We start from the raw sequence: 113,838 nt of genomic DNA, 5'->3' as shown, positions 1-113,838 counted from the left end.
TGCCTCGCCTGCAGGGGCCGACAAGGTCGATGTGAGGCGTCTTGCCAATGCCGTCACCCTGGCTCGTGACCTGATCAACACGCCGACGAACGATATGGGCCCCGAGGCGCTGGAACAGGCGGTCCGCAAGGTTGCCGATAACTACAAGGCTTCGGTGAACGTCATCAAGGGCGACGCACTTCTCAAGCAGAACTTTCCGATGATCCATGCCGTTGGCCGTGCGGGGAGCGAGGAACCGCGCCTGATCGACGTCGAATGGGGCAAGAAGGATGCGCCGCGTGTGACACTTGTGGGCAAGGGCGTTTGCTTCGATACAGGCGGGCTCGATATCAAGCCGTCGAGCAGCATGCTTTTGATGAAGAAGGACATGGGTGGAGCGGCAAATGTCCTGGCGCTTGCGAGCCTCATCATGGATGCGAAGTTGCCGGTGCGGCTGCGCGTCCTGATCCCGGCTGTCGAGAATTCGATCTCGGCCAATGCATTCCGACCAAGCGATATCCTTGCAAGCCGCAAGGGTTTGACTGTCGAGATCGGCAACACCGATGCGGAAGGACGCCTCGTGCTCGCTGATGCGCTGGCGCTTGCGGATGACGAGGAACCGGAAATCCTGATCGACATGGCGACCCTGACCGGTGCAGCCCGCGTTGCGCTTGGCCCCGACCTTCCGCCGTTCTACACCAATGACGAAACGTTCGCCGCCGAGGTCGCGCGGGCCGCGGACACCGTTGCCGATCCTGTCTGGCGCATGCCGTTGTGGCAGCCCTACGAAAGCAAACTGTCCTCACGCGTCGCCGACACCAACAATGTCACCACCGATGGCTTTGCCGGATCGATTACCGCAGCGCTTTTCCTGCAGAAATTCGTCGGCAAGGCCAAGGTCTGGGCGCATTTCGATATTTACGGCTGGAATCCCGTCGAGAAACCGCATTCCCCGGTAGGTGGTGAGGCTCAGGCGATACGCGCCCTTTACCATCTTCTGAAGCATCGTTATCTCAGCAAATGAACGGCTTGCCTGGGTCGGCCAAGGGGGTAGAATGGAACGGAACCGAAATGATCTCGGATACCGTCCATGTTCATCGAACTGAAGCCTATCCAGGCATTGACGCTGTGGAAGGAAATCGCGATCTCCGAGGTGCGCGATGATGCGCATGACCTTACGTTGCGGCAGATGGCCGTCTTGCTGACGGTCTATCTCGAGCCGCCGCCGCACACGATACGCGGCATGGCGGCGAAACTCGGCGTTACCAAGCCGGTCATAACCCGCGCGCTCGATACGATGGGCGGCTATGGTCTGGTTGACCGGCATCGCGATGAAAAAGACAAGCGCAACGTTCTCGTCAAGAGAACGGTAAAAGGTGCGCTTTATGTTGAAAAGCTTGGCGATCTCGTGATTGCCAAGGCAAGAGGATTACCGCTTTGACAGATCCAACAGTGTCGCTGGACAAACGACTGAATGCATATCGGCCCGACCGAGCCGATGAAAGCCTGCGTGGGCTGGTGCAGGCGGAACGCTTCGTTCCCGGCAAGCCCATGCGCATTGCGGACCCGGTGGTCGATGTGAGATCCGAGCCGCGGGGCGATGCCCCGATCACCACGCAATTCCTCTATGGCGACGACGTCCTCGTTTTCGAGGACGACAATGGCTGGTGCTGGATACAGAATGAGCGCGACGGCTATGTGGGCTATGTGGTCGATACTAGCCTCGACCGGCGAACCGGCGATCCCACGCATATCGTCATTGCCCCCCGCACTTTCGTCTATCCCGGATCCGATCTGAAATTCCCGCGCACCAAAGCCCTGTCGATGGGTTCGCTTGTTACGATTACGGGCGGTGAGGAACGGCGGGGCACGTTGTATGCCATGCTGCCGAGCGGTGAGGCGATCATCGCAAAGCATCTGGTGCCGATCGACGAGGTTGCGGAAGACCACGTGGCCGTCGCCGAGACGCTGATGCACACGCCCTATCTCTGGGGTGGCGTTTCAGGCTTCGGCATCGATTGCTCGGGCCTCGTTCAGCTGGCATTGCTCATGACTGGGCAGGGCGTCCTGCGGGATTCGGATATGCAGGCAGCCTCGATCGGAGAGGCGATCGAACCGGACCCGGACTATCATAATCTCAGGCGCGGCGATTTCGTCTTCTGGAAAGGCCACGCCGCAATGATGGCAAGCCACTCGACGCTGCTCCACGCCAGCGGACATACGATGAGCGTGACGCTTGAGCCATTGCGCGACGCGATCGAACGCATCGCTTATCTCTACGGCAAGCCGACCGCGGTCCGTCGCCTCACGTGATGTGCCCGCCACCTGCGCAGCGGACACAACCCGATCGCGCACTCAGGCGGCGGTGAGTTCGCTCACCTGCCGCAAGGTGCGGATGATCTGGAGGCAGGCCCGCGCCGCCTCCTCACCCTTCACGAGGAAATGCCGCGTGAAGAAATCGATATGCTGCTCGGTCTCCTGGAAGTGGTGCGGCGTCAGAACGGCCGACAGCATCGGCACGCCTGTTTGCATCTGCGCGGTCAAAAGCGCGTTGACAACAGAGCCGGCGACGAAATCGTGCCGGTAGATGCCGCCATCGACGACGAGCCCGGTAGCGACGATGGCGTCGTAACGGCCGCTTTCAGCAAGCTTTTTGGCAAGAAGCGGAATGTCAAAAGAGCCGGGCACGTCGAAGACATCGAAGCGGGCTGGTGTCACACCTTGCCGGCGCAGTTCTTCCTCGAAGCCGAGGCGGCACTGGTCGACAATGTTTGCATGCCATCGCGCCTGCACAAAGGCGATACGCGGGGCTGGGTCTTGGGGAACGTTATTCTGGAACTGATCCATGTCTTTCTCCTTCGAGTGGACGTGAATCAGGGCACAACCAAAAAGGCGCAAGGCTGACACGGAGCCAGCCTTCACTTTCGATTGTTCTCTTTCATCCGGACTATACCGTCGGCTTCGGAATTGCACCGAAATCTGCTGACCCTCCCGGATGACCGGGAGGCGCTCGCGGGCTCGCACCAGACATCGGGTGATGCAAGGTGATTACCGCCGGTGGGGAATCTCGCCCCGCCCTGAGAACACTAACGGTTGCACCCTAGTGAATTGGTCCGGGTGGTCAAGCTCGAAGCTGCCTAGAGCAACACGGGTACTCTAGTATTGGGCCGCGCGGTCGACGATATTTTTCAACGGTTCGCCGCGTTCGAAGGATTCGATCTGGGCAACGATCTCCGGAACGAGCGCCTGCGGGCTCGAGCTTGCCGCCGCATGCGGAGTGATCGTTACCTGCGGATGCGTCCACAGCGGGCTGTCCTTCGGCAGGGGCTCGCGGTTGAACACATCGAGCGTCACCGCCGACAGCATGCCGCGGTCGAGCGCCGCGAGAATATCGGGCTCGTTCTGCAGCCCGCCGCGTCCGGCATTGATCAGCGTCGGGGCGCCTAGCGGCCCGTGCTGCTTCATCTGCGCGAACATGCTCATTGAAAGAATGCTCTTGGTGTCGGGCGTCAGCGGCAGGAGGCAGACGACGATATCGACATCCTTGAGGAAGTCCTTGAGACCATCCTTGCCGTAATAGGTCGTAATACCTTCCATGGTCTGCAGGCGGCGGCTCCATCCGCTGACGCGGAAGCCGAGCGCGCGCAGCTTCTGCGCCGCATCGCGGCCAAGCACGCCGAGCCCGAGAATGCCGACATTCACCTCGTGCGCCGCAGGCTGGCGCCGATCCTCGTGCCAGACGCGCTGGCCCTGCTGCTGGCGATAGCGCATCCCGAGCCGGTGATGGTCGAGCACCTGCCACACCACATATTCGCTCATGCGCATAGTCAGGTCCGGCGAGACGATTCTTACGATCGGCACGTCCGGTATCTGCTGGTCATGGAAGATGTGATCGACGCCGGCGCCGAGCGAGAAAATAACATCGAGGTTAGGCAAGCCGGCCAACGAGCCCTGGCGCTGTTTCCAGACAAGCGCGTAGCGGATCTTATCCTTGTCCGTCGAGTTGAGAACCAGTTTGCGTTTCGGCGCGGCCTTGGCAAATTCGGACACCCAAACGTCCGGGTCCCATCCCGTCACGGCCAAAAGGATCGTATCGGTTGCATTGCCAGTCATTCACTCACCGCTCCCTTCGGCAGTTTCTATCCTGAAGGCCGCCGCCATCAGGGCTCTCGTATATTCGGTCTTGGGCCGCGCAAAAATCTCCTCAGACGGCCCATATTCCACTGCCTTGCCATTGCGCATCACCAGCACCTCATTGGCAAGCGCCTTCACCACCTTGAGATCGTGGCTGATGAAAAGATAAGCCAGATTGTGCTTCTGCTGCAATGCGCGCAAAAGGTCGACAACCTGGGCCTGAACGCTCATGTCGAGCGCCGATGTTGGCTCGTCCAGCATGACGAAACGGGGATTGAGCACCATGGCGCGTGCGAGGGCGATACGCTGGCGCTGGCCCCCGGAAAACTCGTGCGGATAGCGGAAGCGGTTCTCCGGGTCGAGGTTGACCTCCTTCAGGGCGGCGACGACCCGCGCGTCGCGCTCATCGGCGGAGAGCTTTGGTTCGTGCACTTCAAGACCCTCTGCAATGATATCGGCCACCGACATGCGCGGCGACAACGATCCATAGGGATCCTGAAAAACGATCTGCAATTCGCGGCGCAGCGGCCGCATCTCGCGGAATGAAAATTTGTTGATGTCCGTCTCGCCGAAGCGGATGACCCCTTCCGACGATATCATGCGCGACAGGGCCAGGCCGAGCGTGGTCTTGCCCGACCCGGATTCGCCAACGACGCCAAGAGTCTGGCCGGCGCGGATCGTTACATCGATGCCGTCGACCGCCTTTACATGATCGACCGTCTTACGCAGGAAGCCCTGCTTGATCGGGAACCAGACCTTGATATTTTCGCCGCGCATGACCGGCGCCGCCGCAGCATTTGCCGCCGGCGGGTTGCCCTTCGGCTCGGCGGCGAGAAGGTGGCGCGTATAGGGGTGCTGCGGGTTTTCGAATATCTCCCGCGTCGGGCCGGTTTCGACGATCTTCCCGCCGGTCATCACGCAGACGCGATCTGCGATCTTGCGCACGATGCCGAGGTCGTGGGTGATGAACAGCATCGACATGCCCTGCGCGGCCTTGAGATCGGCAAGAAGCTTCAAAATCTGCGCCTGCACGGTGACATCGAGGGCGGTGGTCGGCTCGTCGGCGATCAGGAGCTTCGGCTTGTTGGCAAGCGCCATGGCGATCATCACCCGCTGGCGCTGCCCGCCGGACAATTGGTGCGGATAGGCGTTCATGCGCTTTTCCGGGTCGTGAATGCCGACTTCCTCCAGCAGCGCAAGCGTGCGTTGACGCGCCGCCTTGTCAGCCATGCCCTGGTGCAGCTTGAGGATTTCGCTGATCTGGTCCTCGATCGTGTGGAGCGGATTGAGCGACGTCATCGGCTCCTGGAAGATCATGGTGATGTCGTTGCCGCGCACCCGGCGCAGCTCGTTCTCGCTGCTTGCAAGAAGATCCTTGCCGCCGAACAGAATTTGCCCTGAGGGGTGCGACGCCGGCGGATAGGGCAGAAGCTTCAGGACCGACAGGGCCGTGACCGATTTGCCGGAACCGGATTCGCCGACAAGCGCCACGGTCTCGCGCTCGCCGATATCGAAGGATATGCGATCGACGGCAAGCGTCTCCTTGCCGCCCTGCGAGAAGGCGACGGAAAGATCGCGAACTGAAAGAAGCGGGGCCGTCATTTGAACGCCTTGCGCGGGTCAAAGGCATCGCGCGTGGCTTCGCCGACGAAGATGAGCAAGGACAGCATCAGCGAAATCACGATGAAGCCGGTAAGCCCGAGCCAGGGCGCCTGCAGATTATTCTTGCCCTGTGCGAGCAATTCGCCGAGCGAGGGCGATCCGGGGGGCAGGCCGAAGCCGAGGAAGTCGAGCGAAGTCAAGGTCGTGATCGATCCGTTGAGAATGAACGGCAGGAAGGTCAGCGTCGTTACCATGGCGTTCGGCAAAAGGTGGCGGAACATGATGGTCCGGTTGCGCACGCCAAGCGCCCGTGCGGCGTTGACATATTCGAAGTTGCGGGCGCGCAGAAACTCGGCGCGAACGATGCCGACGAAGCTCACCCACGAGAACAGCAGCATGATGCACAAGAGGATCCAGAAGCCCGGCGGCAGGATCGAAGCCATGATCAGAAGCAGGTAAAGCGTCGGCACCGAAGACCATATCTCGATGAAACGCTGCGCGGTGAGGTCGAGCCAGCCGCCGAAATAGCCCTGCAATGCGCCGGCGGTGACGCCGATCACGGCAGAGGCTGCGGTCAGGATCAGGCCGAAGAGCACCGAGATGCGGAACCCGTAGAGCGCCCTGGCAAAGACGTCACGCGCCTGATCGTCCGTGCCGAGAATATTCATGTTGCCGAAAACACAGTTTGGATCGTCCACGCCTTGCGGATAGCGGGCGCAGCGCTCCTCCGGCGTAAACAGCCAGAACGGCTTCGATGGCGCCGTATCGGGCAGTTCATTATTGACCGTCCGATAGGAATAGCGGACCGGTGGCCATATCGACCAGCCATTGCGGTTGATCTCCTCCTGGATCACCGGGTCGCGGTAGTCTGTCACGGCATAAAAGCCGCCGAATTTCTCTTCCGGATAATCGACGAGGACTGGAAAAAGAATCTCGCCCTTGTAGGAAACAATGATCGGCTTGTCGTTGGCTATGAATTCGGCAAGGAGCGAAGCAACGAACAGGAACAGGAAGATCCACAGGGCCCACCAACCGCGCCGGTTCGCCTTGAAGTTCTGCCAGCGCCGGGCATTAAGCGGAGAAAGCCGCGGCCGTTTGACGGGGAGGGCCGGCGTCGTGCCGATAATATCGGTCATCAGACATCCCTCCGCTCAAAGTCGATGCGCGGATCGATCCATGTATACAGAAGATCGGAAAGCAGGCTGACGACGACGCCGACAAGGGCGAAGATGTAGACGGTCGCGATCACCACGGGATAATCGCGGTTGATAATCGATTCGTAGCCGAGAAGGCCAAGTCCATCGAGCGAAAAGATCGCCTCGATCAGGAGCTGGCCGGTAAAGAAGATCGAGATGAAGGCGCTCGGAAAACCGGAAATGACAATGAGCATCGCATTGCGGAAGACATGGCCGTAAAGAATACGCCGCTCACTGAGGCCCTTGGCGCGCGCCGTCGTCACATATTGCTTGCGAATTTCGTCGAGGAACGAGTTCTTGGTCAGAAGCGTCGTCGTCGCAAAGGCGGAAAGCAGCATGGCGGTGAGCGGCAGGGCGAGGTGCCACGCGTAGTCGATGATTTTTCCGCCCAGCGACAGCTGTTCAAAATCGTTCGATGTCAGCCCGCGAATTGGAAACCAGTCAAAGAAGGATCCGCCGGCAAAGAACACGATCAGCGCTATGCCGAAGAGGAAGCCTGGAATTGCGTAGCCGACGATGATGATGCCGCTCGTCCATATGTCGAATGACGAGCCGTCCTTGATGGCTTTTCGTATGCCGAGCGGTATCGAGATCATGTAGGAGAGCAGCGTCATCCACAATCCGAGCGAAATCGATACCGGCAGCTTCTCCTTGATCAAATTCACGACGCTGATATCGCGGAAATAGCTCTTGCCGAAATCGAAGCGCACATAGTTCCATACCAGCAGACCGAACCGCTCGAGCGGGGGCCTGTCGAGTCCGAACTGCTTCTCGAGGCTGGCGATGAATGCAGGGTCGAGCCCCTGCGCGCCGCGGTATTTCGAATTGCCTTCGCCGAGCCCAAGCTGTTCCTGTGACTGGCCAAGGTCAGCGCCGCCGCCGCCGATGCGGTCCATGGCATTGCCGCCCTGGCCGGTTAGCTGGCCGATGATGCGCTCGACCGGGCCGCCTGGCACGAATTGCACGATCACGAAGCAGACAAGCAGGACGCCGAAAAGTGTGGGAACCATCAACAGGAGGCGGCGGAGAATATAGGCTCCCATCAGGCAACGGCTCCGCCCAAAAATAAATCGATAGACGAAACGTGCGGAACGTCCCCTTGATCTTCAAGCCTTGCCAATAGCCTTTGCCTTTGCTTCATCGAACCACCACAGCGACTCAACCGGAAAGCCATAATCGGGCTTGGGCTCCTTGAAGCCGAACATGTCCCAATAGGCGACGAGGTGATTCGCTGAGTACCAATTTGGAATCCAGTCGCGTCTTATACGCAAGAGTCGATCGAGAACACGCATGACTGTGACCAAATCGTCGCGGGAACGCGCTTCGCCAACCTTCTCGATCAGCGCGTCGATAACGGGATCGGCGATTCCGGGAAGGTTATAGGAACCCGGCGCCGAGGCGGACCGCGAGCCAAACATCGATGTGAGCGACTCCGACGTCGGGGTCGCGTTCAGCATGACGGCCACACCGATAATGTCGAAATCGAAATCCTGAACTCGAAGCTGGTATTGAGCCGGATCGACAAGACGCAGGGAGGCATTGACGCCGATTGCCTGGAGATTGTTGATGAAAGGCGAATAAGAGCGGGTGAACACCTCCGCCTGGATCAGTATTTCGAGGTCGAACGACTTGCCGGCACCGTCGACAAATCGGTTGTTCTCACGTTTGAACCCTGCTTCCTGCAGAAGCTCGACAGCGCGGCGCAAATTCTTGCGGTCGCGTCCCGAGCCATCGGTCGTCGACTGGATCACCGCTTCGCCGAAAATGCCCTCCGGCAGGCGATCGCGCAGCGGCTCCATTATGGCAAGTTCCTGCGGGGAGGGCATGCCGTTCGAACGGAAGTCCGACATTTCGAACAGGGACTGCGACTGCTCGTACATGCCATAGAACAAGTTCTTCCGGGTCCACGCGAAGTCGAAGCACAGCGCAATGGCTTCACGCACCTTCGGATCGCGAAAGCGCTCCCGCCGCTGGTTGACCGCCCATGCTTGCAAATGCGGACGTTTCTCGTCGGGAAACTCACGCTGGATCACACGCTTCTGCTGGATGGCCGGGAAATTATACTCGGTGACCCAGGTTTTCGCCGTGTGCTCCATGCGCCAGAATATGTCTCCCTTCTTGAAGGCTTCGAACTCGGGCTGGCGGTCGCGGTAGAACTCGATCTTGATCGTATCGAAGTGATTCAGGCCGCGCCGAACCGGAAGGTCCTTCGCCCAGTATTCATCGACACGCTGGTATTCGATGCCCTTGCCCGGCGCCATCCTGCCGACGCGATAAGGGCCGGAGCCGAGCGGTGTCTCGAGCGTCGATGCATCGAACGCGCGGCCCGCAAACCACGCCTTCGAAAGAATCGGCATGTTGCTGGCGATATCGAGAATCGCGCGGTCGGAATGTTTGCCGGTAAAGGCGATGCGCAGCGTCTGGTCATCCTCGGCGACGATCTCCTTCATCTCTGTCAGCAACAGCAGAAGCTCCGGATGCCCTTTCTCCTTGATCGACTGGAAACTGAAGACGACGTCGTGGGCCGTTAGGGACGACCCATCGTGGAAACGCGCCGCGGGGCGCAGTTTGAAGGTGAATGTGTTGCGATCGGCCGTGACAGTGACGCTCTCCGCGACGAGACCGTAGATCGAGTCCGGCTCGTCGAGCGCTTCCTCCATCAGCGTGTCGTAGCAGATTTCCATGCGCGGCGGCGCATCACCCTTGGCCGAATAGGTATTGAGCGTGTTGAAGGTCTGTGGCGACTGATTATAGAGCCAGTTCGCCGGAGAAAAGGCGAAGGTCCCGCCCTTCGGCGCATCCGGGTTGGCATAGTCGAAGTTTTTGAAATCCTTCGAGTATTTCAACTCGCCAAACGCCGACAGACCGTGGAGCGGCACGTCGGTGGCAATCTCGGCGAGCGCGATGCGCGGCGAAAAAGCGGTCAGAAGTGTTGCGCTCGAAATCTTCAGAAGATCGCGCCGGTTGAGCTGCGTCATTCGGCGCGCGCTTTCAACGCCTGCTCCTTGGCCGTGTCGATCCACCATGAGAACGGGTCGATACCTGCATAGTCCGGCTGTTTTGCGGGCATGCCGAATTTGTTCCAGTAGGCGATCTTGATGCGATCGTCATACCATTGCGGGACGGCGTAGTAGTTCCACAACAGTACCCGGTCGAGTGCGTGGGTGGCGGCGACGAGTTCATCCCGGTCCTTGGCAAAGATGATCCGGTCGATCAGCTTGTCGACGGCCGGATTCTTGATGCCCATATAGTTGCGGCTGCCCGGTGTGTCGGCAGCGCCCGAACCCCAGAAATCGCGTTGCTCGTTGCCCGGCGACAGGCTTTGGGAAAGAACGACGTTCGGGGTGGTAATATCGAAATCGAAATCATTGACCCGGGCGGTATATTGGGCGTTGTCCACGACCCTGATCTGAGCATCGATGCCGAGCTTTCGAAGGCTGGCCATGAAAGGCCCGATAAAGCGCTCATCCGCCGGATCATCCGCCAGGAATTCGATGGTGAATGGTTCGCCGGTCTTGGCATTGACGAGCTTGCCGTTCTTCTGCTCGTAACCCGCGTCGCGCAGCAGCGTGACGGCCTGGCGCAGATTGTCCCGCTGCGATTGGGGCGTATCGTATACGGGCAGCTTGAACTCCTTGGTGAAAACTTCTTCCGGCACGTCGCCCTTCACTGTTTCGAGGATTTCAAGCTCCTTGCCCGTCGGCAGGCCGCTCGATGCGAGTTCGGAACCGGAGAAATAGCTGTTTATGCGCTTGTATTGCCCGAAGAAGAGATTCTTGCTCATGCTCTCGAAGTCATAGGCCGAGGTCAGAGCCTGGCGGACGCGTGGATCCTTGAATTTGTCGCGCCGGGTGTTGATCAGGAAACCCTGCATACGCCCGGATGAACGTAGCGGAAACACGGCCTTGACAACATCGCCGCGCTGGAACGCCGGAAAGTCATAACCGCGCATCCATTTGCCGATACTGGCTTCCGGGCGGTAGTCCTCGAAGCCTCCCTTCTTGAAGGCTTCCCACTCGGCATTCTGGTCGCGGAAATACTCGTAGCGAATACGATCGAAATTGTTGCGGCCGATATTTACCGGCAAGTCCTTGCCCCAATAGTCCGCCACACGGCTCCAGACGATGGTATTGCCGGGTGAGGCGCTCTCGATCTTATAGGCGGATGAGCCAAGTGGGATTTCTGTTGTTGGCTTGCTTATATCGCGCTTCTTGCCGCTCGCGTCGTTACCCTCCCACCAATGCTTGGGCAGGATCGGGAAATCGCCCATGATACTCGGCAGTTCGCGGTTGCCGCCGCTCGAAAAGGTGAACGTCACCTCGTGGTCGCCGGTTTTCTCCGCTTTGGTCACATCGTGATAATACTTGTTGTACAGCGGGCTTTGGGCCTTCAGCGTGTCGAAGGACCAGATGACATCGTCCACGGTGATCGGCTGGCCGTCGTGCCACCTTGCAGCCGGGTTCAGCCGAAATTTTACCGAGGAATAGTCATCCGGATAGGCGATAGCCTCGGCGATGAGCCCGTAATTTGTCGCTGGCTGATCGAGGGATTGGCTGAGCAGCGTATCGTAAAGCAAGCCGCCGCCGACGGTAGCAGGTAGCCCCGCTGCTGGCGTTCCCTGCACGACAAAGGGGTTGAGACTGTCAAACGATCCGTAGGCGGTCTGGTTGAGCGTGCCGCCTTTCGGGGCATCGGGATTGACGTAGTCGTAGTGCTTGAAATCGTCGCCGTATTTCGGTTCGCCGAGGACGCTCGCGGCCTTTCTCCATTCGGTTTCCGCAGCCTGGATACTTTGATGGGCAGCGACGGTGAAGGCGGCGAAAAGGGCAAGGCTGGCAACGAGGGGGCGAAATCGCAAATCAGGTCTCCACGGGTTCTCTACGGCCATAAGTCTAAGAGAAATTGCGGCGGAGAACAGGCCTTCACGTTAAAAACACGCGCAGTTGATGCAAAAAAGCCGGGCGCAGGCCCGGCTTTTTGAAAGCAATAGTGACGGATTTAGTTCTTCGGTGCTTCCGGAGCAGCGGGAGCGGCGCCGTCGGCCGGCTTCTCCGCAGCGGGCGCGGCAGGAGCGGCAGGTGCTGCTGCGTCGGCAGGCTTGGCGGCATCGCCGCCCGCAGGTGCGGCATCAGCGGTCGGAAGCGGCTTCGGACTGTCGGACAGCGTGCGCAGATAGGCAATGAGGTCGGCACGCTCATTATCCTTCTTGTCGCCGGCAAAGCCCATTGCCGTGCCCTTGATGTAGCCCTTCGGCGACGTCAGGAAGTGGTTGAGATGGTCGAAAGTCCACTTTTCCTGTCCGCCCTTGGAGAAATCCTTGATGGCCGCGGAATAGCTGAAGCCTTCATGTGTCGCGATTGGGCGATCGACGATGTCCCAGAGGTTCGGACCGACCTTGTTCGGGCCACCCTTTTCGCCGGTGTGGCAGGCAGCGCAGCGCTTGAAAACGGCTTCGCCGCGGGTTGCATCAGCTGAAGCCAGCAGCGTCGCGATCGGCACGGCTTCTGCAGCGGGTGCAGCAGCGCCGGCTTCGCCTTCACCACCGGCCTCGGCGGCCTGGATGATGAAGCCGGGCTTTTCTGGCGCATGCGAGTCGAAAATAGAATCGGACAGGATACCTGCCGTCATGACAACGAACACGGTTGCCAGAAACGCCATGGCATATTTGTTGAACGGGGTCGATTCCATCGTCGATCAGTGCTCCACTTGTGTCCTGTTCAAGTGCGCTCAATATCAAGTCCACTCTGACGCTTGCCTGGAGCAATTGCAGGGCTCGATGTTCAGCACACTTGCGGAGGTTCTCAATATCTGGTCAATGCAGTGCGCTGCATTTCTTGACAAGAGTCCCCTCGTGATCGCGCGGAAACTAGGTCTTTTGCTGAAGACTTGCAACACATATAAGGGCGCTTCTGCCTGAGACTTTTTGACACCTTAGACCGTGTGCAACGATGAAAATATTGACCCTGATCCCTGCCCGGATGGCCTCGACCCGGCTGCCCAACAAGCCACTGGCCGATATTGCGGGAAAGCCCATGATCGTGCATGTCGCCGAGCGCGCGATTGCTGCCGGTCTCGGGCGAACCGTCGTTGCGACAGATAGTCCCGACGTCAAATCGGCCATAGAAGCACACGGCATCGAGGCGATCATGACGCGGGCCGACCACGAATCGGGTTCGGATCGCATCCATGAGGCGCTTCTCGCTCTCGACCCTGACGGCAGCGTCGATGCAGTTGTCAATGTCCAGGGCGATCTTCCGACCATCGAGGCCGATATCATCAGGCGCTCGCTCATGCCCCTGCAATCCGGCCCTGCCGACATCGCGACGCTCGGCGTCGAAATCCGCCGCGAGGACGAGAAGACCAATCCGAACGTGGTCAAGATCATAGGTTCGCCGATTGGTCCCGACCAGATGCGGGCACTCTATTTCACCCGCGCCACAGCGCCGTGGGGTGAGGGGCCGCTCTACCATCACATTGGGCTCTATGCTTACCGTAGGGCTGCGCTCGAGCGGTTTGTCGGCCTCGGTCCTTCGCCTCTGGAGCGCCGGGAGCGTCTTGAACAGCTGCGCGCGCTCGAAGCGGGCATGCGCATTGACGTCGAGATCGTCGATTCGGTGCCGCTGGGCGTCGATACGCCGGAAGATCTCGTACGGGCGCGCGAAATCCTCACTTCAAAAGGCAGATAATGATGGCAACGACCAACCGCATCTCGTTCCAGGGCGAACCCGGCGCAAATTCCGATACGGCCTGCCGCAACATGTTTCCCGACATGGAACCACTGCCGTGCCCGACTTTTGAAGATGCGTTCAATGCGGTCGAGAGCGGCGCCGCCGATCTTGCGATGATTCCGATCGAAAACACGATCGCGGGGCGCGTCGCCGATATCCATCACCTCCTGCCGGAATCGCGGTTGCACATCGTCGGCGAATACTTCCTGCCCATTCATTTTCAATTGATGGTGCTGCCCGGCACCAAGCGCAGCGACATCACTTCCGTGCACAGTCATATCCATGCGCTCGGCCAATGCCGCAAATACATCCGCAAGAACAACTGGAAGCCGGTGATCGCCGGCGACACGGCCGGCGCAGCCCGGCTCGTTGCCGATGTAAAGGACAAGACGATGGCGGCGCTCGCCCCCCGCCTTGCCGCCTCGCTGTACGGCCTCGACATTCTCGAAGAGGATGTGGAGGACACGGAAAATAACGTCACGCGCTTCGTCGTTCTCAACAAGACCAAGAAATGGGCCCCGCGGGGCTCTGATGAACTGATGATGACGACTTTCGTCTTCCGCGTGCGCAACGTGCCCGCGGCGCTTTACAAGGCCATGGGCGGATTTGCGACGAACGGCGTCAACATGACGAAGCTCGAAAGCTACCAGATCGACGGAAAGTTCACCGCGACGCAGTTTTACGCGGATATCGAGGGTCATCCGGACGACAAGAACGTGGCACATGCGCTCGATGAGCTCGAATTCTTCTCGAAGGAAGTCCGCATCCTCGGTGTCTATCCGGCCGACACCACCTTCCGCAGCTCGCAGGCCGAGGAAGAGTAGCGTACCCTCAACCTTCCACCCAGCTGCGGATGAGATGAGCGGCGATGGCGCCGGGAGGAGGGGTGATCAGTCCGCCCGGATGGGTCCGGTCGAGCATCGACACCACCTCGTCGCGTGAGAACCACCGCCCGTCCTCCAGCTCGGCCCGGTCAAGGATAAAGTCATCCGAAAGCGCCTCGGCGTGACAGCCGATCATCAGGGAGTAGGGAAATGGCCAGGGCTGGCTCGCGTGATACAGCACCCGGCCGATCTTGAGGTTCGTTTCTTCGAAGGTTTCGCGTCGCACGGCGTTTTCGATCGTCTCGCCAGGTTCAATAAAGCCGGCCAGGCAAGAATACATGCCCGGACCGAAATGCGGCCCGCGCGCCAAGAGGCACTTGTCGCCGCGCACCACCATCATGATCGCCACGGGATCGGTCCGGGGAAAGTGTTGCGCCTCGCAGTTGGGGCAGGTTCGCCGGTAGCCGCCGTCACGCATGAGGGTCGCTGTGCCGCAGCGCCCGCAGTACTTGTTATTCTCGTTCCAGGTCAGGAGCGAAACCGCCTGGGCCATCGCGCCGAGCTGGTCGGGCGGGATGATGCCCTGCGTATAAACGGAGCGGTAGTCGATTGCCTGGACCGCCCCAGGCAGCGCAGAAAAATCAAAAGCGCTCGGTGCAGCAAGAATGGGCGCGTCGTCCTGCAGGCCGAGATAAACCGTGGAAGACCGCGCAGGCAGAAAAGGCGCTGCGTCCTTTAGCGTAAAGAAAGCATTGCCGTCAGCCACCAACACCTTACCTTGCCCGATCAGGAGCATCCGCGCATCGGCATTGGCTAGCGCAACATCGACGGCGTCGTCGCTGCGCTTTTCAGCGTGGCGGTTGATCCGGTTGCCGGCAAATCCGACGAAATGGCTGGGTTCCTTTTCCGGGACATCGAAAAGGCGAAACGACATGCTTGGAGCTCCAGAAACGGACCCGGGGGACAGGGCATTGATGATGTTGACGGATTAAATAGCGTTGAGTATGGCGCTGGCAAAGGCCCGGGCATCTTTTTCGCCGTAGGGCTCACGAGTGCCATGACCCCAGACCGGGCCGGGCCAGGCGGGATCGCCACTGTTGCGGGCAATCACATGAAGATGCAGTTGACGCACGATATTGCCGAGCGCGCCGGTGTTGATCTTTTCGCAATTCACGACCGATTTCAGGGCTTGCGCGGCAATGCCAGCCTCGAAAGTCAGAATGGTCTGGTCGAGCGGGGTCAATTCATGAATCTCGCATATCCCCGGCCGCTGCGGCACGAGGATGAGCCACGGCCAGCGGCGGTCATTCATAAGGCGCAGATCGCAGAGGCCCAGCCTTGCAATTGAATAGGTGTCTGCTGCAAGTTTGTTATCCAGAACAAAAGTCATGATCGATAAGAGATAACAGTTTTTTCGCGGTTTCGCTTGCTTTTTGCGCGCGGATTGACGATATGAGCCTCGGGAGGTTGGTGGTGGACGAGCCACTCGCCAACCGGGTCAGGTCCGGAAGGAAGCAGCCCCAACGAGCCAGGCACGGGTCGCCGTGCCAGCCTCCCACCTTTTCCTGTCACCTTGCCTGTGTCAAAGCCGTCCGCGGCATTGACGCTGCGGCGCATGCGGTTAGACTTCGTGAAGGGCAAGGGTCGGGAGCCTTAGCGCAGGAGCCAAACAGGACGCGATGGATACAAGAACGCCAGACAGCGCCTATCGCGTGCTCGCCCGCAAATACCGCCCGCAGAATTTCAACGATCTGATCGGCCAGGAGCCGATGGTCCGCACGCTGACCAATGCGTTCGAGACGGGGCGTATTGCCCAGGCCTGGATGCTCACCGGTGTACGCGGCGTTGGCAAGACGACGACGGCGCGCATTCTGGCGCGTGCACTCAACTACCAGACTGCCGATATCGACAAGCCGACGATAGACCTCACCGTTCCGGGCGAACATTGCCAGGCGATCATGGAAGGCCGTCACGTCGATGTCATCGAGATGGACGCGGCGTCGCACACGGGCATCGACGACATTCGTGAGATCATCGAGCAGGTGCGCTATCGCCCGGTCTCGGCGCGCTACAAGGTCTATATCATCGACGAAGTGCACATGCTGTCGAACCAGGCCTTCAATGGCCTGTTGAAGACGCTTGAAGAACCGCCGCCGCATGTGAAGTTCATTTTTGCAACGACTGAAATTCGCAAAGTGCCGATTACCGTGCTTTCGCGCTGTCAGCGGTTCGATCTTCGGCGCATCGATACCAGCGTCCTCGTTCGCCACCTGCAGAAAATCGCCGACCTTGAATCGATTGCCGTCGATGACGTTTCGCTCAGCATGATCGCGCGTGCCGGCGAGGGTTCGGTGCGCGATTCATTGTCGATCTTCGATCAGGCCATTGCCCATGGTGCGGGCCGTGTCGAGGCGGAAGCAGTGCGTTCGATGCTCGGCCTTGCCGATCGCGCCCGCATCATCGATCTCTTCGAAATGCTGATGCGCGGCGACGTCGCTTCGGCACTAAGGGAATTTCGTGCCCAGTATGATGTCGGCGCCGATCCTGCCGTGGTGCTGACGGACCTTGCCGATTTCAATCACCTGGTAACGCGCATACGGTTCACGCCCGATGTCGCCGACGACATTTCGCTTTCGGAAGACGAGAGGCTGCGTGGCAGGGATTTTGCCGAAAAGCTGTCGATCCGCGTCCTCTCGCGTACCTGGCAGATGCTGCTGAAAGGGATCACCGAGGTCGAGGAATCAAGCCGTCCAGTGCAGGCGGCGGAGATGTTGCTGATCCGCATTGCCCATGCCGCCGATCTTCCGACACTCGACGAGGCGCTGAAGTCCCTTGAGGACGGCGGCGTTCCGGCATCGCCGAATCGCGGCGATGGATCACGTCCGGGAAATGGTGGTGCGCCGACCGCGCGCGCAGGCCAGGTGGATGCGATGGCAACGCAACGTGGTGTCGTCACGTCCAATGGCGGCGCGACGATGCGTCTTGTCGAGCCTGCGCCGAAGTCCGAACCGAGCGTCGCTCCTCCATTGGTTGTCGAGCAGCCGCAGTCTCCAGCCGTACCCGTTGAAAACATCGAAGATATCGTGGCGCTTGCCGACAAGCACCGCGACATGCAATTCAAGATCATGGTCAAGAATTGCGTACGGCTTGTCAGCATGAAGCCCGGGCGGCTCGAAATCAACCTGACCGAAAACGCTCCAAAGTCCTTGCTGACGGATCTTTCGCAAAAGCTCAGCGAATGGACCGGTATTCGCTGGATGGTCTCGTTGTCGCGGGAACCGGGAAACGCTACGGTCAACGAGACAGAAACGGCCAAACGCGATACGCTGCTCAGCGATGCGCGCTCGGACCCGGATGTCGCCGCGATCCTTGCAAAATTTCCGGGCGCCAAGATCATCAACGTGCGCATTACGGCCCCGGCCGGACAGATGGATGATGCCGTCGCAGCGGGAGATGATACACTCGCACCGGTCGAAGAAGACGATTGACGAACAGGAGTTTTCCCCATGCGTGACATTATGGGCATGATGAAGCAGGCCAAGGAAATGCAGGCCAAGATGGCCGCCATGCAGGAAGAGATCGCGGCTCTGGAGGCCGAAGGTCATGCTGGCGGCGGCCTTGTCACCGTCAAGCTTTCGGGCAAGGGCGCGATGACGGCGCTCAGCATCGATCCGTCCCTTTTCAAGGAAGACGATATCGAAGTCATCGAAGACCTCATCATTGCCGCGCACAATGAGGCAAAGTCGAAAGTCGAGGCGATCATGGCTGAAAAGACGCAGGCTTTGACGGCCGGGCTTCCGATACCTCCCGGTTTCAAGCTTCCCTTCTAAGCGTAGTCTACAACTGGAAGCTTATTGGAAAGCGAGATCAACTCAGCTATATTGAGTTTGGAGTGGGAACGAGCTTTCGCCCGTCCCCGTTTCTTATCTGAATTGAACCCGGACGGTCCATGACCAGCTCGTCCGGGTTTTCTTCATGATAAGGCTGATACTCCACGGAAATTTCCGCATCGTTTCACTCCAAGTTCGAAAGCAAGGCTGTTGCCGCAGTCGGGGAGCCCATTCTCCCGATGCGCCGGCTGGTGCGGCGCTGCTGCTTTCGCCTTCGAACCGCGGCATCATCGTGGTGTAATTTCGAGATGGCAACGAATGCAGGGTTGTATCGCTTTTGGCATTCCGGCCGTCGAGGTTGTGCGCCCGCCAATTCCATAAATCGTCAAATTGCTCTAAACCGACGCTATGTCGAAACGAATCGCCGGTCCCGAAATCGAACGCCTGATCCAGCTCCTCGCCAAGGTGCCGGGGCTAGGGCCACGATCGGCGCGCAGGGCGGCGCTGCATCTCATCAAGAAGAAGGAAGCCTTGCTCATCCCGTTGGGTTCGGCGATGCAGGACGCCGCCGAAAAGGTGCGTGTCTGCTCGACCTGCGGCAATGTCGATACCGCCGATCCATGCATGATCTGCACCGATCCGCGTCGGGAACGCTCGACGCTAATCGTCGTCGAAGACGTCTCCGACCTCTGGGCGCTCGAGCGGGCGGGTTCGATGAACGTGCGATACCACGTGCTCGGCGGACGGCTGTCCCCACTTGATGGTATTGGCCCCGATGATCTCAACATCGCCTCGCTTGTCGGGCGGGTCGCTGAGGGCGAAATCAAGGAAGTCATCCTCGCCGTCAATGCCACGGTAGAGGGACAGACCACCGCCCATTACATCACCGATCAACTGGCCGGCTTCGATGTGCGGATTACCCGTCTTGCCCACGGTGTTCCGGTGGGCGGCGAACTCGATTACCTTGATGAAGGAACCCTGGCCGCCGCCTTGCGGGCCCGAACGTCGCTATAGGAGACGACTTGATCATGCGCCCATGGATGAATGCCCTCTGGGCGCTGATCGGACTGATCGTCATGCTTTACACGCCGGCAAGCCTCGCTGCGTCCAGGCCCCAGGTCGAAGCGCAGTTCCAACAATGGCTGGACAACGATCTATGGCCGGAAGCCAAGGCCAAGGGGATATCAAGGGCGACATTTGACGAGGCCCTCAAAGGCGTGACGCTTAACTTCGATCTGCCTGATCTTGTCATGCCCGGCGAGAAGCCGCAGACACCGCAAAAACAGGCACAGAGCGAATTCGGCTCCCCCGGAAAGTACTTCAACGACAAGACCGTCAACAACGTAACTTCCGGCGGGACGGCGCGTGCTGGCCAATATGCACGGATATTGCAGTCGGTCGAAAAGACATACGGCGTGCCCGGCGAGATTGTCCTCGCCATATGGGGCCGCGAAAGCGGCTTTGGCAGCGTCAAGATTCCGTATAATGCCTTTGCCGTCCTGGGGACCAAGACCTTCCTCGCAACGCGCAAGGACATGTTCCGCAAGGAGCTGCTTGCTGCGCTTGAAATTGTCGAGAAAGGCTATATTGGCGCCGGCAGCATGAAGAGTTCCTGGGCAGGCGCTCTCGGGCAGCCGCAATTCATGCCGACGTCCTACCTCGAGCATGCCGTTGATTTCGATGGCGACGGCAAGCGCGACATCTGGAACTCGGTGCCCGATACGCTGGGTTCGATCGCGCACTACCTTGCCCAATATGGCTGGCAGCGTGGCCGTGACTGGGGTTACGAGGTGACCGTCCCCGAGAGTGTCAGTTGCGCACTGGAAGGTCCAGACCAGGGCAAGCCGTTCAGCACCTGGGGAAAGCTTGGCATCAAACGTGTCAATGGCAGGCCATTCCCTGCGGCGGAGGCCAAGGGTGAAGGGTTTCTGCTGATGCCGGCCGGAAGGCACGGCCCTGCATTCATCGTCACGAAGAATTTCTACGTACTCAAGGAGTACAATATGAGCGATCTCTATGCGCTGTTCATCGGCCATGTAAGCGACCGCATCGCGAATGGCGCCGCGAACTTTACCGCAGGGTGGGGCGATGTCGGCGGGCTCTACCGGTCCGACATTGCGGCCCTGCAACGGGCGCTGGAGAAAAAGGGCTATGACGCTGGCGGCGCCGACGGATTTCCAGGGTTCAAGACGCGCCGCTCGATTGGCGATTGGCAATCGAAGCAGGGCATGGCGGCCACATGCTTCCCCGACAAGGCGCTGGTTGCTGCGATCCGCTAATGCCATCGCACATTGCCGGTCTGCCGTTTGACAGCCGTCCTCAAGGAGCGTCAAATCGCTTGCCTGAACAGGAGGTGCGGCAATGGCAGCCAATGAGCGTTCCAAGCACATCACCGAGGGCATAGCGCGGTCGCCCAATCGCGCGATGTATTATGCGCTCGGCTATGAAAAATCAGACTTCGCCAAGCCGATGATCGGCGTCGCCAATGGCCACTCGACCATTACTCCCTGCAATGCCGGCCTGCAGCCGCTCGCCGATGCGGCCGTCGCCGCAGTAAAGGCGGCAGGCGGCAATCCCCAGCTGTTCGGCACGCCGACCATTTCCGACGGCATGGCCATGGGCACCGAGGGGATGAAATATTCGCTGATATCGCGCGAGGTTATCGCCGACTGCATCGAGACGTGCGTCAACGGCCAGTGGATGGATGGCGTGCTCGTCATCGGCGGCTGCGACAAGAACATGCCGGGCGGCATGATTGCCATTGCCCGCACCAATGTCCCGGCAATCTATGTCTATGGCGGTACGATCAAGCCCGGCAGATGGAAGGGCAAGGATCTTTCCATCGTCTCGGCCTTCGAGGCGGTGGGCTCATACATGGCCGGCAAGATGAGCGAGGAGGATTTCGAGGGCATAGAGCGTCATGCCTGCCCGTCGACGGGCTCATGCGGCGGCATGTATACGGCCAACACCATGAGTTCGGCCTTCGAGGCGCTCGGCATGTCGCTGATGTATTCGTCGACTATGGCGAATCCCGACGCGGAGAAGATCGACAGCACGGCGGAATCAGCGCGGGTGCTCATCGAGGCGGTGCGCAAGAATATTCGCCCTCGGGACATCATCACCCGCAAGTCCATCGAAAATGCGGTGGCATTGATCATGGCGACAGGCGGCTCCACCAATGGCGTCCTGCATTTTCTAGCCATTGCCCATGCTGCGGAAGTCGAATGGACGCTCGACGATTTCGAGCGCGTGCGCCGCAAGGTTCCGGTCCTGTGCAACCTGCGTCCCTCCGGCCAGTACATGGCGGTCGACCTGCACAAGGCCGGCGGCATACCGCAGGTCCTGAAGCTGTTGCTGAATGCCGGCCTGTTGCACGGCGAGTGCCTGACCATCACGGGGCGCACATTGGCCGAAGAACTCGCCAATGTTCCGGACGCGCCCCCCGAGGGCCAGGACATCATCCGGCCGATCGCCAAGGCACTCTACAGTGAGGGCCATCTTGCGATCCTCAAGGGCAACCTTGCAACGGGCGGAGCGGTCGCCAAGATCACTGGGCTGAAAAATCCCGTCATCAAGGGACCTGCACGGGTGTTCGACGACGAGCAATCGGCGATGGACGCCATACTCTCCGACAAAATCAAACCGGGCGATGTCCTTGTGCTGCGCTACCTTGGCCCGCGCGGCGGTCCAGGCATGCCGGAAATGCTGGCACCCACATCGGCAATCATCGGTCGGGGCCTCGGAGAAAGCGTTGGTTTCATTACGGATGGGCGCTTTTCGGGCGGAACCTGGGGCATGGTGGTCGGGCATGTGACGCCGGAAGCCTTCGAAGGCGGCACCATCGCGCTTGTCGAGGAAGGCGACACTATCACGATCGATGCGCATAAGCAGTTGCTGCAACTCGAGGTCAGCGACGACGAGATCGAACGCCGGCGCAGCAACTGGAAGCAGCCACCGCCGCGTTATACGCGCGGTGTCCTCGCCAAATTCGCACAGTTGGCGAAATCGGCAAGCGAAGGCGCGGTAACCGGTTAGCAGCCACTGTTCCTTGGCGGAATACAGTCTGTCAAAGCGGCGCCGGTAGGAAACGCGTGTGCGACGTGCAATCTTGGTCTTTTCAACAGAAGATCAGGATTTAGCACATGCCGGCATTGGTGAATGGAGAATGGATCAAGGGCGATGTTGCCGCCAGCGAAATGAAGGATGGCGCGTTCCATCGCGAGGCGACGCATTTCCATAGCTGGATTACGCCGGATGGCGCGCCGGGTCCGTCCGGCCAACCCGGTCTGCCTGCCGAACCCGGACGCTATCAGCTTTTTGTCTCTTACCTCTGCCCCTGGGCGTCGCGCACACTGATCTTCCGCAGTTTGAAGGGCTTGCGCGAAATCATCCGCATGTCCGTCGCGGAGCCGGCAATTGGCGAAAATGGCTGGACCTTCGCGGACCCGCAGGACGCAGGGCCGAAGGCGCCGCCCATTCGCTATCTGCACCAGCTCTATACGGCGAGCGAGCCCAACTATACCGGCAAGGTTTCCGTTCCGGTGCTTTGGGACCGCAAGGAAGGGCGGATCGTCAACAACGAGTCAGCCGATATTATCCGCATCCTCAATACGGCATTCAACGAACTCACCGGCGACCACCAGGATTTCTATCCCGAACCTCTCCGCGCGGAAATCGACCGCTGGAACGGGCTCGTCTATGACAATGTCAATAATGGCGTCTATCGCGCCGGCTTTGCCAAATCGCAGGCGGCTTATGAAGATGCCGCCAGAAGCGTGTTCAAGGCCCTCGACAAGATCGAGGCGCATCTTGCCGATCATCGCTATCTCGCCGGGCAATATCTCACGGAAGCGGATTGGCGGCTGTTTGTAACGCTTGTGCGGTTTGACGCTGCCTATCATGGCGTCTTCAAGTGCAACATTCGCCGGATCGCCGATTACCACAACCTTTCCAACTATATGCGCGAACTTTACCAATGGCAGGACGTGCGCACGACGGTAAAGATCGACCACATCAAGGCCGGCTACTATTCGATTGCCCACATCAACCCGACACTCATTGTTCCGCTTGGACCGGACCAGAATTTCGATGCGCCGCACGACCGCGAGCACCTTTTGGGCAAGGGCATTTTCAAAGGATAGTCCGCCAGACCGCTTGCCATTTCCACTCATATGTGAAAATATTATTCACAAGAGAAGATATGGGAGGCAGTTATGGGACGCAACTGGAGCAATCCGCACGTTGAAAGCGTGCGGCAATGACCGGGTTTACGTCGACAGTCGGTGTTTCCTCGACGCATCCAAGAAACATGCCGGAGGCCCATGCAGCGCTGCCCGTATGGAACGCGGAAAACTGGTATTATGAGGATTGGCCTGTTGGTCAGAAGATACGATCGCTGCGGAGGACAATATCCGAAAGCGACAGCCACCTCTTCAACGTCCTCGTCACCGACATCCATCCCTATGTCCAGGACCAGATGTTCGCGGAAAGCGAGGGCATGTTCGGCAAGCGTCTGGTCGCAGGTGCCTTCGTCTTTTCCGCTGGCCTCGGCCTGGTAGCCACCAATTGCGTCAACGCTTTTTCTTACGGCTATGACAAGCTGCGGTTTATCAAGCCCGTCTTCCTGAACGACACGATCTATACGATCCGCACCAACCTCGACAAACGGCCGCGCTACAAGGACCTTGGCCTTATCCGCGCCAGCTATGAAGTCTTCAAGAATGAGGGCGAGCTCGTCCTCTACTGCGAACACCTGCAAACGGTGAAATACAAGAATCCTGCTGATTTTGTTGGAAAGACCGAAAAATAATGACTGCGAACGAATTGCCCCTGACAGGCCTGCTTGTCGTCGATATGAGCCAGTTTCTGTCGGGACCCTATGCCTCCCTGCGCCTGATGGATCTTGGCGCGCGTGTCATCAAGATCGAGCGGCCCGATGGGGGCGACCTTTCACGGCGCCTTTATCTCAGCGACACCGAAATCGGCGGGGATTCGACGATTTTCCATGCAATCAACCGCGCCAAGGAAAGCCTCGCGATCGATTTGAAGAACGAGGCTGACCTTAAGGCGCTGAAGGCGTTGCTCGCGCGTGCCGATGTGCTCATCCAGAACTTCAGGCCCGGCGTCATCCAGCGGCTGGGCCTTGATTATGAGGCAGTAAAGGCGATCAACCCACGTCTGGTCTATGCCAGCATCAGCGGTTACGGCGAGGAGGGGCCGTGGGTCTCGCGTCCCGGTCAGGACCTGTTGGCCCAGTCGCGTTCCGGCCTGATGTGGCTCAACGGCGATGAAAGCCAGGGGCCTGTGCCCTTCGGCCTCGCCGTCGGCGACATGCTTGCGGGGGCGGCGATCGTGCAGGGTATCCTCGCGGCCCTAGTGCGGCGGGGGATCAGCGGCGAGGGCGCCCATATCGAAACGAGCCTGATGGAATCACTGATCGATTTTCAGTTCGAGGTGCTGACAACACACCTCAATGATGGGCGCCGATTGCCGAAACGCTCCGATTTCCGCAGCGCGCACGCCTATCTTTCGGCACCCTATGGCGTCTATCAGACGAAAGACAGCTATCTCGCGCTCGCCATGACGCCGTTGCCCAAGCTCGCGGATCTCCTTGGTCTCGATGCGCTTGCTCCATACCGCGATCAGCCTGCAACCTGGTTTACGGCACGTGATGCGATCAAACGCATTATCGCTGAGAAGCTGGCGACCGAGCCAACCGATCACTGGCTCGCCATCCTCGAACCTGCGGATATATGGTGCGCGAAGGTGCTGAACTGGAAAGAGCTCCTGCAAAGCGAAGGGTTCAAGGTGCTCGATATGCTGCAGACGGTCGAGCGCGACGACAATGTGTCGATCGAGACAACGAGATCGCCGATCCGCGTCAATGGCAAGCGGGCCAAGTTCGATCGAGCCGCGCCACGCATCGGCGAGCATAGCGACCGGATTCGCAAGGAATTCGGGCTGTGAGCGACATTGTTCTCAAGGGGATGACGTGGAGCCATCCGCGCGGCTATGACCCGATGGTGGCTTGCTCGCAGCTCTGGAAAGAGAAGTCCGGCGTAACCGTCCAGTGGGAAAAACGCTCGCTGCAGGATTTCGAATCCTTTCCCGTGGATGAGCTTGCCCGCGCCTACGATCTGATCGTGATCGATCATCCGCATGTCGGGCAGATCACCGCGGAGAACTGCCTCCACCCGCTGGATGTTCCGGGCCGTGAGGCTGAGCGGAACGCGCTCATGACCGGCAGCGTCGGACAATCCTACCAGAGCTATTGCTGGCAGGATCGCCAATGGGCGTTCCCCATTGATACGGCGAGCCAGGTTCTGGCGTGGCGCCCAGACCTGCTCGACCGGCCGCCAACGACATGGGCAGAGGTGATGCGGCTCGCTCGCGAAGGCAAGGTGCTGCTGCCGCTGCGCCCGCCGCATACGCTGATGACGTTCTATACGCTCTGCGCCAATCTGGGTTCGCATTGCGCGACCACATTCGGTGACCTCGTAGCACCAGAGGCGGGTGCCAGGACATTCGAGATGATGCGCGAGATTTCAGCGCTGATCGATCCCGCCTGCTATGATATGGATCCGATCGCCGTGCTCGAACGGATGGCGCTACCGGAGGCGGACATTGCCTGTTCGCCATTGATTTACGGCTATGTCAGTTATGCGATCGAAGGTTTCAGGCCCTCGCTGATTGCTTTCGCCGACATCGCAGATGCGGGTGGAAATGGTCCTATTGGATCAGCGCTTGGCGGTACCGGCATTGCCGTTTCCGCATTTTCTGCGCATCGCGATGCCGCGAGCGACTTTGCCTATTGGATCGCAAGCGGCGATGTTCAGCGCGGTCCCTATGCCGCGGCCGGCGGGCAACCGGGCCACGCCGCGGCCTGGGAGGATGCTGCGGTAAATGCCGCAACGACCGATTTTTATGCCGCAACCCGAAGGACACTCGAGTCCGCTTGGGTCAGACCCCGGCACAATGGCTACATGGCATTTCAGCAGAAGGCCTCCGACCGTATCAATGCTGGGCTCATGAATGGACATGATGCGGCAGCCGTTGTGGCGGATTTGAACCGACTGTTCCGGGATAGCTTCTTGGCTTAAGGGCTACATGTTCCGGCGCATTTGGCCCGCGCGCCCGTAAGCGCCAGGGCAGATGCCGATGCCGCGCTGGCAATCGACCGGGCTTGACTGGGCCACATCCGGCGGCCGCGGCGACCAGGACGCATAGGTTCCACCGCCGCAGGCGCTCAAGACGAGACTGCTGAGCAAAGTGGCAAGGGTCATGAATTTCATTCTCGGCCTCGGCTGCAAGATTCCTCGCAGCCTGATAGCCGGAAACTGCGTTGAAAGTCAAAGTTGCAATTAGTAGCGCGCTCTACCCAAGGTGGGCTTGAAGGCATTATGCGACGCGCTGCTCGGTGCCATCCTTGGTTCCGCTGACCGTTGGATGCGAGTTCACCGCAATCACAACCGCCAGCGCGGCAAGCGAATTGATATCGCGATTGCCGCGGTTGAAAGCCGTCATTACGGTTTCGGCAATGACCTTCGCCTCTTCATCCGAACTGGACTTGACCACGAGCGTCGCAGCGGCCTTGTCGTAGGCTGCTTGCATGATGTCCCAGTCATCTTGAGAGTACATTGGATTCAGAGGGTTATCGAAAGCCATGGAGGTGTTCCTCTTCATTATTATTGCTCCAGCGACGGCGAGAATCGTAATCGCTGGATTGTGGCATGGCAAATCGAAACGGATTTTCAGGTTATTTAAAGGGCTTACCGCAGAGCAGCAATGAAATGCGCGCTGCGAAATGTGGCAGACGCGCTCATTCAATCGAATTCATTACAAGGGGAACCGACGCTAAAGCGTCGGCTCGGCTTCGCTGCGCTCGCGGATGGCACGCGACAGGCGCGACCAGCGCGGGCTGAACCATGGGGTCAGCAACGACACTTTATCGAAGCGCTGGCGGTTGAAGGAAGGGTCGTGCTCCTCGAACGTCCAGACCTTGAAATTGGTCAACTCATGCGGTCCGAACGTATGGATCAACGGGATATCGGCAGCGTCGCGGCCGCGCGCGACCACGATGCGCCCGATGCGACGCTGGTTGTGACGGGCGTCGAACGTGTGCCACCTGTCGCCGAGGAAAACCTCGATCCAGGCGTTGAAATCCATTGGCGCCGGGTCGGCCGGCACACCGATATCACCCATATAGCCGTTCACGTAGCGTGCCGGAATATTCATGCAGCGGCAAAGCGCAACGGCAAGATGGGCGAAGTCACGGCAAACGCCAACCCGTTCCTCATGTGCCTGGGCCGCGGTGCGTGTCGAGCGGGCAAAGCCATAGCTGAAGGTGAGCCGCTGGTTGACGTAGTCGCAGATCGACTGAACGCGGGTCCAGCCCGGCTTTATATGGCCGAAAAGGTTCCACGCAAGCTGGCTCAGTTCGTCCGTCTCACAATAGCGGCTAGCGGAAAGGTAGGCGAGGCATTCGGTCGGAAGCTTGTCGACCGTGATCTCGGCAGCATCTTCATGAACCGGATCCGGGAGGCCGTCGTCCTTGACCACGGCATCATAAGTCAAGGTGAGATTCCCAGCCGGCGCGAGAAGGCGGATAGCGGTATTGCCAAACAGATCCTTGAATTTTTCAAGCTTCAGGTCCGGGCTTGCCACCGGGCCATTCTCGCACTTGATATCGGCAGTCCGCGCCGATTCGAGATTGAGATAGGTGGTCATTGGAGTGGGCTGGTTGCACCTAATGGCAATCTCATAACCGACACGTATCAACATTGGCATATCCTTTAATGTTTGGAGGACAACGCCGCTTTTCCGTTAGAGTTCCGCATCCAATCATTAAAATACGATGGCAAGCTGAAGAGCGAATGCGGCTCGGATTCCGGTCCCGCCGGTCATATTCAGCATTTATTGACCATAGACCCATAGGATTTGAAACAAAAGCCTTCCGACCCCTTTATAGGGTCATGGATGTCGAAGCATGGAGTGAAAATGATGGCGCCAGCTTCAGAGCCGATTGGAAGTATTATGACTGGAAAACGAGTGGCTAAGCCTCATCCTACGGCAAGCGTCGTCCGCGACCAGCTTCAGCGCCCGGAATTCCAGCACGCTATCCGCACCACCAGCGCCGCCAGGGTCGAAAAGAAGATGCCCAAGCAATTCCTGGACTTGCTGGAACAACTGGACATCGCCGAAACCCGCAACAAGAAACGCAGCTGATCGCTTACCCCTGACGATAGACTAGGTTGCCGTGCATGTCCGGATGGGCGATGCGCCCCGATTTCGTGTAATTGATAAAGCTGCCAAACCCCAATGCGAAGACAAGGAAAATGGCAAATACGATGCCAAGACGTTGAACAAGCATGACAAAATTTCCCCAGTGACCTCTTGAAAATAGACAAGGGCATCTGAACGCTGGCTGAACCATCCATTCACCTGGCGGTTCAAATAATTGCCGAATTCTTCCCCCGTGCGCGCACCGCGCGTGACGCTGAAACGCCGCTGATCTATGCTTCGCGCAAAATTGTATGATCCATCGCTTTTGAAGCACGCAGGCAAGGGAGGTTCCGGCATGAGCAAGCCATTCGACGCCATCGTCATCGGGGCAGGACAAGCTGGCCCATCGCTTGTCGGCCGGCTTACCGGAGCCGGGATGAAAGTGCTGATGGTCGAACGCAAGCTGTTCGGCGGCACCTGCGTCAACACCGGGTGCATGCCGACCAAAACCCTCGTGGCCAGCGCTTACGCTGCCCACCTTGCTCGGCGCGCCCCCAACTTCGGCATATTGGTCGGCACCGAAGTTAGTATCGATATGAAGCGGGTGAAGCAGCGAGCCGACACGGTCTCCTACAACGCGCGCACTGGAGTCGAAAAATGGTTGCGCGGCATGGAAAACTGTACGGTGATCGAGGGCCACGCGCGCTTCACTGCCCCAAACGAAATCGCCATCGGCAGCGAGACGTATACGGCGCCCCGCATTTTCCTTAATGTGGGCGGGCGGGCAAACATACCTGACATGCCCGGGATCAACGATATCGAGTATCTTACCAACGCCTCGATCCTTCAACTGGATGAGGTGCCCGAACATCTGGTCGTCGTTGGCGGCAGCTATATCGGCCTCGAATTTGCGCAAATGTACCGCCGATTTGGCGCCGAGGTGACGGTGGTCGAAAAGGGACCGCGCCTTGTCAGCCGCGAGGACGAGGACATCTCCGACGCCATCAAGGATATTCTCGAGGCCGAAGGCATCGCCATGCGGCTCAATGCGGAGTGCATATCGTTCAAGCTGCATCCGAACGGCGTCGAGGTCGGCGTGGATTGCACAAATGGCGCGCCGAGCGTCGTTGGGTCGCGCGTACTGATGGCGATCGGCCGGCGTCCCAACACGGACGATCTTGCCCTCGACAAGGCGGGCGTCGCCATGGACGAGCGCGGCTTTATCAAGGTCGATGATCATCTTGCGACGAACGTCGATGGCATCTGGGCGCTCGGCGATTGCAACGGACGCGGAGCGTTTACCCACACGGCCTATAATGACTATGAAATCGTCGCGGCCAATCTTTTGGACGGTGAGAACCGGAAGGTCAGCGAGCGTATTCCAGGTTATGCACTTTATATCGATCCGCCGCTTGGCCGGGTCGGCATGACCGAGAGCCAGGCCCGCGCGTCTGGCCGACCCATCCTCGTATCAAAGCGTCCGATGACGCGTGTTGGGCGCGCTGTAGAAAAGGATGAAACGCTGGGTTTCATGAAAGTGATAGCGGACGCCGAAACGCAAAAGATTCTCGGCGCGGCGATTCTCGGCACCAGCGGCGACGAAGCGATCCACGGTATACTCGACACGATGAATGCCGATGTCGGCTATCCGCAGCTGAAATGGTCGGTGCCGATCCATCCAACAGTGTCGGAGCTCATTCCGACACTGCTTGGCGACCTGAAGCCTGCCGGCTAGGGCATCTGCAGCTTCGGCAAGGTCATTCCATGACGGCGCTGTGGTCTGGCGGGGCCGCATCCGAACCGGGCTTGCGCAGCAGCATGACCAGCGGAATGGAGATGATCGACATGATCATCAACAGCTTGAAATCATCGATATAGGCGATGATCGTCGCCTGCTCGGTGATCATGCCGTCAAGCGCGGCGCGGCCGGCGGCTTTCATCGGGTCGAGATGCTGCATCACGGCCGGTGCATTGAAGGCATGATTGAACGGCGTCACATAGGCGGCGATGGAGGCGTGGTTGATCTGGACGTTCTCCGTCAACAGCGCCGAGACGATGGCGATGCCGACGCTCGATCCGATATTTCGCGACAGATTGTAGAGACCTGTGCCCTCGCCGCGCATATGGGCGGGCAGGGTGGCAAAGGCGATCGTCGTCAAGGGCACGAAAAGGAAGCCGAGTCCGGCACCCTGGATGAAGCCGACCGAAATGATCGTCCATTGTGAAATGTCGGGTGTCCAGCCGGTCATGTCGTACATTGCCCAGGCGGTGAGCGAAAAGCCGAAGATCAGCAACGCACGCGTGTCGATCTTGCCGATGAGGCGCCCGACGATGAACATCGAAATCATCGTGCCGACGCCGCGCGGGCCCATGACGATACCGGCGGTAATGACGGGATAACCCATCAGCGTCTGCAGATAGGGCGTCATAAGGGCGAGCGAAGCGAGGTAGGTGACGCCGATGACGAAGATGAAGAACATGCTGACGGAGAAGTTCCGGTCGAGGAAAAGGCGCGGATTGACGAAGGATTTCTTCGCCGTGAACGTATGCACGAGCAAAAGATAAAAGGCGCCGGCGCTGATCAGCGCCTCAACCTGGATTTCACCGGAGGAGAACCAGTTCAGCTGCTCGCCGCGGTCGAGGAAAAGCTGCAGCGTGGCAATCGCAAGGCTGAGCATGCCGAAGCCGAACCAGTCGAGCTTGGCGCCGATGTCGCGCTTGGTCTCGGAAACGAAGGCGACGATGCCGAAGAAGGCGAGCATGCCGATGGGCACGTTGATATAGAACACCCAACGCCAGCTGATATTGTCGGTGAGCCAGCCGCCGATGACGGGGCCAAGCACCGGTCCGACCATGACCGAGACGCCGAAGAGCGCCATCGCCTTGCCGCGCTCGTGCACTTCATAGATGTCGAGGAGAATGCCTTGGGAGAGCGGCACCAGCGCGGCGCCGAACAGGCCCTGCATCAGGCGGAAGACCACAATCTGCGGCAGCGTCTGGGCGAGCCCGCACAGGACCGATGCTACGACGAAGCCGACAATCGCCGTCAGGAGCACATTCTTGCGGCCGAAGCGCGCCGCGAGGAACCCTGAGGGCGGCGTCATGATGGCGGCGGCGACGATATAGGACGTCAAAACCCAATTGATCTGGTCGGCGCTCGCCGAGACGCTGCCCTGGATATAGGGCAGCGCAACGTTGGCGATCGTCGTATCCAGCGCCTGCATGATGACGGCGAGGATAACGCAGGCCGTGATTGCCCCGCGGTTCGCCACCACGGGGGCCGGACCTGAAAGCGCGACAGTGTTAGCCATGGCTCTTGCTACCAAAGCCCCCAAAGAGATCTGAGATGAATTTAGGCATGCCGCGGGCGTGGCCGGTTTCGACGTCAGCGGTGACGCTCATGCCGACGCGCAGCGGCGGCTTGCCGGAAAGATCGTCGATACTGACGCGCATGGGAATGCGCTGCACGACCTTCACCCAGTTGCCCGAAGTATTCTGGGCAGGCAGAAGCGAGAAGCTCGAGCCCGATGCCGGGCTGATGCTGGCAACCTTGCCCTTCCACTCGACGCCCGGATAGGTGTCGACACTGATCGTCACCGGCTGGCCCTCGCGAACATAGGTAAGTTCGGTTTCCTTCGGGCTGGCGGCAACCCACATATGCGTGGTCGAGACCAGGCTGAACCCGGCCTGCGATGCCTGCAGATAGGCGCCGACCTGCAGCGCGGAAACATTGGTGACGATACCGTCAAACGGCGCGCGCACGATAGTGCGGTCGAGGTTGCGCTGCGCATTGTCCACAGCCGACTGAGCCTGAAGATAGGACGGATTCTGTTCGACCGGCTGGTTCGGGTCATTGCCGAGCTGTGCCAGCGTGGCAGCAGCTTCCGCCTTGGCAACGTCCACTTTCTGCTGGGCGGCGTCGAGGTCGAGCTTGGCCTTGTCATAGGCAGCCTTGGAAACCGCCGCAGTTGCGGTCAAATCCTGCTGACGCTGCAGTGTCTTGTTGTAGAATGGGACGTCGGTCTCCGCCTGCGTGATTTCGGCGAGCGATTGCTTGTAGCTCGCCGCGAGGTTCAGGATCTGGTTGCGGACGACACCAAGCTGCGCCTTCGCGCCCGCAAGAGCGATTTCATAGGCGCTCGGATCGAGCCGGAAGAGCACGTCGCCTTGTTTGACCATCTGGTTGTCGTGAACCTCGATCGACTGCACCATTCCGGAAACATCGGTCGAAACACCGACCATGTCGGCCTGCACATAGGCATTGTCCGTGGACATGACCTGGCCGCCAGTAACGTAGAAATAGCTGCCCGCGATCACGGAGATCGGCAGCACCGCGAACAGGAGCGGCCGTCTCAGGCTGCGGCGCGGCCGGGCCGGTGCTGGCGGCGCTTCCTTGGTCACCGGGATTGCTGGCGTGTCGATTGTGGTGTCGCGCTGTTCAAGGACTGTGTCGTTGCGCTGTGAAGGAGCAGGAGCCTGATCCGAATTGGCGGGAATGCGCGTGGAAGGTGAACCATCAGCCATGATTTTTCTCTCTATCATCGACCGGCGTCTGGCATGCGTCGATCAAGTTCGTCTTCATAAGGGTAAGGGTGCGGATGAGGTGATCGCGGTCCTCCACCGAAACGCCGGCGAGTGCCTCGCCCCGCGTTGCTTCGCCGATCACGCCCATGTCGGCGAGCAGCGGCCGCGTCTCTTCACGCAGGAAAAGCAGCCATACGCGCCGATCCGTCGGATGCCGGCGACGCTCGATCATGCCGCGCTCCTCGAGCTTGTCGAGAATGCGGACCAAGGTGATCGGTTCAATTTCCAGAATCTCGGCAAGGCGCGCCTGGTGAATCCCCTCGATATTGGCAAGGTATGCCAGCGTCTGCCACTGCGACCGCGTCAATCCGAGATGCTTCGCACGCTGTTCAAAGCGCTTGCGCATCAGGCGCGCGACGTCGTGCAGCAGAAAGCCAAGGATCTTTGTGTTGTTCATAGGTGGAGTACTGTTCATAGATGGATAATTTCATAAGGGTGCTTATTACATTGGTGCATATAACAATGATGCTAGGCAATAAAAAGATGACAGCTTGCCTCAGCCTGCAAAAATTTGGGCTTTGCCCTCAATTTGTTGTGAAAGCGGCCCGGGTGCTCGGTTTGGCGGTCAGTCCTGGTGGAGTTCCAGCATCCAAGTCTGCCCGATGAGGTCGTGGCCGAACGAATGGTGCTTCTCCTCATCGATCAACCGGAAGCCGGCAGCTTCGTAGATGCGGCGTGCTGAAATCAGTACGTCGTTGGTCCACAATTTGAGTTGGCGGTATCCCTTGGCCCGCGCCTCTTCAATGCACATTGCAACGAGTTCCCGGCCAATGCCCAAGCCACGTGCGGAAGGCTCGACATAGAGCAGCCGCAGCTTGGCGACGCCTTCTTCATCGCCTTTGACGAGGAAGATCGACCCGGCGATCGCGCCATTATGTTCGGCCACCCACGCAGACTCCCGCTCCGGATCGAAATGCGCGACGAACTTGCCGAGGATGTCGCAGACAAGCCCCTCATAGGTCCAATCCCAGCCATACTCGGCATGATAAAGCGCCATCTGCCGGTGGATGATCCAGCCGATATCGCCCGGCCGCAGGCCACGGTAGGTGACGGCATTTCGCTGTGCCTCGCTTGAATCGAGAAGCGCATGAATATGGCGCATCGCGGCGACGAGCTGCGTGCGCGCGTCCGCAGCGAGTGGCGCCAGCAGCCCTTCGATCTGTTGTTGCGAGCCGAGGTCCAGCGCGGCGAACGCTTTCTTTCCTGCCGGAGTCAAAGCGATCAAGCGGTGCTTGCCGTGTGCGGGACTGACGCGCACACCAATGAGCTTGCGCTTGGCAAATCGGGCGACGATCCGGCTGAGATGCGCCTTGTCCATACCGAGGCTGCGACCGAGCTCTGCCGCGGTCTGCTCGCCATTATTGGCGAGTTCGTAAAGCACGCGGGCTTCGGCCAGCGTATAGTCGCTGGCCAGGAGGCGCTTGTCGAGAAGGCCGATCTCCTTGGTGAAAAATCGGTTGAACTGTCGGAATTCTTCGATGGCATTCATGGTTGGACCTCAATGTTGTCGGTGACAACATATAATGGGTCGTCGGCTTTAGGCAAGTGAGTTGCAACCGGAGGTATGCGGCATTGTCGTTCAACCGGTGATATGTTTAGTTTCGGTCCAAAAGGCGTGAAAGTGGCAAGCGTGGAAACAATCACCGATAAACCTTGGACCAGTGAGCAGAAGCCGCCGGTCGAGACCGAATTGAAGCTGCTTGTGGCAGTCGAACGATTCGCTGCCTTCCGCGAAAGTGCCTTGCAGCGCCTTTCCGCGCGGAACAAGGGGATCATCCGCCGGCTCGAAGCGATCTACTTCGACACGCCAGATCATGCATTGTTCGACGCGGGACTGACGCTACGCGTCAGGCGCACCGGCCGGAGCTTTACCCAGACGGTCAAGCGCACGGCTTCCAACGGAGCCCTGTCGCGCCACGAATGGGAATCGCCAGTCCATGCGATGGCCCCCGATCTGGGTTCATTGCCGCTTCTGGAAATCGGCGCCCCGTTCGATAAGCTCGATCCGCAATCGCTCTTTCCTGCATTCGCCACCAATGTGCGGCGGCACGCGCTCATGGTCGATGTTCCGGGCGCCCAGATCGAGGTCGCCTTCGATGACGGGAAAGTCGAGGCAGGCGCCTGGCAGCAGCCGATCTCGGAAGTGGAACTTGAGTTGAAGCAGGGGCGCCCGGCGGCGCTTTATGAACTTGGCCTCAGCCTCATGGAAACCGAGCCGCTCCGGCTCGGCGTCCAGACGAAATCGGATCGCGGCTATGCACTCGCCTGCATCAAGACGCCCAAGGCATTCAAGGCAACGCAGTCCGGAATTGGCCGCGACGATATTGTTGACGATGCCATCGCCGCTCTCCTGGGCAATTGCCATCAGCAGATACTCGCCAATCTCGTTCCCGCCGAGCTCTCCGAAGTGCCGGATGGCGTCCATCAGTTGCGGGTGGGACTGCGCCGGCTGCGCACATTGCTTTGGCTGCTGCGCCACGAAATCGGTGCCCCGGCGCTGGCTGCACTCGAAGCCGAAGCCAAGCAGCTTGCCAGCAATCTTGGACCTGCCCGCAACTGGGAGGTGTTCATCTCATCGACCGTCGCCAACCTCGAGATGGCCGAACTCGAAGATATCGACTTTTCCGGCCTCAGGATGGCTGCGCATCCCTTCAGGGACGAGGCCTATGTGAAGGTGCGTGAGGTGCTCGCCTCGCCGGGCGTCAATCGCTTCCTGCTTTCACTCGGTCTCGTGATCGAGCAGCGCAACTGGCGCAATGACATCAGCGCCGGCACGCTTGGCGTTCTGTCGGAGCCGGTGGGCAAGCTTGGTGCACGCGTCCTTGGCCGCATCGAGCGTAAGGCGCTCAAGCTTGGCCGGCATTTCCGCCATCTGGCGCCCGAGCAAAGGCACAAAGTACGAATCACACTGAAAAAGCTGCGCTATGCGCTGGAGTTCTTTCTGCCGCTCTATGCCGGTCATGGAGCGACGGGCAAGTATCTGAAGCGCCTCTCGCATTTGCAGGATTCCCTTGGCGCTGAAAACGATATCGTGACGTCACGCGAACTGCTGCACCAGGTCAGCGAGGCAACGACCGATCCCGGTGTTCACCGCGCGATTGGTGCCGTGAAAGGCTGGCAGCGCTGCTATCAAATCGGCAAGGCAGATCAATTGCTGAGCGACTGGAAAAACTTCGAGCGCCAGCCGCTGTTTTCGGATTAGGTCTCACTGGGATGGACCGCTATTGCCGGCAGCAAAGCCGGTCCAGGTGGAATCGATATTCAGCCATGTGTTGGCCGGCTGCAACGACTTGAAACCGAGGCTGCGCTGCAGGGGTGCGGACCCGCGATCAAAGCTGTTGCGATAGAGAATGGTATTGTATTTGCGCGAACTGCGCGGCGGCGCTTCCTTAAAATTTCCATTATAGGTCCACATCAGGCGGAAGCCATCGATGAACCCGAAGGGAAGGTTGGTGAACCTGTTCTTCTCGAACACCGTGCCATTATAGTCGGCACCCTCGTAGCTCCAGCTTTCGTATTCGACGCCGATATGGGCAAGTCGATCAAATGTGTTGTTGCGGTAAATATTGCCGAGACCGCCCCAGACCCCGGCTGTTCCTGCATCCGTGAATGTCGTTCCGACATAAAGCCCACTATTGCTGTCGGAGATGGTGTTGTTCGAATATTGCAGGAAGTAGGGGCTGAGGCCCGACGTTGACGTCAATGCGACGGTCATCATGGCGTGGCGCATTTGCGAAATCCGATTGCTGTCCACCACTGCATCGTAAACATTGCCGTAGAGCAGGACCGCCGTCGAATCCGAGTCGTGCTCGGCATAGCTCGCGCGGCCTTCGAAGCTGTTCTTGTAGATGGCGATCTGCGATGCGGTGGCGGCGAATGCAAACCGGCTCGACCGGTCGGGAACGACGTTCCAGGGTCGGTCCAACATCGCCGTGTTGGCTTTCACGTTAACGATATGGCGACGTTGCCCTGCGCCAGCGCCGCCGACGATCACCAGATCGCGGCCGCTCCGCTCATCGGGTGCAGCCAACCCTGCGAGCGTCACGCTGGTCGGCGTCGCTCCGATTAAGCCATCCTTGAGCTCACTGCCGACCATTTCGAAGCAGATCTGTTCGCCCTTGTTGCAATCGACGGTGTCGCAGTCGTGCGGCGCGGCATTGTGGGAGCGATTGCCCTCCCAATACATGTTACGGAGGTTGCCGAAATGCCCCTGCGCGACGAAGAAACGGCCGATGCCGTGGCCGTCGTCGCGGGTCTCATCGGCATTGGCAAGATCGTTGCCGATCATCGAAAAGTCGCGGCCGCCCCAAAGTGCAACAACCGATTCGCCATAGCCGGTCATGCGGAACCGGTTATTGGTCATGAACAGCTGGTTGCTGCTGCCATAGAATGATCCATTCTCGATGAGCTCGGAACCATCGATGTAGATACCGGACGAACGGTCCGTTTCCAGCGCCGGAATATTCCATGCAATGAGCCGCACCGATTGCAGCCGCAAATTCGAGACGGCGCCGAGGTTCATGAGCGGCTTCGAACCGGTATTGCCATTGGCGTCGAACGTCAGCCGCTCGAACTGCACACTACGCTCCGCCTGGTCGATCATGCGCGTACCCGTATTGGCATCGAGCTTTATGACCGTCTGGTCCATGCCGTCGCCAAGCCAACGGACATTGTCCGGCGCGCTCAGCGCGGAAGACACGCGATAGGTCCCGGCGGGAAGATGCAGCGTTGCGGGCGCGCTTGCTGCTGCAGCCTCGAGCGCTGCCTTGATAGCGCTGGTATCGTCGCTGGTGCCATTGCCTGTCGCGCCAAACGATTTGACATCGAGGATACGCGCTTCCTGTCCCGCCCAGGGCGACTTGCCGAGTACCCGCAGCGGCAGCGGCCCACTCCAGCCGAAGCGGCCGCCATGGCCGTTATGGGCCCAGACTTCGTAGGAGCCAGCCGCGAGGTCCGGGACCTTGAACTCGACCCGGAAGGGGTTGACGGATGTGGGGGCGACGAACAGGCCGGGCGCGTTCGCAGGCTTGATGTAGATAAAGGCCGTCGACGTGCCGTTCATATGCGCAAGGTTGCGTCCGTAGAGCGAAATGGCCGTCCCTGCCGTCGTATTGTTCGGGCCGAGCCACCAGGCTTCGGTACGGTTGACGGCAAAGGGCTTGCCGCGCGCCCCGTCGCGTTCCGGCCAAACGAGATACATCGACCATGCCGGCAGGGAGGCGGGGAGCAGCAGTGTTGCTGCGCTCGCATCGGCGCGTAGCGGCTTGGACGAGGAGAGGTTGCCCTCGATTGCGGTGGGCGCCTGCGCGAAAATTCCAAAGCCGGTTTGCTTGTCCAGCCCGACACCCGTCATCGAGATGATTTCATCGGGTCCGGCAGTGCGCGAGATTTCCGCAATTGCGGGTGCGCCCGCACCGGCGGCAAATGCCGGTGGCGCAAAACGATCGATTTCGGGTGGCAAGGACGGTTCAGGGTGCGGAACGGGAAAACCAAAATCCGCCGGTTCTGCATTTCTGGTGCCGGCCGCGGCCGACGCGGCGTTTCCAGTGGGGGCCGCACCTGCGCCGGCCATCAGGCCCAACACCAATACGGAACCCGCAATCACCGCCATGATCGACCGTGGAAAATGGCGCATGCCGAACTCGCCCCCTGTTGTTCGTGCATGAAGCCAGAGCACGCGGCGATTTGATAGAAGGCGCTCGATAAATTGAACGTGATTATCGTGTGCAACAGAAGCGCGGCGAGGAGAAACTGGTGCCGCTTGCGTGACTCGAACACGCGACCCCATCATTACGAATTGTTTTTTCGTATTTATTTCAGATAGTTATTCTGGATTTACTGAGCTCAGCGGATTAGATAAAACCTTGATCCGACTAGGCTTTCAATGAGGTAGCACAGGATCGCACGCTGTGTGACCCTGTGACGCTACTAACCCACTGCTGCCATTTCGGCATTTCTGATTCAGCATCTTCTACCGGATTTCAAATCGGGAAGACATCTTTTTTGCGTTTGCCTAAGACGTCCTCAAACTTCAGCACCTGAGAACTAAAATGTACTGGACTTCAACCTTTGTGAACGTATTGATACGAGGATTCAATCTGGACGATTCGGTGTTTTTTGTTATCTAAGAGCACAAAATATTGAGGAACTTACGGTGAAGAAAACGCGGCGCAAGCTTCCTGATCCGACACATATTGATGAAGCGGAAAAGCAGATATTAGAATACTCACGAACCGTAAAGTTTACGGTAACGGAGTATTCTTTCGAATTCATAGTCCAGAAACTAAATTCTGATCGCTACTACGTGCCGGACTATCAGCGTGCGCTAGTCTGGAACCAGGCTAAACAGTCTAAATTTATCGAGTCCGTTTTTATGGGCTTGCCAATTCCCTTCGTGTTCTTTTGGCAAGATAAAGATGGGCGGATGGAAATCGTGGATGGTTCGCAGCGCCTGCGAACAATCAGAGACTTTATGGCCGACAAATTTGCTTTGAAGGATTTAGAGACGATACCGGCCGCCAATGGTTTGCGGTACACGGACTTTTCTGGGGCCAGGCAGCTTAAATTCGCAGAGACTGCAATTCGCGTAATTATTCTCGATAATACGACGGACGAAGTCACCCGTACTGAAATGTTCGCCCGAATCAATACTGGCGGCACGACGGCAAACGACGCGGAGATTCGGCGCGGCAGCCTTCCTGGCCTTTTCATGGATTTGATTGTCGATCTGTCCAAAAAACCGGAGTTCATTGATCTAACCCCGATCAGTCCGCAACTTGTCGACAAGCGCGAGCGGGAAGAACTTATAGCGCGCTTCTTCGCCTATCTTGAGAGCTTCAAGCCCGACTCTGCTGGAGGCGATGGCGATATACCGACCTATAGAGAAGAGCCACGGCGGTTCTACTTCACTTTCGTTAAAGAAATGAACGAGCGGATTGCTGCCGAGATCGCAGCAACGGGGACATCGCCCCTTGCTGCTGCAATGAAAGATGAATTCGAGCGAGTCCTTGCTTTCGTGAATAAAGTTTCTCCAAACGGCTTCACGAAATCTGAGACCGGTAATCAAGTTCCCCGCGTTAGGTTCGAAGCCATTGCGGTGGGTTCGGCTCTTGCCCTTCGGGCCGACCCCACGATCTTCGATCGAGTGGCAGACATTTCGCCACTTCTGGAATCCCAAGATTTCGCGACCGCCACGACGTCCCACGCAGCCAATGTGAAGAGCAGGCTACTGGGGCGAATTAAGCTGGTTCGAGACTGGTTGTTGCTAAAATGAGAGACGTCCTAGCTTACCTTGAAGAAAGACGATACGAGTTTGCGCGCCATTTAAAGGTGGCGCGACTGCTCCAGTCTCGCGTTGACGAATCAGTGGGGGAAGAAGATACTCAAATAGAAGTGAGGCATGTCAATACCCTCAAGTCCGGCCTATTGATTCATCTGTACAACATCGTCGAGGCCGTAACAACAAGAACCTTGGCGGTAGTCGGTGGAACCGTGGTGACAGAGCGACCTAAACGCTGGACCGAAGCAATTTTGAGGGAATGGGTACGTGCTGCCATATGGAGTGGCGAGGAGCGAGTTGGCGAAGGAGCGCTGACAAGATTGACACAAGTGAGTGGGGCTTTAGTGTCAGGTGAATCTCCGGAGGCTTTTGTCGTCAAGGGGGAGCCAGGGAGTTGGGACGATGAGGCGATTAAAAAAGTCGCCGATCGTCTGGGGTGTGCGCTCGTGCTAACCGAAGAGGTCAAGCGTGGTGCTTATGAGCGCGTATATCGCGACGAGACTACTGCCCTTAAATATCTGGCTCGTCGGAGAAACGAAATCGCACATGGACACTCCACCTTTGAAGAAGGGGCACATGACTTGACATTGGACGAGCTTTCAAATTTGGCAAATAGAGTTTTGCCATTCCTTGAATATGTTACGCGATCATATGATGCGTTCCTGAATGAAAGGGGATATCTGGCGGCCGAAGAGGCTGTGGTATGAGTGTGGAAAACCCAATCGTTGCCGTTGATTTGTTCTGTGGAGTCGGTGGTTTGACGCACGGCTTGACGAAGGCCGGTATTAAGGTGCGGCTTGGTGTCGACCTTGATCCTGCCTGCCGCTTTCCGATGCAAGCCAACAATGCTGCCAAGTTTCTTGAAGCGGATGTTGGTTCACTTATGCCGTCTGATATTCAGAATGCATTCGGAGACTCCGAAATAACGTTGCTCGCCGGCTGTGCACCTTGTCAGCCCTTTTCGTCTTATGCTCAATCTGCCAAACGCGATGGGCCACACGAAGATTGGGAACTGCTTACGTCATTTTCCAAATTGGTCCTGGCTGTTCGCCCAACATTGGTAACGATGGAAAATGTTCCTCCGCTGAGCAAGCAGCAGATTTTCAAAGATTTTGTCTCCGATCTCCACACGGCCGGATACTATGTCGATTTTAAAGCAGTAGATGGCCGCACTATTGGCTTGCCGCAAAGGCGGCAGCGGCTTGTTCTAGTGGCTTCTCTGCTCGGTCCGATTACAATCCCGGATGCAGATAAGGCTCAGGTCAGCGTACGGGATACGATCGGCGGTTTGCCAGCGTTAACTGCCGGTGCTTCGGACCCAAATGATCCGCTCCATGCGTCCGCGTCTCTCAGCGAATTGAACCTTTCGCGCATACGTCATTCTACGCCGGGCGGAACTTGGCGAGACTGGCCAAAGGATCTAATTTCTGGGTGCCATGCACGAGAGTCCGGCTCCACATACCCCTCGGTGTATGGTCGAATGGAGTGGGACAAGCCTGCGCCCACAATGACCACTCAGTGCTATGGCTTCGGGAACGGAAGGTTCGGGCATCCCGAGCAAGACCGTGCGATCAGTTTGCGCGAAGCCGCCATGATACAGAGTTTTCCGAAAGATTATCAATTTATTCCAGATGGGGAGCCCATTAATTTTAGCACACTTGGAAGGATGATTGGTAATGCCGTGCCGGTGCTCTTGGGCGAGTTCATAGGAGAGATTCTCGTTAATCACGTAAAGAGTTGTGGCGAGAAGTCTTGATCAGCTTAGATCCACCAATAAAGCCCGAACGTTCTTCGCTGATGGCCCGCGTAGGCCCCCAAGATACCAAACCAGAGATGATCGTTCGTAGAGTTCTCCACTCCATGGGTTATCGGTTTCGTCTACAGGCGAAAGAGCTTCCAGGACGACCGGACATCGTCTTTCGGCCCCGGAAAAAGGCGATCTTTGTTCATGGCTGTTTCTGGCACCGGCATCCCGGGTGCCGAAAAGCGACAACTCCGAAGACGAGAACGAAGTTTTGGGAAGCAAAGTTTTCGTCCAACCAGGCTCGCGACGAAAAGGTGATAATAGAGTTGGACCGGATTGGATGGTCTTGTTTGGTCGTCTGGGAGTGCGAAACTAATAATATCGAAAAGCTGTCCGAGGTATTGGAAGAATTTCTCAGGTAAAACTTGGGAGCAGGTGGTGCCGCTTGCGTGACTCGAACACGCGACCCCATCATTACGAATGATGTGCTCTACCGACTGAGCTAAAGCGGCAGGGAAGATGCTTCCCGATCCCTGAATTCGGCAGAGACGGTCATGCCGAAGGATGACGCGCCTGATACCCGCATTGCGCGCCGAATGCAAGCCTTGAGATCGCTGCTTTTTTGGGGCGTTCGAAGAACCGGCGCGCGATTCCGCCATGCGATGCGTGCAACAAGGCGCACATTAGAATTTTTCTATTTGCCGATAGACAAGTGCGTAGGAGCGATTAATCTCTTCTTCGCGCAGACAGGCCTCGGGAGAAGGCCGGTCTGCTGCCAAGTCAACGGTCTGGGAGGAACCTATGGCGAAGGTTGAACTGGTCGTGAACGGGCGCGCTGTCAAAGGCGAAGCCGAAGACCGAACGCTGCTCGTGCATTTCCTGCGTGAAAATCTTGGATTGACCGGCACCCATGTCGGCTGTGACACGTCGCAATGCGGTACCTGCATCGTCCATGTCGATGGCAGGGCGGTCAAATCCTGCACGATGCTGGCAGCGCAGGCGTCGGGCTCTACGGTCACCACCATCGAAGGGCTCGGCCTCAATGGCGAGTTGCATCCGTTGCAGGCCGCCTTCCGCGAGCATCATGCGCTGCAATGCGGCTTCTGTACGCCGGGCATGCTCATGAGTTCGGCGGACCTGATCCGGCGGCATCCAGACGGCCTCGACGAAGCCACTGTGCGTCTCGAACTTGAAGGCAATATCTGCCGCTGCACCGGCTATCATAACATCGTCAAGGCCGTGCTCGACGCATCGGAAAAAATGGGGAAGGGCGCCGAAAAGGCTGCCTGATCAGCGGATTCAAGTGTAGCAGCGGCATCGCCCCGGAGCGCTATTATCTCTCCAGCCAGGCCGCCTGCGACAGGGAGAACTAACCATGGGCGTTGAAGGTATCGGAGCACGGGTTCTTCGCAAGGAGGACAAGAGGTTTATCACCGGCAAGGGCAAATACACCGACGACATGGTCGTCCCCGGCATGAAGCATGCGACGTTCGTGCGCAGCCCGCACGCCCACGCCAGAATCACCGGCATCGATGTCGATGCGGCGAAGGCGATGTCCGGCGTCGTCGCGGTGCTGACGGGCAGCGAACTCAAGGCCGACGGCATAGGCAACCTCATCTGTGGGTGGATGATTCACTCCAAGGACGGCACGCCGATGAAAATGGGCGCCTGGTCGCCGCTCGCAACCGACAAGGTGCGTTATGTTGGCGACGCAGTCGCTATTGTCATCGCCGATACCAAAGGTGAGGCGCGCGATGCTGCCGAGGCAGTCGAAGTGAGCTATGAGGAATTGCCTGTCGTCGTCAACGCGCTCGACGCGATGCAGCAGGGCGCGCCGGAGATTCATGCGGAAGCGCCTGACAATCTGATTTTCGACTGGGATCTTGGCGACGAAGCAGCAACGAATGCGGCCTTCGCCAAGGCGGCACACGTCACCAGCATGGACATCGTCAATAATCGCCTTGTGCCAAATGCGATGGAGCCGAGGGCAACGCTCGGCGTCTACGATTCCGGTGAGGATCACTACACCTGCTGGACGACCTCGCAAAATCCGCACGTTGCCCGCCTGGTGATGAGTGCATTTTATAATGTCGCGCCAGAAAACAAGCTGCGTGTGATTGCGCCGGATGTCGGTGGTGGTTTCGGTTCGAAGATTTACATTTATCCCGAAGAAATCACCTGCCTGTGGGCATCGAAGAAAGCCGGCGTTCCCGTCAAATGGGTGGCTGACCGCACCGAGAGCTTTCTCACCGATGCGCATGGGCGCGATCACGTCACCCACGCGGAAATCGCCTTCGACAGCGACCACAGGATTCTTGGCCTCAAGGTTGCGACGATCGCCAATCTCGGCGCCTATATGTCGCTGTTTTCGAGCTGCGTCCCGACTTATCTCTATGCAACCCTGCTCTCCGGGCAATACGCCATTCCGGCAATCCACGCCAATGTGAAGACCGTCTATACGAATACTGCGCCCGTCGACGCCTATCGCGGCGCGGGGCGGCCGGAGGCGACCTATGTGCTTGAGCGCATCATGGAGACAGCGGCCCGCGAACTTAAAATTTCCCCCGCCGAACTGCGGCGCAAGAACTTCGTGAAATCATTCCCGCACCAGACGCCGGTGATCATGTGCTACGACGCCGGCGATTTCGATGCGACGCTCGACGCGGCCATGAATGCCGCCGATTATGCCGGATTTGAGAATCGCCGGCAGGAGGCAGCAAAACGCGGCAAGCTGCGCGGCATCGGCATGAGCTGCTATATCGAGGCTTGCGGCCTAGCGCCCTCTTCCGCTGTCGGCTCGCTGGGTGCGGGCGTCGGGCTCTGGGAGAGCGCGGAGGTGAGGGTCAATGCTGTCGGCACGATCGAAATATTGACCGGATCGCATTCGCACGGGCAGGGCCACGAAACCACCTTCGCCCAGCTAGCGGCGGAACGGTTCGGCGTGCCCATCGATAGTGTTTCCATCGTCCACGGCGATACGGACAAGGTGCAGATGGGCATGGGCACCTATGGTTCGCGCTCGGGTGCCGTCGGCATGTCGGCGATCGCCAAGGCGCTCGACAAGGTCGAAGCCAAGGCCAAGAAGATTGCCGCCCATTTGCTTGAAGCTGACGAAGCCGACATCGAAATCAAGAACGGCGATGTGCGCGTTGCTGGCACGGACAAGAGCGTGCCGTGGTTCCAGGTGGCGCTTGCCGCCTATACGGCGCACAACCTTCCATCCGGCATGGAGCCGGGCTTGAAGGAAGGCGCATTCTACGATCCGTCGAATTTCACCTTCCCGGGCGGTTGCCATATCTGCGAGGTCGAGATCGACCCCGAGACCGGCACGACCGAAATCGTCCAGTTCGTGGCTGCCGACGATTTCGGCAACATCATCAATCCGATGATCGTCGAGGGGCAGGTGCATGGCGGTCTTGCGCAAGGTATAGGCCAGGCATTGCTCGAAGCCACGCACTACGATGCCAGCGGCCAGCTTCTGACGGCAAGCTACATGGACTATACGATGCCCCGCGCCGTCGACCTGCCATCCTTCACCGTCACGAACACCGTGACCGCCTGTCCTTCCAACCCGCTCGGGGTCAAGGGCTGCGGGGAAGCAGGCGCCATAGGCTCGCCCCCGGCCGTCATCAACGCTGTCACCGATGCCATCAGCAACAATAATCTGGCCATGCCTGCAACCCCGCAAAATGTCTGGGCCGCACTGCAGGCGGCGAAATAAAGGAGGCACGCCATGTATGAGACACAATATCATCGCGCCACCTCCGTCGAAGGCGCTGCCCGGCAGATGGGCGAGGCCGAGGATGGCAAGTATCTTGCCGGCGGCATGACGCTCATCCCGACGATGAAACAACGCCTGGCCTCACCGAGCGATCTTGTAGATTTGCGTCGCATCGAAGCGTTGAAGGGCGTGAAGATCACAGGCCGCACCGTCCGTATCGGGGCGGTCACAAGCCATTATGACGTATCGACGAACGTGGAACTGGCAAAAATCTGTCCGGCGATCACCAGCCTTGCCGGCCATATCGGCGATCCGCAGGTTCGCAATATGGGGACGATCGGCGGGTCGATCGCCAATAATGACCCGGCTGCCGACTATCCCTCGGCGCTTCTCGCGCTGGATGCGACGATCGTGACGAACCGCCGTTCGATAGCCGCCGCGGACTATTTTACCGGCCTCTTCGAAACAGCGCTGGAACCCGAGGAAATTATAACGGCAGTCGAGTTCACGGCGCCGGACCGGGCCGCCTACAAGAAGTTCCCCAACCCAGCGTCGCTCTACGCGATGGCCGGCGTCTTCGTCGCCAAATCCGGCGATACGGTCAGGGTCGCGGTGACGGGCGCCGGCGAGAACGGTGTGTTCCGCCTCGAAGATGCCGAGACGGCGCTTGCGGCGGATTTTCACGCATCGGCGCTGGATAATTTGACAGTCGATCCGAACGGATTGCTGTCCGACTTGCACGCCTCGGCGGAATACCGTGCCAATCTTGTGAAGGTGATGGCGAAGCGCGCCGTTGCCGAAATCGCCAGCCGGCCGATGTAGCCTGCTTGACTTCAACCAATTGGGGTCGTTGCGGCGGTTGCCATATTCACCCGGCGCAGAGTTTCGCCTTCGCCGCGTGGTATTCCCGCTCCAGCCGCGTGACAAGTTCGCCGGCAGGAACGATCTCCTTGACGGCGGCGATGCCCTGGCCGCAGCCCCAGATGTCCTTCCAGGCCTTGGCACCTGTCGTTGCCGCTTCGAAATCCATCTTCGACGGATCGGCTTCCGGCAGATGCTCGGGGTCCATTCCGGCCTTCGCGATCGAGGGCTTGAGATAGTTGCCATGGATGCCGGTAAAGTAGTTGGAATAGACGATGTCCGTCGAGGTCGAATCGACGATCATCTGCTTGTAGCCGTCGATGGCCCGCGCTTCGTCCGTGGCGATGAATGGCGAGCCGATATAGGCGAGATCCGCGCCCATGGCCTGTGCGGCGAGGATTGCGCCGCCATTGGCGATCGCGCCCGAGAGCAGCAGCGGACCGTCGAACCATTCGCGGATTTCCTGGACAAGGGCGAATGGCGACAGCGGGCCGGCATGCCCGCCGGCGCCTGCCGCAACGGCGATAAGCCCGTCAGCGCCCTTGCGGATTGCGGAATTGGCGTGGCGGTTGTTGATGATGTCGTGGAGGACAATGCCGCCATAGGAGTGGATCGCGTCGTTTACCTCGGGGACTGCTCCCAAGGAGGAGATGACGATCGGAACCTTGTATTTGACGCACATGCCGAGGTCATGTTCGAGGCGCTTGTTGGAGCGATGGACGATCTGGTTGACAGCGAACGGCGCGGCGGGGCGGTCCGGGTTCTTTTCGTCGTGATTGCGCAATTCTTCGGTTATCTCTGCGAGCCAATCGTCAAGCTGCGCCTCGGGTCGCGCATTGAGCGCCGGAAATGAGCCGACGATGCCGGCCTTGCATTGCGCGAGAACCAGTGGCGGATGCGAAACTATGAACAGCGGCGCACCAACGACCGAAATGCGCAATTTCGACTTAAGTACATCCGGCAAAGCCATCGACCACTCCCAGAAAATTTTGACGTTTGCGTAAACGTAACTCTTTTACCAGACCTGCAATATTCGGCAAGCGAAACCAGAACCATGTGATCGAGCCGCGCCGCCGCAGGCAGCGATCTTAATGAATAAGCGTCTGTTCTTGTCGCAAGGCACCTCAACCCCTTTATGGGGTGTATCTGGGGCTCTGCGGCCTGTACCCTCCAGGCAGCGGCGAAGTGCCATCATTGCGCCGTCAAAGTCTTGAATAAGCAGTCGAATGCGCTATGGCTAGCCATTCATTACGAAATGATTTGAAGGAAGCGGCTGTTGGAAGCGATCGAACAAGCGATCCGGAACGCATTGGCGAAAGCCGACGCGAGGAACCCTGCCATTCGTCAGAAAATCTACGAATCAGCATGGGGTGCGCATGAGCGCTCGCTCGCGGCAAATGGCGCGCTCGAAGAAAGCCAGCGCGACGACCGTCGCGAAATGCTGAAGGCGGCCATTACGCGGATCGAGGACGAAGTGCAGGCAACCGGCGCGATTACCCCGCCGGCGGCGCCCGAGCCCGTTGCGGAGCCGCGCGAACCGATGTTCGTCGCAAATCCCGCGCGCCAACACGGGGCCGATGAGCGGATCGAGCCATCGATCGACATGGACCCGCCAGAAGTGGAAGGGCCTGTTTCTGGGTCCGATGAGCCGAGCCCCGACAATTATCGACCGGGCAAGACACGCCGGAAAGTGCGTCGGGACGCCGAGCGGCGCAAGGCGAGCGGCTTTTCCAAGGCGCTGATCCTTTTGGCCCTCCTGGCTGTGGCCATCGGCCTTTTCTGGGTCGTCGCTTCCGGCATTATCAAACCGGTTCCGAACATGGGGGCATCGAACACCACGAGCGCGCCGGCCTCCAGCAACAGCCAGGAGCCGATGAAGGAAGGCCAAATGTCGGCGACGGGCAACTGGATCGAGGTGTTCAACCCCGCTGACATGTCGCAGGTTGCCCTCGAAGGCCGCGCGACGGCGACGATCGCCGGCGACCAACTGGAGAAATTCGTGCGCATTCAGTCGCCGGAGGATGCCGATACGATCAGCTTCAAGGTCGGACAGGGCGTACTCGACCAACTCGCCGGCAAGACCGCCGTGTTCGATATCATCGCCAAGACTGACGACGGCAAGAGCTCGCAGATTGCGGTGAGTTGCGATTTCGGCAGTCTCGGCGATTGCGGGCGCAAGCGCTTTGATGTCTCGGATGCGAGCAAGGAATATCTGGTGCAGGTGCAGTTCCCGCAGGGCAATGCGCCTGCCGAAGGCGGCGTAATCAAGGTCAATTCGGATGTCACGCAGTCAGGGAAATCCGTCAATATCATCGCCATTCGCGCCCAGGTCGCCAATTGAGCAAGCTGGCGCGGGCGTTTCTTTCGTCCGGCGATCTGATCGCGGATCGTCGTGCTTCCTACGCGGACATGCTGTTCGATGGTGGCGAGCATGCAGCCGCCGCCGACCTGATGCGGCAGGCGCTTGAGATTGTCCCCGAATGGGCGGCGGGATTGTTCCGCCTCGGCGAAATGGAAGAAGCTGCCGGAAATGGCGATGCTGCGGCCATCGTCTGGAAAAGGCTGGTCGAACTTGACGTCGAAGACCGTTTCGGGGCTGGCCTCAAGCTGGCCGCTTCCGGCCGGGGCGACATCCCGGTTACGCCGCCTACCGCCTATGTCGAAACACTTTTTGACGCCTATGCGCCAACCTTCGAGAGCGCACTCCTCGAAAAGCTCGAATACAGGGTGCCGGGGCTTCTGGCAGCGGCGGTGGAAGACGCCGCGCCCGGCAGACGCTTCGCCTCGGTGCTCGACCTCGGCTGTGGCACTGGTTTGATGGGCCCTTTGCTGCGTGCCAGGTGCCAACATCTCGTCGGTATCGATCTATCCGAGGTCATGCTGCAGCGTGCGGCGGAAAAAAACGTCTACGACAGGCTCGCCAAGGGCGACGTCAACGAACTCGATGTTCCAGCAAATGAAGCTGATCTCATCATCGCCGCTGATGTCTTCGTCTATGTCGGAGCGCTCGACCGCGCCTTCGCGAAGATTGCCTCTGCTCTTGCGGCTGATGGGCTGTTTGCCTTCTCGGTCGAGACGCATGACGGCGATGACGGGTTGGTGCTGCAGCAATCGCTGCGCTACACGCACTCCGAAGCTTACGTGCGCCGGCTTGTGGCGGTCCATTCGATGACGCCGGTGAGCATTGACCGCCAGACGATCCGCATGGATCGCGGCAAGCCCCTTAGCGGGCTCATTGTCGTTGCGAAACACCTTTGATCAATCTTTGCGGAAGACAAGGCGTCCGGCCCAGCCGGTGACGACAGCAAGAAACACCGCAAAGAGTCCATAGAGCAGGCTGTGCTGGTTGGCGGCCCGGAAGATGCGGAATTCCAGTCCGGCCTTGACGATGTTGAGACTGGTCGAGCTTTCACGCAGGAACTCGCCGTTGCGGAAGAGGTAGGCGCGCGCCACGTGCTTGCCAACGGGCACATTGGCCGGGAGCGACAGCGTCGCGCGAAACAGCGTCGAGGATAGAAACTGCACATCCCCCACACGCTGGTTGTAGAGCAGCTGTTTCTGTTTGAGTCGCGGCAATTCCTTGGTGAACTCCCGCAACGATGCGCTCGAATCGAAACCCTCCGGCATCGGTTCGTAATAGATGTTGTTTACGCCAAGGCTTAGCTGGGCGAAGATCTTCGGCGTCGTGATGTCCTGCAGGCTGCGCGTCGATGCCAGTGAATAGGATGCGGGAATGTTCTGGAACGAAACGGATTCCGTATTTACCCAGATGCCGAAATACCTGTCCTTGCGCCGGACGACAAAGTTCCGGGGAGGACCCTCAAGAATGACGACCACATCGTAGCGGCCCTGCCGCTGGATGAGCGGATCCGCATTGTCGAGCGCGCCGAAGACGGTAAGGTCAGTGCCCCGAAATCCCGACGTGATCGAGATCGTGTCGGTGGAGAGTCCGATCTCGATCGTTTCCTTGCTGGCCGGGACCGGTTGTTGCGCTTGGGCCGCCCGGCCGGCAACCAGGCACAGCATCATGAGCGGGATCATGGCAAGGCGCATTATGAGCCTCCCGAGACCAGGGCGAGCGTTACCGAATAGATGTCGTCCGGCGTAACGAAGAGTTCGATGGCGAGGCGAAGACCGACTGCCAGCACCAGCGTCGCAAGCAGTGCTCGCAGCTGTTCGCCCCTGAGCTTCTGGCCTATGCGAGTGCCATATTGTGCGCCAACGACACCACCGCTCATCAGCAGCATCGCGAGAACGATATCCACCGACTGGTTGGTCGTCGCCTGCATTACGGTGGTGAACGCCGTGACGAAAACGATCTGATAGAGCGAGGTCCCGATGACGACGTTGGTCGGCACCTTAAGGAGGTAGATCATGGCGGGAACCATGATGAATCCGCCGCCAACGCCCATGATCGAGGAAAGAAAGCCAATGGCGCCGCCAAGCACGAGCACAGGAATGATGCTGACATAGATCTTGGAGGCGCGAAAACGCATCTTGAACGGCAGCTTGTGCACCCAGTTGTGCTGGCCGGGCCGCTTCAACGTCGCAAGCTGGCCAGCGCGGGTGCGGCGCATCGCCTTGATGCTTTCATAGAGCATCAGCCCGCCGATCGTGCTCAGGAACACGACATAGAGCAGCGAGACAATGAGATCGAGCTGACCGAGCTGGCGCAGGAGTACGAAGACATAGATGCCTATCGCCGAGCCGACGATACCGCCGACAACGAGTAGCGACCCGAGTTTCACGTCGAGCGAGCCGCGTTTGAAATGGGTAAGCGCGCCGCTGAAGGACGAGGCTATGACCTGGTTGGCGCCGGTGGCCACCGCGACGGCGGGGGGAATATTGTAGAAGATAAGCAGCGGCGTGATCAGGAACCCGCCACCAACGCCGAACATGCCCGACAGAAAGCCGACCGCCGCGCCCATGAAGAAAAGCACGAAGATGTTGACCGAAATCTCGGCTATTGGCAGGTAGACGCCCAATTCAAACCCCGGAACCATTGCGGTGCTACGCCTGCGGCGTGACAGCACAATGACAGTAATTCTTTAAGGTTTCTTGCCCACTTGCGGGCTTCACGTCAAACTTTGACTTAACGGCGCGCATTGGGCCGGTTCAAATGCGAAGATGCGTGTCGCTTCGTTAAAACGAAGCGCATTTCCGGTTGACTTGCAGGCCGCTTGAAACGTGCCCCCTCCCGGTCGAACCGGGAGGGGAAACGCAGTTCAGATCTGCTTGTTTTTCTGCAGAAGGTTCCTGACGAAATCCTTGTCGATATTGCCCGTCGGCTTCAAGCCGTTGTCCTTCTGGAAGGCCATGATCGCATCGCGTGTCTTCGTGCCGATCTTGCCATCCGAGCCGCCTGCATCATAGCCGTTCTTGTTGAGGATCAGCTGAACATTGCGGATGGCCTTCTCCATGTCGAGCGCTCCTGAGGTCACCGAGCCGGTAACAGCTGGGGAATCGCGCCATTCCGCCGGAACATTGGTGGCATTCGCGTCGGGATTGAGAGGCTTGGCGTTCCAGAGCTCGACGGCAGCCCGGGCTCGCTCGAGCTGCTCGGGTTTCATGACTTTCGCTACATCCTCACGCTTCTGTGCGGCGTCGACATCTCCGGCCTTGGCTGCGAGCGCGAACCATTTGTAGCTTTCCTCAAGGTTCTGGGGCACGCCCATGCCTTTGGCGGAAAGGATGGCAAGGTTGAACTGGCTGTCCTTGACGCCGAGTTCCGCCGCCTGGGCAAACCAGCGCGCGGCTGCCTCGTTGTCAGGGACGCCATCGGCGCCGCCCGCAAAGAGCACCGCCAGATTGTGCATGGCGCTGGCATTGCCCTTTCCGGCCGCCAATTCGTAGTAGGACTTCGCCTTGGCAAGATCGCGCGTGACCCCAAGGCCCTTTTCGTAGAAGTTGCCAAGCCGGTATTCGGCCGGCGCAAAGCCACGCTCCGCAGCGCGGTCAAACCACTCGATGGCCTTGGCGTAGTCGCTTTCGACGCCTCGACCTTCCATGTAGCGGTTGCCAATCTCGAACAGTGCACGGCTGTCGCCCTTGGTCGCAGCGTCGCGCAGCGGCTCAGATCCCGCCTCGACCGGGATGAACGGCAGCACGGCGGAGGACGCACCGGTTGCCGGCACGGTCGCGGGCACCGGATCGATCATGCGCTCGGAATTGATGACGCCGGCTACCGGGTCCTGGGCGGGCGCAGGCTGCGACACTGCCGACGCATTGTTTTCGGCAGGTGATTCGGGCGCAGCGTTGGTCTGAGGCTCCGCCTGTGGCTGCTCCTGCGTGATCGCGGGCTCTTCCGGGGTAGCTGGCTCCGGTGCCTTGGAGGCGAGGTCCGTTCCCGGATGATCGACAAAGGCATTTTTCAGCTGCAGACCGGCAATCGCGATCATGATCGCACCAATCGCGAGCAGGATGGGCTTGCGCTGACGCGAGAAGATTCCGCTCTTGGCCGTGCCGTCGGTCGCGCCGTCACCGAATGCGATGCCGCGCTTCTGATTTTCGGCCTCCGTAGCTGCTGCCTGCGCAGCGCGGCGGGCCGCCGTAATGAAATCCGCCTTGCCGCCGGCGATGTCAGTCGCAGCCGACATGTCGCGCCGTTCGTCACGGACGCGTTTGAGGATGGAATTGAGGTCGGGCATGCCAGACCCGGGCTCGAGCGGGCGGTTGAGAATGTCGGCGTCGATCTCTGTCGCCGGCTCTTCCTTGATGTCGTCCGATAGGTCGGGTGAAGGTTCCTGTGCCGCTGCCTCGCGCTTGCCGCGTACCTTGAGGCTGCGTGTAAGGCTGCCGAACAGTGATTTACGCTCCCGCGGCGTTTCCGTTGCAATTTCCGCGTCGACGATTTCGTCAGACGCAGGCTGTTCTTCTCGGGCGGATACAAGCGGCGCATCGAAGGCAGGCGCACTTTCTGCGACACGCTCCTTGGTGAACGTTGCTGTTTCGGCCAGCGGCGCGTCCGGAGCGACGACCGCCGTGCTTTCTGCAGGTCCGAAATTCTTGTAGATCGGAACGGCGCCGCTTTCGAGCGAAGCCAGGCGATCAACGATCTTGAGCAGCGTATCGTGAATGGCCTCGAAGGTGCGGCCGTTGCGCTCGTCGGACCGTCGCGCCAGCTTCTCCAGCGTCTTCAGGTCGTCGGCGAGCTCGCGCGCGATCGAATTGTCATGATCGCTGCCGAAGTTCGCTGTATTGCGGATTGCCTCGGCCGCCGCATTGCGTGCTGCCTCGACGACCAGATCGCGATTGCCGGCGATGGCGACTTCGATGGCTTCGAGGCGCGGCGAAATCTTCGCGATTTCAGCATCGCGATCGTTGGATTGGGCGAGACGTTCGGCAAGACCGGCGATCTGCAGTTCGAGACTGCGTATGGCGTCCTTGGTGCCGTCTGCTTGCGGCAGGTTCTCGGCAAAGTAGCGGGCCATGTCATCGAAGCGTGCTTCGAGATTGTCGGTCAGTCGGATATCATTGTGCTCGACGAGCGTATGATGCTGGTCGAGGCGGCGGGTGAGTTCTTCGAAGCGCTGATCCATCTTCTCGATGAAGGCCGGGTCAACCGCCGCCGGCTGGGGCGCGGCATCGAGCTTGCTTATGATCTGCAGTACGCGGCCCTCCAGGTCGCGGAAGTCCGAAATGCTGATCGCGGCGGGCGCACTCTGCAAATGCCGCGCCACGGCCGAAAGCTGTTCGGCCAGAATGTCGAGATTCTGCGTCGTCGTTCCATGCTGCTTGTTGAGTTGCTCGATATGATGCGCGAGTTCACCCATCCGCTTGAGAATAACGTCCGAGGTTCTGTCGTGCGTGGCTGACTCGATTGTCGAGGCAAGCGACGAAATACGTGCCTCGACGCGTTCGAAGGCATCGGCCTCGGCATATTGCAATGCAGCCGGCCGCGCGGTGGCGACGATGGCGCGGCTGATCTCGTCGAGGCGCTCGTCCATCTGTTGCATGAACTGCGTCGGGATCCCGGAGCCGTGGCGACGCGACATCTGTTCGACAGCCCCGGTGAGAAGATTGAGCTTTTCCTCGACGTTATGCAGCGGCAGCACGTGCGACGGCGCATCGACAGTGCGATGCATTTCATTGAGGCGGCGTTCCAGCGAACCCAGCGCAGCCTCGGCCTCATTCGCATAATAAGTGCTGCGGCCATAGGGCGCGCGCTCATGCGTGGTCGAATGGCGCAGCCGGTTCATGGTCTCGCCATGAAGCTCTCCGCGCGAAGTGGTCTCGATATCGTCGCGCATCTCGTCGCGCAATTGCTTCAATTGGGCGGCGATGGCGGACAGGTCGTGCTTCTCTTCCGATGGTAGGCTCGCGGAAGAGGTTGCAGGTTGTGCTACCTGCGCGATGTGTTCGGGCAGGGCCGATTGTCCTGCGCGGGAGGCGAGGGCGGCGAAACGGTCGGCGATGTCGGGCGTTTCCTCGCCGACCTCCGGCTGCATTGAGCCGCGCAACTGCGCTTCAAGGGTTTCTAATGTGCGGTTGAGGCTGTCGAGCGACGTCGCATCGCGGCGTGCGCGGTTCACATTGACCTGTTCCATTAATGACCTTTGGTTTGTCATGGATGTCTGCTGCCCGAGTTGACGCGCCGGCCTGGCGCTTCCAGATTCGACTGGGCGGAAAAAGTGGCCTTGGTCTGCCGAAAAGCGAATGCGCCGCAAGACGATCATTCGGGCCAATTCGGAAAGCCGGGACCTTTGCCCCACACAGTCCGACAAGCCGTGAAAAACCAACCACACATAGACACGGATCACCGACACGTTGACATTGGCGAAACGTGGTAAACAACTCGTTAAGATAAGGCGCTAAAAGGTTAAAAATCTGCTCTGCTGCTGCTGTCGTGGTTGCGGCCTTGTTTGCAACTGGGAATTGTTCGGGGTGCGACCAAGCCTTGGCGCTGCCTGTGAACTTCGACAAACTTTGACGTTTACGGAAACGTCAAAGTTTGCTAGACAAAGATAAATACGGCGGTGTCGCGTGTGGGCGCCGCATCTGCTCGTTTATGTTTTGGAGGAAACCTGATGCCGAGTTACCGCGCGCCCGTTGAAGATACGTTGTTTGTCCTGAACGATGTCCTGGGATTTGAACGCTACAACAACCTCCCGGGTTTTGCCGATGCGTCGCCGGATATCGTGGAAGCCATCCTAGGCGAAGGCGCTAAACTCGCTGAGAACACGCTGTTTCCGGTGAACCAGATCGGCGATCATGAGGGCTGCGTGCGCCACGACGATGGTTCGGTCACGACGCCCAAAGGCTTCAAGCAGGCCTTCGATGCCTATCGCGAAGGTGGCTGGGTTGGGCTTGCCGTTCCGCAGGAATTCGGCGGCCAGGGCCTTCCCTATACGTTGCATGTCGCCGCCGGCGAATACATGGCATCCGCCAACATGGCGCTGGTCATGTATCCCGGCCTAACCCAGGGCGCGATTGCTGCCATCGTCACGCATGGCACCGAGGAGCAGAAGCAGGCCTACCTTCCCAAGATGACCGACGGCATCTGGACCGGCACGATGAATCTCACCGAACCGCATTGCGGAACGGACCTCGGGCTTTTGCGCAGCAAGGCGGTACCGAACGGCGACGGCTCGTACAAGATTTCCGGCCAGAAGATCTTCATCTCGGCCGGCGAACACGACATGGCCGAGAATATCATTCACCTCGTTCTCGCCCGCATCGAAGGAGCGCCGGAGGGCGTGAAGGGCATTTCGCTGTTCATCGTGCCGAAGTTCATTCCCGATGCGAACGGCAATCCGGGCGAGCGCAACGGCGTTTCCTGTGGCTCCATCGAAGAAAAGATGGGCATTCACGGCAATTCGACCTGCGTCATGAATTATGATGAGGCGACCGGCTACCTCCTTGGCGGGGAGAACAAGGGCCTGCGCGCCATGTTCACCATGATGAACGAAGCACGGCTCGGCGTTGCGCTCCAGGGTCTGTCGATCGGTGAAGTCGCCTACCAGAATGCCGCCATCTATGCCCGCGACCGTATTCAGGGCCGCGCGCTGACCGGCCCCAAGGAACCGGACAAGAAGGCTGACCCGATCATCGTCCACCCCGACATCCGCCGTATCCTCCTGACGATCAAGTCGTTCAACGAAGCGGGCCGCGCCTTCATCCTCTGGTCAGCGCTGAAATCCGACGTCGCGCATCGCTCCGGCGATGAGGCCGAGCGCCAGCTTGCCGATGACATGCTCGGCCTGATGACTCCGGTTCTCAAGGGTGTTCTTACCGACAAGGGCTTTGAACATGCCTGCATGGCACAGCAGGTGTTCGGTGGCCACGGCTACATCGAAGAACACGGCATGAGCCAGTATGTGCGCGACGCGCGCATCGCCATGATTTACGAGGGCGCGAACGGCATTCAGGCAATGGATCTGGTCGGACGCAAGCTCGGCCTCAATGGCGGCCGCGCCGTCATGGCCTTCTTCAAGGAAGTCGGCGACTTCTGCGAGGAAAATCGCAGCGACGATAATCTCGCCTTCTTCACCAAGCACCTGAAGAAGGGCTTGAACGACCTGCAGGCCGCCTCCATGTGGCTGATGCAGAATGGCATGGCCAATCCGGACAATGCCGGCGCGGCATCGACCGATTACATGCACCTCTTCGGTCTTGTCAGCCTCGGCTATATGTGGGCCCGCATGGCCAAGGCGTCGCATGCGAAGCTCGCGGAAGGCACCGAGAACAAGGCCTTCTTCGAGACGAAGCTCGCCACCGGCAAATTCTTCATGGAGCGGGTGATGCCGGAGACATCGGCGCATCTCGCCCGCATCCAGACCGGAGCGGATACGATGATGGCGCTGCCCGCCGAAGCATTCTAAGCTGCCGGCGAACGCTTTTCCGAGCCGCGCCTCACGCGGCTCCTGTAACCGAAATCGGGAGGTTAGTGATGGGTCTGCGACCGGAAGAAGTATTGGGTGTTCCGAAGCCTACGTGGAAGACCGATGATGTCGTGATGCTGGAGGATATGGCCACCAGGTTCCTTGAGGCCGAGGTGGTGCCCCATTACGACCGCTTCGAAAAGCAGGAGATTTTCGACCGGTCCATCTGGGAACTCGCCGGGCAGAATGGCTTGCTTTGTGCTTCGATGCCGGAAGAATATGGCGGCGCCGGCGGCACCTACGCCCATGAAACCGCAATCCTCGAAGCGATCAGTCACGTCGGGACCGACGGTTTTGGCATTGCACTCCACAATTCCATCGTCGCGCCCTATATCCTCCACTATGGCTCGGAAGAGCAGAAGCGGAAATGGCTGCCGAAAATGGCGACCGGTGAGCTTATCGGTGCCATCGCAATGACGGAACCGGGAGCAGGCTCCGATCTCCAGGGCGTCAAGACCAGCGCCAAGAAGGACGGAAACCACTACGTCATCAATGGATCGAAAACGTTCATCACCAATGGCCAGCTCGCCAATCTGATCATCGTGGTCACCAAGACCGATCCGTCGCAGGGCGCCAAGGGCACGTCGCTCATCGTCGTTGAAACCGATGGCCAGGAAGGCTTCGAGCGGGGCCGCAATCTCGACAAGGTCGGTCTCAAGTCCAACGACACTTCGGAGCTGTTTTTCAACGATGTGCGTGTGCCGACCTCCAACCTTCTCGGAACCGAGGAAGGGCAGGGCTTCGTCCAGTTGATGCAGCAATTGCCGCAGGAGCGCCTGCAGATCGGCGGTTCGGCTATTGCCATGGCCGAACGCGCCATCGCGTTGACGATCGATTATGTGAAGGAGCGCAAGGCGTTCGGCAAGTCGGTCATGGAATTTCAGAACACGCAGTTCAAGCTCGCCGAACTCAAGACCGAGGCGACCATCGGCCGGGTTTTCTACAATCATTGCGTTGAGCGGCATGTGAACGGCGGTCTCGACCCCTTTACCGCATCCATGGCGAAATACTGGCTGAGCGATCTGCAGAACAAGGTCGTCGACGAATGCCTGCAACTGCATGGCGGCTATGGGTACATGAACGAGTTCCCGATCGCCCGCATGTTCCGCGACGCGCGCGTCCAGCGGATTTATGGCGGCACCAACGAAATCATGAAGCTTTTGATCGCCCGCAGCCTATGAGCCGCGGGTTCGAACAGGGAGAATGAAATGACTGAGGCATATATCTACGATCACGTGCGCACGCCGCGCGGCAGAGGCAAGAAGGATGGCAGCCTGCACGAAGTGCCTGCCGTCCGCCTTGGCGCCCATGTTCTCGAGGCGTTGCGCGACCGCAATGGCCTCGACACGGGGTTGGTCGACGACATTATCTATGGCTGCGTCGATCCGGTCGGCGAAGCGGGCGCCGTCATTCCACGCTCCTCGGCTTTTGAAGCCGGCTACGATTTCAAGGCGCCCGGCATGCAGATATCACGCTTTTGCGCCTCCGGTCTCGACGCGGTGAATTTCGGCGCTGCGAAGATCGTGCAGGGCGCGGACGATATCGTCATCGCCGGCGGGGTCGAATCCATGTCGCGCGTCGGCATGGGCATGTCCGGCGGTGCCTGGTATATGGACCCGTCCGTAGGGCTCCCCGGCTATTTCATGCCGCAGGGCGTTTCCGCCGACCTGATCGCCACCAAATACGGTTTCAGCCGCGACGATGTGGATGCCTATGCCGTTGAGAGCCAGAAGCGTGCAGGCGAGGCTTGGAAGAATGGCTATTTCAAGAATTCGGTGCTCGAGATCAAGGATCAGAACGGCCTGACCATTCTCGATCATGACGAACACATGCGTCCGTCGACCGATATGCAGGCGCTCGCGGCACTCAACCCCTCCTTCGTGATGCCCGGCGAAATGGGCGGCTTCAATGCGGTCGGCATTCAGGCGCACCCCGAGGTCGAGACGATCAACCATGTGCACCATGCCGGCAATTCCTCCGGTATCGTCGATGGCGCCGCCGGCGTTCTCCTCGGCTCGAAAAGTGCCGGCAAGGCGCTCGGCGCCAAGCCTCGCGCTCGCATCCGCGCCTTTGCCAATATCGGTTCCGACCCTGCATTGATGCTGACCGGGCCGGTGGATGTGTCGCACAAGATCCTGAAGCGCGCCAAGATGAAAATCTCGGATATCGACCTCTTCGAACTCAATGAAGCCTTTGCCGCAGTCGTGCTGCGCTACATGCAGGCATTCGACATCCCCCGCGACAAGATCAACGTCAATGGCGGGGCCATCGCCATGGGCCATCCGCTCGGTGCAACCGGCGCGATGATCCTCGGCACGGTTCTCGATGAACTCGAACGCCGCGATCTCAATGTCGCCCTCGTTACCCTGTGCATCGGTGCGGGCATGGGCACGGCAACAATCATCGAACGCGTCTGAGGGAGAACGGACTTATGAGCTATACCAACTTCAAATTCGACGTCGACGCGGACGGCATTGCACTCGTGACCTGGGACATGCCTGACAAGTCGATGAACGTCTTCACCGAAGAGGTGATGAAGGAACTCGACCAGATCGTCGATCGCGTGACCAAGGACGATACGATCAAGGGCGCGGTGATCACCTCCGGCAAGGATACCTTTTCCGGCGGCGCCGACCTCACCATGCTCAAACGCATGTTCCAGATGTTCCAGGCCGAAAAGGCAAGGGACCCGAAGAAAGCGGTCGAACTGCTGTTCGAGAACACCGGCAGGATGGGCGGGCTCTTCCGCAAGCTTGAAACCTGCGGCAAGCCCTGGGTCTCGGCGATCAACGGTACCTGCATGGGTGGCGCATTCGAAATGTCGCTGGCCTGTCATGGCCGTGTCGTCTCCGACGATCCGTCGGTGAAGATGGCGCTGCCGGAAGTCAAAGTCGGTATTTTCCCGGGTGCCGGCGGCACGCAGCGCGTCCCGCGCCTGACAAACCAGCAAGATGCCCTGCAGATGATGACCACTGGCTCCAGCCTCACCGCATCGCGCGCCAAGGCCATGGGCCTGGTGCACGAGATCGCTCCGGCCAAGAAGCTTGTGGAGGCCGCAAAGAAGATGATCAAAGGCGGCCTGAAGCCGGTTCAGCCCTGGGACGAAAAGGGCTTCAAGCTTCCAGGCGGCGCCATCTATTCGCCGGCAGGCGCCAATCTGTGGCCAGCCGCAACTGCGATCCTGCGCCGTGAAACCTACGGCAATTATCCGGGCGCAGCCTCCATTCTCAAGGCTGTCTATGAGGGACTGCTGGTCCCCTTCGACACGGCCTTGAAGATCGAACAGCGCTATTTCACCAAGATCCTGCAATCGACCGAAGCCGGAATGATGATCCGCTCGCTCTTCGTCTCGCTGCAGGAACTGAACAAGGGCGCGCGCCGGCCGGTGGATGTGAAGCCCACAAAGTTCAAGAAGGTTGGCGTCGTCGGCGCCGGGTTCATGGGTGCCGGCATCGCCTATGTCACCGCCAAGGCCGGCATTCCAGTGGTGCTTCTCGACCAGAGCCTCGATGCCGCCGAGAAGGGCAAGGCCCATTCCGCCGATCTTGTCACGAAGGACGTGCAGCGGGGCAAGGCGACAGCCGAGGAAAAGGAGAAGCTTCTCGCCTTGATAACGCCGTCTTCCGACTATGCCGATCTTGAAGGCGCAGACCTCGTCATCGAGGCGGTGTTTGAAGACCGTGAGGTCAAGCGTGTGGTGACCGAGAAGGCCGAGGCCGTACTGAAGCCTGCCGCGGTATTCGCATCCAACACCTCGACGCTGCCGATCACCGGGCTTGCCAAGGTCTCGCAGCGCCCGAAGAATTTCGTCGGGATCCATTTCTTCTCGCCCGTCGACAAGATGATGCTGGTCGAGGTCATTCTCGGCAAGAAGACCTCGGACAAGGCGCTTGCGGTGGCGCTGGATTACGTGCGTGCCATCAAGAAGACGCCGATTGTCGTCAATGACACGCGCGGGTTCTACGTCAACCGCTGCGTGCTGCGCTACATGGCCGAGGCCTACAACATGCTGATCGAGGGCGTGCCGCCGGCGATGATCGAAAACGTCGCGCGCATGGCCGGCATGCCGGTCGGGCCGCTGGCGCTCAACGACGAAACGGCCATTGATCTGTCGCAGAAGATCCTGAAGGCGACGCTCGCCGATCTCGGGCCGAAGGCGATCGATCCCCGCCACGTTGAACTGGTCAATACCTTAGTCGACAAGTACGACCGCCGCGGGCGCAAGAACGCCAAGGGCTTTTACGACTATCCTGCGAAGCCCGCAAAGAAGCAGCTCTGGCCGGAACTGAAGACGCTCTACCCGCAGCAGGACCCGGACAAGATCGATATCGAGGTGCTGAAGCAGCGCTTCCTCGTTGCGATCGCCCTGGAAGCTGCCCGCGTGATGGAGGAAGGCATTGTTACCGACCCGCGTGAAGCGGACGTCGGCTCGATCCTCGCCTTCGGGTTTGCCCCTTATACGGGCGGAACGCTCTCCTATATCGACGGGATGGGCGCTGCCAGGTTCGTCGAGATCGCCAAGGGGCTGCAGCGAAAGTACGGGGCCCAGTTCAAGGCGCCGAAACTCCTTCTCGACATGGCGGAAAAGGGTGAGACCTTCTACGAAAGGTTCAATCCTTATCCGGTCGAGGAGAAAAAGCAGGCTGCTTGACGGCGTCTGCATGAATCTGAAAAGAGTGGGCAGCTTATGCCCACTTTTCTTTGGATAATAAGAAAGTTTTCCGTAATTCCCCTCGACTTTTCCAAAATTCCTTCTTAAAACACCTCTGAAGGTATTTTTTCCTTTTATCCGAGACCCAACATGTTCTCACATGACCGCATTTGGGCGGCCATAGACGCATTGGCAGAACGCCATTCGCTTTCCGTTTCAGGATTGGCGAAGCGCGCGGGGCTTGATCCGACGACCTTCAACAAATCAAAGCGTTTCGCGGTCGACGGGCGGGCTCGCTGGCCCTCGACCGAATCCCTCGCCAAGATCATGGAGGCCACGGGTGCCTCGCTCGATGAGTTCATGATGCTGGTCGTGGGCAAGGCCGTAAGGGCGGGCGGTACGGCCATCCGTTCGATACCGCTTCTCGGCTTTGCGCAGGCCGGCGCCGGCGGCTTCTTCGATGATGGCGGCTTTCCGGTCGGGCAGGGTTGGGACGTGGTCGAATTTCCCGTGGGCTCCGGCGACTCCGTCTATGCACTGGAGGTGTCGGGGGATTCGATGCTGCCGCTTTACCGTGACGGCGATACGATCATCGTCGCGCCGGGTGCTGCGGTTCGCCGCGGCGACCGCGTCGTGGTTCGCACCAGGGACGGCGAAGTCATGGCCAAGATTCTGGCCCGCCAGACCGCCCGCACGATCGAGTTGCAGTCGATGAATCCCGAACATCCCAATCGCACCTTTGACGCGGTCCATATCGACTGGATCGCGAGGATCCTGTGGGCAAGCCAGTAGGACTGATCCGCATGCGCCAGCTGCCGCTTTATATCCTGACGGTTCTGGTTGCCCTGACGCTTGTTTACGCCTTCGTTGCCCCATTCAACGGCGCGCTGGAGACTGCGCGGCCAGCCAGCGGGGACGAGCCAACGGTAACGACCGAGAATTTCGAATTGCCCGCGGAAATGCAGGACGCGCAAAGCGATGGGGCAAGCCCGGCGCCGGATGAACCAAAGGCGGCCCGTACGGTCAAGCCGGATCTGATGTCGCCTTCGATCGGTGACGCAACACCATTGCAGAGGGTCGCGCCGCGCCAACCCTTGAGCGAACTCGGCCAGGCCCTGCCGCCAAAACCGCCCGCGCCACCGGAACCGCCGCCATCTCTCACACCCCCGCCGCCGCCGGTGCCGGTAGACGATACGGCAAAGCCGACCTTGCTCTACCGGCCCGTTGCAATCGCGGCCGGTTCGCTCGAAGTTTCGGGCTATCGCATCACGCTCGACGGCATCGAGGAGATCAAGCCGAACGAGACTTGCACCAGCGAGGGTACGACCTGGCCCTGCGGCATGGCGGCCCGCACCGCGTTTCGCAACTGGCTGCGCCAGCGTGCCGTCGAATGCGACGTCCCGGGCCAGCCGCCCGAAGCTGTCCTTGCGACCCATTGCCGGCTCGGTGGTGTCGATCTTGCGCAATGGCTGGTCGAGAACGGCTGGGCTCGCACACCGGACGGTTCGCCCCAGTCGGAAACGATGAAGAAGGCGCAAGAGGCGAAGCTCGGCATATTCGGCAGTCCACCGCCGGCGCTGCCGATTACGCAGGAACTGCCGGTGCCTGCGCTCCAGGATAATTTACCGCCGGAGGAATTGGCGGCGCCGGCCGTCCTTGCGCCGTTGCCGGTCCCGGACGCACCGTTCCCGCCGCCACCGCAGCAGTAGGGATCCAAGGCCGATCAAGCCGTGAGGCCCCCGGGTAAAGACTTGCGGCTCGATTTTTTCTTAGGACCCTTGTGAGGTACTGAGCGGTAGCCCAGAGGGGGTGTCGTAATATCCCCCCGCGTTTCAACCCTCGTGACAGACAGCCTCAATATTATGCCCATCGGGATCGCGAACGAAGGCGCCGTAATAGTTGGGATGGTAGTGCGGCCGCAGCCCCGGCGGGCCATTGTCGGTTCCGCCGGCGGCAATTCCCGCCTTACAGAAGGCATCGACGATGTTCCGGCTGCCAACACGAAACGCTACGTGGACCGTTGGCCGGTTGGGTTCGCCGCTGGCGATCCAGAAATCCGGCTTGCCGCCTTCACCAAAGCCCGCAACATCCGAACTGCCGGTCACGGAGGCCGGGAATTCGAGGATCAACTCATAGCCAATTGACGCGAACAACTGGCGATAGAACGCCTTGCTCTTTTCGAAATCGCTGACTGAAACTCCAGTATGATCAAGCATAGAGGACTCCCGCTGGTTTTCCCCTGACTAGGACAGATCGCCGGCCAGGGCCTTTGCAATGAGGGCACGCGTTTCCGGGATGCCATAGAGGGCGACGAAGGAGCCGAAGCGCGGGCCGCGCTCCTGGCCGATCAGGACCTCATAAAGCATCTGGAAGAACGACACCGAGACGCCTGGACCACCTTCCGGGCTCTTCTTCGTGTGGTCCTGATAGCGCTCGATGCTGCGCGCGACATCAAGAATGGCGTTCTGGATGTCGGTCCCGTCGGCATCGTCCGCGAGCGTCGCGAGTTTCTCGTCCATGGCGGCGAGGGCGCCGCGTTCCACCTCGTCGGGCGCGCGGAATTTCTTGGTCGGCTTGACGAAATCGTTGAAGTAGCGGATCGCATAGCCAACCAACGCGTCAAGTTCCGGATTGTTTGCCGGAGTCACATTCCTGGCATGGCGCGAAATGAAACCCCAGAGCACGCTGCTGTTTTCGGCATTGGAGGCGCTGACGAGGTTCAGCAGCAGTGCGAAGGGCACCGGCAGGTCCACGGTCGGCGGGTTGCCGTCATGGAGATGCCAGACAGGGTTGTTCAGCCGGTCCTTCCAGCTTTGACGCCCATAGGCCGAAAGATAGGTGAAATATTCATCAACCGCCTTGGGAATGACGTCGAAATAGAGCCGTTTTGCCGTGCGCGGCTTCTGGAACATGTAGAGGCCGAGACTCTCGGTCGGGGCGTAGGTCAGCCATTCGTCAATGCTGAGGCCGTTGCCCTTCGACTTCGAAATCTTTTGGCCGATCTCGTCGAGGAAAAGCTCGTAGACGAAATGTTCGGGTGCCCGGCCACCCAGTATCTCGCAAATGCGGTCATAGATGATCGCATTTGTCTGGTGGTCCTTGCCGAACATCTCGAAATCGACGCCGAGCGCTGCCCAGCGCATACCGAAGTCGGGCTTCCATTGCAGCTTTACGTTGCCGCCGGTGACCGGGAGCGTCGTCTCTTCACCGTTCTCATCATCAAAGGTGATTGTTCCGTTCCCCGCGTCGATCTTCTTCATCGGCACATAGAGCACGCGCCCGCTTGTCGGCGAAATCGGCAGGAACGGGCTATAGGTCGCCTGGCGCTCTTCGCCGAGCGTCGGCAGCATGACCTTCATGATATCGTCATAGCGCTCGGCGGCACGCAGCAGGACGGCGTCAAAGCGGCCCGCTTTGTAATATTCCGTTGCGCTCGCAAATTCATAGTCGAAGCCGAACGTATCGAGGAACCGGCACAGCATGACATTGTTGTGGTCGGCAAAACTCTTGTAGTCGCCGCCAAACGGGTTAGGCACTGCCGAGAGCGGCATGTGCAGATATGGCGCCAAAAATGCTGGATCCGGCACGTTGTCCGGTATTTTGCGCATGCCGTCCATGTCGTCGGAGAAGCAGAGAAGCTTGGTCTTTACCTTCTCGCCGGTCAGAACGCGGAAAGCATGGCGCACCATTGAGGTACGCGCCACTTCACCGAAGGTGCCGATATGCGGCAGTCCCGAAGGGCCGTAGCCGGTCTCGAACAATACCGTTTCAGGAAAGCCGGATTTGGCGTAACGCTTGATGATCTTCTGCGCCTCTTCGAAAGGCCATGCTTTGGCCTCTGCTGCCGCCGCGATCATTTCGGGGGTCAGTTCGATTTCGGTGTTTAGGCGCGAGTTCATTCGTTGTTCCTGTTAACGCTTGGATTTGATGAAACGCTCTACGTCCGCGGGTCGTCCGCGTCAATCGCACTGGCCGCGCCGAGGCGCAATCGGCAATGATTTCGGGGTTAAGACGATCGATTAGTAGAAATCGACGGGAAAGTACCGAAGATAAAGTTCGGATGTGATGCCTTTTTCCTCGATCGCCTTCAGTGCGAAATCGAATGCATCGACAAGCTTTTGATTTTCGAGCGTGGTTGCGATCATCATCCCTTCACCCAAGAACTGCGGCGCAATATAGGGGCCGCCGACAAAGGCACAGCAATCCTTTGCCTCGGGACTGCCGATCCAGAAGGAAAGGTCCGAGCCGTCGCCAAATACGGCATCGATCTTTTTGGCCTGCAGGTCCCTGAACATGAGTTCGCGCGTCGGAAAACCAACCCAATGGCTGTTTGGAAAATAATCGGCAAAAATCGCCTGGTGCACTGAACCCGCAATCACGCCGATAGTCTTTTGCTTCAGCGTATCTGCGAACGGTTCGGCAAAGGACGTTTCCTTGAGCGCCATGAAGCGCGCAGGCAGGCGGATATAGGGAGCCGTAAAGGCAAACTTCTCGCGCAGCGCTGCGGTCGGCTTTAGCCCGGCGATGATCGCCTCAGCCTCGCCGCTTTCAAGCGTCGGTTGCAACTCGTCCCACGGACGAGCCTCAATCTGGCAGATGGCGGTCACGCCGAGCTCGTTGCAGAGTGCCCGCGCCAGATCGACATTGAATCCCGAGATGCGCCCCGTCGCATCGACGAAGTTAAAAGGCGGATAGTCGACGGTCGTCACGAAGCGAATGCGCTCGACGGTCGAAAGATCGGGCTTGGCGACATGCTCGCGTCCATCCCAGTAGTGCGGAAAATCGGAGTCGGCAGCCATAGCTGGCAGCACTGCCAAAATGAAGGCGGCGAGAAACGAGGCAATCTTGCGGAAAGGCATGCGATACCGTGGTGCGATTTGATTTGGGCCAAGCTAACACGATCTCTTCACCTCAAAAAGCGCAATTGGCTGCTAAGCCTTCGCAAACAAAAACTCAAGGGTATATTGACTCGGTTTACGCATTGATCTCTATTACTTGCACTATATCGCACACATTACTACCATAAGTATACTTAAATTTATAAACTCAATCTATAATTGAAAGAGTTAATCATGGTATTATTGTATATATTGCGAATTTCATCGCGAAACGAGAGCGGTCGGCCTGATCATCGGCCTTTACTTTAGGCGGGCGCCGCAATGCGGCAGATCGAGGCTGCCCTCGCTGCAAGACTATGCCAGGCGGGAACGGCGAAACACGCCATTATCGCGGCCTTTCGCGAGGCGGTTGCCAACCGCACCTCGCTGCTCGAAGAAGTTGCGGCATCCGGCATAGCGGACGAGGCGGCAATAGGCCGGGCCATAGCGGCGGAACTCGGGCTGAGCTTTGCGGCAATTCCAGAGGGAGCGATAGTCATCGGCAAAAGTTCGGCTGTTGCACCCGATTTGCACTCCCGCCGGCTGATGGTGGTGACAGCTGAAGGCCAACTTTTGCTATTCGCGGCGCCGACGCTTACCGAGATAGGCGACCTGAAGCACAGCCTGACTTCCGATCCGGCGGCGAAGGCACGCACAAGAATAACAACGCCAACAAAGCTGCATGAATTCATCCGTTCCTACCGCGAGCGCGAACTGTTGCTGAAGTGCGTGAACAGGATGGAGACGGGCGGGCTTGAGCGTACGTCCCGGGTGGTCCTGAGCGGCACTCAGGGGATCATCCTAGGCATTGCGATAAGCCTCGGCATGATCGGACTGATTTTCCATCTTTCCACCCTCTGGGATGGCTATCACTATTTTTCGTTGCCCTTCTTCTTTGCATGCATCGCGCTTCGCTTCCTGGCAGCAGGCAGGACCGGCGAAATTCCCGCCGAAACCGGCTGCCTTGCACAACGACATGGTGAACTTCCGTTCTACACCGTCATGATCGCGCTTTATAAGGAAGCGGCGGTGGTACCCCAACTTGTAAGGGCGATGCAGCGGCTCCATTGGCCAAAGTCGAGGCTTGAAGTGCTTTTTCTCTGCGAGGCAGACGACACGTCAACATTGAAGGCTTTGGCAAACCAGACGTTACCGCCGGGTTTCAAGATCGTCCCTGTTGCCAATTTCGGCCCACGAACCAAGCCAAAGGCGCTCAACTATGGGCTGCAATTGGCGAAGGGCGATTTTGTCGTGGTCTACGATGCGGAAGATCGGCCGCATCCCGACCAGTTGCTGGAAGCCTGGCGCCGCTTCGACATGTCCCACCAGAGGCTCGCTTGCCTGCAAGCGCCGCTGATCATTTCGAATGCAGGCAGCTGTCTGCTGGCGCGGCTGTTCGCCTTCGAATATGCGGCCCATTTCGGCGGCTTGCTTCCGTGGCTGGCCCGCCACGGCTTCATTCTGCCGCTCGGAGGAAGCTCCAATCATTTCAGGCGCCATTGCCTTGAAGCGGTGCGCGGCTGGGATCCATACAACGTCACCGAGGATGCCGAGCTCGGCGCGCGCTTGGCGCGCTGTGGCTATGATGTGGGTGTGATTACCCGCCCAACCCTTGAGGACGCGCCGGTTCGCGTCGATATCTGGCTGCGGCAAAGGACGAGATGGCTGAAAGGATGGGCGCACACGTGGCTCGTCGAAATGCGCAATCCGATAGCCTTTCTGCGCGAGGTAGGATTGCAACGCTTCATGGTGTTCCAGACGCTGGTTGCGGGGATCATCGTCTCATCGATCGTCTATCCGTTCATGCTGCTCTGGATCGGCTTTGGGATTGTCCACATCGCGCGCGATGACGCCTTTACCTGGCACAATGCGATACTCGCCCTCGATCTCGTGTGCGTTGTCATGGGCTTCCTGTCATTCCACAGGCTCGGCCAAAGAACACCGGTCGCCGCCTCGATTTCTGGATCGATCCTGCAGTGGCTGCCGCTCTATTGGCTGCTTACCGCCATGGCGGCATGGCGTGCCATTTGGCAGCTCGGCAGAGCGCCCTCGCTTTGGGAAAAGACGCCGCACGACCCTTCAGGGACATTATTGCCGGAGAAAATCAGCCCGCGCCCTCACAGAAACTCATGGCCGGAGCCGATGATCAGCGCGTCTTCATTGCCGACCACATCCATGTCCCGGCCCTTATATGGCAGGCTCAAGAGAATTCTGCGGATGACGGCAATGCGCGCGCGCCGCTTGTCGTTGGACCTGACAATCGTCCATGGGGCATAGGCCGTGTGCGTGCGTGCCAGCATTTCGTCGCGCGCCTTCGTGTAGTCGTCCCAGCGCTTGGCCCCTTCGATGTCAATTGGCGAGAACTTCCAGTTCTTCAACGGACTGTGCCTGCGGTCGTGAAATCGCTTCAGCTGCATGAGCTGACCGATATCCAGCCAGAACTTGAAGAAATGAATGCCATCCGCAACGAGAAGGCGTTCAAATCCCGGCACTTCTTCCAAAAAGGATTCATGCTGCTCGGGCGTGCAGAACCCCAGCACTTTTTCAACGCCGGCCCTGTTGTACCAGGAACGGTCGAACGTGACGAACTCGCCTGTCGTCGGGAAATGCGAGATATAGCGCTGGAAATACCATTGGCCGCGCTCGATCTCGCTGGGCTTCGGCAGGGCGACATTGCGGGCCGACCGCGGGTTCATATATTGGCGCAGCGTGAAGATTGTGCCGCCCTTTCCGGCGGCGTCACGGCCCTCGAACGCGCAGACGACACGATTGCCGGTGTCCTGCAGCCAGTACTGCATTTTGACGAGTTCGATCTGCAGCCGCTCGACAGTCTTCTCGTATTCGTCGTTCGGCATCTTGTCGTTATAGGGATAGCCCCCTGAAGCAAGATCGCCGTCATCGATCCAGTCCGGCAGTTTGGGATCGTCTATATTGAAAGTGCGTTTCTTGCCGTCGATCTTGAGTTTGAGAGTGGTGTCTACGCCCGCTACGGGTTTATCGGTTTTCTTTTTCGAATCTTTACCCACAGCAATCGTCCTCAATTGACACAATGGCATGTTATTGAGAGAGCGTTGTATCGTCCAGAGCCAAAAAAGGACGCCGGGCCAGGAGTTTAGTGCATGAGCATTTTGGGGCAGGAGGGCCGTACGTTTCGTCAAAAGGCCGTCGAGCGTGTGATCCAGGCACGCTTCGTGCTCGGCGCCGCCGCCTTCATTACCGCTCTGGTCCTCAGCACTCAGGCGACATGGTGGCTGAGCTTTGCCGTCCTCATGCTCGTCCTCCTGGCGGTCGTTGCGCTTTCTGCGACGCTGCCGCGCAGCGATGCACCAGCGGAATCTCCCGCCAGTGATCCGGCAATTTTCCGTCTGTCCGGCCAGCAGCTTGCCGCGCAATTGCCCGACCCGCTTATCATCTTCGACCATGGCGGGACGATTCTTTACGTCAATCCCGTCGCCAATGGCGCGTTCGGGCCGCTTGCGCGCGGCGGGGCTTTGCTCCTGCATTTCCGGGCCCCCGAACTGCAGGCACTGGTTCAGTCGGTCATGGCCGATGGCGTCGCCCGGTCGGTAGACTTTGCCGAACGGGTTCCGGTCGAGCGCTGGTATCGGGCGACGGTTCTCCTTCTCGACCGGGCCGGTGGCAAGGACCGGCAATATCTCCTCTCATTTCGCGACCAAACCGAAGCGCATCGCCTTGAACGCATGCGCAGCGACTTTATCGCCAATGCCAGCCACGAGTTGCGCACGCCCCTCGCATCCTTGACCGGGTTTATCGAGACGTTGCGCGGGCCGGCCCGCCGCGACGAGGCGGCGCGTGACAATTTCCTCGAGATCATGCAGAAGCAGGCCGAGCGCATGGCCCGCCTGATCGATGACCTGTTGTCACTGTCGCGCATCGAGATGAAGGCGCATATCGCGGTCAAGGACCAGGTGGACCTGACGACGTTGATCAATCACGTGGTGGATTCGTTGCGCCCGCTTGCGGATGATCTCGGCGTCGAAATCGAACGCAAGATCGATCCCGATCCCGTCATCGTGCTTGGCGACAGGGATGAGCTGACGCAAGTCTTTCAGAACCTTGTCGAAAACGCCTTGAAATACGGCCAGTCGGGCAAGCGCATCATCGTTGAGCTCAAGCGCGGCGACGATGGCATCAAGGCCATGGTACAGGATTTCGGCCCTGGCATACCGGAGGAACATATCCCGCGCCTGACTGAACGCTTCTACCGCGTCAATCTTGAAACCAGCAGGGCTCAGAAAGGCACCGGCCTCGGGCTCGCGATCGTCAAGCACATACTGACGCGGCATCGCGCGCGCCTCGTCGTTCGCTCGCGGGTCGGCGAGGGCTCGACCTTCACCGTCGTCTTCGGGCCTCAGAAGGCCTGACGCCAACCGCTCGTTAAGCTTGGTGCACGGCAACAAAAAAAGGGCGCCGAATGGCGCCCCAGTCAGAAGGAGCTAAGATTAGCGGACGCGCCTGCGATCGGACGCCGGCTGATAGGCTAGGCGGGAGTGATAGCCGCAATAGGGCCCGGACTCGCCGACATCGTTGCCGCAGAAATTGAAGTCCGGCTGTAGCGGATCTCCCATCGGCCATTTGCAGGTACGCTCGTTGAGCTGCACCAGTTCGAGGCGCCGCGAGATCGGCACGACGACATCCGTGACAGTCTTCATGACCGGCACGAGTTCCGTGCTGTATTCGGTCTGCAAAGCGGTCGCGCCGATGCTGCGGCTGACGACGCGGGTCGCGACATGCCCCGAGGAGCCGCCGCCGCGCGAGGCGCCGGATGACCCCGTGTTGATCTTCTTGCTGCGTGTCTGGGTGGACGTGGTCTTGCCGCGCCCGGACAGCTTCAGCCTGTGAACCTTGCCGATGACCGCATTGCGGCTGACACCGCCCAGCTGTGCTGCGATCTGGCTTGCACTCAGACCTTCGGCCCAAAGTTTCTTCAGCTGTTCTACGCGCTCATCTGTCCAGTTCATCGTTTTCCTAGCTCCATATGGGGCTTGTTTATGTAGACTCCGGACTGAATCCTTCCTCGCATCTGGATTGCTCCAGATTGGTTCGATACCATATCTATTCAGATGACGAGGACGCCGTACGAAATCTAGCTTTTTCGATTACCAAGCTACAATATGCGATGACTCTGTGACAAGAGTCGGGCGCCGATCCCAGGGGTGCTTTTTTGGGTTTTCCCCAACTTGCGCGATAGATGTTGCAGAAATGACGAATTGCAGAGTCGGTGGCAAATATTCCAGCGGATACGCGCAGAAGTTGTAGTTAATGGATCGGCTCATCCGGTTCGTGTTGGTGATGAATGGGATCAAAAGTGTTCATTTGACAATTGGGGTTCGAATGACGATATTACTCGCATATGGCCGCCCTCAAAATGGCATTGTGGGGCGGCTTTTTGATTTCAACACGGCCGTTTCTTCTTTGTAATCAGCAGTTTCGGCAAGCAGGGTATTGGAGGCCCGTAACGACATGACGGACGCAATCGCGCAACCGCTTTACGACACTTTTGCTCGTGCGGATTTGCGCTTTGAGCGAGGTGAGGGTGTTTGGCTGGTGACCGAAACCGGCGAGCGCTATCTCGACTTCGCCGCCGGCATTGCCGTCAATTCGCTCGGCCATTCGCATCCCCATCTCGTCGAAGCGCTGAAGAGCCAGGGCGAAAAACTATGGCACGTCTCCAACGTTTACGAGATCCCCGGCCAGCGCCGTCTCGGCCAGCGTCTGGTCGACGCCACTTTCGCCGACAAGGTGTTCTTTACCAATTCCGGTGCGGAAGCGCTTGAATGCGCGATCAAGACCGCGCGGCGTTACCACTATGTCAACGGCCATCCCGAACGGTTTCGCATCATCACGTTCGAAGGCGCGTTCCATGGCCGCACGCTGGCAACGATCGCGGCTGGCGGCCAGGAAAAATACCTTGAAGGTTTTGGACCCAAGGTCGAGGGTTTCGACCAGGTGCCTTTCGGTGACGAAAAGGCCTTGAAGGCTGCCATCGGGCCGGAGACTGCTGCCATCTTGATCGAGCCGATCCAGGGCGAGGGCGGCGTACGTCCCGTCCCGGATGAAGATCTGCGCGCTCTGCGCAAGCTCTGCGACGATGAGGGTATTTTGCTGATCCTCGATGAAGTGCAGACCGGCGTCGGTCGAACCGGCAAGCTGTTCGCCCATGAGTGGTCGGGCATCAGGCCGGATATCATGGCGGTCGCAAAGGGCATCGGCGGCGGCTTTCCGCTTGGCGCCTGCCTTGCCACGGCCGAAGCCGCAAAGGGCATGACCGCGGGGGTTCATGGGACGACCTACGGCGGCAATCCGCTTGCCATGGCCGTCGGCAACGCCGTGCTCGACGTCATCCTGGAGGAGGGCTTCCTTGAACACGTGCAGAGGATTGCCCTCACGATGAAGCAGGGCCTTGCGTCAATTGCCGACCGCTATCCGGCCGTCATTTCGGAAGTGCGCGGCCGCGGCCTCTTGATTGGCCTTAAGAGCGTCGTGCCCAATACGACGCTGGTGCAGGCACTGCGCGACGAGCATTTTCTGACGGTCGGCGCCGGTGACAACGTCATTCGCCTGCTTCCACCTCTGGTTGCATCGGAAGAAGAGGCGCGCGAGGCGCTTTCACGCATCGAGGCGGCGGCTGAACGCCTATCGGTTGCCGCCAGGCAGAAGAGCGCGTGAGGGACGGGCCATGACAATCAAGCAGGACCTCCGGCATTTTACCGACCTTTCAGCACTCTCATCCGGCGATCTGCGCACGATCCTTGACGACGCTCGCGAACGCAAGACACGGCTGAAAGCCGGCAATATCGAAAAGCCATTTGCCGGCAAAGTATTGGCTATGATCTTCGACAAGCCGTCGACGCGCACACGCGTTTCCTTCGATGTCGGCATGCGCCAGCTCGGCGGCGAAACCATCATGCTGACCGGTTCGGAGATGCAGCTTGGCCGCAGCGAAACCATTGCCGATACGGCAAAGGTGCTATCGCGCTATGTCGACATCATCATGATGCGCACGACGACGCATGACCGCCTGACCGAAATGGCGCAAAACGCCACGGTGCCCGTCATCAATGCTTTGACGGACGACACGCATCCCTGCCAGATAATGGCGGATATCATGACGTTCGAGGAACATCGCGGGCCGGTGCAGGGCAAGACGTTCGCCTGGACGGGCGACGGCAACAATGTATTGCACTCGCTGGTCGAGGCGGCAGCCCGTTTCGATTTCAATCTCAACATTGCAACGCCGGACGGCAGCGAACCCAGCAGCAAATATCTTGACTGGGCCCGCGGCGCCGGAGGCAAGATCAAGCTGACCACCGATCCGGTCGCTGCGGTCAAGGACGTCGATTGCATCGTCACCGACACCTGGGTGTCGATGGGACAGGAAGGGCGGGCCCGCGGTCATAACGTGTTCATGCCCTATCAGGTCAACGATGCATTGATGCAGCATGCCAATCCCGACGCTCTGTTCATGCACTGCCTGCCCGCGCATCGCGGCGAAGAGGTAACCGACTCCGTCATCGACGGACCGCATTCGGTGGTCTTTGATGAGGCGGAAAATCGGCTGCACGCGCAGAAGGCAATTCTCGCATGGTGTCTTGAAGGAGGACGTTCCAGTGTCTGATACCGGAATTCGTTCCGACGAATATGTATTTGCCGGCGACGACGCCGTTGTGCCGTTTCAGGTTGCGGATCTCGATGCCCGCGGCCGTGCGGTGCAATTGGGGCCGACGCTCGATGAGATCCTCAATCGCCACGACTATCCCGAACCCGTTGCAAAGCTGCTCGCCGAAGCCATCGTTTTGACCGTGCTGCTTGGTACCTCGCTGAAGTTCGACGGCAAGTTCATCTTCCAGTCGCAGTCGGATGGACCCGTCGACATGCTGGTCGTCGATTTCCGCACGCCAAATTCCGTGCGCGCCTATGCGCGTTACGATGAGGAACGCCTGGCGGAGGCGATTGCCGGGCACCGTACCGCCCAGGAGGAATTGATCGGCAGCGGCACGCTCGCGCTGACTGTGGACCAGGGCGAATACACACAACGCTACCAGGGCATCGTCGCACTCGACGGCTCGAACCTCGAAGAGATTGCCAAGACCTACTTCCGCCAGTCGGAGCAGATTCCGACCGATGTGCGCCTCTCCGTCGCCAAGCTCGTGGAGCGAGGCCCGGACGGCAAGCCTGTCGAACAATGGCGCGCCGGCGGTCTCATCGTGCAGTTCCTGCCGGAATCCGAGCTTCGCATGCGCCAGCGGGACCTGCCGGCCGGCGATGCGCCGAGCAATGAGGAGGACGAGTTTTTCGAGGATGACGACTGGGCCGAAATCAAGGCGCTGGTCGCGACGATCGAGAGCTCTGAACTGACCGATCCGCAGGTTGGCGCGGAACGTCTGCTCTATCGGCTGTTCCACGAGCGCGGCGTCCGCGTCTTCGATGCGGTCCGCGTCAACGACGACTGCTCCTGTTCGCGCGAGAAGATTGCCGGCGTGCTCTCAGGCTTCACGGCCGAAGAGATCGAGGACAGTATCGAAGACGGCAAGATCAGCGTCACCTGCGAATTCTGCTCGACGCACTACGAGTTTGATCCGGGCGAGTTCCTGCCGAAAAACTGACCGATCCGGCGGTCAGACCCGCATCGAAGCCGTCATTTCATGGATGACGGTGACGGCGATCAGAACAACGACGAACCCGCCGATAATCAGCCATAACGGCCATGGCTTTGGCGATTTCTTGGCAAACAGGCCGACAATCAGTCCGGGGACCAGGGCAAGGCCGAACAATCGGCTGGCGGCGTCGGAGGCGCTGGTGAAACTCGGTAGGGTATAGCCGAGGAAATAGGCGCCGATCGCCAGTACGAAGACGATAGCGGAGCAGGTTAGGGCCTTCAGATAGGGCGCGTTGGTGCGTTCGGTTTCGGCCATCAGTTCAAGGTCCGCAATTGATCGGGAAGGTCGAGCGAGAAGGCCGGAATTTCGATATCGAAGCGCTCGCCTGACGTCGTCTGCATTGAATAGCGCCCGACCATGACCCCTGATGTCGTCGTCAGCGGACAGCCGGATGAATATTGGAAGGAGTCGCCCGGATCGAGAATGGGTTGCTCGCCGATGACGCCCGGTCCGCGGACCTCCTCGATATGGCCGTTGCCATCGGTGATCCTCCAGTAGCGGGCGCGCAATTGCACCGTCAGATCCGAGTCATTGGCAATGGTTATCCGGTAGCCCCAGACATAGCGATTTTCCTCCGGGTTGGATTGCTCCTCCAGATAGAACGGCTCGACGGTCACTTCGATATCGCGCGTTGTCGCCTTGTACATGCCTGCTCTCGATTTCACTCCTTGATATCGCCACTCACGGCCGATGCGTCAACCATTACTGGTCACGGATCGAACTAAAACCTTCGTCGGTCACGGTTCCTTTGTTAGGATCGGGGATGCAAAAGGAGCCAGTCATGATGACCCTGGAAGCCTTCGCCGCCATGGCGCACTCATTTCCGGAAAGCACGCAGAGCAGCCACTTTGGCACGACCGATTTCCGTGTGAGCAACAAAATCTTCGCCACCTTGCGTCCGGAAAAACTGCGCGGGGTTCTGATGCTGACGCGCGACGACCAGGCCATGATGCGCGAGACCTCTGCAGACATGTTCGAACCGGTGCCGGGCGGCTGGGGCGAGAAAGGTGCGACCTTTGTCATCCTCGCCATGGCCGAGCCCGATGTCGTGCGCCATGCCATGGCGATGGCATGGCGGAAGGCCGCGCCAAAATCAGTGTCGGCGCGCCACCAGCTATAGCCAGGTCCTAGCGCGATGCGTTCAGTGCCGCATCGAGATCATCGATGAGGTCATCGACATCTTCGAGACCGACGGATAGCCGCAGCAGTCCATCGGATATGCCGAGCTCGGCACGGGCCTCGTCCGTCAGGTTCTTGTGCGTCGTCGTTGTCGGATGGGTGATAAGGCTCTTTGAATCGCCGAGATTGTTGGAGATCTGGATGATCTCGAGTGCATTCTCGACCGCAAATGTGGCCTTCTTGCCGCCCTTGACCTCGAAGGCGATCAGCGTCGAGCCACCACTCATCTGCTTGGCGACGATGTCGGCCTGCGGGTGATCGGCGCGGCCGGGATAGAGCACTTTCGAGACGGCCTGATGTCCGGCAAGGAAGTCGGCAATCTTGGCTGCATTGTTCGTCTGCTGGTGTACGCGCACGGCAAGCGTTTCGAGCCCCTTCAGCATGACCCAGGAATTGAACGGGCTAAGCCCGGGTCCCGTGTGGCGGAAATATTCGTGCAGGTTTTCGTCGATCCACTGCTTGTCGGAAAGGATCATGCCGCCGAGACAACGGCCGTGGCCGTCAATATGCTTGGTCGTCGAATAGATGACGATGTGGGCGCCGAGTTCGAGCGGCTTTTGAAAGAGCGGCGTTGCGAACACATTGTCGACGATCAGCTTGGCGCCAACAGAGTTCGCGACCTTGGCGACGGCGGCAATATCGATGACTTCGAGCGTCGGATTCGTCGGGCTTTCGAGGAACATCACCTTGGTGTTGGGGCGAACAGCCTTTTCCCAATTCTCGATCCTGGAGCCGTCTATGAGCGTGAAATCAACGCCATAGCGCGGCAGCATGGTCTCGATGATGTAACGACAGGAGCCGAACATCGCCCGCGCGGCAAGCACGTGGTCACCGGCTCGCACCTGGCAGAGGATTGCGGCAGCAACGGCGGCCATCCCCGAAGCGGTGGCACGCGCATCTTCCGCGCCTTCAAGGGCGCACATGCGCTTTTCGAACATGTCGGTCGTGGGATTGGCATAGCGCGAATAGATGAATCCGGGCTCTTCGCCCTTGAAACGCGCCTCGGCCGCTTCTGCGGACGGGTAAACGAAGCCTTGCGTCAGGAACAAGGCTTCGGAGGTTTCCCCGAAGCCGGAACGCAAGGTTCCGGCATGGACGAGCTGGGTGGCGGGACGCAGTTTGCGGGTGGTATCCTTGGTCATCGCTGTCTCAATCTGCCAGAAAACTGGCCAATAAAAAACCGGCCTTGCGGGAATCGCAAAAAGGCCGGACGAGACCGGGCCTCTTTTAGCAAATTATTTTACGTGGCTGCAAGCCGGCCGGCCAAATCACCACGGGATAAAAGTGCTTTAATCCTCTTGGCCGCTTGCGTCAATCGGGTGAGGCGCTAAAGCTTTTCGTCTCTTTGTATGGATGGTCGACATGGCGAGACGAGAAGCGGGCATATTGGCCGATAGCGGCATCAGGGCGCTATTTGAGGCGCGAGCACTCAAGACCGAGCGCGAATTCGACGTCGACCAGATCCAGCCGGCGAGCCTCGATCTGCGCCTCGGCAAGCGCGCCTACCGCGTACGCGCGAGCTTCATGCCGGGCCCGGGAACGCCGGTCATCGACAAGCTCGACCGCCTGAAACTGCACGAAATCGATCTGACCGAGGGCGCCGTTCTCGAGACCGGCTGCGTCTATATCGTTCCGCTCCTGGAAAGCCTGGCACTGCCTGCCGAGGTTTCAGCCTCCGCCAATCCGAAGAGTTCGACCGGGCGCCTCGATATCTTCACACGGGTCATCGTCGATGGCGCGCAGGAGTTCGACAAGGTTCCGGCCGGCTATCATGGTCCGCTTTACCTTGAAGTCAGCCCGCGCACCTTCCCGATCGTCGCCCGGACCGGCTCGCGCCTGTCGCAGATCCGCTTCCGGACCGGGCGCGCGCAACTCGAGGAAACAGAGCTTGCGGAACTTCACGCCGCCGAGACGCTCGTCGCCTCCGAAACGCCCAATATTTCCGGCGGCGGCATCGCCCTTTCAATCGACCTCACCGGCGACCAAAATGGCCTTGTCGGCTATCGCGGCAAGCATCATACCAGCGTCGTCGATGTCGACCGGCGCGGCGTCCACGATCTTTTCGACTTCTGGGAGCCGATCCATGATCGCGGCGCCCGGGAACTCGTGCTCGATCCCGATGAGTTCTATATCCTCGTCTCGCGCGAAGCGGTCCACGTGCCGCCGCTCTATGCCGCCGAGATGACGCCGTTCGACCCGCTGGTGGGCGAATTCCGCGTGCACTATGCCGGCTTCTTCGATCCGGGCTTCGGCCATACGGCAGCGGGCGGCACCGGCAGCCGCGCCGTGCTCGAAGTGCGCAGCCATGAGGTGCCCTTCATTCTCGAACACGGACAGATCGTCGGACGCCTGATCTACGAGCACATGCTGGAGCGCCCGCGCGCCCTCTACGGCACTGATCTCGGCTCCAACTACCAGGCGCAGGGCCTGAAGCTTTCAAAGCACTTCCGCTGACGGCGGAGCCGCTCGCGACCCCTTGACAAAGACCGCTGTCAGCGGTCACTGATAGTGAAATGCGGGTGTAGCTCAATGGTAGAGCAGCAGCTTCCCAAGCTGAATACGAGGGTTCGATTCCCTTCACCCGCTCCATCAAACTTTTATGACTTAACTGATATTTTACGATGCCGTTTTTACGCTGGTAGCCGACCACAAGACACCTCATCGAGGCAGTGAGTAACTGTTCTGAACCCTGTTCAATGATCGGCCTTAAAGGAAATCAAGCGGTCGAAAGGCATTGGACGGGAGATAAGCCAGCCTTGTCCACAACAGTGAGGGCTCGCAGATGCAAAAAAGCTATACTGCGCCTCAGTTTCTATCCCCTCGACGACAACTCCAAGTCCTAGTGAATTTGCCATTCCGAGGATTTGCGGCACGATCGAGACCTTCACAGACTCTGTGCCGACGCTGTTCGTAAAGGCTCGATCCAGCTTTATGACATTGACCTTGAGTTCCTGGAGGTGTGCGAGGCTGGAATAGCCGGTGCCAAAATCATCGAGGTAAACAGGATGACCCAGTTGTTGCAGCCGTGCGATGGCTGGAACGGCGATGTCCAGGTGTGCCGTGGAACGTTCGGTCAATTCCAGTCCGATTTGATTTCGATGAATGCCAAACAGGCTAATGGTCTGGTCGAGTGTCGCGTAGAAGTTGGGATCGCTCAGATCCGACGCGACGATGTTGACTGTGATGACGAAATCCCGATGCTCGCTGAGCAAAAACTTGGCAGTCCTGCCTACCTCCTTGAGCACATAGGTGGTAATCTCGCCGGCCGTTCCATGAGCCTCCGCTTCGGCCACAAAAATGTCGGGTGGAATGTTGTTGCCCTGACGATCTGTCCACCGCACCAGCGCCTCAGCGGAAACCATGCGCCCTGACCGTAGGTCCACAATGGGTTGAAACATCAAAGATAATTCATTCGAGCGCAACGCATCCTTCAATCGCGCTGCCAAGGGCTTTTGCGTTCGGTAGAGCAGGAAACCCACCAGAGTTAAAAATCCACCGAGCAGAAATCCGAGAGCACCAAAGCCAAGAATGAACGTTGATTGCCGCGCTATGGCTTCGCGCTTGTTTAACGCCGCCACACTGCAAAGAAAGTATACCTTCGAACAATCAATATGGATGATATCCGTAGCAGTGTCAGTAGAAGTATCCTTACGCGCCACCAAGATACTCTCATCGACCACGGGCTGCCCCCATGATCGCAATACATGGCCCTTCTCGGGATCGATGATGGCGACGGAGTAGCGATAGGGGTAACGAACCAAGTCCAAAAATGCGGAAGGATCGGTCACCACATTTGCATTGCCGGCCTCGATCACCAAGGCAGTAACCCCATCTGCCAATCGGAGCGATGCGTTCCCCCAAATTTTGTGACCGTCCTCAGTAATGATATCCGGTGGCGGGTTGACGAAGGGCGGCGTTACGACGCCCAGATAGCTCGAGCACATAAGCTTCTGATCGTTCACCCTCCCGACATCCTTGATATAGCGTGCGGTGAAAGCGATTCTTCTCATATTATCGAGGTCAGTTGACCCGCATGGCTCACCTTCAACATGGTTTGCTTCGGCAAGCGCGTTGTTTGTCTCAAGGGCGATCCCCTCAGCCCTCTTGAGCAAATTGCCGGCATATTCGGCGACATCGGATTGGGCGAGGGAAAGCGCGATACTTCGCGCTCCCATCATCGCGAGTGCGGTTGTCGCAGCGCCCGCAAGCAAGCACGCGGTGATGGCTGATTTGTCAAGAAGTCGAACTATGTACTTCATGCCCATCCGATCACAGTGCTGAGCAATCTTGTGAACACTCTACCACGCCAGCCATTTAGCTTGCCGCCGTAGAGAGACATATCTACTCGGTCAGGACCGAGATAGATTAATACGCCTATCACTTCCCAGTAACCAGCAGTTCCCAACGTCTCCTCAGGAGGGGGCTCAACACTTCACTGAGCGTTCTCCTGGATGCCGCCGCCACTGGCCCGCTAATACAAGGGTCCGATTCTCGTCATCCGCTCCAAAAATCCTGAATGGCCGGTCAGTCGCGCGCCGCAGTCGAATTGCGCACCACCAGCGAAGCTTCCAGCAATTCGTCGTCGATGGGAAGCGGGCTGGTGCCGGTCGTGAGCGCCACGGCGCGCGCGGCAATCTGTTCGACAGGCTGGCGGATCGTCGTCAGGCGCGGCGTGATGAGTTCGGCTAGCGGAATGTCGTCGAAGCCGACGACGGAAATATCCTGCGGCACTTTCAGGTCGAGATCGTTGGCGGCGCGCATAAGACCGATCGCCTGCTGGTCGCTGGCCGTTGCAATGGCGGTTGGACGCTCGCCCGGTGCCCGGTCGAGCAGCATGCGGCCCAGTGTTTCGCCGGATGCATAGTCGAAATAGCCTTCGAGAATTTCCGGCGTCACCCCCTCGGCGGCAAGGGCGCCGATGAAGCCGTTGCGCCGCTCGCGTGAAACGGGCGCTTCGGGAGGGCCGGCAATATAGGCGATGCGCCGGTGGCCAAGGGCAAGAAGATGCCGTGCGGCAAGGCCGGCGCCGGCGGCGTGATCGACAGAGATCAACGGATAGCCCGCAAAGCGCCGGTCCACCGCAACGGTTGCCACATTGCTCTTCCAGCCCTCGGAAGCGCCAAACTGGGTCGGAACCACGATTAGCCCGGTTGGATAGCTCTTCAACAGGCTTTCGATCTGGTTGAGCTCGATCCTGGGGTCTTCATTGGTGATCGACAGCAGCACCGAAAATCCCGAACGTGACGCGATCGCCTCGACATGCTTGGCAAGTTCGGCAAAGAACGGGTTGGTAATATCCGGGATGACCAGGCCGATCATATCGGTGCGGCTGCGGCGCAGGCCGCGCGCCACGCCGCTCGGTCGAAAGTTGAGTTCGCGAATGGCTGCAGTCACTTTCTCGCGCAGGGCCATGCCGACGGTCTCGTTATTTGCAAGAACGCGCGACACCGTTCCGACCGAAACATTGGCGCGTGCCGCAACGTCCTTGATGTTCACCACTTTCGCGTGCGTCTTGTGTTTGGTCCTGTCGGGCGCGTCGGATGCACTCATGCTTTGGTCAGTCTTTCGCGGTATTTGTCGAGTATCACAGCGAGGATTATCACAAATCCGGTTATCATCTGTCGCATAAAATCACTGAGGCCAAGCAGAATAAGCCCATTGGCGAGAACGCCGATAATGCAGGCGCCAAGCAGCGTTCCGACGACGCTGCCGCGCCCGCCGCTGAGGCTCGTCCCGCCGATGATGACGGCCGCAATCGCATTGAGTTCGAAGCCGATGCCGATGATCGGGCTCGCGATATTAAGGCGGGCCATATAGATGATCGCGCCGATGCCAACCAGCGCTCCGCAGATAGTGAAAGCGGCAATCTTGTAGAAAAAGATGTTGCGGCCGGCGAGCCGTGCCGCTTCTTCATTGTTGCCGATACCATGACGAGCTTGATATCGGTCTTGACCCAACCCTCGAGCGGCTTGCCGCTCTTGAGCACGCCGAGCGCTTTGTCGACGGCGTTAGCAGCCATTTCCTGGCCGAACCGATCGACGGTGGCGAGCATCTTCTTTTCCTTCAGAAGCGCGTTTCACCGGATTTTCAGCAAAACGATTTCTGTACGGAAATGGGCCATATCGCTTCAAGCTTGTCAATATGAAACGTTTCATTGCTGCAGCGCGTCAATTTTATGAGCCAAGTGATAAGAGTTGCATAGAAGACGGGTTGCACGACCGCATCGCAATCGAAAAACAGTTTCTACCGTCTTCATCGCTACAGCGCCATGTTTGCGTGACAAGCGGTTGCCGCGACACGCGATGCAGAGCATGGGTTATTCACCACCTTGAACGCTATTCCGTATCGCCGTATGTCATTGCCAGCGCAGACAAGTATGGACCGGAGAAAACATGTCGGATGGAGTGAACCGTTTCCTGGGCGATACGCCCGCCCGTGTTCTCATAAAGCTCATCATCGTTTCGCTTGTCGTCGGTGTGGTCATGAGTGCATTCGACTGGTCTCCGATGGATATTCTCTACGGCATCGAAAATTTCTTCCGCCGCATCTGGAATCTGGGCTTCGGCGCGATCGAACGCTTCGCAGGCTATTTCCTGCTTGGCGCAGTCGTCGTCATTCCGTGCTTCATCCTGTTGCGGCTTTTGAGCTATCGTCGCTAAAACTGCCAAACCGTGTGGTTGAGCCTTTTCGGGGCGCGAAGGAGCCACATTTCACCGATATCGGCTAAACCCGTCGTGAGGAAAGCTCCATGGACGAAACAAAATTGCTAATGCCGCGTCGTCATTTTCTCGGCCTTGCCGCCGGCGTTGCGCTCCTGCCGCTTGCCGCATGCCAATCGACGCCACCGCAACCGCGGTTGACCGGCAAGCGCGCGGGCGTTTCGGCTTCAGGCAGCGCCAATCTGCGGGCAATACGGTCGTCAAGGGGGCTCGGGCCCCTCGCTCCGTCTTCGGCATTGGAGCAGGCGGCCTTGCAGCAGGCGGGCTATATGGCGAGCGCCGGACGCATGAGCCATACGACGAGCTGGAACCGGGACTTTGCTTCTCGCATACGCGGCGCGGGCATTCACGGTCCCGCTGCGGAAAATATCGCCAGGGGCCGGATGGATATGGACCAGGTCTTTGCTCAATGGATGAATTCAACGCCGCACCGTCGCAATATGCTCGACCCGCAATTCAGCCATTTCGGACTTGCCTACGCTGAATCGGGTGCAGAGAGGTATTGGGCGCTGGTCCTCGGGGTGTAGTCCACGGGCGCTGGAATGCATCATCCTTGATATGACTGGTAAACGCAGCGAACCAGTGGCATAGAGCTTGGACAGCCTTTCAGGCTTGCAATCTCGGTGCCCTCATGAATATCGATGTGCCTTCGTCTGCCGGTTCCAAGGTCGTCCGCCCCTTCGAGGTGACGAACCGGTTGATGCTTGCAATCACAATTCCGGTCATGCTCGCATCGTTGACGACGCCGCTGCTCGGCCTCGTCGATACTGCTGTCATTGGCCAGGTCGGCAATCCGCATCTGCTTGGCGGCCTTGCCATTGGCGCCCTGGTCTTTGACTTCCTGTTCTCGACGATGAACTTTCTGCGCGCTGGCACGACAGGTCTTGTTGCGCAGGCCATGGGCCGCCACGACGATGTCGAGCAGCAGGCGGTATTCTGGCGTGCTCTCGGCATTGCCGTTGTCGCCGGCTTGATCTTCATCGCGGCCACCCCGCTGATCCTGCAGGCGACCGTCAGCTTTATGAATCCCGATCCGGCTGTCAGCGAGGCCATGTCGACCTATGTGTCGATCCGTCTTCTGTCGTCGCCCATGGCGCTCGGCAACTTCGTCGTATTGGGACTGCTGCTCGGGCAGGGCAAGGCCATGCAGGGCCTTTATCTGCAATTGCTGCTGAATGGCGTCAATGTCGTGATGACCATCTGGCTCGGTCTTATCATGGGTTGGGGCGTCAAGGGCATCGCCTGGGGAACGGTGCTAGGCGAGACGTCGGCACTGACCGTCGGCCTTTCGATGATCTACATGCAGTTCCGAAGCATTGCCAATCCGTCGCGCAAACGCGTTCTGGATGCGCATGAAATCCGCCGCATGTTCGCGGTCAATCGCGACATCATGCTGCGCTCGTTCTTCCTGCTGATCGCCTACGCCTATTTCACCCGGGCGGGCACCCAGGCCGGTGCGGTAACGCTGGCGACCAATGCGGTGCTGATGAATTTCCTTCTGATTTCAGGCTATCTGATCGACGGCGTCACCACCGCAGCCGAACAAATCTCCGGCCGTGCCGTCGGCGCGAATTACCGTCCTGCCTTCGACCGGGGCGTAAAGCTGTCGTTTCTCTGGGGAATGATCCTCGCATCGGTCATGGCACTCTTCTTCCTGATCTTTGGCGACAGTATCGTCGCCTTCCTGATCAAGTCAGAAGAGGTTCAATCGATGGCAGCTATCTATATGCCCTGGGCCGCCCTTGCGCCGGTCACCGGCCTTCTCGCCTTCCACATGGACGGCGTCTTCATCGGGGCGACCTGGTCGCGCGATATGCGCAACATGATGATTCTGTCGCTCGCGGGCTATTTTGCCGCCTACTACGTCTTGCCGGTTTACCTGGGCAATCACGGCCTCTGGCTGGCGCTCCACCTCTTCCTTGGCCTGCGCGGCATCTCGCTCCTGTCGATTCTGCCGAGCCGGGCGCGCCTGCAGTTTGCCGAATAAGCTAGTAGTAGCGACACGCTCTAGGCCGGCAGCGGTTCGCCTGCCCATTCATTGACGTCGCAATCGCGCAGTGCAGCGATGGTGGTGATGCGGTCACGCTTCAATCTTGCCGAAAGGTCCTTGACGATGTCCCCGGCAAGTCCTGGCCCTGCATAAATCATGCTCGTATAAAGCTGAACGAGATCCGCGCCGGCACGTATTTTCGCAATCGCAGTCGCCGCGCTGTCAACACCGCCAACGCCGATCAACGGCAAATCGGACCCGACGCGCTGGCGCATCTTGGCAAGGACGATCGTCGAGCGATTGAACAGTGGAGCGCCAGAAAGGCCTCCAGTCTCGCGCGCATTCTTCGTCCCTTCGAGGCCGCTTCGCGACAGCGTAGTATTCGAAATTATCAAGCCGTCGAGCGGGTGAAGCGCGATCTCGGCCGCGATATCGTCGAGGCTCGCCTCTGGAAGATCGGGCGCGATCTTTAGAAAGACGGGGCGGTGCACGCCCTTTTGCGCGTCGCGCGCTTCGAGCACCTTGCCAAGCAATTCGCGCAAGCTTTCACGCGCCTGCAGATCGCGCAGTCCCGGCGTGTTCGGCGAGGAGATGTTGACGGTGAAATAGCTGGCGACTGACTGAAACTTGCGGATCCCGGCAACGTAGTCGGCAATCCGGTCCGTCGAATCCTTGTTGGCGCCTATGTTGACGCCGACAATGCCGGCATGCTTGCGCCGTTCGGTAAGCCGCTGGAAAGCCGGTTCGTGGCCCTCATTGTTGAATCCGAGGCGGTTTATCACCGCGCGGTCTTCGATAAGGCGGAAAATCCGCGGCTTGGGATTGCCGGATTGCGGCAACGGGGTCAGCGTTCCGACCTCGGCAAACCCGAATCCGAGCTTCAACAGGGCATCCGGCACTTCGGCATTCTTGTCATAGCCTGCTGCCATACCGAGAGGATTGGGAAAGCTGAGACCTGCCACGGTGACCCGCAGCGCCGGATCGTTCAAAGGCGCGCAACCGGGGACGATGCCGCTTTTCAACGCTTTTATCGAAAGCCCGTGTGCATCTTCCGGATCGAACGAGAACAGGACCTTCCTGCCGATCGCTTGGAACAGCCTGTTCATTGTTGCATCTCCGGAAATTGATGCCCGTCAGGCCCGAGGGGCAGGGGCTTTACCCATTCGACCGCCTCGAGCGGCAGCGATGCATAAAGGTGCGGAAAGAGATCGCCTCCGCGCGAAACCTCGTATTTGAGCGCATCGCCCAGCCGGTCGGTCGCAACCGCAATGAGCAGAAGGTCGTCCTGTCCGGCGAAATGCTTTGTCGCCGTCTCCACGGCCTGCGCGGCTGTCGAGAAATGAATGAAACCGTCCGTATGATCGATGGGCGCGCCGTCAAAGACACCCTTTGCTTCGGCGGCCTGCCAAAGGGTGCGCGGCGCAATCTTGTATATCAGGTGAGTCATGGAAATTCTTAGTAGTCGCAAAACCCGTCCGCGCAAAGTCCGGAGTCGAACGTTTGAGCGAATTCTGTGCCTGGTTCAGATTTTCGGCGTATTATTGCAATAGGTTTGCAGGATGCAAACATGGAGGTCCGTCATGGCACCCTTTCGCACGATGCTCATTGTTCTTGCACTTGGTCCGCTGGTCGGCCAGCCGGCGCGTGCCGAGGAGAGCCCGGGCTATACGCTGGAGAAGATTGCCGACGGCTTCGTGCGCATGAACAACAAGACGGGTGAGATGTCGATCTGCCAACAGCAAGCCGCACAACTCGTGTGCAAGGTCGCTGCGGAGGAACGTACGGCCTATGAAGAGGACATAGCCGATCTGAAGGGCCGCGTCGCCAAACTCGAGGATACAGTGGCCGCCATGGGCAAGATTCCGCCGATTGTGCGCGACGCGCTGCCTTCCGACGAGCAGTTCGAAAAGAGCCTCGGCTACATGGAAAAATTCATGCGCCGTTTCATGGGTATCGCCAAGGAGTTCGGCTACAGCCCCGAAGACAACAAGCCGGCTCCGGACACCTTGGAGAAAACCTGAATCATCCTGACAACCATCTGTCAGGAGTGGCCGGTTTTTGGCAGGTGCCGTTCTTGATATGTTCAAACTTTTGTCGGACACTGCCCGCTCACAACTTTTTTTCCGGGAGCGATGAGATGACTGCAGTGCCAACACTGATTGGAGAGGTATCGATCAGGCTCTTTGTACGTCATGGGGACCAGCAGAAGGCGCTCGATTTCTATGAGAACGTCTTCGGCGCCAAAACTGTCGGACGGCCTTATCTGCACAATGGCGAACTTATCGCTGCGGAAATCCGCATGGGCGCATCGTTCCTCATGATCGTTGGCGCCAATCCGAAGCGCGATGCCGACGCATCCCTCGGCGGTCCGCGCTCGGTCCATGCCATCGGAGCGACGCCGGTCATGCTCGATATTCATGTCGATGATGTGGACCGCGTGCTGCACCATGCCCTCGCCGAGGGTGGCAGGATACGCAACGCCGCCGAAACGCTCGATGGCGGTGATCGGGCTGGCGTGCTCGTTGATCCGTTCGGGCATTTGTGGGTGCTGAAATCGCGGCAGAAGCACCTTGCCGCGTAAAGTGCCGGCCCCATGGCGGGGCCGGCCGTCGTTATCTAGCCAGCAAACCGCTTCGTCGCGTGGATGAGTTCGTGGACGATGCCGGGCTCGCTGACGGCATGGCCTGCATCCTCGACAATACGCAGATCCGCTTCCGGCCAGACCTTTTTCAGGTGCCAGGCGTTGAGCAGCGGCGTGCACATGTCATAGCGCCCATGCACGATGACGCCCGGAATATCGCGGATCAGATGTGCGTTGCGCAGCAAATGGTCGTCCGTTTCGAAAAACCCGCGATTCTGGAAATAGTGGCATTCGATACGGGCGAAAGCGATGGCAAAATGATCGTTGGAAAACGCTTCTTCACGCGCAGGATCCGGAAGCAGCGATAGCGCCGATCCCTCCCAGCGCGCCCATAGTTTGGCTGCCTGCAACTGGACGGCCGGGTCGGCATCGGTCAGGCGCCGGTAGTAGGCTGCGATCATGTCGTCGCGCTCGTCTTCCGGTATATGCGCCTGGTAGGCCTCAAAACGATCGGGATAGATTATGCTTGCGCCGTTCGAATAGAACCATTCGATCTCGAAACGGCGGATCATGAAAATACCGCGCAATATCAATTCGCTGACGCGGTCCGGATGTGTCTGCGCATAAGCGAGGCCGAGCGTCGAACCCCACGAACCGCCGAAGACCTGCCATTTGTCGATGTCAAAATGATTGCGGATTTTCTCCATGTCGGCAACGAGATCCCATGTCGTGTTCTCGTTGAGCTCCGCATGCGGCGTCGATTTTCCGCAGCCGCGCTGGTCAAACAGAATGATGCGATATTTTTCCGGATCATGCAGGCGCCGCATCGTCGGATTGATGCCGCCACCGGGTCCGCCGTGTACCATGATCACCGGTTTGCCATTCGGATTCCCGCATTCCTCCACATGAATCGTGTGAAGCTCGGAGACCTGCAGCATTTCCTCCGATGTCGGTTGAAGTTCTGGATAAAGAATGTTTGTGATCATGCGTCCCACTTTCAAGAATTTCATCCCCACAGCAAATAATTGCGCGGGAATGCGGTTTTGCCAAGGCATTTCAACCGGATCGCCTCACCTAGGCGGATAACAAAACTTTGGCGTGTACCGAATGGCTCTTGATATATCAGTCGTTTCAGATTTAGTCGTTAGCATTACGGCTTTTGGATTAAGACTGCTGCAATTTCAGCAACAAGGATTTTTTAAATCATGAACTACCGATTTCTTATTGTGGATGATCACCCTCTCTTCAGGGGAGCCTTGCGTTTGGCGCTTACTTCGCCAAGAAACAATACCGAGATTATTGAAGCTGGCGATATCGAGACTGCAAAATCTCTTATCCAGGAAGAAGCCGATCTTGATCTTCTTCTGCTTGACCTTTCGTTGAACGGTGTCGGTGGGCTCACCGGCTTTGTCGCGCTGCGCTCCCTGCAAGCATCGCTTCCGATCGCCATCATCTCGGCAACCGACGATCCGGTTACCATCCGGGCGGCCCTCGAACTCGGCGCATCGGGTTTCATTTCCAAGTCGTCGGGACCGGACGTTATCAAGGAAGCAGTGCAGACGATCCTTGACGGGGGTATCTGGTCGCCGCTGGCCGATGGTGACGACGACGTGCTCGATCCGGAGATGATCGAACTTATTCGCTGCATCCGCAAACTTACGCCGCAGCAGGCACGTGTATTGAGTATGATGGCTGATGGCATGCTCAACAAGCAGATCGCCCATGAACTGAACGTTTCGGAAGCGACGATCAAGGCACACGTCTCCGCCGTTCTATACAAGCTCGGCGTCGAGAGCCGCACGCAAGCCGTCATCCGGCTGGCACGCTTCAAAGAAGAGTCGATGCCCAGCCAGTCTCTTATGTAATCAAGTCGTTATTCCGCTGCGATTGCCTGGCGGAAATGCGAAAGCAACGCCCGCAGCGCTGCGGGTCGGACAGGCTTTTGGATGACGGCGATGTCCTCGGCGTTGGCTTGATCGCGGGTGGCATTCGAGCGATCTGCCGTAACCAGTGCCGCCGGTATATGGCGCTGGAAGTGTTCGCGTGTGTAGGCGACCATTTCTAGTCCGTTTTCATCGCCCAGATTGTAGTCCGCCAATATGACGTCGGGAACGCCTGGATTGTCCTGGCAATAGGCTTTCAGCGCCTCGCCGCTATCCAGCATGACGACATAACAACCCCATGTTGCCAGCAATTCCCGCATGCCGGCAAGCGAGTGCGGGTTATCATCGATGCACAGCACGGACAATCCCGACAGGGGCGCCGAAGGCAGAATGGTCCGGACATTCTCGGCAGCGGGAGGCGCGCCCGCCTTCGAGACCGGAATTGTCACCGAGAACATCGATCCCTTGTTCGGCGTCGATTGCACTTGCACCGAAAGGTCGAGGATTTTCGCGATGCGCTCGACGATGGAAAGGCCGAGGCCAAGCCCGTCCGAAATCTTCATGCCTTCGGCGAGGCGGGAAAACTCGCGGAATATGTTTTCGAGTTGCGACTTTGGAATGCCGATGCCGGTGTCGAACACCTGCAGTTCAATCCTGTCGCCGCGCCGGCGGGCGCCGACAAGCACCTTGCCACTGCGACAATATTTGATGGCATTCGAGACAAGGTTCTGAACGAGGCGGCGCAGAAGATTGCGGTCGGTCGCCACGACCACCGAACTCATGACCACGTCCAGCGTCAGGCCCCTTGCATGCGCCGTCGGCGAAAAATCGCGGACGATCTGTTCAAGCAAAGAATCAAGGCGGAAGACGGATACAACCGGTTTGAGCGCGCCCGTATCAAGTCGCGAAATGTCGAGCAGGGCGTTGATGATAACCTCGACAGCTTCAAGCGACGAGTCGACATTGCTAACGAGCTGCTTTTCGCGCGAATTGCCGAGGCGCTCCATCAGCGAGGAAGAATACAGCCGCGCCGCGTTCAAGGGCTGGAGAATGTCGTGGCCGGTATCGGCAAGGAAACGCGTCTTGCTGATATTGGCTTCTTCGGCCCGCTGCTGTGCCTTGGCGAGTTGCTGGTTGGCGAGCGTGAGCTCGTTGGTGCGGTTGCGAACACGCTGTTCCAGAGACTCATTTGTCTGCCGCAAGAGATGGTCGGCATTTACCGCTTGTGTGACATCCGTCAATGTCGTCACAATGCCTCCGTCCGGAATGGAGTTCGAGCGGATTTCAATTGTCTGGCCGGTATCCGTCAGCGTGATCCGCCACGGCGCGGTCGATTTGGCAAGGCCGATGAGGAGCGCCGGGTCGGCGGCGCTTGCGAGGTCGCCGCGCTCATAGAGATAATGGACGATGCTGCGAAACGGGGTGCCCATGCGTTGCAGGTCCCTTGGCAGATTGAGCAATACGCGGAACTGCGCGTTCCAGCAGCTCAGCCGATATTGCGGGTCGAACACGCAAATCCCCTGATCCATCTGATCGAGCGCCGTTTGCAGCAGATATCGGTTTTGTGCCAGTGCATCGGTCGCATGCTCGAGGAGGATCTGGGCGCGGCGTTGTGCAGGCCCTGTCGGCCCCATGGCGAGCGATAGGATCATGCGGGCCGAGGGCGAGCCGACAATGCCGGAGAGCAGTTGTTCGGCGAAATGTACCGTCTTGAAATCTGCCCCATCCTCGTCGTCGAGCAGAATACCCTCGCGTTTGCGAAAGGACGCGAAAGCCAATTCAGCTTGCTCATGGCCGATATATCTCGAGACCGTCGCCTTGAGTTGCCCGACGGTGATGGAGGGCTGAAGTGTTCCGACCGGCGTCGACAGCGGGGCTTTATCGGTGATGAATACCGAAGCCTGAATGCGCTCAAGCGGCGTGGCGCTGCGTGACAGTGACCCGGCAACATAGCAAAGAATATTGGCGGCCAGGCTGAAGAAAAGGCCTTGCACGTAGCTTGCCGCCTCGACGCCGAAAAGCGCCTGCGGCTTGAGCGCTGCAATCCCAAGCGGACCGTCGGTCAAGAGCCCGGAGCCTGGATCGATCAGCGTCGGGATGACCATCGTATAAAGCCAGACGCTGAATCCCGCGATCATGCCCCAGTTTGCGCCGCGCGCTGTGCCCCGGCGCCAAACGAGGGCGCCGACGAATGGCGGCACCAGCTGGATGACCGCGACAGCCGAGATCAGCGCGAGTTCGGAAAAGTCCATCTTCCAGGATACGAAATACTGATAGGCCCAGGCTATCCCGAGAATGGCGACGAGGGACCAGCGCCTGATCCGGGGAATGACCTTGGTATAGTCCTTTGGCTCGGCTGGATTGCCGGCAGCCGGGCGCAACAGCAGCGGCAGCATCAAATCGTTGGTGATCATGATCGACAGTAATATCGATGGCGCAATGATCATCGTCGTTGCAGCCGGAACGCCACCAAGAAACGCAATCCCGGCGAGCATCTTCTGCCCGGCAACGATCGGCACGCAAATGAAGTAAAAGTCCGACGCAGCCTCGGGCGGCAGGGAAATCGTCCCGGCCACGGCAATGGGGATGACAAAGACGCCGCCGATCAGCAAGAGGAGCGGTGTGAACCAGCGCGCAAGACGCATTTCTCCGCCACCCCGGTGCTCGACGATCGTCAGATAGAACTGGTTGGGTAAAAGCAGCACCGTCGATGCGCCGATCAGCATTAGGGCAAAAAGGTTGGCAACGGAAATGCCGGTGGTGAGAAGCGGAATGTCCTGCTTCTGGGCCATCGCCTTTGCGAAGAGTTCCGTGGGTGATCCGAACAGGAACGTCGCGGTAGCAATGCCGACAAGCAGGAAGACACAGAGCTTGATCGTGGTAGCTACGGCAACCGCCTTGATGAAACCATCGTAGCGGTCCTTCTGCTGCGGACCGCGAGCGGCCACGAAAACGGTGTAGACGGCGATCCCAAGCTGGACCAGGGCAATGATCATGTGGTGGTGATCTGCGCCTTCGTTCATATGGTTGGAATAAATATCGATCATCTGGTGGATCGCGGCAAACTGCAGCGCAATGTATGGGATGAGCCCGATCGTCGTGATCCCAGTAACCAGCGCTGCGACGGAAAAGCTCTTGCCGTACCGTGCGCCGACAAAATCGGAAATCGATTTGATGCCTTCCGATTTGGCGAGCTGGCTCACTTTGCCGAGAACTGGAAATCCCAACGTGAACATGAGACCAATGCCGAGGAAGAGCCCGACAAATTCGATCCCGTTCTTGGCGGCGTAACTGGCGCTGCCGTAGTAGAGCCAGGACGTGCCGCTTGCAGCAAGGCAGATCGAGTAGACAAAGGGCCGCGGCAGACGAAAACGGCTGGGAAGCTGGTTCGCGCGCCTTACCACAATCGACTGGAACGCGAGGTAAAGCACAATGATAAGGACTGCAATATACAAGCCCGACATGGGCTTCACCTTCCGTTACTTTGCTTCGGCACGCTCCGCGTTCAGGCATTTTCGGCTTGCCCGCCGATTGCCCATGCCGTTAATACTGGTAGAAGAAATCGAACGCTCTATCAATAATTTCAAAACTTCTGTTACAGTTTTCAGGTTATGGCAAATGCGATGACCGTTGGTTTGGATTAACACATAATACTGGAGAGTGGTACATCATGCTGAAAGAATTCAAAGAATTCGCCTTGAAAGGAAACATGGTTGATCTCGCCATAGGTGTGATCATCGGTGCTGCCTTCGGCCGACTGGTCGAGTCGATCGTCGCCGATATTTTCATGCCGATCATAGGTCTGCTCACGCGCGGCACCGACTTTACCAACCTGTATCTCCAGCTTTCGGGCGACGCGCAGCCGACCCTCGCGGCGGCCCGGCAGGCTGGCGCGACCATCGCTTACGGAAATTTCATCACTCTGCTCATCAACTTCCTGATCGTTGCCTGGGTCTTGTTTATGGTGGTCAAGGCAATGAACCGCTTCAAGAAGAAGGAAGCCGCCAAGCCTGCCGAACCGTCTAAGGAAGAAGTGCTTCTCACGGAAATTCGCGACCTTCTCGCCCAGCGCACCTGACAGGTGTCGCCGAAGGGTTGCCCTGAGGGCAGCCCTCCGATCTCGGGCCGTTGTCGCCCGTCATCCCTGATATTTTTGCCGTAATGCTGCGCCCAACACCCAAGGCGGTCAGGTTGCGGAGTGTCGAAACCGAAGCCTCTCCCGCCATAACGGTGGCGGGAGCCCATCACTTGCGATGATGGAAACATCACAAATATCCACGTGCGAAACAGAATTCGTTGTTATAGGTCTGCGGCAAGCAGACTGGAGACACGAATAAATGAACCTCGTTCAGCAATTGCGGCATGAAGCAGCGGTGGCACCGGAGAGCGGCATCGTTGCCGTCATGAATCATGGTCGTCGCCAGGAGGGCGTCATCCCGCTCTGGGCCGGCGAGGGCGATCTTCCGACGCCCGATTTCATTCGCGATGCCGCATCGACAGGCCTTGCCAATGGCGAGACCTTCTATACCTGGCAGGCCGGCATACCGGAACTGCGCCAGTCGCTTGCGGCTTATTACAAACGCCATTTCAATGCGGATCTGCCGGTCGAGCATTTCTATATTACCGGCTCGGGCATGCAGTCGATCCAGCTCGCAATCCAGGCAACGGCCGGCGCGGGCGACGAAGTCATCTATCTCTCTCCGGCCTGGCCTAATTTTGCCGCCGCCGCGGGCATTGCCGGCGCGACGCCGGTAGCGGTGACGCAGGACTTCACCGGCAACGGCTGGGGATTCGATCCCCAGAAAATACGCGATGCCATCACGCCGCGAACCCGGGCGCTATTTATCAATACGCCTTCCAATCCTTCTGGCTGGACCGCCGACATCAATACGCTGAAGGAAATCCTGAGCATTGCCCGTCAGCACGGATTGTGGATCGTTGCCGACGAAATTTACGCGCATTTCTATTACGGCGCCCGCCGCGCGCCCTCCTTCCTTGACATCATGGATCCGGATGAGCGCATCATCTTCGTCAACAGTTTTTCCAAGAACTGGGCGATGACGGGGTGGCGGGTCGGCTGGATGGTGGTTCACCCCTCGCTTGGCAAGACGATCGAAAATCTCATCCAGTATTCGACGTCGGGCGTTGCCCAATTCATGCAGCGCGGCGCCGTTGTCGCGCTCGATCAAGGCGACGACTTCATTCGCATGCAGGTCGAGCGCGCCCACAAGGCACGCGATATTCTCTGTGCCAAGCTCGCGGCGACGGGAAGGGTACGGCTGTCGCCGCCCGCAGGCGCGTTCTACCTGCTTTTCGGTATAGACGGCATCAGCGACTCCTATCGCGCTGCCTTTGATATTGTCGATGAGGCTAAAGTCGGCCTTGCGCCGGGGACTGCTTTTGGCGATGGTGGCGCCGCCTTTCTACGGCTCTGCTTCGCCCGACGGATCGATCAGGTCGAGGAGGCGGCCGACCGCCTCGCAGACTGGATCCGGAAACGTTGACGCCGAACCCCGTTCATCTCGACAAGATCAAAACCACCATTCTTTCATTGCTGATAGCCACGGCCGGCGGCTTGACCGCCTGGCTGATCGACCTGCCGATTCCGTTCCTGCTCGGTTCGACCATAGCCGTCACCGCCGCCTCGCTGTCGGGGGTAAGAATTTATATTCCGGACCGGCTGCGCGGCTTCGTCTTCTTTTCGCTGGGCATTCAGGCAGGTTCGGGCGTCTCACCCGGCATCCTCGACCAGATGGTGCTGTGGCCGGTGAGCTTCCTGATGCTTTTCGTGGCGCTCGTTCTCGTGACGTCGCTAACTTACCTCATGCTGCGCAAGGGTTGCGGCTGGGACGGTCCGACGGCGCTCTTTTCGGCGCTTCCGGGCGCACTTTCCTTTGTCCTCGTCGCGGCGGGGCACCTCGGCCAACATGGTGAAAATAACCGTCATCCAGTGCGTGCGCCTGTTGCTGCTCATCGGGTTCCTGGCGCCGCTTCTCGCTATCATCGCAAGGAATGCCCCACATGTCGTCGTTGCTGTCGATTATGACTGGACCATTCAGGAGGCAATCATTCTCCTCGTCTGCGGCGGCGCCGGCGCCTTGCTCGGCTACTATAGCCGCATTCCGGGGGGCATGATGCTCGGCGCCCTGCTTGCCAGCGGTATCCTGCATGCTACATCCATCGTGACAGCCGCCGTGCCACGCTCGATTGCCGATATCGGCCTTGTCGTGCTCGGCGTGCTGATAGGTTCGCGGGTCGGCGTAGAACACAGAACCCAATTGGTGCGCTATCTGCCGGCGGCGCTTCTTGCCTTCCTGATCGGAACGGCGGCGTCCTTCGCTGCCGCCCTGGTCGTCTGGCTGCTTCTCGACATTCACCCGGCACAGATAGCGCTTGCCTTTGCACCGGGGGCGCTCGAGGCGCTCACCGTGATCGCCTTTTCCCTCGGCGTCGATCCGTCCTATGTGGCTTCGCACCATGTAGTGCGGTTTCTGATGATCGCCTTCTCGGTGCCGTTTCTCGCCCGCTTTGTTGCGCGCTGAACCACAAACAAAAACCCACGCTCACGCGCCGGTCCACTTGCGTGCAACCAGATGCAATCAGCCGCCGGCCTTTGACACAGCGAGCGTTACGACCCGCTCGCTCGTTTCGATGGCGGGTTCGCTGTCCTTGGAGAAAGGAATGCCAAGCGCGGTCCACACCTCGACCAACGCGTCCTTCAGCTCGACGACGAGTTCGTTGGAATGGAACGGCGTCGGGGTGATGCGCAGGCGCTCGGTGCCGCGCGGGACGGTCGGATAATTGATCGGCTGGATATAGAGGCCGTGTTTCTGCAGCAGCCGGTCGCTGGCCTTCTTGCAGAGTTCAGGGTCGCCAACGAGAATCGGAACGATATGCGTTTCCGATTTCATCACGGGCAGATTGGCCTGGGCGAGAACGTCCTTGGTCAGCTTTGCCTGGCACTGGTGCATGCGGCGCTCTTCCTGCGACACTTTGAGGTGCCGGATCGATTGCGTCGCTGCGGCTGCAATTACAGGAGGCAGTGCGGTCGTGAAGATAAAGCCCGGTGCATACGACCGGATAGCGTCGATGACAGTCTTTGGGCCGGCAATATAGCCGCCCAGCGTTCCGAACGCCTTGGCGAGTGTGCCCTCGATGACGTCGATACGGTCCGACAGGTTCTCGCGGTCGGTGATCCCGCCGCCCCGGTTGCCGTACATGCCGACAGCATGAACCTCATCGATATAGGTCATGGCGTTGTATTCGTCGGCAAGGTCGGCGATTGCCTGAACGGGGGCGATGTCGCCGTCCATCGAGTAGATGGATTCGAAGACGATGAGCTTGGCGCGCTCCTTGCCCGCCGCTTTCAACAGCTCTTCCAGATGAGCAAGGTCGTTGTGGCGGAAAATCTTCTTTTCCGCGCCCGAACGCCGCACGCCTTCGATCATCGAGGCGTGGTTCAGCTCGTCAGAAAGAATGAGGCAATTCGGCAGGAGCCGCGCGATCGTCGAGATCGACGCTTCGTTCGACACGAAACCGGAGGTGAATACGAGGGCTGCTTCCTTCTGGTGAAGGTCGGCCAGCTCATGTTCGAGTTCAACCAGCGGATGGTTATTGCCGGAGATGTTGCGGGTGCCCCCAGCGCCGGAGCCCATACGGCTCGATGCGTCATGGATCGCTGCAATCACGTCCGGATGCTGGCCCATGCCGAGATAATCGTTTGAACACCAGACCGTAATTTCGCGTTGCGTACCTTCGTCGCGCCAGATCGCGCGCGGAAAACGACCCACGATCCGTTCCAGATTGGCAAAGACCCGGTAGCGCTTTTCAGCGTGCAACTGGTCGATCGCGTCTTCAAAAAACCGACGATAGTCCATGAATTGCTCCTGTATCATGAACGTAGTACCGTTTTTGCCTGGCAAAATCTATTGTGAGTTGAGGGTCAATTTGCCACGGTTTAAACGAAACTCTAACCCCTAAATGTTGAAGCCGGCAAAAATTGTCGAAGACATCGCGTGATGTCGGGCGCAAAGTCGCGGCGCCGGGAACGGGCGTTCACCTTACTCACATTTTATCGGTTCCCTTTATCCGCATACCACGTAAGTTGCATCACATTGGCTCGATGATTAGCTTTCAACGGCTGACTCGATGCGACAAGATCAACTCTGGGCAACAGAATGGGGACCAAGGGGCTGTGTCAATGACCGTGCTTGTGACCGGCGGCGCTGGATATATCGGCAGCCACATGGTCTGGGAATTGCTCGATGCTGGCGATTCCGTCATCGTGCTGGATCGTCTTTCAACAGGTTTTGAGTGGGCTGTGCCGCCCGAGGCGAAACTGATCGTCGGCGATATCGCCGATCAGAGCCTCGTTCGCCAGACGATCGAGCGCAACTATGTCGATGCGGTGATCCACTTTGCCGGATCAGTGGTGGTGCCCGATTCCGTCCGCGACCCGCTCACCTATTACGAGAACAATACCTGCAAGTCGCGGGCCTTGATCGAGGCTGTGGTAAAATCGGACGTGAAGAACTTCATCTTTTCATCCACCGCGGCGGTCTATGGCGACGCGGGCATGAAGCCGGTCACCGAAGATGCAGCGACCCATCCGGAATCGCCCTATGGCCTATCCAAGCTGATGACCGAATGGATGCTGCGCGATACCGCCGCCGCCCATGATTTCCACTATACGGCGCTGCGCTATTTCAACGTCGCCGGTGCCGATACCAAGGGACGCACCGGTCAATCGACGCGCGGTGCCACCCATCTGATCAAGGTTGCCTGCGAGACTGCGCTCGGCAAGCGCCCGTACATGGAAATCTTCGGACACGATTTTGCAACGCCGGATGGCACTTGTGTGCGCGACTATATTCATGTCAGCGACCTCGTGGCGGGACATCGCCTGGCGCTGGAGCGCCTGCGTTCGGGTGGCAGCAGCATGGTGGCGAATTGCGGCTATGGACGCGGCTTTTCCGTCAAGGAAGTGATCGAGAGTGTCGAGCGTGTGCATGGCAAGCCGATCGACGCAAGGTTGACGGTACGCCGTCCCGGCGACGCGGCCTCCGTGGTCGCGGACAGCAGCAAGGCGCGCCTCGACCTCGGCTGGAAGCCGAAGCTCGACAATCTTGATACAATCGTCGAGTCGGCAATGAAATGGGAAAAGGCGCTGCAGCACCGCAACAACAAGGGCTGAAGCCGACGTATCAATCTTCTTTCTGCTCCTTCTTCAGCGGCAGCATGAGGCGCAGCGTGAGAAGCGTCAGCACGGATATGATAATCGCGACATCGTAGCTTTCGAGCCCGACCGAAACGCCGATGGCGCCAGTCGACCAGATGCTCGCCGCGGTCGCCGTGCCGCGTACCGAGTTCTTGCCCTGCAGGATTGCCCCGCCTCCGATAAATCCGACGCCGGTGATAAGACCCTCAACGATGCGCGCCAGCGCTTCGGGATTGTCCGTCATCAGGCGCTCGGCGCCTTGCACGAATCCGCAACTCGCCAGCGCTACCAGCGGGAAGGTCCGCAGGCCGGCGCTTCGCTCCTCCTGTTCGCGCTCCCACCCGATGGGAAAGGCAAGGATATAGGCCACCGCCAAAGCAAAGGCATGTGGGAAAAGCGGCAGGGTATTCAGGTAATGAAACGTTTCGAACAAGCGCTGTCTCCAACCATTATGAACGTTGAGCACAACGCCAGGTAGTGGTCAGCGGTTCCCAGAGATCGTACGACGCGTAGGCCTGCGGCGCCGCGACACATTGCCATTGAAGTCTTAAGGCTTGAAAAGGGGAACCTTCTTCTTGGGGAACGGTTGTTCTTTCAACGAGGCACTAGTTGGAGCTTGATTGATGGACGGCCGAAACCGTACCTACGAAAAAGAACTCTCGCAGATTTTGAGACGGCAGATTTCGCAGTCGTCCTATAGGTCGGCGATACGAGCTGCAGGTATCTACAAGGTTGATGAAACTGTCCCGGAAAGTCTTCTCGACCAGCTTAGGCGTCTTGATGACGCCGAGCGGACCTTGCGAAAGTCCTGACCAAATAAACTTTGTACAAAAAAAGAGGCGGGCCAAAAGCCCGCCTCTTTCGCGATCAGCGCATTACCCTTAGGCGGCAAGCGCCAGGTCGCTGGTAAGGTCGAGAGCCGACGATATGGCCTTGGCTTCTGCATCAGGACCCATCGCGACGCCCTCGATGCGGATGACTTCGACATCGGTCATGCCGAGGAAGCCAAGCGCAGTCTTGAGGTAAGGTACCGCATGATCGAATGCTGCTGCCGGACCGCTGGAATAGACACCGCCCGAAGCGATGACGATATAGACCTTCTTGCCTGTGACCAGGCCCTTGGGGCCTTCAGCGCCATAGCTGAACGTCTTGCCAGCGCGGGCGATATGATCGACCCAGGCCTTTAACGTTGAAGAAATGTTGAAGTTGATGAGGCCTGTGGCGATAACGATGCTGTCGGCGGCAAACAGTTCATCGACGATGGCATCCGATACGCCAACGACGCTCTGCTGACGCTCCGAACGGGATTCGACCGGGGTGTAGATGCCCGACGAATAGTCCGCATCGATATGCGGCAGCGGCTGGCTGGCAAGATCGCGCTTGACGATGGCGCTGCCGGGCGTCTTGGCCTGCAGCTTCTGGGCAAGTTCGGTAGCGACGCGCGTCGAATGCGAAGCGGCACCGCGGGGGCTCGATGTAACGAGAAGAATGGAAGACATAGCCTAAGTTCCTTCAATTGATATTCTCGGGTGAGAACTGATGGTTGTAATTTGGTGCTCGACATCCATTTAGAAAACTGGGAAAATATCGATCAATTCCATCTAATAGATCGATAGGTCAGGCAATGCAGGCAAATCCGACGCTCGACCAGCTTCAGGTGTTCGTGACAGTTGCGGAATCCGGCAGCTTTTCGGCTGCGGCGCGCAAGCTCAATCGCTCGCAGTCGGTGATCAGCTATACGATCGCCAATCTCGAAGCGCAGCTGGAACTGCAATTGTTTGAACGCGGCGGAACGCGCGAGCCCCGCCTGACGGAAACCGGTAAGGCCATGCTCGAGGATGCGCGGCGCATGGTATCCGTGCTGCAGAGCCTGCGTTCACGTGTCGAAGGACTGAAAATGGGCCTCGAAGCCGAGGTTGCCGTCGCCATAGACGTGTCGTTGCCGTCGCCGGTGATGACATGCGTGCTCAAGGCGTTCCAGGAACAGTTTCCGACAGTCAGCCTGCGCGTTCATGTCGGCGCGCTCGGCATGGTTTGGGATCTGGTCCTGAAGAAACAGGCGGATTTCGGCATCGCCGGTCCACCTCTCAACGCCCATGACGAACTTGTGCTGGTGCAAATCGGCCAGACGGCCATGACTCCCGTTGCGGCACCGAGCCACCCGCTTGCGCTTTATGAGGGGCCGGTCCCGCTTTCCTTTATTCGCGATCATACGCAACTGGTCATTACCGATCTTAGCGAACAGACCAAGGGGCGTAATTTCGGCGTGTTTGCCTACAAGATCTGGCGCCTGACGGACGTCGGCACCAAATATGATCTCACCGTGGCCGGCCTCGGTTGGGGCGGCCTGCCGAAATGGATGGTGAATGATGATATCGCCGCCGGCCGGCTGGTGCAGCTCGATCTCGAACCCTATCCGGAGACCGAGTATCCGCTCTTGGCTATTTACCCTGTCGACCGGCCGCTCGGACCGGCCTCGAACTGGCTGATCGATCGGTTCAAGCAGGAATTGGGGCGGTTTGGAGCTGACTGAAACAGTCACCATGCCCATGCCCCCTCCGGGTCCGCCCAGGCCATCCTCGGGCTTTTGTCCCGAGGATCCATGAAGGGCAGGGCAACGGGAGCGTCAATAGAAGTATCAACGCGATCCGTAGCTCGCCGCAGCGGCCCCCTTCAAGTCAGCTTGTCCATTGTAATCGGCAAATCGCGCACCCTTACGCCCGTAGCGTGATAGACCGCATTGGCGATGGCCGGCGCGACCCCGACGATGCCGAGTTCGCCCACCGCCTTGCCGCCGAGCACCGATGCGTGCGTATCGGGTACGCCGACCGAGATCACCTTGAGGTCCGGAATGTCTGCATTGGTCGGCACGAGATAGTCCCCGAGATTATTGTTGATCACCCGCCCGTTGCGCGCATCGACAATGCCTTCTTCAAGCAGGGCCTGACCGATGCCCATGATGATGCCACCCTTCCATTGGCTTTCGGCGAGCTTCGGATTGTAAAGCCGGCCCGAGTCCAGCGCCGAGACCATCCGCGCCACCCGGACGGTGCCGAAATCGGCATCGACCCGCACCTCGACGAAGTGGACGCACCAGCTGTGCAGCGAGTAGTCGCCATCGGTCGGCGACAGCATCGTCGTGATGGTGGTGAAGTTGCGGAAATGATCTTTCTCGTTGCGCAGGTTCTCCGGCAACGTGTCGCGCAGAGCTTCGATCCGCTCGCGGCCCGTCCGCTGCATGATTTCAGCAATGCCGACGCCGGCGCCGGTATCGCGCGGCGACGATATTACGCCGTTCTCGACAATGAGCGTATTCGCCTGGAGGTCGCGGAACGGCGAATTTGGATCGTTGATGGCGAGGCCAATCAACTCGTCGCGTGCGGCGAGCGCCGCCTTGTGCACGGCGCCGGTGATCAGGTTGGCGAACTGCGAACCGCCGGCGACCGGCGCCCGGGGCAGCGAAGAGTCGCCGAGCTTGACCCGGACTTTCTCGACTGGAACGCCGATGGCTTCGGCAGCCGTTTGCGCCAGAATAGTATAGGTGCCCTGGCCCATGTCGATGCCGCTGCTGGCGACCTCGACGGAACCGTCGCCAAGGATACGCACCAGTGCTTCGCCTGGGGTGCGTCGTACGGGGTACGTGCCGGCTGCGACACCGTAGCCGATGAGCTGATTCCCTTCGCGCATCGAACGCGGTTTTGGCTGGCGCGCGCTCCAGCCGAAGGCCTCCGCTCCGGCCGCATAGGCTTCGCGCAGGCGGCGGGTCGACCACGGCTTCCTGGCATGCGGGTCTTCCTCGGCGTAGTTGAGAAGTCGAATCTGCACCGGGTCGATCCCGACTTCATAGGCAAGTTCATCGATCGCGCATTCAATGCCGAAGGCGCTGGGGTTCTCGCCGGGCGCGCGCAAGGCGCCGGGTTTCACCGTGTTGACGGGAACGACGTTCTGGCGCGAACTGAAATTCGGCGTTGCATACATGATCGACGTCACCGAGCCCAGCGGCTCGACTTGAACGGCTTTCATCGAAGTTTCGTTGGCGCCTGTCTGGACGATGGAAACGAGCTTGCCGTCGCGCGTTGCACCGAGTTCGATCGTCTGGCGTGTCGCCGGCCGGCCGCCATAGGCCGTAAAGGTCTGCGCCCGCGTGACCGCGAGCTTCACCGGACGGCCGAGCATGCGCGCAGCATTGATGGCGATGGCGCCATGTTCGAGGGCGAGCGCCTTTGATCCGAAGCCACCGCCGATATAGGGCGAGCGCAACTCAACGTTTTCGAAGGGGATGTCGAACCACTCCGCATAGGTCCGCGCCATGCCGTCGATCCACTGGCTGGGCTCCCAGACCGTCAGCCTGTCGCCTTTCCACTCCGCAATGAGCCCATGCGGTTCGATCGGCACATTATACTCGCGCGGGGTCCGGTATTCATGCTTGATGCGGATAGGGGCGTTCGCAAGCGCGCCATGCGCGTCGCCCCATTCGATTGTCATCCGGTCGAGTGGCATTCCGTCCCCGGCCTTGGGATCATCGAGGCCCGCGATCGCCGGCGCCTCTTCGTAGTAAACCTTGACCAGCGCCGCTGCCGCCGTTGCCTGCTCGAAGGTTTCGGCAATGACAGCCGCGATATGTTGGCCGGCAAAGGTGATGCTACGGGCCAGCGGTTCGTAGGGCGCATCGGAAGGCGGCGTGTTGAGCCAGTCGGTTGCCGATTTGATCGGCAGCGCATCGTCCGGGGTCATTACCAGTAGTACGCCCGGCGCGCGTTCGGCGGCATTTGCGTCAATGGAAACGACGCGGCCCGACGCGATCGCGCTTTCGACGAGGACGGCGTGTACCATTCCTTGCGGATGGTGCTCGAGGGCATAATCGGCAAGGCCGGTTATCTTTGCCGGGCCGTCGATGCGCGACAGACGTCCGCCCAAGGCGCCGTCGGCGGCGTCCCCACGCTTTGCTCTGGTTTCAACGATGGTCATGCCGCAGCTCCAATCTTGAGGATGGCGCGTTCGACGACGCGCGGGGCAAGTTCGATCTTGTAATGGTTGGCGCCATGGTCGATCGCGCCCTCGACGGCCAAACGGCTCGCCTCCTTGATAGCGTCGTGCTCGAAGGCCGTGCCGCGCAAGGCGTCCTCGACGGCCCGCGCGCGCCACGGTTTTGTGGCGATGCCGCCAAGGGCGATGCGAATGTCGGTGATGGTGCGGCCATCCCCGCCAAGTTCGATGCCGACGGCGGCGCTCGCCGCGGCAAATTCATAGGATTGCCGGTCCCGCACTTTGAGAAAGGTCGAGCGCCGCGCCGCTGGCGAAGCCGGGATCGAGATCGCGGTAATGATTTCGCCGGGGCGCATGGCGTGTTCCTTGTCCGGCGTTGCGCCCGGCAACAAGAAGAAATCATCGATGGGCACCTGGCGGTCGCCGAGATGCACAAGAGCATCGAATGCCGTCAGTGCCACCGCAAGATCGCCAGGATAGGTGGCGATGCAGGCACTGCTGCCGCCGAGCACCGCATGCGAGCGGTTGACGCCGGTCAGTGCGGCGCAGCCGCTACCGGGGTTTCGCTTGTTGCAATTGGGAAATGTAGCCGGATCGCGAAAATAGGCGCAGCGCGTGCGCTGCAGGAGGTTGCCGCCAATCGTCGCCATATTGCGAATTTGGGCCGAGGCCGCCTGCCAAAGGGCCTCAGAGATTGCCGGGAACTCGCCCTTGATTGCCGGGTCCTCGGCAACGCGGCTCATGCGTGCGAGTGCGCCGATCGTGGCGCCTTCGCCGTCGATGCGCACCACATCGAGGCCTTTGAGATGGCTTATATCGACAACGCGCTCCGGCTCGGCCACGCCGCATTTGGCAAGGTCGATCAGGGTGGTACCGCCGGCAAGCAGCATTGTCGCCGGCATTGCGGCGGCGCTTAGCGCCTCGTCAATCGTAGCGGCGCGAACATAGGAAAAATCCCTCATGACAGTTCCTTTGCAGCTTCGCGCACGGCATCGACGATGTGCGGATAGGCGCCGCAACGGCAGAGGTTGCCGGACATGTATTCCCGGATTTCATCGTCGGAGCCGGCATGACCCTCGCGAATGCAGGCGACGGCGGACATGATCTGTCCGGGCGTGCAATAGCCGCACTGGAAGGCGTCATGCTCGAGAAACGCGGCCTGTACCGGATGCAGCGCGTCGCCGGGCGCGGAAAGGCCCTCGATCGTTTCGATCTTGCTGCCTTCGACCTGTGCGGCGAGCGTAAGGCAGGAGAGGACGCGTTCGCCGTCCACATGCACCGTGCAGGCGCCGCACTGGCCGTGATCGCAGCCTTTCTTGGTGCCGGTCAGTTCCAGATGTTCGCGCAAGGCGTCGAGCAGCGTCACGCGCGCCTCGACTGTCACTTGCCGCGACTTGCCGTTAATGTCGAGATTGAGGCTGATTTGATTTGTCATCGGCGTCTTGACTCCGTTCTGATGACAGTAAGTCCCAAGGGCCGCCGGACGTTCCACGAGCAAAAGCCCAAAAAACATGACACGACGGGTCCAGATAGGGTATTAGTTCAGAGATCACGCTATAATCGGAGGTGCCTCCGTTTTTCAAACATAGCGGTTGGCCGAGGGTGGTTCAAGCCCCAGCTTTGTATTTTTGGAGTTCGACAATTGGGAAAGGGAATATCCCCGCCGGAGAAAGCGATCGAGACAAAGGCACCGAGGCCGCTGCGCGCCGATGCCAGCCGCAATCGCGACAAGCTGGCCGAGATTGCCGGCCACGTCTTTGCCGAGCGCGGCGGCAACGCTTCGCTTGAGGAGATTGCCCGGCAGGCCGGCGTCGGCATCGGCACGCTCTACAGGCATTTTCCGACGCGCGAACATCTGGTGGAAGTCGTCTACAGGCGGGAGGTCGAAGGGCTTTGCGCCGCCGCGGACGAATTGGCACTACACAACGCGCCGGATGCGGCACTCGCCGAATGGATGCAGCGTTTCGTCGACTACATCGCCGCCAAGCGCGGCATGGCCAATAGCCTGCGCATTCTATTCGACGGCAATTCGCAAGTTTTCGCCAATACGTCCGGCATGGTCGCCGGGGCCCTGCGCAAGCTCGTAGACGCAGCGGTGGCCGATGGCTCGATCCGCAGCGACATCAACAGCGCCGACCTCATGCAGGCGCTCTCGGGCATTTATTCGGCGCCGGATACCCCCGAATGGCGCGAACAATCGCGCCGCCTCGTCTCTTTGCTGATGGACGGATTGCGCTGGGGTTCGAAGAAGGCGCGGTTGTAAGTGCTTGAAATCCTATTTGATCGCATTCGGGCGGTTCCTGCCACACTCGGGCCGCAAACGGACGTTGAGTTGAGACATAGGCTAGCGCATATAAGGAGGTGGGATATGAAGCAGCTCAAGTTCGGTCTCGTTGCAACCGCTTGTCTAGGGTTGGTTTTGGCAGGAACGGCCATCGGCCAATACAATTATGTGGGACAAGCTCTCGCCGACAAGGGTGGCAATGGCAATGGGGGCAATGGCGGCGGCCATGGAAATGGCGGCAAGGGCGGCAACGGCAAGGGCGACAGCGGAGATCACGGCGGCAAATCGTCGAGCCAGTCCAAGGCGTCCGGTCACGCCAAAACAGCCAGCTCCAATGATAGATCGAAGGTTCAACACGACAAGTCCAAGGTGCAGAAGGCTTCGGTCAAGGTCAGCGATGATTTCGTCGTTGACGATGATGACGATAACACGCTTGGCGCATTGAATGCGGCGCATGCTTCGGCGCGGGCGCGGGAACGGGCGGCGCCGAATTCCTCGGTTGGCAAAATTGCAACTTATGAGCGAAACCGAGAAGCAGCCTTGGCATTGGCAGACCCCGTTATGCGCGATCATGCGCTCGATGACGCCGTATCGCGGCTCGAGTCGGATTTCGGACGGACCCTGACCGACGACCAGATTGGTCAGGTCAATGCATTGCTGGATGCCAGGCGGTAGACTTTTTGGCTGACTGAGGTAAAACCTTGTACAGCGGCCAAGGTCGCTGTTCGCGCCGAGCCGTCGCTCCGGACATTCTTCGGTCCTTACTCAATATGTTGCATCTGGCTGCGCCCATCCAACGGGCCGAGGGGACCCATTGTGATCAAAGCAGCGTTGTTGTTCGTCCCTAGCTGTTCCAATCCCTCATAATCGACACGCGGTAGCTTTCCAGCGACTGCAATCGTCAACAAGTTTCTAAGCCAATAAAGGAGGGAAGGATGTGGGAGTTGATGAGCGATTCGCTGGTGCTGCGAGAGAGGATTGAACTCTCGACCTCTCCATTACCAATGGAGTGCTCTACCACTGAGCTACCGCAGCCGATTTGCGAACGCGGCGGACTTCTGCCATATCATTGGTGAAATCGCAAGCAAGCAATCGCAATCTTTTTGCACCCGATTATCCATAAGGCGCCTAAGCCACGTCTGCTTGTGGATAAATTGGCACCTTATTCGTCCGGGATATGTGGGACAGGACATGAATTCGTCGTCGAAAAACCCGAATCGCGAACAATTAAGTCGCGAGAAGCGACGCTCGGATGAGCTTCGCGCCAATCTTGCACGGCGCAAGCAACAGGCGCGTTCGCGCCGCGCCGGCGCCGCCGACGACCGGGACGAGGGGATTGTCGCGGCCGCGGAAAAACCTGCCGGTTCCTCCAAAGGGGACCATGATTGACCGGAAACCGGTCATAAGCCTTTCTTGAACCATTCCGTGGGATGGTTTACAGCAACCGGCTCCGCATGGGGCTCAAACGTTAGGACGGGGACTTTCCCGCGAAAGTGATAGATATGGATCGCATCAAGATTGTTGGCGGTAACAAGCTCAACGGCGTCATTCCGATTTCCGGCGCGAAGAATGCGGCCCTGCCGCTGATGATCGCCTCGCTGTTGACCGATGACACGCTGACGCTCGAAAATGTCCCGCATCTCGCCGACGTCGAACAGCTGATCCGCATCCTCGGCAATCATGGCGTCGATTATTCCGTCAACGGCCGGCGCGAGCGCCAGGACGGCGCCTATTCCCGCACCATTCATTTCAGCGCCCGCCATATCGTCGATACGACAGCTCCCTATGAACTCGTCTCGAAAATGCGCGCGAGCTTCTGGGTGATCGGCCCGCTGCTCGCCCGCATGGGCACCGCCACCGTATCGCTGCCGGGTGGATGTGCCATCGGCACGCGTCCGGTCGATCTTTTCATCGATGGCCTGCGGGCGCTCGGCGCCAACATCGAAATCGAGAACGGCTACGTCAAGGCAACTGCGAAAGGCGGCCTCGTCGGCGCGCGCTTTGCCTTCCCCAAGGTTTCCGTCGGCGCGACCCACGTGCTGATGATGGCGGCGACGCTCGCCAAGGGCGACACGATCATCGAAAATGCCGCGCAGGAGCCAGAAGTCGTAAATCTTGCGGACTGCCTCAATGCGATGGGCGCCAAGGTCAGTGGCGCCGGGACGGCGACGATCACCATCGAGGGCGTCACCAGCCTTTCGGGCGCGCGCGTCCGCGTCATCCCTGATCGCATCGAGACCGGCACCTATGCGATGGCCGTTGCCATGACCGGCGGCGACGTCATCCTTGAAGGCGCCGACGCGAACCTCCTGCAGGCGGCCCTGACGACGCTTGGCCAGGCAGGTGCAGAAATCTCCGAGACAAATTCCGGCCTGCGCGTCGTTCGCAATGGCCACGGCATCATGCCCGTCGATGTGACGACGCAGCCGTTCCCAGGTTTCCCCACCGATCTGCAGGCGCAGTTCATGGGTCTGATGACCAAGGCGAAGGGAACGTCGCACATTACCGAGACGATCTTCGAAAACCGCTTCATGCACGTCCAGGAGCTGGCGCGCCTCGGTGCCAGGATTTCCCTTTCAGGCCAGACGGCCAAGATCGAGGGTGTCGACCGGCTGAAGGGCGCACCCGTCATGGCGACCGACTTGCGTGCCTCCGTGTCCTTGGTCATCGCTGGCCTTGCCGCCGAGGGCGAAACGGTCGTCAACCGCGTCTATCACCTCGATCGCGGCTTCGAGCGGCTCGAGGAGAAGCTCACCCGTTGCGGCGCCGAGGTTCAACGCATCAGCGACTAGGCGACGCGATCAGTGGCGCAGGGTCTCGATCGGAACTTGCTCCGGATTTTGCCAAGTCTGTAATTCCATTTGTCCGCACTTTCCTCTAACAGGAAAGGGTGTGCGGCGCCGGGACGGTGCCGCGCCTTGGTTAAGCTGTGCATAGGGTAGACATGGACACTTTGAAACTCATCGCGCTCGATGAGGAAGATCTGCAAATTCTTTCCGCGCATCTGCAGGATTCCGTGCTCAAGGTGAGCGATATCGATTACCTTGCCGCCGAGAAAAAGCTCGTTCTTGCCGTCAATCGCTTCGTCTGGGAACTCGCCGCCGACGGCAAGCGCCATCGCAGCTTCGAGCGTCGCCGGACGGCCGTCCTTTTTGATCGCGTCATGAGCGTCAAGGCCACGGGGATCGATCGCAAGTACAAGGATGACATCCTGTCGCTGCTGGCGATCCGCTTTATCGTCGGCGACGCGCCGTCGGGCGAGGTCGAGCTGACCTTTGCCGCCGGCAAGGCCTTGCGGGTCGAAGTCGAGGCCATCGAGGCGCAACTCACCGACCTTGGCGGCGCCTGGGAGACCCCGTTCAAGCCCGACCACGATGCCTGACCGGCAAAGGAGCAATTGACGTGGCCATTGTCCTCAAGCAGTCGCAACCGGATTTCGAGGCGGCGTTTTCTGCCTTCCTTGCCACCAAGCGCGAGGTCTCGGAAGATGTGGACCGTGCGGCTGCCGAGATCATTCAGCGCGTGCGCGCCGAAGGTGACGCGGCGCTGATCGAATATTCCCGGCGTTTCGATCGCATCGATCTCGAAGCGCATGGCATTGCAATTTCGCCGGCCGAAATTGATGCCGCGGTTGCCTCGGCGCCGGCAGTGACCGTGGAAGCGCTGACGCTCGCCCGCGACCGTATTCACTCCCACCACGCGCGCCAGCTGCCCAAGGACGATCGCTACACGGATGAGCTCGGGGTCGAACTTGGCTCGCGCTGGACCGCTGTTGAATCGGTTGGGCTCTATGTTCCAGGCGGCACCGCGAGCTACCCGAGCTCGGTGTTGATGAATGCCGTTCCGGCCAAGGTCGCCGGCGTCGAGCGCGTCGTCATGGTCGTGCCGTCCCCGGATGGCAAGCTCAATCCGCTCGTCCTCGTTGCCGCCCGGCTTGCGGGCGTTTCGGAAATATATCGCGTCGGCGGCGCGCAGGCGATCGCAGCGCTCGCCTATGGCACCGAGACGATCGCGGCTGTGGTCAAGATTGTAGGTCCGGGCAACGCCTATGTGGCCGCCGCCAAGCGCCGTGTCTTCGGCACGGTTGGCATCGATATGATTGCTGGTCCATCGGAGGTGCTGATACTTGCCGACAAGGAGAATGATCCGGAATGGATCGCGGCTGACCTTTTGGCCCAGGCCGAACATGACAGCGCCGCGCAGTCGATCCTCATCACCGACGACGCCGCTTTCGGCGAAGCTGTCACTGCAGCGGTCGAGCGGCAACTCCTTGCCCTGCCGCGCCGGGAGACCGCGAGCGCGAGCTGGCGCGATTTCGGCGCCGTGATTCTGGTAGACGATCTCGAAGCCTCGCTCCCCCTCGTCAACCGGATCGCCGCCGAACACCTCGAGATTGCCACGGCCGAGCCGGAAAAATTGCTCGCAGGCGTGCGCAATGCCGGCGCGATCTTCGTCGGCCGTCATACGCCCGAAGTCATCGGCGATTATGTCGGGGGCTCGAACCATGTGTTGCCAACGGCGCGGTCGGCACGCTTTTCGTCCGGGCTTTCGGTGCTTGACTATATGAAGCGAACCTCCATCCTGAAGCTTGGCGCCGATCAGTTGCGCGCACTGGGCCCGGCCGCAATCGAGCTTGCGCGCGCGGAAGGACTTGATGCGCATGGCAGATCGGTAGCGATCCGGTTGAACCTTTAGGACGATAATGACAGCAACGGGCGATACCGATGCACGGCTGATCGATGTGGAACTGGACGAGACGATCGGCCGTTCGACACCGGATGTCGAGCATGAGCGCGCTGTTGCGATCTTCGATTTGATCGAGGAGAACAGTTTTCGTCCCGTAAACGACGAGGGTCCCGGGCCGTACCGTCTCAAGTTGTCGCTGGTCGAATCGCGGCTGATCTTCGCGATCGCGCGCGAAAACGGCGACGATGTCGTTACGCACATCCTGTCACTGACGCCGCTCCGCAAGGTGGTCAAGGACTACTTCATGATCTGCGAAAGCTATTACGAAGCCATTCGTTCGGCGAGCCCGAGCAAGATCGAAGCGATCGACATGGGGCGGCGCGGCCTGCACAATGAGGGCTCGCAGACGCTGATGGATCGCCTGAGCGGCAAGATCGAGGTGGATTTTGATACCGCGCGCCGCATCTTCACCTTGGTTTGTGTGCTGCATTGGCGGGGATAGGCGAACAGACGCCCGTCGCTCCGGACCAGTTGCCGGACGATGAAGGGCCCGCCAAATCCGCGATGCCAGGCGCGGTGCTGTTCATCTGCGGTCAGAATTCAATCCGCTCGCCCATGGCAGAGGCGCTTGCGCGCAGCCTCCTGCCTTCTTCCGTCTATGTTGCCTCCGCAGGCGTCGAGAAGGGCGAGCCCGATCATTTCGTCGATGAAGTTCTGGCGGAGATCGGCCTCAAGCGCATTGCTGTTCAGCCGCGGACCTTCGAGGAACTGGAGGATCATTATTTTGACCTCATCATTACATTGTCGCCCAAGGCGCACCATATGGCACTTGAGTTGACCCGGACGACGTCAGTGCATGTCGAATATTGGCCGACGCCCGATCCGACGCTCGTACGCGGGCGCCGCACCCAGATTCTCGATGCCTATCGCGACGTGCGCAACAACCTGAAACGCCACATCGAGGAACGTTTCAAGGCGGCGAACTGACCCGCCAAACCCTTGCGTGCATTTGCTGAACTACGTTGTTCACAAATGGCGCGCAATACTATAGGTTCCGCCCAAAATTGCGGTCGAGCACGACCACAAATTGCCCTTTCGGAGATAGAACTACGCATGGCGAAAGAAGAAGTACTAGAATTTCCCGGCCTCGTGACGGAACTGCTGCCCAACGCGATGTTTCGCGTCAAGCTTGAAAACGATCATGAAATCATCGCCCACACGGCAGGCCGCATGCGCAAGAACCGCATCCGCGTTCTCGCCGGCGACAAGGTCCTTGTCGAAATGACTCCCTACGATCTGACCAAGGGTCGCATCACCTACCGCTTCAAGTAATCGGCCCGGACCCGTCCGCAGGAAATGCCTTGATGAGCGATCAGCCAAAATTCGTTCTTGCATCAGGTTCGCCGCGTCGTCTTGCCCTGCTGGGCCAGATCGGCATCGAACCTGACCGCCTGCTGCCTGCCGACGTGGACGAGACGCCGCTGCGCGCCGAACACCCGCGCTCGCTGGCACGCCGCCTGTCCCGCATCAAGGCGGAGCGGATCGCCGAGGAGTTGAAGGGCGATGCCGAGTTCGGTGAAGCCTATATCATCGCCGCCGATACGGTGGTCGCCGTAGGACGGCGCGTCCTGCCGAAGGCCGAAATCCTCGATGACGCCACCGCCTGCCTTCGCCTTCTCTCCGGCCGCTCCCACCGCGTCTATACCGGGCTTTGCCTGATCACGCCGAAGGGCAAGCAGCGCCAGGACCTCATCGAGACGCGCGTACGCTTCAAGCGTCTTTCGCGCGAGGAACTGGAGAGTTATCTTGCGTCAGGCGAATGGCGCGGCAAAGCCGGCGGCTACGCCATCCAGGGCCTCGCCGGAGGTTTCGTCGTCAAGCTGGTCGGCTCCTACAGCAATGTGGTCGGCCTGCCGCTCTATGAGACTGCGAGCCTCTTGCATGGCGAAGGCTACCCCGTCTATGCCAATTGGCAGAATTCAGGTCATTGAGGGGATCGGATCCCGTGACTGACGAAAACAAGAGCACAGCCAAGGTCATGCCGCTTCGGCCGACGCGTCCTTGCCCCGAATGCAAGCGCCCGTCGCACCGCGAACATTATCCGTTCTGTTCGGCGCGCTGCCGCAATGTCGACCTCAACCGCTGGTTGACCGGCGCCTATGTGCTGCCGGCGGTCGAAAGCGCCGACGACAGCGACAGTGAGGATTGATCAGAGCTTTATGATGCGCTGTGTTGCCGGCTGCGACAGCACGATGTTGACGGCGCGAAGGGCATTGATGCTGTCGGCAAGCGGCATGAGTTCAGCGCCCGTCTTGCCGGCCCGTATGGCCGCCATGACCGCCATTGTCTGAAATTGCAGACCTGTGCCTGAGAAGGGGTGATCTTCGACAGCCCGCCCGGGAATAGGCAGCCGGGCGAGGAGGTTGCCGAGGACGCCACGCGTTGCCGGCAGGGGCCCGAATGGCGGCGTCAGCGCAAAGCCATGAAAGGTGGTCAGGCTGCGCGCGCCGGTAAATGGCGC

At 59.2% G+C, this 113,838-nt stretch carries 104 protein-coding genes, 3 tRNA genes, 1 other RNA gene, 3 pseudogenes and 2 riboswitches (2 of these 113 running past the window's edge); of the genes and pseudogenes, 64 read left to right on the top strand and 47 right to left on the bottom strand.

What is annotated here, in order from left to right; genetic code table 11:
- The 3 genes from BM074_RS03955 to BM074_RS03945 all read left to right on the top strand — a co-directional run.
- Positions 1–1,003, top strand: the 3' portion of a protein-coding gene (locus BM074_RS03955; RefSeq protein WP_091919888.1) for a leucyl aminopeptidase family protein. Its footprint begins 368 nt before the window's first position; only the last 1,003 of its 1,371 coding nucleotides appear in the window; its start codon lies beyond the left edge, outside the window; its stop codon occupies positions 1,001–1,003.
- Positions 1,004–1,069: 66 nt separating this feature from the next.
- Positions 1,070–1,420, top strand: coding sequence for a MarR family transcriptional regulator (locus tag BM074_RS03950; protein WP_027230420.1), 351 nt, complete (start codon positions 1,070–1,072; stop codon positions 1,418–1,420).
- Positions 1,417–2,292 carry a C40 family peptidase gene (locus tag BM074_RS03945; protein ID WP_174207799.1) on the top strand — a complete coding sequence of 292 codons (876 nt, stop codon included), beginning with the start codon at positions 1,417–1,419 and terminating at the stop codon, positions 2,290–2,292. Before BM074_RS03950 ends, BM074_RS03945 begins: the two co-directional genes overlap by 4 nt.
- Positions 2,293–2,334: 42 nt before the next feature.
- Here BM074_RS03945 and BM074_RS03940 read toward each other — a convergent pair whose 3' ends face one another.
- The 8 genes from BM074_RS03940 to BM074_RS03905 form a co-directional block, all read right to left on the bottom strand.
- Positions 2,335–2,826 carry a 6,7-dimethyl-8-ribityllumazine synthase gene (locus BM074_RS03940; protein WP_051614599.1) on the bottom strand — a complete coding sequence of 164 codons (492 nt, stop codon included), beginning with the start codon at positions 2,824–2,826 and terminating at the stop codon, positions 2,335–2,337.
- Positions 2,827–2,905: 79 nt separating this feature from the next.
- A riboswitch (FMN riboswitch) is annotated at positions 2,906–3,068 on the bottom strand.
- Positions 3,069–3,135: 67 nt separating this feature from the next.
- Positions 3,136–4,092: a 2-hydroxyacid dehydrogenase gene (locus BM074_RS03935; protein WP_027230417.1), complete on the bottom strand. Its 957-nt coding sequence runs from the start codon at positions 4,090–4,092 to the stop codon at positions 3,136–3,138.
- Entirely contained in the window at positions 4,093–5,715 is a 1,623-nt protein-coding gene (locus BM074_RS03930) for an ABC transporter ATP-binding protein (RefSeq protein WP_091919886.1), read from the bottom strand.
- Positions 5,712–6,851: an ABC transporter permease gene (locus BM074_RS03925; protein WP_091919884.1), complete on the bottom strand. Its 1,140-nt coding sequence runs from the start codon at positions 6,849–6,851 to the stop codon at positions 5,712–5,714. Before BM074_RS03925 ends, BM074_RS03930 begins: the two co-directional genes overlap by 4 nt.
- Positions 6,851–7,954, bottom strand: a complete 1,104-nt coding sequence (locus BM074_RS03920) for a microcin C ABC transporter permease YejB (RefSeq protein WP_091919882.1) — start codon at positions 7,952–7,954, stop codon at positions 6,851–6,853. Before BM074_RS03920 ends, BM074_RS03925 begins: the two co-directional genes overlap by 1 nt.
- Positions 7,955–8,017: 63 nt before the next feature.
- Positions 8,018–9,889: an extracellular solute-binding protein gene (locus BM074_RS03915; RefSeq protein ID WP_091919880.1), complete on the bottom strand. Its 1,872-nt coding sequence runs from the start codon at positions 9,887–9,889 to the stop codon at positions 8,018–8,020.
- A complete protein-coding gene (locus BM074_RS03910; RefSeq protein ID WP_244532721.1) occupies positions 9,886–11,769 on the bottom strand; it encodes an extracellular solute-binding protein in 1,884 nt (627 codons plus the stop codon). The genes BM074_RS03915 and BM074_RS03910 overlap by 4 nt, the downstream gene beginning before the upstream one ends.
- A 140-nt stretch (positions 11,770–11,909) precedes the next feature.
- Positions 11,910–12,599 (bottom strand): c-type cytochrome, encoded by a 690-nt coding sequence (locus BM074_RS03905; protein WP_091919876.1) that lies wholly within the window; start codon positions 12,597–12,599, stop codon positions 11,910–11,912.
- A gap of 260 nt (positions 12,600–12,859) precedes the next feature.
- Between BM074_RS03905 and BM074_RS03900 the strand changes: the two genes are divergently transcribed.
- Both BM074_RS03900 and BM074_RS03895 read left to right on the top strand, forming a co-directional pair.
- Complete coding sequence (locus tag BM074_RS03900) at positions 12,860–13,597, top strand: 3-deoxy-manno-octulosonate cytidylyltransferase (protein WP_091919874.1); 738 nt, start codon at positions 12,860–12,862, stop codon at positions 13,595–13,597.
- The gene (locus BM074_RS03895; RefSeq protein ID WP_091919872.1) at positions 13,597–14,463 is read left to right on the top strand and encodes a prephenate dehydratase; all 867 of its coding nucleotides are present in this window, start codon (positions 13,597–13,599) and stop codon (positions 14,461–14,463) included. The genes BM074_RS03900 and BM074_RS03895 overlap by 1 nt, the downstream gene beginning before the upstream one ends.
- A gap of 7 nt (positions 14,464–14,470) precedes the next feature.
- Here the strand turns inward: BM074_RS03895 and nudC are convergent, their stop codons facing one another.
- Together nudC and BM074_RS03885 are read right to left on the bottom strand one after the other, a co-directional pair.
- Complete coding sequence (nudC, locus tag BM074_RS03890) at positions 14,471–15,397, bottom strand: NAD(+) diphosphatase (RefSeq protein ID WP_091919870.1); 927 nt, start codon at positions 15,395–15,397, stop codon at positions 14,471–14,473.
- Between the two features lie 54 nt (positions 15,398–15,451).
- A complete protein-coding gene (locus BM074_RS03885) occupies positions 15,452–15,856 on the bottom strand; it encodes an HIT domain-containing protein (protein WP_091921432.1) in 405 nt (134 codons plus the stop codon).
- Positions 15,857–15,925: 69 nt separating this feature from the next.
- Here BM074_RS03885 and ffs point away from each other — a divergent pair.
- From ffs to BM074_RS03835, 10 genes and pseudogenes are all read left to right on the top strand, one after another.
- An RNA gene (gene ffs / locus BM074_RS03880) (signal recognition particle sRNA small type) lies at positions 15,926–16,022 on the top strand.
- Between the two features lie 117 nt (positions 16,023–16,139).
- Positions 16,140–17,951: pseudogene (locus BM074_RS03875) on the top strand (DNA polymerase III subunit gamma/tau); the annotation flags it as partial.
- A gap of 18 nt (positions 17,952–17,969) precedes the next feature.
- Positions 17,970–18,293 carry a YbaB/EbfC family nucleoid-associated protein gene (locus BM074_RS03870; RefSeq protein ID WP_027230406.1) on the top strand — a complete coding sequence of 108 codons (324 nt, stop codon included), beginning with the start codon at positions 17,970–17,972 and terminating at the stop codon, positions 18,291–18,293.
- 408 nt (positions 18,294–18,701) lie between these two features.
- Positions 18,702–19,307 carry a recombination mediator RecR gene (gene recR / locus BM074_RS03865; RefSeq protein ID WP_027230405.1) on the top strand — a complete coding sequence of 202 codons (606 nt, stop codon included), beginning with the start codon at positions 18,702–18,704 and terminating at the stop codon, positions 19,305–19,307.
- Between the two features lie 14 nt (positions 19,308–19,321).
- A complete protein-coding gene (locus tag BM074_RS03860; RefSeq protein ID WP_091919867.1) occupies positions 19,322–20,572 on the top strand; it encodes a lytic murein transglycosylase in 1,251 nt (416 codons plus the stop codon).
- Between the two features lie 82 nt (positions 20,573–20,654).
- Entirely contained in the window at positions 20,655–22,328 is a 1,674-nt protein-coding gene (gene ilvD / locus BM074_RS03855; RefSeq protein ID WP_091919865.1) for a dihydroxy-acid dehydratase, read from the top strand.
- A 107-nt stretch (positions 22,329–22,435) separates the two neighbouring features.
- Positions 22,436–23,434: a glutathione S-transferase family protein gene (locus BM074_RS03850; RefSeq protein ID WP_091919863.1), complete on the top strand. Its 999-nt coding sequence runs from the start codon at positions 22,436–22,438 to the stop codon at positions 23,432–23,434.
- A gap of 116 nt (positions 23,435–23,550) precedes the next feature.
- Complete coding sequence (locus BM074_RS03845; protein ID WP_091919861.1) at positions 23,551–24,102, top strand: MaoC family dehydratase; 552 nt, start codon at positions 23,551–23,553, stop codon at positions 24,100–24,102.
- Positions 24,099–25,259 (top strand): CaiB/BaiF CoA transferase family protein, encoded by a 1,161-nt coding sequence (locus BM074_RS03840; protein WP_091919860.1) that lies wholly within the window; start codon positions 24,099–24,101, stop codon positions 25,257–25,259. The genes BM074_RS03845 and BM074_RS03840 overlap by 4 nt, the downstream gene beginning before the upstream one ends.
- Positions 25,260–25,279: 20 nt before the next feature.
- On the top strand, positions 25,280–26,392 hold the full coding sequence (locus tag BM074_RS03835) for an extracellular solute-binding protein (RefSeq protein WP_091921431.1): 1,113 nt from the start codon (positions 25,280–25,282) through the stop codon (positions 26,390–26,392).
- A gap of 3 nt (positions 26,393–26,395) precedes the next feature.
- Here BM074_RS03835 and BM074_RS03830 read toward each other — a convergent pair whose 3' ends face one another.
- The 3 genes from BM074_RS03830 to BM074_RS03820 all read right to left on the bottom strand — a co-directional run bounded on the left by BM074_RS03830 (position 26,396) and on the right by BM074_RS03820 (position 28,073).
- Positions 26,396–26,584 (bottom strand): hypothetical protein, encoded by a 189-nt coding sequence (locus tag BM074_RS03830; RefSeq protein WP_027230398.1) that lies wholly within the window; start codon positions 26,582–26,584, stop codon positions 26,396–26,398.
- Positions 26,585–26,690: 106 nt separating this feature from the next.
- Complete coding sequence (locus BM074_RS03825) at positions 26,691–26,957, bottom strand: hypothetical protein (protein ID WP_027230397.1); 267 nt, start codon at positions 26,955–26,957, stop codon at positions 26,691–26,693.
- A gap of 189 nt (positions 26,958–27,146) precedes the next feature.
- On the bottom strand, positions 27,147–28,073 hold the full coding sequence (locus BM074_RS03820; RefSeq protein WP_091921429.1) for a transglutaminase-like domain-containing protein: 927 nt from the start codon (positions 28,071–28,073) through the stop codon (positions 27,147–27,149).
- A gap of 267 nt (positions 28,074–28,340) precedes the next feature.
- Here BM074_RS03820 and BM074_RS22950 point away from each other — a divergent pair, with 267 nt between their 5' ends.
- Complete coding sequence (locus BM074_RS22950) at positions 28,341–28,517, top strand: hypothetical protein (protein ID WP_153666449.1); 177 nt, start codon at positions 28,341–28,343, stop codon at positions 28,515–28,517.
- A 4-nt stretch (positions 28,518–28,521) separates the two neighbouring features.
- Here BM074_RS22950 and BM074_RS22945 read toward each other — a convergent pair whose 3' ends face one another.
- Complete coding sequence (locus BM074_RS22945) at positions 28,522–28,662, bottom strand: hypothetical protein (protein ID WP_153666448.1); 141 nt, start codon at positions 28,660–28,662, stop codon at positions 28,522–28,524.
- Positions 28,663–28,869: 207 nt separating this feature from the next.
- Here BM074_RS22945 and BM074_RS03815 point away from each other — a divergent pair, with 207 nt between their 5' ends.
- A complete protein-coding gene (locus tag BM074_RS03815; RefSeq protein ID WP_091921427.1) occupies positions 28,870–30,249 on the top strand; it encodes an FAD-containing oxidoreductase in 1,380 nt (459 codons plus the stop codon).
- A 22-nt stretch (positions 30,250–30,271) separates the two neighbouring features.
- Here the strand turns inward: BM074_RS03815 and BM074_RS03810 are convergent, their stop codons facing one another.
- The 4 genes from BM074_RS03810 to BM074_RS03795 all read right to left on the bottom strand — a co-directional run bounded on the left by BM074_RS03810 (position 30,272) and on the right by BM074_RS03795 (position 34,587).
- Positions 30,272–31,825: an MDR family MFS transporter gene (locus tag BM074_RS03810; protein ID WP_027230394.1), complete on the bottom strand. Its 1,554-nt coding sequence runs from the start codon at positions 31,823–31,825 to the stop codon at positions 30,272–30,274.
- Positions 31,818–33,038 (bottom strand): HlyD family secretion protein, encoded by a 1,221-nt coding sequence (locus BM074_RS03805; protein ID WP_091919858.1) that lies wholly within the window; start codon positions 33,036–33,038, stop codon positions 31,818–31,820. Before BM074_RS03805 ends, BM074_RS03810 begins: the two co-directional genes overlap by 8 nt.
- Positions 33,031–33,495, bottom strand: a complete 465-nt coding sequence (locus tag BM074_RS03800; protein ID WP_091919856.1) for a MarR family winged helix-turn-helix transcriptional regulator — start codon at positions 33,493–33,495, stop codon at positions 33,031–33,033. The genes BM074_RS03805 and BM074_RS03800 overlap by 8 nt, the downstream gene beginning before the upstream one ends.
- A 168-nt stretch (positions 33,496–33,663) precedes the next feature.
- The gene (locus BM074_RS03795) at positions 33,664–34,587 is read right to left on the bottom strand and encodes a bifunctional helix-turn-helix transcriptional regulator/GNAT family N-acetyltransferase (protein ID WP_091919854.1); all 924 of its coding nucleotides are present in this window, start codon (positions 34,585–34,587) and stop codon (positions 33,664–33,666) included.
- Positions 34,588–34,728: 141 nt separating this feature from the next.
- Here BM074_RS03795 and BM074_RS03790 point away from each other — a divergent pair, with 141 nt between their 5' ends.
- Complete coding sequence (locus tag BM074_RS03790) at positions 34,729–36,300, top strand: CYTH and CHAD domain-containing protein (protein WP_175498883.1); 1,572 nt, start codon at positions 34,729–34,731, stop codon at positions 36,298–36,300.
- Between the two features lie 3 nt (positions 36,301–36,303).
- Here BM074_RS03790 and BM074_RS03785 read toward each other — a convergent pair whose 3' ends face one another.
- On the bottom strand, positions 36,304–38,733 hold the full coding sequence (locus BM074_RS03785; protein ID WP_244532720.1) for a right-handed parallel beta-helix repeat-containing protein: 2,430 nt from the start codon (positions 38,731–38,733) through the stop codon (positions 36,304–36,306).
- A gap of 519 nt (positions 38,734–39,252) precedes the next feature.
- Here BM074_RS03785 and BM074_RS03780 point away from each other — a divergent pair.
- From BM074_RS03780 to vsr, 4 genes are read left to right on the top strand one after another with little or no spacing between them, the layout of a single operon-like run.
- Positions 39,253–40,371: a DUF262 domain-containing protein gene (locus tag BM074_RS03780; protein ID WP_091919850.1), complete on the top strand. Its 1,119-nt coding sequence runs from the start codon at positions 39,253–39,255 to the stop codon at positions 40,369–40,371.
- On the top strand, positions 40,368–41,084 hold the full coding sequence (locus tag BM074_RS03775; protein ID WP_091919848.1) for an MAE_28990/MAE_18760 family HEPN-like nuclease: 717 nt from the start codon (positions 40,368–40,370) through the stop codon (positions 41,082–41,084). The genes BM074_RS03780 and BM074_RS03775 overlap by 4 nt, the downstream gene beginning before the upstream one ends.
- Positions 41,081–42,133, top strand: coding sequence for a DNA cytosine methyltransferase (locus BM074_RS03770; RefSeq protein ID WP_091919846.1), 1,053 nt, complete (start codon positions 41,081–41,083; stop codon positions 42,131–42,133). The genes BM074_RS03775 and BM074_RS03770 overlap by 4 nt, the downstream gene beginning before the upstream one ends.
- Positions 42,115–42,543 carry a very short patch repair endonuclease gene (gene vsr, locus BM074_RS03765; RefSeq protein WP_348271651.1) on the top strand — a complete coding sequence of 143 codons (429 nt, stop codon included), beginning with the start codon at positions 42,115–42,117 and terminating at the stop codon, positions 42,541–42,543. Before BM074_RS03770 ends, vsr begins: the two co-directional genes overlap by 19 nt.
- A 14-nt stretch (positions 42,544–42,557) precedes the next feature.
- Here the strand turns inward: vsr and BM074_RS03760 are convergent.
- A tRNA-Thr gene (locus BM074_RS03760) sits at positions 42,558–42,633 on the bottom strand.
- Between the two features lie 289 nt (positions 42,634–42,922).
- Here BM074_RS03760 and BM074_RS03755 point away from each other — a divergent pair.
- From BM074_RS03755 to BM074_RS03745, 3 genes are all read left to right on the top strand, one after another.
- The gene (locus tag BM074_RS03755; protein WP_091919843.1) at positions 42,923–43,411 is read left to right on the top strand and encodes a (2Fe-2S)-binding protein; all 489 of its coding nucleotides are present in this window, start codon (positions 42,923–42,925) and stop codon (positions 43,409–43,411) included.
- An 85-nt stretch (positions 43,412–43,496) separates the two neighbouring features.
- Positions 43,497–45,842 carry a xanthine dehydrogenase family protein molybdopterin-binding subunit gene (locus tag BM074_RS03750; RefSeq protein WP_091919842.1) on the top strand — a complete coding sequence of 782 codons (2,346 nt, stop codon included), beginning with the start codon at positions 43,497–43,499 and terminating at the stop codon, positions 45,840–45,842.
- 12 nt (positions 45,843–45,854) lie between these two features.
- Positions 45,855–46,664 carry an FAD binding domain-containing protein gene (locus BM074_RS03745; protein ID WP_091919840.1) on the top strand — a complete coding sequence of 270 codons (810 nt, stop codon included), beginning with the start codon at positions 45,855–45,857 and terminating at the stop codon, positions 46,662–46,664.
- A gap of 46 nt (positions 46,665–46,710) precedes the next feature.
- On the opposite strand, the gene BM074_RS03740 is transcribed toward BM074_RS03745, so the two are convergent.
- The gene (locus BM074_RS03740; protein ID WP_091919838.1) at positions 46,711–47,673 is read right to left on the bottom strand and encodes an NAD(P)H-dependent flavin oxidoreductase; all 963 of its coding nucleotides are present in this window, start codon (positions 47,671–47,673) and stop codon (positions 46,711–46,713) included.
- A 306-nt stretch (positions 47,674–47,979) separates the two neighbouring features.
- Here BM074_RS03740 and BM074_RS03735 point away from each other — a divergent pair, with 306 nt between their 5' ends.
- Both BM074_RS03735 and BM074_RS03730 read left to right on the top strand, forming a co-directional pair.
- Entirely contained in the window at positions 47,980–49,044 is a 1,065-nt protein-coding gene (locus BM074_RS03735) for a hypothetical protein (protein ID WP_027230362.1), read from the top strand.
- Positions 49,041–49,961 carry a class I SAM-dependent DNA methyltransferase gene (locus tag BM074_RS03730; RefSeq protein WP_348271650.1) on the top strand — a complete coding sequence of 307 codons (921 nt, stop codon included), beginning with the start codon at positions 49,041–49,043 and terminating at the stop codon, positions 49,959–49,961. The genes BM074_RS03735 and BM074_RS03730 overlap by 4 nt, the downstream gene beginning before the upstream one ends.
- Here the strand turns inward: BM074_RS03730 and BM074_RS03725 are convergent, their stop codons facing one another.
- The 3 genes from BM074_RS03725 to BM074_RS03715 all read right to left on the bottom strand — a co-directional run bounded on the left by BM074_RS03725 (position 49,962) and on the right by BM074_RS03715 (position 55,270).
- Positions 49,962–50,756 carry a TIGR02186 family protein gene (locus BM074_RS03725; protein ID WP_027230360.1) on the bottom strand — a complete coding sequence of 265 codons (795 nt, stop codon included), beginning with the start codon at positions 50,754–50,756 and terminating at the stop codon, positions 49,962–49,964.
- Complete coding sequence (locus BM074_RS03720; RefSeq protein WP_174207786.1) at positions 50,756–51,706, bottom strand: sulfite exporter TauE/SafE family protein; 951 nt, start codon at positions 51,704–51,706, stop codon at positions 50,756–50,758. The genes BM074_RS03725 and BM074_RS03720 overlap by 1 nt, the downstream gene beginning before the upstream one ends.
- A gap of 222 nt (positions 51,707–51,928) precedes the next feature.
- Positions 51,929–55,270, bottom strand: coding sequence for an SEL1-like repeat protein (locus BM074_RS03715; protein WP_175498881.1), 3,342 nt, complete (start codon positions 55,268–55,270; stop codon positions 51,929–51,931).
- Between the two features lie 459 nt (positions 55,271–55,729).
- Here BM074_RS03715 and BM074_RS03710 point away from each other — a divergent pair, with 459 nt between their 5' ends.
- The 6 genes from BM074_RS03710 to BM074_RS03685 all read left to right on the top strand — a co-directional run bounded on the left by BM074_RS03710 (position 55,730) and on the right by BM074_RS03685 (position 63,943).
- On the top strand, positions 55,730–57,523 hold the full coding sequence (locus BM074_RS03710) for an acyl-CoA dehydrogenase C-terminal domain-containing protein (protein WP_091919834.1): 1,794 nt from the start codon (positions 55,730–55,732) through the stop codon (positions 57,521–57,523).
- A 68-nt stretch (positions 57,524–57,591) separates the two neighbouring features.
- A complete protein-coding gene (locus tag BM074_RS03705) occupies positions 57,592–58,764 on the top strand; it encodes an acyl-CoA dehydrogenase family protein (RefSeq protein WP_027230356.1) in 1,173 nt (390 codons plus the stop codon).
- 27 nt (positions 58,765–58,791) lie between these two features.
- A complete protein-coding gene (locus BM074_RS03700; RefSeq protein WP_091919832.1) occupies positions 58,792–60,000 on the top strand; it encodes an acetyl-CoA C-acetyltransferase in 1,209 nt (402 codons plus the stop codon).
- Positions 60,001–60,014: 14 nt separating this feature from the next.
- Positions 60,015–62,234 carry a 3-hydroxyacyl-CoA dehydrogenase NAD-binding domain-containing protein gene (locus BM074_RS03695; protein WP_091919830.1) on the top strand — a complete coding sequence of 740 codons (2,220 nt, stop codon included), beginning with the start codon at positions 60,015–60,017 and terminating at the stop codon, positions 62,232–62,234.
- Positions 62,235–62,384: 150 nt separating this feature from the next.
- A complete protein-coding gene (locus BM074_RS03690; RefSeq protein WP_027230353.1) occupies positions 62,385–63,026 on the top strand; it encodes a LexA family transcriptional regulator in 642 nt (213 codons plus the stop codon).
- Positions 63,011–63,943, top strand: coding sequence for a thermonuclease family protein (locus BM074_RS03685; RefSeq protein WP_139217621.1), 933 nt, complete (start codon positions 63,011–63,013; stop codon positions 63,941–63,943). Before BM074_RS03690 ends, BM074_RS03685 begins: the two co-directional genes overlap by 16 nt.
- A 123-nt stretch (positions 63,944–64,066) precedes the next feature.
- Here the strand turns inward: BM074_RS03685 and BM074_RS03680 are convergent, their stop codons facing one another.
- The 3 genes from BM074_RS03680 to BM074_RS03670 all read right to left on the bottom strand — a co-directional run bounded on the left by BM074_RS03680 (position 64,067) and on the right by BM074_RS03670 (position 67,093).
- Positions 64,067–64,450 carry a VOC family protein gene (locus BM074_RS03680; RefSeq protein WP_091919826.1) on the bottom strand — a complete coding sequence of 128 codons (384 nt, stop codon included), beginning with the start codon at positions 64,448–64,450 and terminating at the stop codon, positions 64,067–64,069.
- A gap of 27 nt (positions 64,451–64,477) precedes the next feature.
- Positions 64,478–66,133 (bottom strand): lysine--tRNA ligase, encoded by a 1,656-nt coding sequence (locus tag BM074_RS03675; protein WP_091919824.1) that lies wholly within the window; start codon positions 66,131–66,133, stop codon positions 64,478–64,480.
- Positions 66,134–66,253: 120 nt separating this feature from the next.
- A complete protein-coding gene (locus BM074_RS03670) occupies positions 66,254–67,093 on the bottom strand; it encodes a transporter substrate-binding domain-containing protein (RefSeq protein WP_091919822.1) in 840 nt (279 codons plus the stop codon).
- A 300-nt stretch (positions 67,094–67,393) separates the two neighbouring features.
- Here BM074_RS03670 and BM074_RS23460 point away from each other — a divergent pair.
- A pseudogene (locus tag BM074_RS23460) lies at positions 67,394–68,920 on the top strand (glycosyltransferase); the annotation flags it as partial.
- A gap of 308 nt (positions 68,921–69,228) precedes the next feature.
- Here BM074_RS23460 and ppk2 read toward each other — a convergent pair.
- Positions 69,229–70,137 carry a polyphosphate kinase 2 gene (ppk2, locus tag BM074_RS03660; protein WP_027230349.1) on the bottom strand — a complete coding sequence of 303 codons (909 nt, stop codon included), beginning with the start codon at positions 70,135–70,137 and terminating at the stop codon, positions 69,229–69,231.
- A 93-nt stretch (positions 70,138–70,230) separates the two neighbouring features.
- On the opposite strand from ppk2, the gene phoR reads away from it, so the two are divergent.
- Positions 70,231–71,496, top strand: coding sequence for a phosphate regulon sensor histidine kinase PhoR (gene phoR, locus BM074_RS03655; RefSeq protein ID WP_091919819.1), 1,266 nt, complete (start codon positions 70,231–70,233; stop codon positions 71,494–71,496).
- A 78-nt stretch (positions 71,497–71,574) separates the two neighbouring features.
- Here the strand turns inward: phoR and BM074_RS03650 are convergent, their stop codons facing one another.
- Positions 71,575–72,093 (bottom strand): GcrA family cell cycle regulator, encoded by a 519-nt coding sequence (locus BM074_RS03650; RefSeq protein ID WP_027230347.1) that lies wholly within the window; start codon positions 72,091–72,093, stop codon positions 71,575–71,577.
- 502 nt (positions 72,094–72,595) lie between these two features.
- Between BM074_RS03650 and BM074_RS03645 the strand changes: the two genes are divergently transcribed.
- From BM074_RS03645 to BM074_RS03635, 3 genes are read left to right on the top strand one after another with little or no spacing between them, the layout of a single operon-like run.
- Complete coding sequence (locus BM074_RS03645) at positions 72,596–73,801, top strand: aspartate aminotransferase family protein (RefSeq protein WP_091919817.1); 1,206 nt, start codon at positions 72,596–72,598, stop codon at positions 73,799–73,801.
- Between the two features lie 10 nt (positions 73,802–73,811).
- A complete protein-coding gene (argF, locus tag BM074_RS03640) occupies positions 73,812–74,750 on the top strand; it encodes an ornithine carbamoyltransferase (protein ID WP_027230345.1) in 939 nt (312 codons plus the stop codon).
- A complete protein-coding gene (locus BM074_RS03635; protein ID WP_343051173.1) occupies positions 74,743–75,738 on the top strand; it encodes an Hsp33 family molecular chaperone in 996 nt (331 codons plus the stop codon). Before argF ends, BM074_RS03635 begins: the two co-directional genes overlap by 8 nt.
- Before the next feature lie 12 nt (positions 75,739–75,750).
- Here BM074_RS03635 and BM074_RS03630 read toward each other — a convergent pair whose 3' ends face one another.
- A complete protein-coding gene (locus tag BM074_RS03630; RefSeq protein ID WP_027230343.1) occupies positions 75,751–76,047 on the bottom strand; it encodes a hypothetical protein in 297 nt (98 codons plus the stop codon).
- Complete coding sequence (gene apaG, locus BM074_RS03625; protein ID WP_091919813.1) at positions 76,047–76,439, bottom strand: Co2+/Mg2+ efflux protein ApaG; 393 nt, start codon at positions 76,437–76,439, stop codon at positions 76,047–76,049. Before apaG ends, BM074_RS03630 begins: the two co-directional genes overlap by 1 nt.
- Positions 76,440–76,573: 134 nt before the next feature.
- On the opposite strand from apaG, the gene BM074_RS03620 reads away from it, so the two are divergent.
- The gene (locus BM074_RS03620) at positions 76,574–76,912 is read left to right on the top strand and encodes an MmcQ/YjbR family DNA-binding protein (RefSeq protein ID WP_162737104.1); all 339 of its coding nucleotides are present in this window, start codon (positions 76,574–76,576) and stop codon (positions 76,910–76,912) included.
- Between the two features lie 7 nt (positions 76,913–76,919).
- On the opposite strand, the gene BM074_RS03615 is transcribed toward BM074_RS03620, so the two are convergent.
- The gene (locus BM074_RS03615; protein ID WP_091921421.1) at positions 76,920–78,113 is read right to left on the bottom strand and encodes an O-succinylhomoserine sulfhydrylase; all 1,194 of its coding nucleotides are present in this window, start codon (positions 78,111–78,113) and stop codon (positions 76,920–76,922) included.
- A 63-nt stretch (positions 78,114–78,176) separates the two neighbouring features.
- A riboswitch (SAM riboswitch) is annotated at positions 78,177–78,256 on the bottom strand.
- Between the two features lie 77 nt (positions 78,257–78,333).
- Here BM074_RS03615 and BM074_RS03610 point away from each other — a divergent pair.
- Together BM074_RS03610 and BM074_RS03605 are read left to right on the top strand one after the other, a co-directional pair.
- Positions 78,334–79,425 carry a 2'-deoxycytidine 5'-triphosphate deaminase gene (locus tag BM074_RS03610; RefSeq protein WP_027230339.1) on the top strand — a complete coding sequence of 364 codons (1,092 nt, stop codon included), beginning with the start codon at positions 78,334–78,336 and terminating at the stop codon, positions 79,423–79,425.
- 61 nt (positions 79,426–79,486) lie between these two features.
- Positions 79,487–79,560: transfer RNA gene (locus BM074_RS03605), tRNA-Gly, on the top strand.
- Between the two features lie 104 nt (positions 79,561–79,664).
- Here BM074_RS03605 and BM074_RS03600 read toward each other — a convergent pair.
- The 3 genes and pseudogenes from BM074_RS03600 to BM074_RS03590 all read right to left on the bottom strand — a co-directional run.
- A complete protein-coding gene (locus BM074_RS03600; RefSeq protein WP_175498879.1) occupies positions 79,665–81,230 on the bottom strand; it encodes an EAL domain-containing protein in 1,566 nt (521 codons plus the stop codon).
- Between the two features lie 265 nt (positions 81,231–81,495).
- A complete protein-coding gene (locus tag BM074_RS03595) occupies positions 81,496–82,521 on the bottom strand; it encodes a LacI family DNA-binding transcriptional regulator (protein ID WP_091919809.1) in 1,026 nt (341 codons plus the stop codon).
- Positions 82,518–82,901: pseudogene (locus BM074_RS03590) on the bottom strand (ABC transporter permease); the annotation flags it as partial. The gene BM074_RS03595 and the pseudogene BM074_RS03590, both read right to left, overlap by 4 nt.
- 462 nt (positions 82,902–83,363) lie before the next feature.
- On the opposite strand from BM074_RS03590, the gene BM074_RS03585 reads away from it, so the two are divergent.
- The 3 genes from BM074_RS03585 (at position 83,364) to BM074_RS03575 (ending at position 85,677) form a co-directional block, all read left to right on the top strand.
- Entirely contained in the window at positions 83,364–83,630 is a 267-nt protein-coding gene (locus tag BM074_RS03585) for a DUF6460 domain-containing protein (protein ID WP_027230335.1), read from the top strand.
- A gap of 89 nt (positions 83,631–83,719) precedes the next feature.
- The gene (locus BM074_RS03580) at positions 83,720–84,217 is read left to right on the top strand and encodes a CAP domain-containing protein (RefSeq protein ID WP_091919807.1); all 498 of its coding nucleotides are present in this window, start codon (positions 83,720–83,722) and stop codon (positions 84,215–84,217) included.
- Between the two features lie 104 nt (positions 84,218–84,321).
- The gene (locus BM074_RS03575) at positions 84,322–85,677 is read left to right on the top strand and encodes an MATE family efflux transporter (RefSeq protein WP_091919805.1); all 1,356 of its coding nucleotides are present in this window, start codon (positions 84,322–84,324) and stop codon (positions 85,675–85,677) included.
- A gap of 20 nt (positions 85,678–85,697) precedes the next feature.
- Here the strand turns inward: BM074_RS03575 and BM074_RS03570 are convergent, their stop codons facing one another.
- The gene (locus BM074_RS03570) at positions 85,698–86,786 is read right to left on the bottom strand and encodes a quinone-dependent dihydroorotate dehydrogenase (RefSeq protein ID WP_091919804.1); all 1,089 of its coding nucleotides are present in this window, start codon (positions 86,784–86,786) and stop codon (positions 85,698–85,700) included.
- Positions 86,783–87,127 (bottom strand): DUF952 domain-containing protein, encoded by a 345-nt coding sequence (locus BM074_RS03565; protein ID WP_091919801.1) that lies wholly within the window; start codon positions 87,125–87,127, stop codon positions 86,783–86,785. Before BM074_RS03565 ends, BM074_RS03570 begins: the two co-directional genes overlap by 4 nt.
- 133 nt (positions 87,128–87,260) lie before the next feature.
- Here BM074_RS03565 and BM074_RS03560 point away from each other — a divergent pair, with 133 nt between their 5' ends.
- Both BM074_RS03560 and BM074_RS03555 read left to right on the top strand, forming a co-directional pair.
- A complete protein-coding gene (locus BM074_RS03560; RefSeq protein WP_091919799.1) occupies positions 87,261–87,701 on the top strand; it encodes a hypothetical protein in 441 nt (146 codons plus the stop codon).
- A gap of 116 nt (positions 87,702–87,817) precedes the next feature.
- Entirely contained in the window at positions 87,818–88,261 is a 444-nt protein-coding gene (locus BM074_RS03555) for a VOC family protein (protein WP_027230329.1), read from the top strand.
- A gap of 35 nt (positions 88,262–88,296) precedes the next feature.
- Here BM074_RS03555 and pip read toward each other — a convergent pair whose 3' ends face one another.
- On the bottom strand, positions 88,297–89,247 hold the full coding sequence (gene pip / locus BM074_RS03550; protein ID WP_091921419.1) for a prolyl aminopeptidase: 951 nt from the start codon (positions 89,245–89,247) through the stop codon (positions 88,297–88,299).
- A gap of 219 nt (positions 89,248–89,466) precedes the next feature.
- On the opposite strand from pip, the gene BM074_RS03545 reads away from it, so the two are divergent.
- Complete coding sequence (locus BM074_RS03545) at positions 89,467–90,126, top strand: response regulator transcription factor (protein ID WP_091919797.1); 660 nt, start codon at positions 89,467–89,469, stop codon at positions 90,124–90,126.
- 8 nt (positions 90,127–90,134) lie between these two features.
- Here BM074_RS03545 and BM074_RS03540 read toward each other — a convergent pair whose 3' ends face one another.
- Positions 90,135–93,608 (bottom strand): hybrid sensor histidine kinase/response regulator, encoded by a 3,474-nt coding sequence (locus tag BM074_RS03540; protein WP_091919795.1) that lies wholly within the window; start codon positions 93,606–93,608, stop codon positions 90,135–90,137.
- 206 nt (positions 93,609–93,814) lie between these two features.
- Here BM074_RS03540 and mscL point away from each other — a divergent pair, with 206 nt between their 5' ends.
- The 4 genes from mscL to BM074_RS03520 all read left to right on the top strand — a co-directional run bounded on the left by mscL (position 93,815) and on the right by BM074_RS03520 (position 96,686).
- Positions 93,815–94,222, top strand: coding sequence for a large conductance mechanosensitive channel protein MscL (gene mscL / locus BM074_RS03535; protein WP_027230325.1), 408 nt, complete (start codon positions 93,815–93,817; stop codon positions 94,220–94,222).
- Between the two features lie 259 nt (positions 94,223–94,481).
- Positions 94,482–95,648 carry a pyridoxal phosphate-dependent aminotransferase gene (locus BM074_RS03530; RefSeq protein ID WP_091919793.1) on the top strand — a complete coding sequence of 389 codons (1,167 nt, stop codon included), beginning with the start codon at positions 94,482–94,484 and terminating at the stop codon, positions 95,646–95,648.
- The gene (locus BM074_RS03525) at positions 95,645–96,190 is read left to right on the top strand and encodes an AbrB family transcriptional regulator (protein WP_091919791.1); all 546 of its coding nucleotides are present in this window, start codon (positions 95,645–95,647) and stop codon (positions 96,188–96,190) included. Before BM074_RS03530 ends, BM074_RS03525 begins: the two co-directional genes overlap by 4 nt.
- The gene (locus tag BM074_RS03520; protein WP_091919790.1) at positions 96,072–96,686 is read left to right on the top strand and encodes an AbrB family transcriptional regulator; all 615 of its coding nucleotides are present in this window, start codon (positions 96,072–96,074) and stop codon (positions 96,684–96,686) included. The genes BM074_RS03525 and BM074_RS03520 overlap by 119 nt, the downstream gene beginning before the upstream one ends.
- A gap of 57 nt (positions 96,687–96,743) precedes the next feature.
- Here the strand turns inward: BM074_RS03520 and hemA are convergent, their stop codons facing one another.
- Positions 96,744–98,021, bottom strand: coding sequence for a 5-aminolevulinate synthase (gene hemA / locus BM074_RS03515; protein ID WP_027230323.1), 1,278 nt, complete (start codon positions 98,019–98,021; stop codon positions 96,744–96,746).
- Positions 98,022–98,344: 323 nt separating this feature from the next.
- Here hemA and galE point away from each other — a divergent pair, with 323 nt between their 5' ends.
- Positions 98,345–99,337: a UDP-glucose 4-epimerase GalE gene (galE, locus tag BM074_RS03510; protein WP_091919787.1), complete on the top strand. Its 993-nt coding sequence runs from the start codon at positions 98,345–98,347 to the stop codon at positions 99,335–99,337.
- 10 nt (positions 99,338–99,347) lie between these two features.
- Here galE and BM074_RS03505 read toward each other — a convergent pair whose 3' ends face one another.
- Positions 99,348–99,794, bottom strand: a complete 447-nt coding sequence (locus BM074_RS03505; RefSeq protein WP_051614557.1) for an MgtC/SapB family protein — start codon at positions 99,792–99,794, stop codon at positions 99,348–99,350.
- A 448-nt stretch (positions 99,795–100,242) separates the two neighbouring features.
- Positions 100,243–100,860, bottom strand: coding sequence for an FMN-dependent NADH-azoreductase (locus tag BM074_RS03495; RefSeq protein ID WP_091919785.1), 618 nt, complete (start codon positions 100,858–100,860; stop codon positions 100,243–100,245).
- Positions 100,861–100,985: 125 nt separating this feature from the next.
- Between BM074_RS03495 and BM074_RS03490 the strand changes: the two genes are divergently transcribed.
- Positions 100,986–101,894 (top strand): LysR family transcriptional regulator, encoded by a 909-nt coding sequence (locus tag BM074_RS03490; RefSeq protein ID WP_091919783.1) that lies wholly within the window; start codon positions 100,986–100,988, stop codon positions 101,892–101,894.
- Between the two features lie 140 nt (positions 101,895–102,034).
- On the opposite strand, the gene BM074_RS03485 is transcribed toward BM074_RS03490, so the two are convergent.
- From BM074_RS03485 to BM074_RS03475, 3 genes are read right to left on the bottom strand one after another with little or no spacing between them, the layout of a single operon-like run.
- Positions 102,035–104,329: a xanthine dehydrogenase family protein molybdopterin-binding subunit gene (locus tag BM074_RS03485; RefSeq protein ID WP_091919781.1), complete on the bottom strand. Its 2,295-nt coding sequence runs from the start codon at positions 104,327–104,329 to the stop codon at positions 102,035–102,037.
- On the bottom strand, positions 104,326–105,309 hold the full coding sequence (locus tag BM074_RS03480) for an FAD binding domain-containing protein (protein WP_091919779.1): 984 nt from the start codon (positions 105,307–105,309) through the stop codon (positions 104,326–104,328). The genes BM074_RS03485 and BM074_RS03480 overlap by 4 nt, the downstream gene beginning before the upstream one ends.
- Positions 105,306–105,782, bottom strand: coding sequence for a (2Fe-2S)-binding protein (locus BM074_RS03475; RefSeq protein ID WP_091919777.1), 477 nt, complete (start codon positions 105,780–105,782; stop codon positions 105,306–105,308). Before BM074_RS03475 ends, BM074_RS03480 begins: the two co-directional genes overlap by 4 nt.
- A 207-nt stretch (positions 105,783–105,989) precedes the next feature.
- On the opposite strand from BM074_RS03475, the gene BM074_RS03470 reads away from it, so the two are divergent.
- A complete protein-coding gene (locus BM074_RS03470) occupies positions 105,990–106,610 on the top strand; it encodes a TetR/AcrR family transcriptional regulator (RefSeq protein ID WP_244532719.1) in 621 nt (206 codons plus the stop codon).
- Positions 106,611–106,715: 105 nt separating this feature from the next.
- On the top strand, positions 106,716–107,306 hold the full coding sequence (locus tag BM074_RS22660) for a Holotricin-3 precursor (protein WP_139217620.1): 591 nt from the start codon (positions 106,716–106,718) through the stop codon (positions 107,304–107,306).
- 285 nt (positions 107,307–107,591) lie between these two features.
- On the opposite strand, the gene BM074_RS03460 is transcribed toward BM074_RS22660, so the two are convergent.
- Positions 107,592–107,666: transfer RNA gene (locus BM074_RS03460), tRNA-Thr, on the bottom strand.
- A gap of 156 nt (positions 107,667–107,822) precedes the next feature.
- On the opposite strand from BM074_RS03460, the gene BM074_RS23225 reads away from it, so the two are divergent.
- From BM074_RS23225 to yacG, 9 genes are all read left to right on the top strand, one after another.
- On the top strand, positions 107,823–108,020 hold the full coding sequence (locus tag BM074_RS23225; protein ID WP_081815761.1) for a hypothetical protein: 198 nt from the start codon (positions 107,823–107,825) through the stop codon (positions 108,018–108,020).
- A gap of 113 nt (positions 108,021–108,133) precedes the next feature.
- On the top strand, positions 108,134–109,423 hold the full coding sequence (gene murA / locus BM074_RS03450; protein WP_027230313.1) for a UDP-N-acetylglucosamine 1-carboxyvinyltransferase: 1,290 nt from the start codon (positions 108,134–108,136) through the stop codon (positions 109,421–109,423).
- 152 nt (positions 109,424–109,575) lie between these two features.
- Positions 109,576–110,013 (top strand): DUF2948 family protein, encoded by a 438-nt coding sequence (locus BM074_RS03445; protein WP_091919773.1) that lies wholly within the window; start codon positions 109,576–109,578, stop codon positions 110,011–110,013.
- Positions 110,014–110,033: 20 nt separating this feature from the next.
- Complete coding sequence (hisD, locus tag BM074_RS03440; protein ID WP_091919771.1) at positions 110,034–111,326, top strand: histidinol dehydrogenase; 1,293 nt, start codon at positions 110,034–110,036, stop codon at positions 111,324–111,326.
- Positions 111,327–111,333: 7 nt separating this feature from the next.
- On the top strand, positions 111,334–111,819 hold the full coding sequence (locus BM074_RS03435; protein ID WP_027230310.1) for a UPF0262 family protein: 486 nt from the start codon (positions 111,334–111,336) through the stop codon (positions 111,817–111,819).
- A 62-nt stretch (positions 111,820–111,881) separates the two neighbouring features.
- Positions 111,882–112,304, top strand: coding sequence for an arsenate-mycothiol transferase ArsC (locus tag BM074_RS03430; RefSeq protein WP_051614812.1), 423 nt, complete (start codon positions 111,882–111,884; stop codon positions 112,302–112,304).
- Positions 112,305–112,430: 126 nt separating this feature from the next.
- Positions 112,431–112,649, top strand: a complete 219-nt coding sequence (gene infA / locus BM074_RS03425) for a translation initiation factor IF-1 (protein ID WP_008122731.1) — start codon at positions 112,431–112,433, stop codon at positions 112,647–112,649.
- Positions 112,650–112,681: 32 nt separating this feature from the next.
- The gene (locus BM074_RS03420) at positions 112,682–113,308 is read left to right on the top strand and encodes a Maf-like protein (RefSeq protein ID WP_091919769.1); all 627 of its coding nucleotides are present in this window, start codon (positions 112,682–112,684) and stop codon (positions 113,306–113,308) included.
- 14 nt (positions 113,309–113,322) lie between these two features.
- The gene (yacG, locus tag BM074_RS03415; protein WP_091921417.1) at positions 113,323–113,526 is read left to right on the top strand and encodes a DNA gyrase inhibitor YacG; all 204 of its coding nucleotides are present in this window, start codon (positions 113,323–113,325) and stop codon (positions 113,524–113,526) included.
- Here yacG and BM074_RS03410 read toward each other — a convergent pair whose 3' ends face one another.
- Positions 113,527–113,838, bottom strand: partial view of a Gfo/Idh/MocA family protein gene (locus BM074_RS03410; protein WP_091919767.1) — the final stretch only. 774 nt of this gene lie beyond the right edge of the window; only the last 312 of its 1,086 coding nucleotides appear in the window; the start codon falls outside the window, past its right edge; it ends in the stop codon at positions 113,527–113,529.

The sequence above is a fragment of the Phyllobacterium sp. CL33Tsu genome, from assembly GCF_900113985.1.
In the GTDB taxonomy this organism is placed as follows: Bacteria; Pseudomonadota; Alphaproteobacteria; order Rhizobiales; family Rhizobiaceae; genus Phyllobacterium; species Phyllobacterium pellucidum.
Note: the sequence above shows the minus strand (reverse complement) of the source record. Positions and strands in the feature narration are given on the sequence as shown.

Excerpts from the sequence above, each read along its gene's own strand:
- BM074_RS03920 (WP_091919882.1), bottom strand. The coding sequence starts at position 7,954 with ATGGGAGCCTATATTCTCCGCCGCCTCCTGTTGATGGTTCCCACACTT.
- BM074_RS03745 (WP_091919840.1), top strand. The coding sequence starts at position 45,855 with ATGTATGAGACACAATATCATCGCGCCACCTCCGTCGAAGGCGCTGCC.
- BM074_RS03860 (WP_091919867.1), top strand. The coding sequence starts at position 19,322 with ATGCGCCCATGGATGAATGCCCTCTGGGCGCTGATCGGACTGATCGTC.
- infA (WP_008122731.1), top strand. The coding sequence starts at position 112,431 with ATGGCGAAAGAAGAAGTACTAGAATTTCCCGGCCTCGTGACGGAACTG.
- BM074_RS03565 (WP_091919801.1), bottom strand. The coding sequence starts at position 87,127 with ATGACTCACCTGATATACAAGATTGCGCCGCGCACCCTTTGGCAGGCC.
- BM074_RS03750 (WP_091919842.1), top strand. The coding sequence starts at position 43,497 with ATGGGCGTTGAAGGTATCGGAGCACGGGTTCTTCGCAAGGAGGACAAG.
- BM074_RS03615 (WP_091921421.1), bottom strand. The coding sequence starts at position 78,113 with ATGACCAAGGATACCACCCGCAAACTGCGTCCCGCCACCCAGCTCGTC.
- BM074_RS03570 (WP_091919804.1), bottom strand. The coding sequence starts at position 86,786 with ATGAACAGGCTGTTCCAAGCGATCGGCAGGAAGGTCCTGTTCTCGTTC.
- BM074_RS03805 (WP_091919858.1), bottom strand. The coding sequence starts at position 33,038 with ATGGCTGATGGTTCACCTTCCACGCGCATTCCCGCCAATTCGGATCAG.
- BM074_RS03695 (WP_091919830.1), top strand. The coding sequence starts at position 60,015 with ATGAGCTATACCAACTTCAAATTCGACGTCGACGCGGACGGCATTGCA.
- BM074_RS03710 (WP_091919834.1), top strand. The coding sequence starts at position 55,730 with ATGCCGAGTTACCGCGCGCCCGTTGAAGATACGTTGTTTGTCCTGAAC.
- BM074_RS03740 (WP_091919838.1), bottom strand. The coding sequence starts at position 47,673 with ATGGCTTTGCCGGATGTACTTAAGTCGAAATTGCGCATTTCGGTCGTT.
- BM074_RS03530 (WP_091919793.1), top strand. The coding sequence starts at position 94,482 with ATGAACCTCGTTCAGCAATTGCGGCATGAAGCAGCGGTGGCACCGGAG.
- BM074_RS03540 (WP_091919795.1), bottom strand. The coding sequence starts at position 93,608 with ATGTCGGGCTTGTATATTGCAGTCCTTATCATTGTGCTTTACCTCGCG.
- BM074_RS03705 (WP_027230356.1), top strand. The coding sequence starts at position 57,592 with ATGGGTCTGCGACCGGAAGAAGTATTGGGTGTTCCGAAGCCTACGTGG.
- BM074_RS03595 (WP_091919809.1), bottom strand. The coding sequence starts at position 82,521 with ATGAGTGCATCCGACGCGCCCGACAGGACCAAACACAAGACGCACGCG.
- BM074_RS03675 (WP_091919824.1), bottom strand. The coding sequence starts at position 66,133 with ATGAACTCGCGCCTAAACACCGAAATCGAACTGACCCCCGAAATGATC.
- BM074_RS03785 (WP_244532720.1), bottom strand. The coding sequence starts at position 38,733 with ATGCGCCATTTTCCACGGTCGATCATGGCGGTGATTGCGGGTTCCGTA.
- BM074_RS03950 (WP_027230420.1), top strand. The coding sequence starts at position 1,070 with ATGTTCATCGAACTGAAGCCTATCCAGGCATTGACGCTGTGGAAGGAA.
- BM074_RS03915 (WP_091919880.1), bottom strand. The coding sequence starts at position 9,889 with ATGACGCAGCTCAACCGGCGCGATCTTCTGAAGATTTCGAGCGCAACA.
- BM074_RS03490 (WP_091919783.1), top strand. The coding sequence starts at position 100,986 with ATGCAGGCAAATCCGACGCTCGACCAGCTTCAGGTGTTCGTGACAGTT.
- BM074_RS03560 (WP_091919799.1), top strand. The coding sequence starts at position 87,261 with ATGGCACCCTTTCGCACGATGCTCATTGTTCTTGCACTTGGTCCGCTG.
- BM074_RS22945 (WP_153666448.1), bottom strand. The coding sequence starts at position 28,662 with ATGCTTGTTCAACGTCTTGGCATCGTATTTGCCATTTTCCTTGTCTTC.
- BM074_RS03520 (WP_091919790.1), top strand. The coding sequence starts at position 96,072 with ATGGTGAAAATAACCGTCATCCAGTGCGTGCGCCTGTTGCTGCTCATC.
- recR (WP_027230405.1), top strand. The coding sequence starts at position 18,702 with ATGTCGAAACGAATCGCCGGTCCCGAAATCGAACGCCTGATCCAGCTC.
- BM074_RS03650 (WP_027230347.1), bottom strand. The coding sequence starts at position 72,093 with ATGAACTGGACAGATGAGCGCGTAGAACAGCTGAAGAAACTTTGGGCC.
- BM074_RS03770 (WP_091919846.1), top strand. The coding sequence starts at position 41,081 with ATGAGTGTGGAAAACCCAATCGTTGCCGTTGATTTGTTCTGTGGAGTC.
- BM074_RS03935 (WP_027230417.1), bottom strand. The coding sequence starts at position 4,092 with ATGACTGGCAATGCAACCGATACGATCCTTTTGGCCGTGACGGGATGG.
- BM074_RS03830 (WP_027230398.1), bottom strand. The coding sequence starts at position 26,584 with ATGAAATTCATGACCCTTGCCACTTTGCTCAGCAGTCTCGTCTTGAGC.
- apaG (WP_091919813.1), bottom strand. The coding sequence starts at position 76,439 with ATGTACAAGGCGACAACGCGCGATATCGAAGTGACCGTCGAGCCGTTC.
- BM074_RS03445 (WP_091919773.1), top strand. The coding sequence starts at position 109,576 with ATGGACACTTTGAAACTCATCGCGCTCGATGAGGAAGATCTGCAAATT.
- BM074_RS03850 (WP_091919863.1), top strand. The coding sequence starts at position 22,436 with ATGCCGGCATTGGTGAATGGAGAATGGATCAAGGGCGATGTTGCCGCC.
- BM074_RS03545 (WP_091919797.1), top strand. The coding sequence starts at position 89,467 with ATGAACTACCGATTTCTTATTGTGGATGATCACCCTCTCTTCAGGGGA.
- BM074_RS03430 (WP_051614812.1), top strand. The coding sequence starts at position 111,882 with ATGCCAGGCGCGGTGCTGTTCATCTGCGGTCAGAATTCAATCCGCTCG.
- BM074_RS03670 (WP_091919822.1), bottom strand. The coding sequence starts at position 67,093 with ATGCCTTTCCGCAAGATTGCCTCGTTTCTCGCCGCCTTCATTTTGGCA.
- BM074_RS03610 (WP_027230339.1), top strand. The coding sequence starts at position 78,334 with ATGGCGAGACGAGAAGCGGGCATATTGGCCGATAGCGGCATCAGGGCG.
- BM074_RS03690 (WP_027230353.1), top strand. The coding sequence starts at position 62,385 with ATGTTCTCACATGACCGCATTTGGGCGGCCATAGACGCATTGGCAGAA.
- ilvD (WP_091919865.1), top strand. The coding sequence starts at position 20,655 with ATGGCAGCCAATGAGCGTTCCAAGCACATCACCGAGGGCATAGCGCGG.
- BM074_RS03905 (WP_091919876.1), bottom strand. The coding sequence starts at position 12,599 with ATGGAATCGACCCCGTTCAACAAATATGCCATGGCGTTTCTGGCAACC.
- galE (WP_091919787.1), top strand. The coding sequence starts at position 98,345 with ATGACCGTGCTTGTGACCGGCGGCGCTGGATATATCGGCAGCCACATG.
- BM074_RS03815 (WP_091921427.1), top strand. The coding sequence starts at position 28,870 with ATGAGCAAGCCATTCGACGCCATCGTCATCGGGGCAGGACAAGCTGGC.
- BM074_RS03720 (WP_174207786.1), bottom strand. The coding sequence starts at position 51,706 with ATGGTTCCGGGGTTTGAATTGGGCGTCTACCTGCCAATAGCCGAGATT.
- BM074_RS03845 (WP_091919861.1), top strand. The coding sequence starts at position 23,551 with ATGACCGGGTTTACGTCGACAGTCGGTGTTTCCTCGACGCATCCAAGA.
- BM074_RS03620 (WP_162737104.1), top strand. The coding sequence starts at position 76,574 with ATGATGACCCTGGAAGCCTTCGCCGCCATGGCGCACTCATTTCCGGAA.
- BM074_RS03680 (WP_091919826.1), bottom strand. The coding sequence starts at position 64,450 with ATGCTTGATCATACTGGAGTTTCAGTCAGCGATTTCGAAAAGAGCAAG.
- BM074_RS03435 (WP_027230310.1), top strand. The coding sequence starts at position 111,334 with ATGACAGCAACGGGCGATACCGATGCACGGCTGATCGATGTGGAACTG.
- BM074_RS03645 (WP_091919817.1), top strand. The coding sequence starts at position 72,596 with ATGACGGACGCAATCGCGCAACCGCTTTACGACACTTTTGCTCGTGCG.
- BM074_RS03835 (WP_091921431.1), top strand. The coding sequence starts at position 25,280 with ATGACGTGGAGCCATCCGCGCGGCTATGACCCGATGGTGGCTTGCTCG.
- BM074_RS03600 (WP_175498879.1), bottom strand. The coding sequence starts at position 81,230 with ATGAAGTACATAGTTCGACTTCTTGACAAATCAGCCATCACCGCGTGC.
- BM074_RS03495 (WP_091919785.1), bottom strand. The coding sequence starts at position 100,860 with ATGTCTTCCATTCTTCTCGTTACATCGAGCCCCCGCGGTGCCGCTTCG.
- BM074_RS03485 (WP_091919781.1), bottom strand. The coding sequence starts at position 104,329 with ATGACCATCGTTGAAACCAGAGCAAAGCGTGGGGACGCCGCCGACGGC.
- BM074_RS03700 (WP_091919832.1), top strand. The coding sequence starts at position 58,792 with ATGACTGAGGCATATATCTACGATCACGTGCGCACGCCGCGCGGCAGA.
- BM074_RS03475 (WP_091919777.1), bottom strand. The coding sequence starts at position 105,782 with ATGACAAATCAAATCAGCCTCAATCTCGACATTAACGGCAAGTCGCGG.
- BM074_RS03895 (WP_091919872.1), top strand. The coding sequence starts at position 13,597 with ATGATGGCAACGACCAACCGCATCTCGTTCCAGGGCGAACCCGGCGCA.
- BM074_RS03575 (WP_091919805.1), top strand. The coding sequence starts at position 84,322 with ATGAATATCGATGTGCCTTCGTCTGCCGGTTCCAAGGTCGTCCGCCCC.
- BM074_RS03775 (WP_091919848.1), top strand. The coding sequence starts at position 40,368 with ATGAGAGACGTCCTAGCTTACCTTGAAGAAAGACGATACGAGTTTGCG.
- BM074_RS03800 (WP_091919856.1), bottom strand. The coding sequence starts at position 33,495 with ATGAACAACACAAAGATCCTTGGCTTTCTGCTGCACGACGTCGCGCGC.
- BM074_RS03900 (WP_091919874.1), top strand. The coding sequence starts at position 12,860 with ATGAAAATATTGACCCTGATCCCTGCCCGGATGGCCTCGACCCGGCTG.
- BM074_RS03725 (WP_027230360.1), bottom strand. The coding sequence starts at position 50,756 with ATGCGCCTTGCCATGATCCCGCTCATGATGCTGTGCCTGGTTGCCGGC.
- BM074_RS03555 (WP_027230329.1), top strand. The coding sequence starts at position 87,818 with ATGACTGCAGTGCCAACACTGATTGGAGAGGTATCGATCAGGCTCTTT.
- BM074_RS03925 (WP_091919884.1), bottom strand. The coding sequence starts at position 6,851 with ATGACCGATATTATCGGCACGACGCCGGCCCTCCCCGTCAAACGGCCG.
- BM074_RS03585 (WP_027230335.1), top strand. The coding sequence starts at position 83,364 with ATGTCGGATGGAGTGAACCGTTTCCTGGGCGATACGCCCGCCCGTGTT.
- hemA (WP_027230323.1), bottom strand. The coding sequence starts at position 98,021 with ATGGACTATCGTCGGTTTTTTGAAGACGCGATCGACCAGTTGCACGCT.
- BM074_RS03580 (WP_091919807.1), top strand. The coding sequence starts at position 83,720 with ATGGACGAAACAAAATTGCTAATGCCGCGTCGTCATTTTCTCGGCCTT.
- BM074_RS03420 (WP_091919769.1), top strand. The coding sequence starts at position 112,682 with ATGAGCGATCAGCCAAAATTCGTTCTTGCATCAGGTTCGCCGCGTCGT.
- BM074_RS03940 (WP_051614599.1), bottom strand. The coding sequence starts at position 2,826 with ATGGATCAGTTCCAGAATAACGTTCCCCAAGACCCAGCCCCGCGTATC.
- argF (WP_027230345.1), top strand. The coding sequence starts at position 73,812 with ATGACAATCAAGCAGGACCTCCGGCATTTTACCGACCTTTCAGCACTC.
- BM074_RS03480 (WP_091919779.1), bottom strand. The coding sequence starts at position 105,309 with ATGAGGGATTTTTCCTATGTTCGCGCCGCTACGATTGACGAGGCGCTA.
- murA (WP_027230313.1), top strand. The coding sequence starts at position 108,134 with ATGGATCGCATCAAGATTGTTGGCGGTAACAAGCTCAACGGCGTCATT.
- BM074_RS03930 (WP_091919886.1), bottom strand. The coding sequence starts at position 5,715 with ATGACGGCCCCGCTTCTTTCAGTTCGCGATCTTTCCGTCGCCTTCTCG.
- pip (WP_091921419.1), bottom strand. The coding sequence starts at position 89,247 with ATGATCACAAACATTCTTTATCCAGAACTTCAACCGACATCGGAGGAA.
- BM074_RS03820 (WP_091921429.1), bottom strand. The coding sequence starts at position 28,073 with ATGTTGATACGTGTCGGTTATGAGATTGCCATTAGGTGCAACCAGCCC.
- BM074_RS22660 (WP_139217620.1), top strand. The coding sequence starts at position 106,716 with ATGAAGCAGCTCAAGTTCGGTCTCGTTGCAACCGCTTGTCTAGGGTTG.
- BM074_RS03755 (WP_091919843.1), top strand. The coding sequence starts at position 42,923 with ATGGCGAAGGTTGAACTGGTCGTGAACGGGCGCGCTGTCAAAGGCGAA.
- phoR (WP_091919819.1), top strand. The coding sequence starts at position 70,231 with ATGAGCATTTTGGGGCAGGAGGGCCGTACGTTTCGTCAAAAGGCCGTC.
- BM074_RS03810 (WP_027230394.1), bottom strand. The coding sequence starts at position 31,825 with ATGGCTAACACTGTCGCGCTTTCAGGTCCGGCCCCCGTGGTGGCGAAC.
- BM074_RS03870 (WP_027230406.1), top strand. The coding sequence starts at position 17,970 with ATGCGTGACATTATGGGCATGATGAAGCAGGCCAAGGAAATGCAGGCC.
- nudC (WP_091919870.1), bottom strand. The coding sequence starts at position 15,397 with ATGTCGTTTCGCCTTTTCGATGTCCCGGAAAAGGAACCCAGCCATTTC.
- mscL (WP_027230325.1), top strand. The coding sequence starts at position 93,815 with ATGCTGAAAGAATTCAAAGAATTCGCCTTGAAAGGAAACATGGTTGAT.
- BM074_RS03715 (WP_175498881.1), bottom strand. The coding sequence starts at position 55,270 with ATGACAAACCAAAGGTCATTAATGGAACAGGTCAATGTGAACCGCGCA.
- BM074_RS03795 (WP_091919854.1), bottom strand. The coding sequence starts at position 34,587 with ATGAATGCCATCGAAGAATTCCGACAGTTCAACCGATTTTTCACCAAG.
- BM074_RS03825 (WP_027230397.1), bottom strand. The coding sequence starts at position 26,957 with ATGGCTTTCGATAACCCTCTGAATCCAATGTACTCTCAAGATGACTGG.
- BM074_RS03630 (WP_027230343.1), bottom strand. The coding sequence starts at position 76,047 with ATGGCCGAAACCGAACGCACCAACGCGCCCTATCTGAAGGCCCTAACC.
- BM074_RS23225 (WP_081815761.1), top strand. The coding sequence starts at position 107,823 with ATGAATTCGTCGTCGAAAAACCCGAATCGCGAACAATTAAGTCGCGAG.